General features: G+C 61.5%; 99 protein-coding genes and 1 tRNA gene (2 of these 100 cut by a window edge). 36 read left to right on the top strand and 64 right to left on the bottom strand.

Going from position 1 to position 115,343, the window contains the following annotated elements:
• Window positions 1–643: the 3' portion of an ACT domain-containing protein gene (locus tag HMPREF2604_RS02850; RefSeq protein ID WP_070525255.1), read on the top strand. Its footprint begins 17 nt before the window's first position; the window shows 643 of its 660 coding nt (coding positions 18–660); the start codon falls outside the window, past its left edge; it ends in the stop codon at window positions 641–643.
• Here HMPREF2604_RS02850 and HMPREF2604_RS02845 read toward each other — a convergent pair.
• The 4 genes from HMPREF2604_RS02845 to HMPREF2604_RS02830 are packed head-to-tail and all read right to left on the bottom strand — an operon-like array spanning window position 640 to window position 5,499.
• Window positions 640–1,398: an HAD hydrolase family protein gene (locus HMPREF2604_RS02845; RefSeq protein ID WP_070525254.1), complete on the bottom strand. Its 759-nt coding sequence runs from the start codon at window positions 1,396–1,398 to the stop codon at window positions 640–642. The genes HMPREF2604_RS02850 and HMPREF2604_RS02845 overlap by 4 nt on opposite strands.
• Window positions 1,395–2,165, bottom strand: coding sequence for an HAD family hydrolase (locus HMPREF2604_RS02840; RefSeq protein ID WP_070563073.1), 771 nt, complete (start codon window positions 2,163–2,165; stop codon window positions 1,395–1,397). Before HMPREF2604_RS02840 ends, HMPREF2604_RS02845 begins: the two co-directional genes overlap by 4 nt.
• On the bottom strand, window positions 2,162–4,186 hold the full coding sequence (gene ligA, locus HMPREF2604_RS02835; protein ID WP_070563070.1) for an NAD-dependent DNA ligase LigA: 2,025 nt from the start codon (window positions 4,184–4,186) through the stop codon (window positions 2,162–2,164). Before ligA ends, HMPREF2604_RS02840 begins: the two co-directional genes overlap by 4 nt.
• A 53-nt stretch (window positions 4,187–4,239) precedes the next feature.
• Window positions 4,240–5,499 (bottom strand): ATP-binding protein, encoded by a 1,260-nt coding sequence (locus HMPREF2604_RS02830; protein WP_070525251.1) that lies wholly within the window; start codon window positions 5,497–5,499, stop codon window positions 4,240–4,242.
• 145 nt (window positions 5,500–5,644) lie between these two features.
• Here HMPREF2604_RS02830 and HMPREF2604_RS02825 point away from each other — a divergent pair, with 145 nt between their 5' ends.
• The 6 genes from HMPREF2604_RS02825 (at window position 5,645) to HMPREF2604_RS02800 (ending at window position 9,694) form a co-directional block, all read left to right on the top strand.
• A complete protein-coding gene (locus HMPREF2604_RS02825; RefSeq protein ID WP_070563067.1) occupies window positions 5,645–6,316 on the top strand; it encodes a 3'-5' exonuclease in 672 nt (223 codons plus the stop codon).
• Between the two features lie 63 nt (window positions 6,317–6,379).
• The gene (locus tag HMPREF2604_RS02820; RefSeq protein ID WP_070563064.1) at window positions 6,380–6,895 is read left to right on the top strand and encodes an ArsR/SmtB family transcription factor; all 516 of its coding nucleotides are present in this window, start codon (window positions 6,380–6,382) and stop codon (window positions 6,893–6,895) included.
• Window positions 6,895–7,893: a serine hydrolase domain-containing protein gene (locus tag HMPREF2604_RS02815; RefSeq protein ID WP_070563061.1), complete on the top strand. Its 999-nt coding sequence runs from the start codon at window positions 6,895–6,897 to the stop codon at window positions 7,891–7,893. The genes HMPREF2604_RS02820 and HMPREF2604_RS02815 overlap by 1 nt, the downstream gene beginning before the upstream one ends.
• Before the next feature lie 9 nt (window positions 7,894–7,902).
• Window positions 7,903–8,187: a hypothetical protein gene (locus HMPREF2604_RS02810; protein WP_070563058.1), complete on the top strand. Its 285-nt coding sequence runs from the start codon at window positions 7,903–7,905 to the stop codon at window positions 8,185–8,187.
• A gap of 4 nt (window positions 8,188–8,191) precedes the next feature.
• Window positions 8,192–8,455, top strand: a complete 264-nt coding sequence (locus HMPREF2604_RS02805; protein WP_070525241.1) for a FitA-like ribbon-helix-helix domain-containing protein — start codon at window positions 8,192–8,194, stop codon at window positions 8,453–8,455.
• Between the two features lie 108 nt (window positions 8,456–8,563).
• Window positions 8,564–9,694: an ATP-binding protein gene (locus HMPREF2604_RS02800; RefSeq protein ID WP_070525238.1), complete on the top strand. Its 1,131-nt coding sequence runs from the start codon at window positions 8,564–8,566 to the stop codon at window positions 9,692–9,694.
• Here HMPREF2604_RS02800 and HMPREF2604_RS02795 read toward each other — a convergent pair.
• Window positions 9,691–10,599, bottom strand: a complete 909-nt coding sequence (locus HMPREF2604_RS02795; RefSeq protein ID WP_070525236.1) for a uroporphyrinogen decarboxylase/cobalamine-independent methonine synthase family protein — start codon at window positions 10,597–10,599, stop codon at window positions 9,691–9,693. The two genes, HMPREF2604_RS02800 and HMPREF2604_RS02795, sit on opposite strands and share 4 nt — an antisense overlap.
• Window positions 10,600–10,704: 105 nt before the next feature.
• Here HMPREF2604_RS02795 and HMPREF2604_RS02790 point away from each other — a divergent pair, with 105 nt between their 5' ends.
• The gene (locus tag HMPREF2604_RS02790; RefSeq protein ID WP_070525234.1) at window positions 10,705–11,073 is read left to right on the top strand and encodes a PH domain-containing protein; all 369 of its coding nucleotides are present in this window, start codon (window positions 10,705–10,707) and stop codon (window positions 11,071–11,073) included.
• A gap of 1 nt (window position 11,074) precedes the next feature.
• Here the strand turns inward: HMPREF2604_RS02790 and mnmA are convergent, their stop codons facing one another.
• Window positions 11,075–12,160 (bottom strand): tRNA 2-thiouridine(34) synthase MnmA, encoded by a 1,086-nt coding sequence (mnmA, locus tag HMPREF2604_RS02785; protein WP_070563057.1) that lies wholly within the window; start codon window positions 12,158–12,160, stop codon window positions 11,075–11,077.
• Window positions 12,161–12,262: 102 nt separating this feature from the next.
• On the opposite strand from mnmA, the gene HMPREF2604_RS02780 reads away from it, so the two are divergent.
• A complete protein-coding gene (locus tag HMPREF2604_RS02780; protein WP_070563054.1) occupies window positions 12,263–13,105 on the top strand; it encodes a spermidine synthase in 843 nt (280 codons plus the stop codon).
• Here HMPREF2604_RS02780 and HMPREF2604_RS02775 read toward each other — a convergent pair.
• From HMPREF2604_RS02775 to HMPREF2604_RS02720, 13 genes are all read right to left on the bottom strand, one after another.
• Window positions 13,102–14,256 (bottom strand): glycoside hydrolase family 25 protein, encoded by a 1,155-nt coding sequence (locus tag HMPREF2604_RS02775; protein WP_070563095.1) that lies wholly within the window; start codon window positions 14,254–14,256, stop codon window positions 13,102–13,104. The two genes, HMPREF2604_RS02780 and HMPREF2604_RS02775, sit on opposite strands and share 4 nt — an antisense overlap.
• A 220-nt stretch (window positions 14,257–14,476) precedes the next feature.
• Window positions 14,477–14,989 carry a hypothetical protein gene (locus HMPREF2604_RS02770; RefSeq protein WP_070563051.1) on the bottom strand — a complete coding sequence of 171 codons (513 nt, stop codon included), beginning with the start codon at window positions 14,987–14,989 and terminating at the stop codon, window positions 14,477–14,479.
• A 2-nt stretch (window positions 14,990–14,991) separates the two neighbouring features.
• Window positions 14,992–15,444, bottom strand: a complete 453-nt coding sequence (locus HMPREF2604_RS02765) for a Panacea domain-containing protein (protein ID WP_070525225.1) — start codon at window positions 15,442–15,444, stop codon at window positions 14,992–14,994.
• A gap of 205 nt (window positions 15,445–15,649) precedes the next feature.
• On the bottom strand, window positions 15,650–18,949 hold the full coding sequence (locus HMPREF2604_RS02760) for a type ISP restriction/modification enzyme (RefSeq protein ID WP_371440684.1): 3,300 nt from the start codon (window positions 18,947–18,949) through the stop codon (window positions 15,650–15,652).
• Window positions 18,921–20,636 (bottom strand): restriction endonuclease, encoded by a 1,716-nt coding sequence (locus HMPREF2604_RS14470; RefSeq protein ID WP_371440683.1) that lies wholly within the window; start codon window positions 20,634–20,636, stop codon window positions 18,921–18,923. Before HMPREF2604_RS14470 ends, HMPREF2604_RS02760 begins: the two co-directional genes overlap by 29 nt.
• A gap of 50 nt (window positions 20,637–20,686) precedes the next feature.
• On the bottom strand, window positions 20,687–23,131 hold the full coding sequence (locus HMPREF2604_RS02755) for a bifunctional lysylphosphatidylglycerol flippase/synthetase MprF (RefSeq protein ID WP_070525223.1): 2,445 nt from the start codon (window positions 23,129–23,131) through the stop codon (window positions 20,687–20,689).
• A complete protein-coding gene (locus HMPREF2604_RS02750; protein ID WP_070525221.1) occupies window positions 23,112–24,365 on the bottom strand; it encodes an alpha/beta hydrolase in 1,254 nt (417 codons plus the stop codon). The genes HMPREF2604_RS02755 and HMPREF2604_RS02750 overlap by 20 nt, the downstream gene beginning before the upstream one ends.
• Before the next feature lie 90 nt (window positions 24,366–24,455).
• Window positions 24,456–25,580 (bottom strand): cysteine desulfurase family protein, encoded by a 1,125-nt coding sequence (locus tag HMPREF2604_RS02745; protein WP_070525219.1) that lies wholly within the window; start codon window positions 25,578–25,580, stop codon window positions 24,456–24,458.
• Window positions 25,580–26,539 carry an electron transfer flavoprotein subunit alpha/FixB family protein gene (locus tag HMPREF2604_RS02740; protein WP_070525217.1) on the bottom strand — a complete coding sequence of 320 codons (960 nt, stop codon included), beginning with the start codon at window positions 26,537–26,539 and terminating at the stop codon, window positions 25,580–25,582. The genes HMPREF2604_RS02745 and HMPREF2604_RS02740 overlap by 1 nt, the downstream gene beginning before the upstream one ends.
• Window positions 26,540–26,550: 11 nt before the next feature.
• Window positions 26,551–27,351, bottom strand: a complete 801-nt coding sequence (locus HMPREF2604_RS02735; protein ID WP_070525214.1) for an electron transfer flavoprotein subunit beta/FixA family protein — start codon at window positions 27,349–27,351, stop codon at window positions 26,551–26,553.
• Window positions 27,352–27,385: 34 nt separating this feature from the next.
• Window positions 27,386–28,537, bottom strand: a complete 1,152-nt coding sequence (locus HMPREF2604_RS02730; protein WP_070525212.1) for a THUMP-like domain-containing protein — start codon at window positions 28,535–28,537, stop codon at window positions 27,386–27,388.
• 11 nt (window positions 28,538–28,548) lie between these two features.
• Window positions 28,549–29,376, bottom strand: coding sequence for an NUDIX hydrolase (locus HMPREF2604_RS02725; protein WP_070525210.1), 828 nt, complete (start codon window positions 29,374–29,376; stop codon window positions 28,549–28,551).
• 50 nt (window positions 29,377–29,426) lie between these two features.
• Entirely contained in the window at window positions 29,427–30,224 is a 798-nt protein-coding gene (locus tag HMPREF2604_RS02720; protein ID WP_371440685.1) for an ABC transporter ATP-binding protein, read from the bottom strand.
• 132 nt (window positions 30,225–30,356) lie between these two features.
• On the opposite strand from HMPREF2604_RS02720, the gene HMPREF2604_RS02715 reads away from it, so the two are divergent.
• Window positions 30,357–32,363 (top strand): maltotransferase domain-containing protein, encoded by a 2,007-nt coding sequence (locus HMPREF2604_RS02715; RefSeq protein WP_070525277.1) that lies wholly within the window; start codon window positions 30,357–30,359, stop codon window positions 32,361–32,363.
• 106 nt (window positions 32,364–32,469) lie between these two features.
• The gene (gene glgB, locus HMPREF2604_RS02710) at window positions 32,470–34,590 is read left to right on the top strand and encodes a 1,4-alpha-glucan branching protein GlgB (protein WP_070525273.1); all 2,121 of its coding nucleotides are present in this window, start codon (window positions 32,470–32,472) and stop codon (window positions 34,588–34,590) included.
• A 91-nt stretch (window positions 34,591–34,681) separates the two neighbouring features.
• On the opposite strand, the gene HMPREF2604_RS02705 is transcribed toward glgB, so the two are convergent.
• The 21 genes from HMPREF2604_RS02705 to rho form a co-directional block, all read right to left on the bottom strand.
• A complete protein-coding gene (locus tag HMPREF2604_RS02705) occupies window positions 34,682–35,080 on the bottom strand; it encodes an arsenate reductase/protein-tyrosine-phosphatase family protein (protein ID WP_070563045.1) in 399 nt (132 codons plus the stop codon).
• A gap of 47 nt (window positions 35,081–35,127) precedes the next feature.
• A complete protein-coding gene (locus HMPREF2604_RS02700) occupies window positions 35,128–36,705 on the bottom strand; it encodes a peptide ABC transporter substrate-binding protein (RefSeq protein ID WP_070525203.1) in 1,578 nt (525 codons plus the stop codon).
• Between the two features lie 206 nt (window positions 36,706–36,911).
• Window positions 36,912–37,841, bottom strand: a complete 930-nt coding sequence (locus HMPREF2604_RS02695) for a tetratricopeptide repeat protein (RefSeq protein WP_070525201.1) — start codon at window positions 37,839–37,841, stop codon at window positions 36,912–36,914.
• Window positions 37,838–38,146, bottom strand: a complete 309-nt coding sequence (locus tag HMPREF2604_RS02690; protein ID WP_070525199.1) for a thiamine-binding protein — start codon at window positions 38,144–38,146, stop codon at window positions 37,838–37,840. Before HMPREF2604_RS02690 ends, HMPREF2604_RS02695 begins: the two co-directional genes overlap by 4 nt.
• Before the next feature lie 10 nt (window positions 38,147–38,156).
• A complete protein-coding gene (locus tag HMPREF2604_RS14260) occupies window positions 38,157–38,441 on the bottom strand; it encodes a hypothetical protein (protein WP_083299155.1) in 285 nt (94 codons plus the stop codon).
• Complete coding sequence (gene nucS, locus HMPREF2604_RS02685) at window positions 38,441–39,133, bottom strand: endonuclease NucS (RefSeq protein ID WP_070525197.1); 693 nt, start codon at window positions 39,131–39,133, stop codon at window positions 38,441–38,443. The genes HMPREF2604_RS14260 and nucS overlap by 1 nt, the downstream gene beginning before the upstream one ends.
• A gap of 23 nt (window positions 39,134–39,156) precedes the next feature.
• Window positions 39,157–39,642, bottom strand: coding sequence for a DUF2550 domain-containing protein (locus tag HMPREF2604_RS02680; protein WP_070525192.1), 486 nt, complete (start codon window positions 39,640–39,642; stop codon window positions 39,157–39,159).
• Window positions 39,643–39,839: 197 nt separating this feature from the next.
• On the bottom strand, window positions 39,840–40,208 hold the full coding sequence (locus HMPREF2604_RS02675) for a F0F1 ATP synthase subunit epsilon (RefSeq protein ID WP_070525187.1): 369 nt from the start codon (window positions 40,206–40,208) through the stop codon (window positions 39,840–39,842).
• Between the two features lie 10 nt (window positions 40,209–40,218).
• A complete protein-coding gene (gene atpD, locus HMPREF2604_RS02670) occupies window positions 40,219–41,667 on the bottom strand; it encodes a F0F1 ATP synthase subunit beta (RefSeq protein WP_010187062.1) in 1,449 nt (482 codons plus the stop codon).
• A 3-nt stretch (window positions 41,668–41,670) separates the two neighbouring features.
• Window positions 41,671–42,654 (bottom strand): F0F1 ATP synthase subunit gamma, encoded by a 984-nt coding sequence (locus HMPREF2604_RS02665; RefSeq protein WP_070525185.1) that lies wholly within the window; start codon window positions 42,652–42,654, stop codon window positions 41,671–41,673.
• 56 nt (window positions 42,655–42,710) lie between these two features.
• Entirely contained in the window at window positions 42,711–44,351 is a 1,641-nt protein-coding gene (gene atpA, locus HMPREF2604_RS02660; RefSeq protein ID WP_070563042.1) for a F0F1 ATP synthase subunit alpha, read from the bottom strand.
• Between the two features lie 60 nt (window positions 44,352–44,411).
• Entirely contained in the window at window positions 44,412–45,227 is an 816-nt protein-coding gene (locus HMPREF2604_RS02655) for a F0F1 ATP synthase subunit delta (RefSeq protein WP_070563039.1), read from the bottom strand.
• 6 nt (window positions 45,228–45,233) lie between these two features.
• The gene (locus HMPREF2604_RS02650; RefSeq protein WP_070563036.1) at window positions 45,234–45,806 is read right to left on the bottom strand and encodes a F0F1 ATP synthase subunit B; all 573 of its coding nucleotides are present in this window, start codon (window positions 45,804–45,806) and stop codon (window positions 45,234–45,236) included.
• 45 nt (window positions 45,807–45,851) lie between these two features.
• Complete coding sequence (locus tag HMPREF2604_RS02645; protein ID WP_010187073.1) at window positions 45,852–46,094, bottom strand: ATP synthase F0 subunit C; 243 nt, start codon at window positions 46,092–46,094, stop codon at window positions 45,852–45,854.
• Between the two features lie 98 nt (window positions 46,095–46,192).
• Window positions 46,193–47,005, bottom strand: a complete 813-nt coding sequence (gene atpB, locus HMPREF2604_RS02640; RefSeq protein ID WP_070525178.1) for a F0F1 ATP synthase subunit A — start codon at window positions 47,003–47,005, stop codon at window positions 46,193–46,195.
• Window positions 47,006–47,452: 447 nt separating this feature from the next.
• Window positions 47,453–47,887 (bottom strand): Cg1360 family ATP-synthase-associated protein, encoded by a 435-nt coding sequence (locus HMPREF2604_RS02635; RefSeq protein ID WP_070525176.1) that lies wholly within the window; start codon window positions 47,885–47,887, stop codon window positions 47,453–47,455.
• Window positions 47,888–47,903: 16 nt separating this feature from the next.
• Window positions 47,904–49,079, bottom strand: a complete 1,176-nt coding sequence (locus tag HMPREF2604_RS02630; protein WP_070525174.1) for an MraY family glycosyltransferase — start codon at window positions 49,077–49,079, stop codon at window positions 47,904–47,906.
• Window positions 49,080–49,089: 10 nt separating this feature from the next.
• Window positions 49,090–49,767, bottom strand: coding sequence for an L-threonylcarbamoyladenylate synthase (locus tag HMPREF2604_RS02625; protein ID WP_070525172.1), 678 nt, complete (start codon window positions 49,765–49,767; stop codon window positions 49,090–49,092).
• 54 nt (window positions 49,768–49,821) lie between these two features.
• Entirely contained in the window at window positions 49,822–50,745 is a 924-nt protein-coding gene (gene prmC / locus HMPREF2604_RS02620; RefSeq protein WP_070525170.1) for a peptide chain release factor N(5)-glutamine methyltransferase, read from the bottom strand.
• Between the two features lie 24 nt (window positions 50,746–50,769).
• Window positions 50,770–51,846 carry a peptide chain release factor 1 gene (prfA, locus tag HMPREF2604_RS02615; protein WP_046648926.1) on the bottom strand — a complete coding sequence of 359 codons (1,077 nt, stop codon included), beginning with the start codon at window positions 51,844–51,846 and terminating at the stop codon, window positions 50,770–50,772.
• Window positions 51,846–53,750: a transcription termination factor Rho gene (gene rho, locus HMPREF2604_RS02610; RefSeq protein WP_070525168.1), complete on the bottom strand. Its 1,905-nt coding sequence runs from the start codon at window positions 53,748–53,750 to the stop codon at window positions 51,846–51,848. The genes prfA and rho overlap by 1 nt, the downstream gene beginning before the upstream one ends.
• A gap of 467 nt (window positions 53,751–54,217) precedes the next feature.
• Between rho and HMPREF2604_RS02605 the strand changes: the two genes are divergently transcribed.
• The 5 genes from HMPREF2604_RS02605 to HMPREF2604_RS02585 all read left to right on the top strand — a co-directional run bounded on the left by HMPREF2604_RS02605 (window position 54,218) and on the right by HMPREF2604_RS02585 (window position 59,567).
• Window positions 54,218–55,969 carry a long-chain fatty-acid--CoA ligase gene (locus tag HMPREF2604_RS02605; RefSeq protein ID WP_070525166.1) on the top strand — a complete coding sequence of 584 codons (1,752 nt, stop codon included), beginning with the start codon at window positions 54,218–54,220 and terminating at the stop codon, window positions 55,967–55,969.
• Between the two features lie 50 nt (window positions 55,970–56,019).
• Window positions 56,020–57,153 carry a GTP 3',8-cyclase MoaA gene (gene moaA / locus HMPREF2604_RS02600; RefSeq protein WP_070525164.1) on the top strand — a complete coding sequence of 378 codons (1,134 nt, stop codon included), beginning with the start codon at window positions 56,020–56,022 and terminating at the stop codon, window positions 57,151–57,153.
• Window positions 57,154–57,163: 10 nt separating this feature from the next.
• Window positions 57,164–58,381 (top strand): molybdopterin molybdotransferase MoeA, encoded by a 1,218-nt coding sequence (locus HMPREF2604_RS02595; protein WP_070563033.1) that lies wholly within the window; start codon window positions 57,164–57,166, stop codon window positions 58,379–58,381.
• 128 nt (window positions 58,382–58,509) lie between these two features.
• A complete protein-coding gene (moaC, locus tag HMPREF2604_RS02590; protein ID WP_070563029.1) occupies window positions 58,510–58,995 on the top strand; it encodes a cyclic pyranopterin monophosphate synthase MoaC in 486 nt (161 codons plus the stop codon).
• Between the two features lie 5 nt (window positions 58,996–59,000).
• Window positions 59,001–59,567 carry a molybdenum cofactor guanylyltransferase gene (locus HMPREF2604_RS02585; RefSeq protein WP_070563026.1) on the top strand — a complete coding sequence of 189 codons (567 nt, stop codon included), beginning with the start codon at window positions 59,001–59,003 and terminating at the stop codon, window positions 59,565–59,567.
• Here the strand turns inward: HMPREF2604_RS02585 and HMPREF2604_RS02580 are convergent.
• Window positions 59,554–60,927, bottom strand: coding sequence for a multicopper oxidase domain-containing protein (locus HMPREF2604_RS02580; RefSeq protein ID WP_070563023.1), 1,374 nt, complete (start codon window positions 60,925–60,927; stop codon window positions 59,554–59,556). The genes HMPREF2604_RS02585 and HMPREF2604_RS02580 overlap by 14 nt on opposite strands.
• Entirely contained in the window at window positions 60,908–62,107 is a 1,200-nt protein-coding gene (locus tag HMPREF2604_RS02575) for a beta-carotene 15,15'-monooxygenase (RefSeq protein WP_070563019.1), read from the bottom strand. Before HMPREF2604_RS02575 ends, HMPREF2604_RS02580 begins: the two co-directional genes overlap by 20 nt.
• 93 nt (window positions 62,108–62,200) lie before the next feature.
• Here HMPREF2604_RS02575 and HMPREF2604_RS02570 point away from each other — a divergent pair, with 93 nt between their 5' ends.
• The 4 genes from HMPREF2604_RS02570 to HMPREF2604_RS02555 are packed head-to-tail and all read left to right on the top strand — an operon-like array spanning window position 62,201 to window position 65,703.
• Entirely contained in the window at window positions 62,201–62,461 is a 261-nt protein-coding gene (locus HMPREF2604_RS02570) for a DUF2249 domain-containing protein (RefSeq protein WP_070563016.1), read from the top strand.
• A 22-nt stretch (window positions 62,462–62,483) separates the two neighbouring features.
• A complete protein-coding gene (gene modA / locus HMPREF2604_RS02565) occupies window positions 62,484–63,206 on the top strand; it encodes a molybdate ABC transporter substrate-binding protein (RefSeq protein WP_070563013.1) in 723 nt (240 codons plus the stop codon).
• A gap of 9 nt (window positions 63,207–63,215) precedes the next feature.
• The gene (locus HMPREF2604_RS02560; RefSeq protein WP_246818361.1) at window positions 63,216–64,946 is read left to right on the top strand and encodes an ATP-binding cassette domain-containing protein; all 1,731 of its coding nucleotides are present in this window, start codon (window positions 63,216–63,218) and stop codon (window positions 64,944–64,946) included.
• A gap of 58 nt (window positions 64,947–65,004) precedes the next feature.
• A complete protein-coding gene (locus HMPREF2604_RS02555) occupies window positions 65,005–65,703 on the top strand; it encodes a helix-turn-helix transcriptional regulator (protein ID WP_046648916.1) in 699 nt (232 codons plus the stop codon).
• 5 nt (window positions 65,704–65,708) lie between these two features.
• On the opposite strand, the gene thrB is transcribed toward HMPREF2604_RS02555, so the two are convergent.
• The 4 genes from thrB to argS form a co-directional block, all read right to left on the bottom strand.
• Window positions 65,709–66,632: a homoserine kinase gene (gene thrB, locus HMPREF2604_RS02550; RefSeq protein ID WP_070525147.1), complete on the bottom strand. Its 924-nt coding sequence runs from the start codon at window positions 66,630–66,632 to the stop codon at window positions 65,709–65,711.
• A gap of 16 nt (window positions 66,633–66,648) precedes the next feature.
• The gene (locus HMPREF2604_RS02545; protein WP_070563008.1) at window positions 66,649–67,971 is read right to left on the bottom strand and encodes a homoserine dehydrogenase; all 1,323 of its coding nucleotides are present in this window, start codon (window positions 67,969–67,971) and stop codon (window positions 66,649–66,651) included.
• Window positions 67,972–68,122: 151 nt separating this feature from the next.
• Window positions 68,123–69,460, bottom strand: a complete 1,338-nt coding sequence (gene lysA / locus HMPREF2604_RS02540) for a diaminopimelate decarboxylase (protein ID WP_070563004.1) — start codon at window positions 69,458–69,460, stop codon at window positions 68,123–68,125.
• A gap of 12 nt (window positions 69,461–69,472) precedes the next feature.
• A complete protein-coding gene (gene argS, locus HMPREF2604_RS02535) occupies window positions 69,473–71,134 on the bottom strand; it encodes an arginine--tRNA ligase (protein WP_070563001.1) in 1,662 nt (553 codons plus the stop codon).
• A 236-nt stretch (window positions 71,135–71,370) separates the two neighbouring features.
• On the opposite strand from argS, the gene HMPREF2604_RS02530 reads away from it, so the two are divergent.
• From HMPREF2604_RS02530 to HMPREF2604_RS02505, 6 genes are all read left to right on the top strand, one after another.
• Entirely contained in the window at window positions 71,371–73,023 is a 1,653-nt protein-coding gene (locus tag HMPREF2604_RS02530; RefSeq protein ID WP_070562998.1) for an L-lactate permease, read from the top strand.
• 324 nt (window positions 73,024–73,347) lie between these two features.
• The gene (locus tag HMPREF2604_RS02525) at window positions 73,348–74,133 is read left to right on the top strand and encodes a (Fe-S)-binding protein (protein ID WP_070525136.1); all 786 of its coding nucleotides are present in this window, start codon (window positions 73,348–73,350) and stop codon (window positions 74,131–74,133) included.
• Entirely contained in the window at window positions 74,133–75,638 is a 1,506-nt protein-coding gene (locus HMPREF2604_RS02520) for a LutB/LldF family L-lactate oxidation iron-sulfur protein (protein WP_070525134.1), read from the top strand. Before HMPREF2604_RS02525 ends, HMPREF2604_RS02520 begins: the two co-directional genes overlap by 1 nt.
• Complete coding sequence (locus HMPREF2604_RS02515; protein ID WP_070562994.1) at window positions 75,635–76,264, top strand: LutC/YkgG family protein; 630 nt, start codon at window positions 75,635–75,637, stop codon at window positions 76,262–76,264. The genes HMPREF2604_RS02520 and HMPREF2604_RS02515 overlap by 4 nt, the downstream gene beginning before the upstream one ends.
• Window positions 76,265–76,368: 104 nt before the next feature.
• Window positions 76,369–77,961, top strand: coding sequence for an alpha/beta hydrolase (locus HMPREF2604_RS02510; protein ID WP_070562991.1), 1,593 nt, complete (start codon window positions 76,369–76,371; stop codon window positions 77,959–77,961).
• Between the two features lie 138 nt (window positions 77,962–78,099).
• A tRNA-Arg gene (locus HMPREF2604_RS02505) sits at window positions 78,100–78,173 on the top strand.
• A 202-nt stretch (window positions 78,174–78,375) separates the two neighbouring features.
• Here HMPREF2604_RS02505 and HMPREF2604_RS02500 read toward each other — a convergent pair.
• The 8 genes from HMPREF2604_RS02500 to HMPREF2604_RS02465 all read right to left on the bottom strand — a co-directional run bounded on the left by HMPREF2604_RS02500 (window position 78,376) and on the right by HMPREF2604_RS02465 (window position 88,077).
• A complete protein-coding gene (locus HMPREF2604_RS02500; RefSeq protein ID WP_070562987.1) occupies window positions 78,376–78,816 on the bottom strand; it encodes a hypothetical protein in 441 nt (146 codons plus the stop codon).
• Between the two features lie 309 nt (window positions 78,817–79,125).
• Entirely contained in the window at window positions 79,126–79,332 is a 207-nt protein-coding gene (locus HMPREF2604_RS02495) for a hypothetical protein (protein ID WP_154737117.1), read from the bottom strand.
• A gap of 182 nt (window positions 79,333–79,514) precedes the next feature.
• Window positions 79,515–79,808 (bottom strand): molecular chaperone GrpE, encoded by a 294-nt coding sequence (locus HMPREF2604_RS02490; protein WP_070562985.1) that lies wholly within the window; start codon window positions 79,806–79,808, stop codon window positions 79,515–79,517.
• 66 nt (window positions 79,809–79,874) lie between these two features.
• A complete protein-coding gene (locus HMPREF2604_RS02485; RefSeq protein WP_070531202.1) occupies window positions 79,875–80,384 on the bottom strand; it encodes a MarR family winged helix-turn-helix transcriptional regulator in 510 nt (169 codons plus the stop codon).
• Between the two features lie 24 nt (window positions 80,385–80,408).
• Window positions 80,409–82,982 carry an AAA family ATPase gene (locus HMPREF2604_RS02480; RefSeq protein ID WP_070562981.1) on the bottom strand — a complete coding sequence of 858 codons (2,574 nt, stop codon included), beginning with the start codon at window positions 82,980–82,982 and terminating at the stop codon, window positions 80,409–80,411.
• 2 nt (window positions 82,983–82,984) lie between these two features.
• Entirely contained in the window at window positions 82,985–84,109 is a 1,125-nt protein-coding gene (locus HMPREF2604_RS02475) for a metallophosphoesterase family protein (RefSeq protein WP_070562977.1), read from the bottom strand.
• A gap of 62 nt (window positions 84,110–84,171) precedes the next feature.
• Window positions 84,172–85,005, bottom strand: a complete 834-nt coding sequence (locus HMPREF2604_RS02470; RefSeq protein ID WP_070562974.1) for an SWIM zinc finger family protein — start codon at window positions 85,003–85,005, stop codon at window positions 84,172–84,174.
• Entirely contained in the window at window positions 85,006–88,077 is a 3,072-nt protein-coding gene (locus HMPREF2604_RS02465; RefSeq protein WP_070562971.1) for a DEAD/DEAH box helicase, read from the bottom strand.
• A 242-nt stretch (window positions 88,078–88,319) separates the two neighbouring features.
• On the opposite strand from HMPREF2604_RS02465, the gene putP reads away from it, so the two are divergent.
• From putP to HMPREF2604_RS02450, 3 genes are all read left to right on the top strand, one after another.
• The gene (gene putP, locus HMPREF2604_RS02460) at window positions 88,320–89,882 is read left to right on the top strand and encodes a sodium/proline symporter PutP (RefSeq protein WP_070562968.1); all 1,563 of its coding nucleotides are present in this window, start codon (window positions 88,320–88,322) and stop codon (window positions 89,880–89,882) included.
• A gap of 326 nt (window positions 89,883–90,208) precedes the next feature.
• Window positions 90,209–90,751, top strand: coding sequence for an HNH endonuclease family protein (locus HMPREF2604_RS02455; RefSeq protein WP_070524985.1), 543 nt, complete (start codon window positions 90,209–90,211; stop codon window positions 90,749–90,751).
• Between the two features lie 47 nt (window positions 90,752–90,798).
• Entirely contained in the window at window positions 90,799–91,242 is a 444-nt protein-coding gene (locus HMPREF2604_RS02450) for a DUF2269 domain-containing protein (protein ID WP_070562964.1), read from the top strand.
• A 112-nt stretch (window positions 91,243–91,354) separates the two neighbouring features.
• On the opposite strand, the gene HMPREF2604_RS02445 is transcribed toward HMPREF2604_RS02450, so the two are convergent.
• The 6 genes from HMPREF2604_RS02445 to HMPREF2604_RS02420 form a co-directional block, all read right to left on the bottom strand.
• Window positions 91,355–93,370, bottom strand: coding sequence for a DEAD/DEAH box helicase (locus tag HMPREF2604_RS02445; protein WP_070562961.1), 2,016 nt, complete (start codon window positions 93,368–93,370; stop codon window positions 91,355–91,357).
• A 287-nt stretch (window positions 93,371–93,657) separates the two neighbouring features.
• Complete coding sequence (hutI, locus tag HMPREF2604_RS02440) at window positions 93,658–94,836, bottom strand: imidazolonepropionase (protein ID WP_070562957.1); 1,179 nt, start codon at window positions 94,834–94,836, stop codon at window positions 93,658–93,660.
• A 21-nt stretch (window positions 94,837–94,857) separates the two neighbouring features.
• A complete protein-coding gene (locus HMPREF2604_RS02435; RefSeq protein ID WP_070562954.1) occupies window positions 94,858–96,534 on the bottom strand; it encodes a urocanate hydratase in 1,677 nt (558 codons plus the stop codon).
• A 433-nt stretch (window positions 96,535–96,967) separates the two neighbouring features.
• Window positions 96,968–98,521, bottom strand: a complete 1,554-nt coding sequence (gene hutH, locus HMPREF2604_RS02430; protein ID WP_070562950.1) for a histidine ammonia-lyase — start codon at window positions 98,519–98,521, stop codon at window positions 96,968–96,970.
• A 190-nt stretch (window positions 98,522–98,711) separates the two neighbouring features.
• The gene (locus HMPREF2604_RS02425; protein ID WP_070562946.1) at window positions 98,712–99,440 is read right to left on the bottom strand and encodes an IclR family transcriptional regulator; all 729 of its coding nucleotides are present in this window, start codon (window positions 99,438–99,440) and stop codon (window positions 98,712–98,714) included.
• A 37-nt stretch (window positions 99,441–99,477) separates the two neighbouring features.
• Window positions 99,478–100,824, bottom strand: coding sequence for a YjiH family protein (locus HMPREF2604_RS02420; RefSeq protein WP_070562943.1), 1,347 nt, complete (start codon window positions 100,822–100,824; stop codon window positions 99,478–99,480).
• Window positions 100,825–101,191: 367 nt separating this feature from the next.
• On the opposite strand from HMPREF2604_RS02420, the gene HMPREF2604_RS02415 reads away from it, so the two are divergent.
• The 4 genes from HMPREF2604_RS02415 to HMPREF2604_RS02400 are packed head-to-tail and all read left to right on the top strand — an operon-like array spanning window position 101,192 to window position 107,099.
• The gene (locus HMPREF2604_RS02415; protein ID WP_070562940.1) at window positions 101,192–102,589 is read left to right on the top strand and encodes an amino acid permease; all 1,398 of its coding nucleotides are present in this window, start codon (window positions 101,192–101,194) and stop codon (window positions 102,587–102,589) included.
• Window positions 102,590–102,591: 2 nt separating this feature from the next.
• Window positions 102,592–103,560 carry a formimidoylglutamase gene (gene hutG / locus HMPREF2604_RS02410; protein WP_070562937.1) on the top strand — a complete coding sequence of 323 codons (969 nt, stop codon included), beginning with the start codon at window positions 102,592–102,594 and terminating at the stop codon, window positions 103,558–103,560.
• Between the two features lie 33 nt (window positions 103,561–103,593).
• Window positions 103,594–103,986 (top strand): (deoxy)nucleoside triphosphate pyrophosphohydrolase, encoded by a 393-nt coding sequence (locus HMPREF2604_RS02405; RefSeq protein ID WP_070562934.1) that lies wholly within the window; start codon window positions 103,594–103,596, stop codon window positions 103,984–103,986.
• Complete coding sequence (locus tag HMPREF2604_RS02400; protein ID WP_070562930.1) at window positions 103,983–107,099, top strand: DUF3427 domain-containing protein; 3,117 nt, start codon at window positions 103,983–103,985, stop codon at window positions 107,097–107,099. The genes HMPREF2604_RS02405 and HMPREF2604_RS02400 overlap by 4 nt, the downstream gene beginning before the upstream one ends.
• Before the next feature lie 354 nt (window positions 107,100–107,453).
• Here HMPREF2604_RS02400 and HMPREF2604_RS02395 read toward each other — a convergent pair whose 3' ends face one another.
• Window positions 107,454–108,689, bottom strand: coding sequence for an MFS transporter (locus HMPREF2604_RS02395; RefSeq protein WP_070563092.1), 1,236 nt, complete (start codon window positions 108,687–108,689; stop codon window positions 107,454–107,456).
• Between the two features lie 106 nt (window positions 108,690–108,795).
• On the opposite strand from HMPREF2604_RS02395, the gene HMPREF2604_RS02390 reads away from it, so the two are divergent.
• On the top strand, window positions 108,796–109,317 hold the full coding sequence (locus HMPREF2604_RS02390; RefSeq protein WP_245168466.1) for a hypothetical protein: 522 nt from the start codon (window positions 108,796–108,798) through the stop codon (window positions 109,315–109,317).
• A gap of 36 nt (window positions 109,318–109,353) precedes the next feature.
• Here the strand turns inward: HMPREF2604_RS02390 and HMPREF2604_RS02385 are convergent, their stop codons facing one another.
• The 3 genes from HMPREF2604_RS02385 to HMPREF2604_RS02375 form a co-directional block, all read right to left on the bottom strand.
• Window positions 109,354–110,205, bottom strand: a complete 852-nt coding sequence (locus tag HMPREF2604_RS02385; protein ID WP_070562927.1) for an ECF transporter S component — start codon at window positions 110,203–110,205, stop codon at window positions 109,354–109,356.
• 63 nt (window positions 110,206–110,268) lie between these two features.
• Window positions 110,269–111,117, bottom strand: coding sequence for a DNA primase (locus HMPREF2604_RS02380; protein WP_070562924.1), 849 nt, complete (start codon window positions 111,115–111,117; stop codon window positions 110,269–110,271).
• Between the two features lie 76 nt (window positions 111,118–111,193).
• On the bottom strand, window positions 111,194–112,915 hold the full coding sequence (locus HMPREF2604_RS02375; RefSeq protein ID WP_070562921.1) for a carboxylesterase/lipase family protein: 1,722 nt from the start codon (window positions 112,913–112,915) through the stop codon (window positions 111,194–111,196).
• Between the two features lie 115 nt (window positions 112,916–113,030).
• Here HMPREF2604_RS02375 and HMPREF2604_RS02370 point away from each other — a divergent pair, with 115 nt between their 5' ends.
• Together HMPREF2604_RS02370 and HMPREF2604_RS02365 are read left to right on the top strand one after the other, a co-directional pair.
• A complete protein-coding gene (locus HMPREF2604_RS02370) occupies window positions 113,031–113,792 on the top strand; it encodes a hypothetical protein (RefSeq protein WP_070562918.1) in 762 nt (253 codons plus the stop codon).
• Window positions 113,793–113,945: 153 nt separating this feature from the next.
• Window positions 113,946–115,343 carry the 5' end (the start) of a multifunctional oxoglutarate decarboxylase/oxoglutarate dehydrogenase thiamine pyrophosphate-binding subunit/dihydrolipoyllysine-residue succinyltransferase subunit gene (locus tag HMPREF2604_RS02365; protein ID WP_070562915.1) on the top strand. 2,325 nt of this gene lie beyond the right edge of the window, so the window shows 1,398 of its 3,723 coding nt (coding positions 1–1,398); it begins with the start codon at window positions 113,946–113,948; the stop codon falls past the right edge of the window.

Genomic DNA, 115,343 nt, shown 5'->3' with positions numbered 1-115,343 from the left:
TGTCCTACTCCCTGACACCCCCGGCAGCCTTGGCCTCCTTGCCAACGCGATGGGCAGCATCGAGGCAAATATCCGCTCCGTCGACATTGTGGAGAATTTCCCAGACGGTACGGTCATGGATGACATCGTCTTGGATCTCCCCCAGTCCACCATGGCGGATGAGATCATCACGGCAGCACAGACCGTGGAAGGAGTCGAGGTCGACTCCATTCGCCCCTTCAGCGGTCGCGTTGACCGCCGCGGGCAAATCCACGTGCTGGCCAAGGTTGCCGCACAACGCAACGTGACGGCCGCAATGAGTGAAGTCTGCGCCGCCATCCCCAAGGCGCTGACGTCCAATTGGGCCATTGTCATCGCGAACGACGAGAACATCAGCCGCATCGCCGCGTCGGACGCCGCGCCTGCCGACGACGGCTCGATCCCCACCGACCTCAACATCACAACGGCTCGCGTGCTCAACCCTGAAAAGGACACGTGGATTCCGGAATCCTGGACGCTCATCGAATCCGCGCTGGCCGCTGCTCCCCTCGTGGGAACGAACTACGTGGTGGTGATGGGCCGCGTTGGTGGACCCGATTACCTCGCCTCCGAAGTTGAGCACTTGGGTGACTTGGGTGCCATCTTGGGTGCGTTTCTTACTTAGCGGGCAAGCAACGAGTTGAGTCCCGCGGCGACATCGGGGACCACGTGGTCCACCTCTTCGGTGATCTGCGTTCCCGGGAACGTGAAGGACTCGGTGGCGATAGAGTGCATCGAGAGATCATTGAAGCTATCGCCGAAGGTGTAGAGTTCAGCTTTTTCGTGGCCGAGATGATCAAGCAACCGCGTCAAGCCCTCACCCTTGTTATGGCCAGGTGGCATGATGTCGTAGAAATCGCAGTTAAAGGATGATTCGACGGCACAATTCTCGCGGACCCACTCGTCCACCTCGCGGCGCAGCTCAGGGTTGCCAGGGATCCACAGGGACAACAACACAGTGCTGCGCTTGGCGACGTCCCCCGGATCCACCACTTCCGTATTCGCCACCATGGAGGACTCGCGTCCTGCGAGGCCATCCCACGCTACCTGGTCGGCTCCAGACAAGCCTGTGAGGTAGATATTCAACGGCAGGCCGGTGAAACGAGCGACAATGGACTGCACAACCTCACTCGGCAGATGCTCCTCGTGCAGGATGGAATAGTCGCCGCCGGTGATGACTGTCCCGTTGTAGAGCACGTGGTAGTCCAGCTCCACGCCGAAGGGTTCGAGTGTGTTGCGCGCATTGGCGATGGACTTGCCCGTCGCGGAGACGGCCAAGTTGCCTGCGGCACGCCACTCAGCGATGGCTTTTTGTGTGGCCTCTGTTATGTCTTCGTTGACGTAAACAGTGCCATCCATGTCTAAAGCCGCAATCTTCATGAACCGTAGTGTATTAGACCTTCAAAGGCTGAGTCCACAACCGCTGAGCACGCCTTGTGGATGTCGGGTTGCGCCCAGGGGAAGGTGAGGGAGACGTCGGCAAGCGCATGCATGGGCAGGTCATTGTGCCCGTCCCCGAAGGTGATGAGCTCAATGTTAGAGCGCTCAACTTCCAGGTGACGAAGCAGCCAAGTCAAGGCAAAGCCCTTGTCGTGACCGGGCGGCATGATGTCGAAGAAGTTGCGGTTCATCGCGGTACCTACCGGAAAGCGGTCCGTGACCCACTGCGCGATCTTCCTCTGCAGGTCTGGGTTGCCCGGGGTCCAGGCGGCAACAAGCGGGAAGACCTCTTCCTCAATGCGTGACGGCGGGACCGGCACGGGCTCACTGATGATGGGGTTGTGCACGCCCGCCACGTTGCGCACGAGGTAGCCGTCCGGGCCTGTCAAACGTGTGCAGTAGAGGTCGAGCTTTGGTGTGTCATGCACCCGCTCATACACGGCACGAACCACCTCGGGCGGTACATGGTTTTCGTAGAGCAACTCATAAGAGCCATCCATGATGACGGTGCCGTTGCAGAGCAGGTAGTAGTCAAAGTCAACGCCAAAAGGCTCTAGTGCACGCCGAGCAGAATGAGGAGACTTGCCCGTGGCCACGACAGCAAGGTTGCCCGCAGCGCGCCAACCGGCAATCGCCTCCGGCACGTCTTCGGGCATGTGGCCATCAAAGTAGATAGTGCCGTCCAGGTCGAAGGCGGCTAACTTCATGCCTCGCCCGTTTCAAGGAGGCGGTTGAAGCCTTCCTCATCCAAGATGGTCAAGCCAAGGTCGCGGGCCTTCTGTTCCTTTGAACCGGCGTTTTCTCCGACGACGACATAGTTGGTCTTCTTCGACACCGACCCGGAGGCCTTGCCGCCACGGGAGATGATGGCCTCCTTAGCGGAATCGCGACTGTAGTTCTCTAGGGTTCCGGTCACCACCACGGTGATTCCCTCCAGCGTTTGCGCGGGCTTATCGCTGGATTCTTCCTCCATGGTCACCCCGGCGGCGGTCCACTTCTGCACGATGTTGTCGTGCCAGTCCACCTCGAACCATTGCTTAAAGGATTCCGCGATGATGCCACCCACGCCATCAGTATCCGCCAGCTCCTCCACCGATGCCGCGCGCAGCGCCTCCATGGAGCCGAACCGCGTGGCTAACGCACGCGCGGCAATGGGGCCAACGTGGCGGATGGACAGCGCTACGAGCACTCGCCAGAACTCAGCCTGACGGGCGGTCTTGAGGTTCTCCAGCAGCTTCTTGCCCGAGGCGTTGAGCGCGCCCTTCTGGGTGGTGTAGACCGAGGATTTAAGGAGTGCTTCTTCATCGAGATCAAAGAGTTCTGCCTCGTCCACGAGCACTCCGGAAGAAATCAAGTCCGCCGCCGCCTTCTCCCCCAGCTCACCAATGTCAAGCGCCTTGCGGGAGGCCAAATACTCCAGACGCGCCGCCAGCTGCGCTGGGCAGCTGCGGGTATTCGGGCAGCGCCAGTCCTGGTCGCCTTCCTTCTGCGGTGCCAGCTTCGTGCCGCATGCAGGGCAGTTCTCCGGGAAGACCCAATCGGTCTCACTGCCATCGCGCTTGTCTAGGACGGGGCCGAGAACCTCAGGGATGATCTCTCCGGCCTTGCGGATGACAATGGTGTCCCCGATGAGGACGTTCTTGTTCTTGACCTCGAACTGGTTGTGCAGGGTGGCCATGGAAACCGTCGAGCCGGAGACAAAGACTGGTTCCATGATGGCGAAAGGCGTCACGCGCCCCGTTCGACCGACACCGACCTCAATGTTAAGAAGCTTGGTGGTGACCTCCTCCGGTGGGTACTTATACGCGATGGCCCAACGTGGCGCACGTGAAGTCGCTCCTAAGGAGCGCTGGCTGGCCAGGTCGTCGACCTTGATGACGAGACCGTCCATCTCGAAGTAAGCATCGTGGCGGTGTTCCTCCCAGTAGGTCACGCGCTCTTGAACCTCCTTGGCGGTGGTGACCCGCTGGGTATAAGGCGACACCGGGAATCCCCATGCCTCCAAGGCCTGGTAGGCGTCGTGTTGCGAGGCTGGTTGGAATCCTTCGCGCGCGCCGATGCCGTGGCAGACCATGTGGAGCCGGCGCTTCTTGACGTCCTCCGGGTCCTTCATGCGCAGTCCGCCCGCGGCCGCGTTGCGGGGGTTGGCAAAGGTGGGCTTACCATCCTCGCGGCGTGCGGAGTTAATTTCCTCAAATTCATCCGGGCGCATGTACACCTCGCCGCGGACCTCTACCAGGGAGGGAACCGGGTATTCTTCGCTGCCCGTCAGCTCACGTGGGATATCGGGAATAACACGCGCATTAGCAGTGATGTCCTCACCCACGCGACCATCACCACGCGTGGCGGCCGTGGCAAGCTTGCCGTCACGATAGACCAAATCGATGGACAAACCGTCAATCTTGAGCTCGGTGAGATAGGCCTTTGCCGGGGTGCGGTCCAGCCAGTCCTGCAACTCGTCAGCGCTAAAAACGTTGTCCAAACTGTACAGGCGTTCCAGGTGCTCGATGTCAACGGCGCCCTCCGGGGCAGCGCCCACCTGCTGGGTAGGCGAATCCGGAGTTTGAAGCTCCGGGTGTTCCGCTTCCAGCGCCAGCAAGCGCTGGAAAAGGGCGTCAAAGTCCGCATCCGGGATCGCCGGCTCGCCGTTGTAGTACAGCTCGCGGTGCTTGCGCACTTCCTGGGCAAGCTCGGACCATTCGCGTTGGATATCTACTGCATCACTCACGAGTCACTAGTGTAGCGGGGCTGCCGGACACAGCATGTTCCTGGCCAAACGTCCTATCCACGCCACAAATATGACATCGGTAGCGCACAAAGTTTGTCTCCCAAGGGCTGCACATAGGGAATCGGAGCCAAGACAAATCCTCCACGGAAACGGGGCCCTAGTTTCTCGCTCAGTGCACGCAAATGCCGAACCTGTCCTGCCTTGACTGTCGCACCGGATTTAACCTCAAGCGCAGCGATGCTATTGTCCGCGAATTCGATGACAACATCCGCTTCCATCCCGGCACTATCACGCCAGTGGAGCAGCTGATGCTGACTTTCAGCCCAACCCTGCTGGGCAGAAAGTTCCTGAAGGACAAACCCTTCCACTAAATGCCCTAGATGCGACTGCACCAGCGGATTCATGAGCATGTCTCGAGTTTGCCCCGCTAACCAGGAAGCCAGACCGGAATCAGTGACCCAACTTTTGGGCTTGGATATTTCTCGCGACGTCAGATTTGATTTCCACGCTTTCACCTGTGAGGAAAGAAACAGCCTTGACAATGTATCGAGGTAGGAGCGGACAGTGGACGCTGGGATTTCCGCTTCACGTGCGAGCTTCGCCGGAACTAACTCCCCCGCCTGATGTGCTGCGAGTAGTCGCAACAACGATTGCAACCTTCCCGGCTGTGCGCTTTCCCGGGATAGGGTTTCTTCAATCACCGTCACATGTGAAACATAAGACTCGAACCAAGCTCGGCGCATCCGATCTTGCAGCTCTAATGCAACCGGATAGCCGCCCTTCAGCACTTTGTCCACCAAGCCAGCTCGATCTACTTGTTCCGTAGGAACAGAACGCACAGGCAATTCGACGAGCTCATCGAGCCTATCTACAAAGGCGCCGTCACTGACGGTTTCACAAATTTCTTGTTGGCTCAGTGGGTGCAAATGGAGATCAATAATTCTTCCTGCAAGGGAATCCTTCTTACCCACTCCCCGAGCAAAATCTGATGAACCAGTAATGATAAATCGACCTGGCCGGCGGTTCCTATCCACCTCGGCTTTTAACGGCAGTGTGAGCTCGGGAAGCCGCTGAATTTCATCAATAATCAGCGTTGCGTCACCACCTTGCTGCACAAAGGTCATCGGATCCTCTTCCGCTAGTGAGAGAGCAGCGGGATCATCCAGCGTTACATACACAGCACGTTCAAGGCCGAGATGCCTTGTCAACGTCGACTTGCCAACCTGCCGTGCGCCCGTGACGTGGACAACGGGTGAGAAGGTCAATGCTTCTCGGGCAAAACCTTCCATACCGCGTCTAATATACCGTTCCATAAATAGCACTCTACCTGCAGTTGGTCATTCTGCAAGGCTTTGTCCGTCATTCTGCAAGATATTGATCGTCATTCTGCAGTTCTATATCCGTCATTCTGCAGGACTTCCACAGTGCATGTCCGAGCCGGGCGCTAGAGTGTTGTCCATGAACTTCGACGCCACCCGTATGCTCTCCTTCGACCTCGAGACCACCTCCGTAAAGCCCAAAGAAGCCCGCATCGTCACCTCTGCCCTGGTTCGTATCGACGGGCGCGAGGTAGATAAGCGGGAAATGCTCGCTGACCCCGGAGTGGAGATCCCCGAGGAGGCCGCCAAGATCCACGGCATCACTACTGAGAAGGCCCGCGCGGAGGGTCGCCCGCACGACGAAGTCCTCAAGGAGACGGTCGATGCCATCTACCAGGCCTGGGAGGAAGGTCTTACGCTCATTGTCTACAACGCCGCCTACGATCTCTCTGTACTGCGCGCGCTGACCGGGGACTTCACGGTGAACGGCCCAGTATTCGATCCTTTCGTCATCGACCGGGTGAAGGACAAGTGGCGCAAGGGCAAGCGCACCCTGGAGGAGGTCTCTGCCCACTACGGCGTGGAGCTGAGCAACGCGCATGAGGCTACTGCCGACGCCCTCGCGGCCGCCCGCGTCGCTTGGAAGCAGGTGCGCCAGCACTTCCCCGAGCTAGCACAGATGGACACCAACGAGCTCATGGAATACCAGGCCGTCGAGTGGTACAAGGACCGCGAGTCCTTCAAGAAGTACCTGGAAGGACGCGGTCGGGATGCCTCGGATGTCTCCACCGCGTGGCCGATGATTTCTTAACTCCAGTACCCAATCCTCAACTAAGCCTTGCCAGGTTTCTAGATTTCTGGAATTCTAGATTCCATGGACACAACAGTCGAAGCACGCCTCGCCGAGCTTGAAGCGCGCGTCGCCGCGCTCGAGGGGCGCACGAACACTGCCGACGCCAGACCTACACCCACCACCACTGAAGAAGACTCGACCTACTGGCTGGTCGACGCCCTCGCACCCAACGAGCAGCTTCCCGACGGTTCCGTCATCTTTGGCGGCAACATAAACGTCGGCAAGCGCTCGTACGCCTACCAATGGCAGCGCCCCACCACGTTCGTTACCGATGAGAGCTGGGCGGAGAACCTCGAGCGTCTCTCCGCGCTGGCTCATCCCGTCCGCGGCGAAATCCTCCGCCGCCTCCTCGCCGCACCCGCCACCGCCGCCGAGCTTGTCGAAGAAAACATCGTCTCCTCCACCGGCACCGCTTACCACCACTTGAGCGCTCTAACTCATGCGGGCTGGACCACGAAGTCTGGCGGCGAATACTCCATCCGCCCGCCCCGCGTTATTCCCCTGCTCACCATTATCACCGCAAGCGAGGACCATTAATGCGCAAAATTGTCTTAGCCGTCATCACTGCTACTGCCGTTGCCGCCGTCCTGCTTGTCGCAGGCCCACAGAGAATTACGCTGGCACAAGACAAGACTGGCGACGAAAACCTAGCCACCCAGCTGGAACAGCACTCAGAGTCCGGCTTCCACAACCTCACCGCCTTTACCCTCCAGGACGGCAAGGCCACCTTCGCAGGACTGGGCAGCGACGAGCACACGGAGGTCGAAATTGGTTCCGTCACCAAGATGTTTACCGGCGAGCTGGCCCACCAGCTCGTCGAAGAGGGAAAGCTGAGAACTGACACCACTGTGGGCGAGGTCCTTGACGTCGGCGATGCACCCGTCGCTGACGTCACCGTAAGGGAGCTGCTCGACCACACCTCTGGACTACCCGCCGTCGCCAAAGCGAACGTCCTCAGCTTTTTCGCCTCAACGATCACCGGTTCGAATCCCTATGAAGGTGAGACCGTAGAGGACATCGTGGACGCTGCCACGAAGGCCGAGCTAAAGGACCGCGGCGAAGAATCCTATTCCAACCTTGGCTACGGGCTCTTGGGTCATATTTTAGAGACCGCCGCCGGGCAGCCTTATGAGCAGATGCTCAAGGAGCGCATCTTCGAGCCAGCTGGCATGACAGAGACCTACCTCATGACGCCGGGCTCTGTGCCTGCCGACGCTCCACGGGGACTTACCGCCACCGGCCGCCATGCTGAACCCTGGGAGATGGAAGGCTCCGCACCCGCGGGGGCGATCCGCTCCACGGCGAGTGACATGGCCAAATTCGCTGAGTGGTTTATGAAGAACGGCGATATCGACTACGGCTGGCAGCCTCCCAGCAAGGACAATGCTGGGTACTGGCACAACGGCGGCACCTACGGTTACTCGACCATGCTCATCATCGAACCAGAGACCAAGCGCGCCGCCTTCGCCAACAACGATTCCCTTGCCGGCACCGAAGACCTTGCCCAAGCTCTATTCGACGAGCTCGCATCTTAAGGAGTAACCATGTTCCTCACCGTAGCGCTCGCAGTCATCACCGCTTCGGAGCTTTGGGCCGCATGGAAGGCCCTGAGAAAGCCCCATTCCATTGCTCAAAGCATTGGCACCACGACGATTACGATCCTCACCATACTCTTCATCGGCTACGCCATGCCCTGGCATACCTCGGTCAGTTTTGGCTGGTGGTACGCCCTTGTCGCAGCCTGCTCGCTACACATCGGCGCGGTAGCTTGGCAGGCCGTGCAACCATCTAGCGGCACAGACGCTGGTCAAGAAGCTCCCGTACGATAGGACTATGAGCTCCTCCCCTACCTGCACCGTTGAAATCCAGGACGTAGACAGTACAACCATCGCAACCCTTCAGCACCGCGCCGCTACCGCTGGTGTTTCCCTCGAAGACTACGTGCGCAACATCCTCACCAGGGTCGCGTCGTCCCCATTTACCGCAAACAGAAAATCCATCGAAGAAAAGGCGGCCGAACTCTCCCAGCGTGCACCTATCGATGTGAAGGGAGACTTCGACGTCATCGCCGCAATCCGCGCCGGACGAGACACATAGAAGACTAAGGAGATCGTTGGTCTCCCTAGTCGCCGCCCTCAGAAAAGTCTCCCAAATCTCCCGAGTTTAAAAAGTCTCCCAAATCTCCCAATGCTCTAGGATGAGGCTATGTCCCCGCACGAGAATCCCTTCCGCCCCACCTTCGGCGTTCCACCACTATTCTGGGTCGGCCGCACGGCAGTGCTCGACACCTTCCGCGCAGCGCTTGACTCCCAACCAGGCAGCCCGGGCCGCTCGCTCATCATCAGCGGTGCCCGCGGTATCGGCAAGACGGTCTTGCTCAACGAGATAGAAGATATCGCTTCTAGTCGCGGGTGGATCACATTGCGAGCCTCGGGACGCAGCTCCATGGTTGACGAGCTCGTTGACACCACCATCCCGCGCATCATGGACAAGCTGGCCCCGGCGGACAAGCACAAGGTCAACCGTGTCGGCATTGGTGGTGTGGCAACCATCGGCATCCAGCACAACACCGAGGAAGCCTATAAACCCACGCTCAACACCCGCCTGCGCGAGCTTTTAGGCATGCTCAAAGGCACTGGCGTGCTGCTCACCATCGACGAAGTGCAGGACGCAGACGCCGAGAACCTAACTTCCCTGGCCGTGACCTACCAAGACTTGGTGCGCGATGAGCTCGACGTCGCTATTGTCGCCGCGGGCCTTCCACAAGGCGTCAACCGCCTGCTGGACCTGCCGGGTGTAACCTTCCTACGCCGCGCGCAGAAGTTCGTTCTGGGCCCGCTCTCCCCCGCGAACGCCGAGGTGGCCTTCACCGAGACCGCCGCACAGTCCGGGCTCGAGTTCACCGATGATGCGGTTGCAGCGGCGGTGCGCCTGTCGCGCGGCTACCCCTACATGGTGCAGCTGGTGGGCTCACTGGCTTGGGGAAAGGCGCAGCGCGAGGGTGGGAGCAGTATCGAGGAGAGTGACGTCGCAGCGGTGTCAGCCGAGGCTATCTCGGTTTTGGGCGCCCAGGTACACCAGCCCGCTACCCTTTCGCTTCCACCGGCCCAGCGCCTCTTCCTCGAGGCGATGAGCGCGGTCATGGAGGACGGCACGGCAGAAATCAAGAACATCGCCGCGCACCAGGACCGGACGGTGCGCTCCTTGTCGGCCACACGCCAAAGGCTTATCGACGCCGACCTCATCGAACCCACCGCCCATGGCCAACTCCAGTTCGTTATCCCGTATATGGAGGCCTACTTCACCACGACGGATAGCTTGGGGCGAGTTGACTAAAGGTCACCGGCATCGCGAGTGAGGATGCCGGCGGTCTCGGTTGCCGAGCGCAGGGATCTGGCGGAGGCCTTGACGGGATAGACGTCGAAACGGTCGACGAGCAGGTCGCGTGGCATGCCGATGCGGTCGAGGTGCCGGGCCAACGCGATAGCCTCCGCGCGGGCATCGGAACCTTCAATGCCCAGACCAATCCGGTGGCCCGCGTTAAGGTGTTCGCCCAAGCCATCAAGGTGACGCGGGGTCTCCAGACCGCGGAAATCCGTGAGGAAGGTCGTGGCAGCAGGCGCTAGCGACCACAGCGGTGGGGCGTGTAGGTAGTCTGCTTCGAAGGATTGTAGGAGGTCGAGCGCGACCTCATCCGGGACCGCCGGGATGGTATCGAAATCTGTGGTGCCAGGGACGCGGCCGGCGATGATATCGGCAAGCAGGGGCTCGTCGAGCTGGATAGCGACCTCCCCGTGGAAGCGGCGCGCGACATCCGCGGCGTGGACACGGACTCCGTAGAGAAGTGACTCCGCGAGCTCGTTAAAGGCGCCGCGGTCGGTGAGAACGCGGTGGCCGTCGGAAAGCTCAATGCTGGCCGCAAGCGACCACGGGCCGAGTGCTTGCACCTTGACGCGGGGCACGGTTTCGCCCCAGACTTCCTGGACCTCGTCGAGGTCGCGCTCCAAGCGGTCCCACGTGCGGCGGGTCAGCAGCTGCGGGCGCGCCGTCATGCGCCACGAGCGCGGGCCTCGGTCGATGGAGATGGCCTCCAGCATGCCGGCGGTGCGGCCCACCGCATCGGAGCCCAGCCCACGCTCGGGCAGCTGCGGGATGGCAGGAAGTTCGGTCTCCCCCATGATGATGTCCGCGGCCTCCGCGATGGAGGTACCGGGCATGGGGCCAAGGGCGAATCCCGTCATCTCATCTCCTTCCGAATTTTTTCTTTTAATACCGAATCAAAGACTACGGCGACATTTATAATGCAATTCACAAACCACTAAGTCGAAGAGGTAAAGGATACTCCTGTGGCACTTGAACAGTTTTCTGGCTGGACCTTCTATTCTCCTTGCGAGATTCCGAGCGACATTCCGTCAGTTCTCGCAGCCAACGAAAAGCCCATTTGCGCATTTAAAACTGTCCGAGACGCAGCCGTCTTCACTAGCCACCGATTGATTATCCGAGATTCTCAAGGTCTCACTGGAAAGAAAGTCGAAATCTATTCTCTCCCTTACTCCTCCATTAATATGTGGTCGACGGAGAATGCTGGAAAGCTCCTAGACGTAAATGCTGAACTGGAGCTCTGGACACGAGCTGGCCACTTCAAAATCAACATCGGGCCCAAAGTCGATATTCGGGCACTCGATCGACTCATCGCTGACTGTGTGCTTCGCTAAACTACTCGGTCCCGCAGATGGTGCCGGAGCCCAGGACAATATCGCCTAGCTCGTCCGGGCTCGGCAGGTAGAGCACGGCAGCCTGGCCACGAGCCACACCGGAAAGAGGCTCCTTCAGGTCCAGCGTCATGCGGTCGGCTTCACGGTCCACGTGAGCGTAGCAGTGAACGACGGAACCGTGGGCTCGCACCTGCACCTCGCAGTCGAAGTCACCTTCCATCGCTGGGTGCAGGTACTTTAGGCGGTCGGCCTCGATGCGGGTCACGGCCAGGTCTGCGCGCGACCCGACGGTGACGGTGCCGGTGGCCGCGTCGATGTCGGTGACGTAGCGCGGGGAGCCGTCGGCAGTCGGCGTCTTGATGTCCAGGCCCTTGCGCTGGCCGATGGTGTAGTTCCACGCGCCATCGTGTTCCTTGAGTTCGTTGCCCTCGGTGTCCACGATCATGCCTGGGCGCAGGCCGATGGAACGCCCCAGGAAGGCCTGGGTATTGCCGTCCGGGATGAAGCAGATGTCATAGGAGTCCGGCTTGGCCGCCGTGGAGAAACCATGGCGCTTGGCCTCCTCGCGGATTTGCGGCTTCGGGGTATCACCAATCGGGAAGAAGCAGTGGTCCAGCTCCTCCTTGGTAATAACACCCAGCACATAAGACTGGTCCTTGTTCTCATCCAGGGAGCGGCGCATGTAGCCGTCGGCGTCGATAGTGGCATAGTGGCCCGTAGCCACCGCATCGAAGCCCAGCGCCATGCCCTTACGGAGCAGGGCTGCGAACTTGATCTTCTCGTTGCAGCGCAGGCACGGATTCGGGGTCTCGCCGCGGGCATAGGAGTCCACGAAATCACCGATGACGGCTTCCTTGAACTCCTCGGAGAAGTCCCACACGTAGAAAGGAATGCCGAGCTTGTCGCAGATGCGACGGGCATCGGCGGAATCCTCCAAGGAGCAGCAACCGCGCGCCTTCTCACGGGTCTGCTGCGCATCCTTGTGCAGGGCCAAGTGCACGCCAATGACCTCGTGGCCCGCCTCCACCGCGCGTGCAGCGGCGACCGAGGAATCAACGCCGCCGGACATGGCTACCAATACTCGCATGCTTTCCCCTTCTTCCTTCTTTCGTCCACTTAGGCTAGTCGTGGTGTACCCCATACCCCAACACACTGAACTCACACTCTATTCCCTAAGCTAAAGGGCATTATGGGCAGGAAGCGCAACAAGACAGATTCAATCGCGGGCACCTACGAGATTTCCACCGGCGAGCTCGTCATCGAAGCCGACCCATTCCGCGATGGCGCCTTCATCCTCAACATCAACGGCGTGCCCTCCTCACACCTCATCCCCGAAGACCCACGTACCCTCGAATTCGAGTACATGCGTTGGATTGCTGCAGCGGTAGAAAACCTAGCGCCTGGCAAGCGCCTGCTCCACCTGGGCGGCGGTGGATGTTCTCTCCCCCGCTACTTCGCAGACCTGTGGCCGGATTCCCATAACACGGTGGTGGAGCTCGACTCGAAACTGGCCGAGCTCATCCGCGAGCTGGCCGATATCCCTGCCGCTCCCCGCGTGAAAATCCGCGCCGGTGAGGCACGCGCGGTGACGGAAGGCTTCCCTCCGAATCGCTTCGACGTCATCATCCGCGACGTCTTCGCCGGCGCCGTCACGCCGGAGCTTCTCACCACCCAAGAGTTCTTCCAGCACGCCCACGCCACGCTCACTCCGGGCGGGCTTTACGTTGCCAACTGCGGTGACCACTCCGACCTGCAAGGGGCGAAGGCAGAACTCGCCGGAATGGCAGAAGTCTTTGCACACGTCGCCGTTATTGCCGACCCTCCCATGCTCAAAGGCCGGCGCTACGGCAACATCATCCTCATCGGCTCAGACACCGAGCTGCCTGTCGACGGCTCCCTGCAAGCCGCCGCGCTTTCTAAACCACTGCTGTCCGGTGCGGTGCCCGCGCACTTTCGCGACGAATCCTGGACCCGCTGCTTCTTTAAGGGGGCTAATCCGCGCCACGACGCCCCGTCACCCGGTAGCGATTAGCGCAGGTTATTGAGCAGGTCCGCCACCTGCTTGGCGTCGAGATTCGGCACCGCAACGCCTGCGGCGTGACCAGCGCTGCGTGCGGCACGGTCGGCGTTCTCCACGTCCTGCTGGCTGACGTTATCGGCGTCAACGTCCTGGAGGTGCTGCGCGTTATCAAGGAAGATGGCTAGATCGCCGATGCTGGCGTCATTGTTGGCCATGTCCTTGAGGTCATCAGTGCTGATGGCGCCGTCGTTAAGCAGCTTTTCCGCTTGCTTGATAAGACCGGTCGCATCGACATCGAGCCCCGCGTTCTTGGCGGCATCGGCGACGGCCGGCACGGCCACAGCACCCGCTGCCAGAGCCAGGATTCCAGCGATCAGCACGCCGGCGTCGTCGCCTAGGTCAATACCCGGGATGACCATGTCATCCAAGATGCCGCCGAAGTCGATGTAATTGCCACCGGAGAAGGACTGCAGCTGTGCCTCAGTACCGTTAAAGAGGTTCATGTCAACATCGGTTTCGATGCCAGCAACGCGGCCGCTACCGGAGCGCTGCCAGAAGGCCAGCTTGTCCCAGCCACCGACCGGGTCCGGCGCGGTGTCCTGGTAGGCCGCCAACCACAGCGGATACTCGGAGAAGCGCGTGGAATTGCCCATCTGGCCCATCCAGAAGTACTTGTAGGTGTACAGCATCGGCGTGCGGCCGGTTAAGGTCTTTACCTCAGTCATGAAGGTGTCGATCCACTCCTCCAGCTGAGCTGTGCTCAGACCCTCATCGACCTCAATGTCCAGCACTGGCGGCAGGGTTTGCGTCGGCACCAGTGCAATCTGGGAGGCGAAGCTGGCCGCCTGCTGCTTGGCATCACCAGCCGGGCGCGCGTAGTGGTAAGCGCCGACCTTCAGACCAGCAGCCGCAGCGGCATTGGCATCGCGTACGAAGTGGTTGTTAACAAACCCAACGCCTTCAGTGGCCTTCACGAAGGCATAGGACTGCCCATCAGACTTCACTGCGTCCCAATCGATTCCGCGAAGGGACGCGTGGTTATTGCCGGAGACATCCACACCGGAAGGTGCGGTGGACGGGATGGCAACGGCGGTGGATACGGACAGTGCCACGGCCGCTACGGCAGTAACGGCGGCGGTAACAAGGCGACGTGCATGGCTCATGCGCGCCACACTACCGCTTTAACAACATGAGTAACAGATGCAACACGCGAAACTTTAAACTCGTTTGCCACAGTTTTAACACCGCCACCAACGCCGTCCCGATAAACCGGTGCAGCAAAGGAACGGGCAATGCTTGGCGACGCCCCTCCAAAAGGTCCGGTCATCAGAACTAAGGGCTTCAACAAAGCTGTCAGCAATCGGAAGGCTGGAGCCGCTCCAGTTATGTGTGTCGCTTTTCGACCGGATAAACCTTGTGCTCCGGGTCATACCAGAGCACACGAAACAGGCTTCCTGAGCGGAACCCCCACAACCGGCAGGCACCACTCAGTCTAAAACGGAAGACTCGTTCTTCATTTTGGTCTAGCTGTCGTAGTCGATTCTGCGCAGCTTTACTCAATTCGTTGATTGCGTGATCATGGTTGCGCCGGTGCCCCTGGGCTCCTTCGTTTTCACACTCTGCCCAAGTCTTCTTAGTTAGATCATCAAGGAACTTAAGTAGTTCCACTGTCTCGTTGGCACTCAAATCCCATCGGCGTCCGTCACCATCGCCAGGAACCTCATCTATCTCCCTAGCCGTCCAACGAACTAATTCGTTCTTATATGAGGCATCTTGTGTTGCGCTCACCGGAACCTTTTTATCGTCAGCCGTGGCAACCAGCGGGGGCACGTACTTTCCACCAGCGTTATTCCTTTGGCGCGCAAGCTTCTTTTTCTTACGCTTTCCGCTGCCCATCGTTATGCGCTAGCCGCGGATTGCATGGCACTGTAAAAGTCTTGCATGACCTCTAGGCTGACTTCGTTCGTGGAGGGAGCGCCATCTGCAACGCCCACGCGCGCCTCGCGCCACGGACGTTCATTATGAGACAAATCGCTCAGCTGCTGACCGTTCAAGTGACCATAAGCAGCTAAGACTGCATCAATGGTGTCTTTCTCATCTGCAGTTAACTGAGTAGAGTCACCGGGAAACATGTCAGTGCTCGCGGTGAATTCTCCGCGGTGGCACCTATAAAGGTCACGGCAAACAGGACCGTTAGCCCATGCCTCTATGCGGGAATTGAACAAGGGCTTTTCATCCCACACGAGACTCCATGCTTGGGCGTAGTAAACGAGCTTCTGGAGCTTCATAGTGCTTACACTAGAATCAACGTTTTCCAGAATGTAACGAGCTACATCGTTGACGCGCGCCATATCCAGCTCCTTTCGCCCTTGTCCTGGTGCATGTTTCTACCCTTCACTTTCTATTATCCACCAGACTGCGCGTGCACCAACAGATACACGAGAAGTCTCGTGTGCGTCCCCCCATCAGTGTGGCATAGGCAAAGAGCCTACTCGCTTTACAAACACCACTTGACTCCTTATAACCATACATCTGGCGGACAAATTTGGCTCCCGACTACTTGGAATTCAATCCATCCACAATCCGTACCGTCTCCATGGCCACGCGCACGACTTTCCCAATCAGGTCCACGATGTAGCGCGGATTGCCTACCTCGTCGGCCCAGTCATTGGGGTCGTTGACGATGCCCGAAGCCTTGTCCTTCTTGACCTGGTAGCGGTCAATCAGCCAGGCGACTGCTGAGCGCGAGCCCAACATGTACTCGTCGGCTTCTTCCGGAATGCCGGCGATGGTCACGCGTTTGTTGTAGATCAGCTTCGTCACGTCATTGACGTTCTTGCCCGTCTCCGGATCCTTGCGCTTGGCCCACTTCATCTTGAGCACGCGCCACGTCTCCCGGTCAGCCTCATCACCCGTGACCTGAATGTCTAACGGCCACGGATCCACGGTCTCGTAGTTGACGTGAAGGGACATCAGCTCCTGCCCGGCAGCAGCAAACTTGTCGAACTCCGCACGCGAACTCGGTGTCTCGATATGCGGCAGCATCTTCTTCAGGTCAGCCGCGTACTTCGTGCGGTAGTCAGGGTCGTGCAGCTTGCCGTAGACAAAATGGAAGATGTCATCACCCGTAATGTCTGCACCCAGCGCGTCACGATAGAGAGCCTTGATCTCATCAGTGATGTTGTCCACTCGCACGTAGCCGTCGATGACCTCACCAATCGAACCGTAGACGCTGGCTTCGCCTTGCTTAACGACGCCTCCCTCACCGAACAGCCCACCGTCGTCGGCCTCGACGGCGGCCCAGGTGAAGCGGGGGAAGAATTGGCCGGTGTCCAGGGTGTGCAAGTTTGGTAGCAGGTCAGTTGCGATAAGACCGAAATCATAATGCGATGCAGACCCAGTCAATACAAAGCCAATGTTTCGGTGCTCTGGAGTTGGAAACATGACTGGAAGCTTGTAGGTCATGTCATTGAGCGACTGTTCGAAATACGCCCGTTGCTTGGTAAACGGACGATAAAGCGATCCAAAGACACGATCAGGCTGCACGAGAATTTCGGTATCTTTGGCTGCGAGATTTTTAAGCGTTCGATTCCATGACGCTTTCGTTGTATCTGCGTATTGTGGATGCACTCGCAGGAAAGCCGTTACGTCCTGTTCCTTAGGCTTCGTGTTCCCCTGGTCAGCTAACCATTTATGAAGCAAAGCTGTTGCCTCAGTGTATGTACCAGTCAAGACTCCCAACTTCGAGAGCAGTTGGCCGTCGGTGTGCGCATAAGCCCATGCGTCGCGAGCGGTAGAAAGACCACGAGAGTACACTTCAAAAATCCTTGTCGCGGCACCATTCTTCACGCTAATAGCTGGCCAGTTTTCAAACTCCTCTGATCGTTGGTTCAGCCAGTCGCCTTCCTTATTTGGCACGATCTCCTGCCAATCCAAGTACTCAACATTCGAGTTTTCGACAATCTCAAGCTTCTCATCACGGGTAGCGCCATCGGGGGTCTGTACATAGTGCAGGTTGAAGCCAGTCTTGTTCGGGTCCTTTACTCCGACAAATACAGCGATCGTGGTCTGCGATCCCGCCCCAAAAATCTGGCCTCCCTCTGCTCGCCAATTGGAGTTACGCATATTGCCACGAAGATTAAACACATAGAGATCCGTGAAATCCTCCGCCATCGACAAGCGAACTCCATCGCCGGTGTTGCCATCAATCCATCCACCATTAGAAACGAACGCAACGATGCCTTGGGCACCAATGCGGTCGGTGGCCCAGCGGAAGGCACGTAGGTAGGAGTCGTAGAGCGAGTTCTTATTGGTCGCGGTGGACTTTGCAGCGTAGGTCTCCGCAATCCGCTTATCTAGGCTCGGGTACTTCAGATTTGCGTTGAGGTCGTTCGCGGACTTCTGCCCTGCGGAGTACGGCGGGTTACCAATCACAACGTTGATGGGTGCTTGCTTCTGGCGCTCAATGGTCTCGTTGTTCTCACGGAAGATGTTGAGGTCTGGGATGTCGCCTTCCTCGTGGATTTGGAAGGTATCGGCCAACGCAATGTTGGTGAAGGGAACGTACTCGGGTGCAGGTTCGCCGTTGCGCAGGGCTGCCTCTTCGCGCAGGGCGTTGTAGGTGGTCTCAATGTTCACCGCTGAGACGTAATAGGCCAGCAACATGGTCTCGGTTGCGAAGAGCTCATTGGCGTACTTGCGGGCGAGGTCTTCCGGTTTGATGAGTCCGGACTGCAGGAGGCGAACAGTGAAAGTAGAGGTGCCCGCGAAGGGGTCGAGGATGCACACTCCCTCATCGGTCAATCCCTTGCCAAAGTGCTTCTTGGATACATCGTCGGCAGCACGCAGGATGAAATCGACAATCTCGACTGGGGTGTAAACGATGCCGAGAGCCTCGGATTGCTTCTTGAAGGCTTTGCGGAAGAAGCGCTCGTAAAGCTCCTTGATGACCTGCTGCTTGCCGGAGGCAGAGTTCACCTCGGAAGCACGGATGCGGACGGACTCGTAGAACTTCTCTAGGGACTCGGTTTCGGTATCGAGGTTCGCCTTAGACACGGCCTTGACCATCTTCTCCATCACTTGGGCCACGGGGTTGTGGGTGATGAAGTCATGATTCTCAAACAGCGCGTTGAAGACCGGTGCTGTAATGAGATGCTGCGAGAGCATCGAGATGGCGTCTTCTTCGCTGATGCCATCGTTGAGGTTGTTGCGCAGGCCTTCCACGAAGCTGTCGAATTCGGTGCGGAGGGAGCCATCGGCGCCGTTGAGAAGCGCCTTGATGCGGGTGATTTGGTTCTCCGCGATGGTGGCGACATCGTCGGCCCAGTCCTCCCAATAGGTGCGGGTGCCGACCTTATCCACCAGTTTGGTGTAGATGGCTTCTTGCCACTGTTCCAGAGAGAACAGGGCGATCTGCTGGGTCACCGTCGAATTATCAGCCAGCGGCTCAGGGGACTTTGTTTCATCCGCTTCCTTGAGCTTCTCAGTGTCGCTCTTCTCGTCATCCCCTGGCACGTGGACGACGTCGATGGGTAGGTCTTCTTGACCCGCCGTGCCGTTCAGAGCGATGGAATTAATCTTCGCATTGAAGCGGTCATCGTGGGCGCGCAGCGCGTTGAGGATCTGCCAGACCACCTTGAAGCGCTGGTTATCGTCGAGCGCTTTTGCCGGGGAGACATTGCTGGCAACGGCCACGGGCAGGATGATGTAGCCGTAATCCTTGCCTTCGGACTTGCGCATGACACGGCCGACGGACTGGACCACGTCCACCATGGAGTTGCGGGGGTTGAAGAAGATAACGGCGTCCAGCGCCGGGACGTCTACGCCCTCAGAAAGACAGCGCGCATTGGTGAGCATGCGCGACTGTTGCCCCCCCTGAAGGAGCCTCAAGCCAGGAAAGCTTGGTGCCTCGTTCCATGGCGTTCATGCCACCGTCCACGTGCTGGGCGGCAACGTGGAGGTCGACGTTGGTCAGGGAGACGTCGTTAAGCACTGCTTTTTCTTTGAGCAGTTCCTGGTGGGTACCGATGAGTGATGGGTAGGTCTCCGCAATGAGCTGGGAGGTCTTGATGTCCTTGGCAAAGGCCACGGCGCGCTGCATGGGCTGGGCGTCTTCCTCAAAGCCGCCCTTCTTGCCCTGCAATTCACCGGAGCGCTTGGCCAAGCCGTTCCAGGCACCAATCATGGCGGAGGCGAGTGAAAGGTTGACCTGGTTGTTCTCACTGTGGGCCATGGCTTGGGCGGCCACGGATTCATCCACGGTCATGACAAGCACCTTGTAGTCAGTAAGCAGCCCCTTGTCCACGGCTTCGCCAAAGCCGAGGCGGAAGAACTCTGGTCCGTAGATGGCTTCATCATCCATAGAGGCCAGCTCCGCGGAGTGCTCTTCGGCCTTGCCCTTGACGGCTTCGTCATAAAGGCGCGGGGTGGCTGTCATGTAGAGGCGCTTGGCTGCCTTGATGTAGTCGGCATCGTGGACGCGGACAAAGTTGCTGGCGTCCTCACCGGCCAAGGTGATGCCGGTGGTGCGGTGGGCTTCATCGCAGATGACGAGGTCGAAATCATCGAGGCCTACCTGCTGGGCATCTTGTACTGCCTGGATGGACTGGTAGGTGGAGAAGACGATATTGAGGCCCTTGGCGCGCTTGCCGGATTCAAAGCGCGTGGTGATGTCCTTGCCTTCGGTGGAAACTGGGACCTCAAGGTCATAGACGGCGATGTCCTCGGCCTTCTTGGAGACCTTGCTGTCGGAGCACACCGCGAAGGCGCGCATGTCGAGGCGGCCCTGGGCGGTCCACTCCTTCAAGGTTTGGGAGAGCAAGGAGATGGACGGCACGAGGAAGAGAATCCGGGCCTTGCCGCCGTTGTCCTCAGCGACGCGTTCCGCCAGGCGCAGGGCGGTGAAGGTTTTTCCGGTGCCGCAGGCCATGATGAGCTTGCCGCGGTCATGGGTCTTGAATCCTTCGATGGCTTTGTCGATGGCCGCCTGCTGGTGTGGGCGGGGTTCAAAGGTCTCGCGCTGGGAGAGGTTGATCTGGATGGTTTTATCGCGCACTTCCGAGCCAGGGAAGGCCACGTCCCAGTTGATGGGTGATTCCGCGATGGCGGAGATGCCAATGCGGCTGGTTGGAATGATCTGGTTGGCCAGCGCATCTTCTGCATGGGAGGACCAGTGGTCCGTGGTGGAAATAATCAGGCGGCTGCCGAAGTGCTGGCGGCCTTCTTCCGTTTGGAAGGAATGACCAGAGGCTTCGAAGAAGGAATCCAGGTGGGACTTCTGAATGCGCGCCTTAGAGTCATAGAACTTGCACTGGATGGCGGTCCACGTGCCGTCATCCACGCGGCGGGCCACCAAGTCGATGCCGGTGTCAGCCTTGCCGCCGTTGTAGCGCCAATCCGTCCAGCGGCAGACCTCATCGAACTGGTTCTTTAAGGTCGGGTCGGTCTTGAAATAGTTGACCATCAGCTTCTCAAAGGCAATGCCGTACTTTGCCTTCGGTTGGTTTTCGCGCAGCTGGTCTAGGACCTCAGAGAACTTCGACATGAGAACATTGTGCCCGAAGGTGTGCACGAGGTTCTGTCAACACACTGGTCTTAGCGTGGATCTGCTTTGCTGGGTTCCGTTGCGCTTTGCTCCGCTTTGGCTTGTTTACGCTCAGCCAGCCAGGTCTTCACAGCTCGGGCGGCGTCGGCTGCGCGCATGTCGGGCACATAGGCGTGAACGACGGCGAGTCCAATGGCGGGCAGTGCCAGCTCATCGTTGTAGGCCAGGTACCACTTGTGCTCTTCCGGCTGGAACTTGCGTTTGGAGGCAGCCAAGCTGCGGAAGCCGTAGAGGGGTTCCATTTCTTCGCCGAGGCGGGTGAGGAGGGCGTCGAGAAGCCCGGGTTCCTCTGGTGTACCTGACAGGGGCGCGCCGGAGAGCGAAATCCAGGCGCAGCCTTCGCCGGCGGCGATGATCATAGCCTCAGAGATGAGTAGCTCGATTGCCCCCTTGAAGCCGTGGTCGGCGCGGCGCATGACGTCGAGGGTGTAGCCCACCACGCTTCCGTTCTCACGAACAGGGAGCCAAGATGTCACGCCGTGCAGCGTGCCGTCCTCCCCCAGCGCGAGCAGTAGCTTGGTGCCTTCCTCCCGCAGCTCGTTAACACCGCCCAAAGTAAAGCCCATCTCTGGGAGAGCTTTGTCAGAGACCCATTCTTCGGAGAGCTCGGCAATTTTGTTGCGGGTGGCAAGATCGAGGTCCTTCCACTCCGTCCACAGCGTGGTGACGCCCTCTTTGCCGGCCTTGTTGCGGGCGGTGCGAATGTTCTGGAATTTCTTGCCTTTGAACTCCGTGTTAGAGGTGTCCAGGACGGCCTCCTCAGCTACTTCGAGGCGGCGGAAGCCGGGACGGGTAAAGCTTTCCCGTACCGAGTACCAGGCCGGGCGCCAGCCTTGTTCGCGGGCGAATTCTTCGAAGGCCGCTGCGGTGGCCTGCGGGTCATTGCCCGCCGGCTCGCCGAGGCTGAGTGCAATGCCGTTGTGGACGCGGTAGGCCACGTAGTTGCTGTCGTTAAAGAAGTAGCGGTTCCCCTTCCACAGGGTCATAGCGGAGAGGTGGTCACCACTGCCCTGCTCCAGGATGGCGCGAGCGTGGTCACGAACCTCAGCGGCCTCGGGGTTCGCAGGAGTAGCGAACATGCGATAGACCACCCAGGAGGTGTACATCCAGAACAGAGTGCCGACCCACTCGTAGAAAGCCCACGTCAACCAGGTGGTCGGCGCGAGCTTGAGCGGAAGTAGCGTAGCCACGACTGGCGGGACATAGCGCAGAGGGAGTTCGGCCAGGATCGATCCGGCAGTGGCTGTCTCGACGAAGCCGTCCTTGAAAAGTAGTGCGCCAACGCCCCAAAGAGCGGCCGTGATGACAAAGGCAGCTGCGATCTTTCCTGCGGCTCGGCCCAGCGCGCGCACACTTTCGTGGATGTGGAACACGCGGCGGTTCCAGATGAGCACGACGAAGCAGGTGGCCCAGGGCAGGACCACAGCGGCGAGATTCACGCCGTAGAGCACAAGGCCTTCTTGGCTAAAGTCCCACAGCTGAGCTAGAAGCACAGCGATGACGAGTACCTGGGTAAGGACGGATAGCAACCACGCAAGACGGCGTCCGCGGATGAGGCCGAAGCACAGTACGAGTTGGATGATGAGCGGCATGACGCTGGCGATGGCCGGACCCACGCCGTGGACGCGGGCGAAATCAAGGGCAGCTTGGCAGGCCTGGCTTGTGGGGTCAGCCTGGCAGATCTCAGTGGCGTGATAAGCAGCAGAGTTGAAGGACCACATCAGCCGGGTGACTGGGCTGAAGGGCCCTTCCGCCAGTGGGTCGAGCGCCACGAAGGCTGGGCCGATGGCTACCACTCCCACGATGAGCGCGGTGAGAACTCGGCGCTCCGGCACCGAGGCACGATGGAAAGCGGCTGGGCGCTCCGCGCTCGTGCGGGGCACAAAGACACTCCATGCGATACCGGCCGCGATGGACAGCACCGAGGCGCTCACGCCGAGGACATCGCTCAAAGTACCGCCATACAGGGCCATGGTGAGCGTCAGGGCGAGGATGCTGAGGCGTACGCGGCGCTGCCAGAGGCGCGGCATCCACGCAGAAGCGAAGCCGGCTGTGCCCACTATGAAACCGATGGGTGATAAATCAGTGGAGCTCAGAAGATCATCACCCCAGCGGTTGAGGCCGATTTCTTCGATCCCGTGGGCGGCCACATAGGCCACGGGAACGGAGATAAGCTGCGCGGCAATACCAACGGCAAGTGTCCGCACGGAGCCCAACCGGTATTCCGAAGGAAGAACGAAAGCTAGGGCCATGAGGGTGAGTGCCACAACTGCGCCGAAAGTACGGCCGGTCAGGCCGATCGTTTGCGTAATGCCCGCCAGCCCTGGAACCGCGTAGGTCACGATGATCAATACCCACATCAGAAGGATCAACACCCACGTCACCGGAATGCGCCGCGCGAGGTGTCGGAGGTTGTTAGCGCTGAAGATCTGCATCTTGTACTCCATCGAAAGAATCGGTGAGGTCTGCCAGCCCGCCCCGGCGGGCAACCCAGGCAAATACTTCGCGCAGGGCGGGACGCCACACCTCGAAGGAATGGCCGCCCGGGCGGGAAGTGTAGTAGGTGGCCATGCCGGCGCCTCGTGCGGCGTCGTTCAGTTGGCCGAGCGCTTTCACCGCAGCAGTATCCCGGTTACCGGCGATGAAGATGGCCTGGTGATCGGGGTACTTTTTCGTCGCCAGCAGGTGTGCAGGATTAGCGGCTTGGTAGGCGGCTTCATCGCCACCATAGAACTTGGACACGGTGGCGGCGTGGTTTCCAATAGTGGGTTCGGCCTCGCCGGAGATGTCCACTGCCTGGCCATAGGCTTCGGGATGATTGGTGAGGATCTGTAGTGAACACGTCCCTCCGTATGACAAACCAGCGACGGTCCAATGTTGTTGATTCTCGTCGACACGGAAAGCGGTCTTGATTCCTGTCGGCACGTCGGTCGTTAGGTAGGTCATGACCTTGGCCACGGAGGTGTCCGCGCAGATGGGGTTGGCGGTCTCACTGCCGGTGGCATCGACCGCCACGACGATGGGGCTTAGTCCCCCATTGGCGCGTTGGAAGGCATCGGCGGTTTCGGCCGCCTCGCCGGAGCCGAACCACTGCTCCGGACCACCCGGGTTGCCGTGGAGCAGGACTAGAACGGGAAGGTTTATATCCTTTTTGCTCCAATAGGCCGGCGGGATGTAGGCAATGGCCTGGCGCGCGCTGAACCCTGAGATGGCACCCGGAAGATCCACGTGCACAATCGCAGCGGAATCCGAGGATTTCATGGCCTTGAATTGGCTGTAGTCCATCTCTTGGGCCACCGGCGTGGGATCGAGCGAGGCGATGTCCGGATAGGACTGGTACTCCATATTGGCCAGACCGGCTACCGCAAGTGCCGAGAATGCCGCAATCACGGCCATGAGGACTCGTCGGCCCGCATGGTGAATGAGGGAGATGAGCGCTGCAATGGGGACAAGCCCGGCAACAAAGAGGTAGAACGGGACGTCCCAGTGCTTGAGCACGAAGAATGCTACGGTGGCAATGACTGCGGCGAGAAGGAAGGACACGACATCGCGTTTGCGCAGGCGCCACGCAATGAGCAGCGCACTGATGACCAAGATAGCAATGTAGATCCCACCGTTCACGGGGTCCGTCAGCGGTAGGCCTAGCACAGACTGGATGAAGTTATTCACGGATTAAACATAGACCCACGCCGTGGCGAAAGCGCTGTAGTCTCCCTGTGAATATGCCCGAATAGCTGTGATCTTGATTGAATACTTGCGCTAAACCGAACGAGCGCGACGAATGATCTCCGGAAGCTCCGCCAGAACCACGTCAATGTCCTCGTCGGTGGTGAGGCGTCCCAGGCTAAAGCGCAGGGAGCCGCGTCCGTGTTCCTCATCGATGCCCATGGCTTCGAGCACGTGGGACATGCGGTTAACGCCCGCGTGGCAGGCGGAGCCGGCGGAGGCTTCGATGCCGGAGGCGTCGAGAAGCATGATGAGGCTGTCACCATCCGTGCCCGGGAAGGACACGTGGAGGTGGGAGGCCAAGGTGGGCTCGACGGAGTTGATGATGACGTTGTCGATGCTGGACTCGATGCCGGCCTTGAGCTTGTCACGGAGTGCGCTCAGGCGAGCGGTCTCCTGCTCCATGTCCGCGACAGATTCACGCAGGGCCGCGGCGAGTGCGCTCGCGCTGGCCACGTCCACGGTGCCGGGGCGGATGCCGCGCTCCTGGCCGCCGCCGAAGGCAATGGGTTGAGGCGCCGGGGTGCGGCGCGCGAGCAGCAGGCCGATGCCGCGGGGCCCGCCGAACTTGTGAGCGCTGGCCGCCAGTGTGGTGGCACCCAGCTCATGGAAATTGATGGGCAGCTTGCCGGTGACCTGCACGGCGTCGATATGCACAGGGGTGTTCTGCGCGGCGGCGCGCTGAACAATGTCGGCGACCGGCTGGATGGCGCCGGTCTCGTTGTTGGCCCACATGCAGGTGGCCACAGCGGCCGGGGTATCCAGGGCAGCGAGGTCATTGACGTGGCCGGTGGAATCAACCGGAAGCAGGTCCACGGTGGCGCCGTGCTCAGCGCGCAGCTTCTCTACGGTCTCGAGGACGGCGGGGTGCTCGATGGGGGTCGAGATGATGTGCGGTGTCGTATCCGACCCCGCACGGAAAAGGCCCTGGATTGCAATGTTATCCGCCTCCGTGCCGGAGGAGGTAAAGACTACCTCGATGGGTTCGCAGCCGAGCAGCTCGGCGACGGTCTCGCGGGCGTCATCCAACACGGAGCGTGCCTTGCGCCCAGAGCCATAGGCAGAGCCGGGGTTGAGGGACCCGGCGGCGTCGACCCAGGCGTCGATGGCGCACTGGCGCATGGGTTGGGTAGCTGCGTAATCGAGGTAGCGAGGCATTAGTTGCCGGCCCCCTTGCGGGACTCAAGCTCGGTGACCAGCGCCGGAGCGATCTCGTGGAGGTCGCCCACCACGCCGAGGTCGGCGATCTGGAAGAAGGGCTCGTCCTGATCCTGGTTGACCACAACGATGGTCTCCGAGGTCTGCATACCGGAGGTGTGCTGGATTGCACCGGAAATACCCAGGCCGATGTAGAGCTTCGGGGAGACGGTCACGCCGGTCTGGCCAATCTGGAAAGCAGGGTCGTAGAAACCTTCGTCCACAGCGTCGCGGGTGGCGCCGACGGCGGCACCGAGGACGTCGGCAAGCGGCTCCACCACGTCGGCGAACTTGTCGCCCACACCGCGGCCACCGGCCACAACGACCTTCGCGGAGGTTAGCTCCGGACGGGCGGTCTTCTCCGCCGGGGTGAAGGAGGTGACGGTGACGTCCTTAGCCGTGGCAGCCGGCAGCTCAAAAGGAGCAGGAGCTGCGGTGACCGGCTGCGGTTCCGCGGTGACGGTTCCCGGGCGCAGAGTGTAGACCACAGAGCCGGTGGCCGTGGAGGAGGTCTCGTAGGAGCCGCCGAAGATGGTGTGGTGTGCGGAGCCATCAGCGTTGATGCCGTCGACGTTGACCAGGGCGCCCGAGCCCAGGCGGGCGGCGAGGCGGCCGGCGATCTCGTTGTTAGTCGGGGTGGCAGCCAGCACGATGGGCGCCGGGTTATTGGCGGCCAGGGCGTGGAGGGCGTCAACTTCCGGGGTGACGATGCGCTGCTCATAGTCCGCGGCGGTGGCCTGAACTACCTGGGCTGCACCGAGGTTGCCCAACTCGGCATCGAAGGAGGCGGCGGTGGCGGCATCCTTGGCCACGACGACGGCGGAGACGGTACCGAGTGCGCGGGCGGCGGTAATCAGCTCGCCGGTAACGGGGCTGAGCTGCTCTGCTTCGTGCTCAACCAAGACATAAACGTGAGACATATCTTTTCTCCTTAACCCTCGATGAGATTCTTGGCGGCCAGGAAGTCCGCGACCTTGGCGGCAGCCACGGCCGGATCAGGATCGGTGATGACCTCACCGGCGGTGCGGGCTGGGCGCTGCGCGGAGGCGGTCACCGTGGTCGTGGACGGCACGCCGTCGATGCCCAGGTCCGCCACGGCGAGCGTGGTGACCTCAGCCTTCTTGGCGGCCATCAGGCCCTTGAAGTTGGGGAAGCGCGGCTTGTCGGCCTTATCCGTAAAGGACAGAATGGCCGGCAGGTTGGCCTCAAGTTCCCAGTGGCCGTGGGCGTCCTCGCGGGTGCCGGTGGCGGTGGCACCGGTCAGGGAGGCTGCCTTGAGCTCCGTGAGCGCGGGCAGCTGGCGGTACTCGGCCAAGAGCCCTGCGATAAGCCCGGTGGAGGCGTCCGAGGAATTATTGCCCAAGGTGATGACCTGGACCTCACCGAATTTCTCAGCCACCTTGTTGATCGCGGCGTTAAGAACCCAGGCGGTGGCCAGTGCGTCGGCGCCAGCGAGGGCGTCATCCGTCACGTGCACGGCGTGGTCCGCGCCCATGGCCAGGGCCTTGCGCAGGGCCTCGTCGGCTGCCGCCGGGCCCATAGTAAGCGCCACGACCTCGTAGCCGGCATCAGCGTTATCGTCGCGCAGGCGCAGGGCTTGTTCGACGGAGTACTCGTTGACCTCATCGATGACGTTATCCACCGAGGTGCGGTCCAAGGTGTGGTCCGCCTCGAGGGTCTTGGTTGACCACGTATCCGGTACGTGCTTGACCAGAGCCACAATGACTGGCATGTGGGCACTTCCCCTTCCGTAAATTTTGAAACTATTAGGGTGCGTAATTACCTTCGGACGATACTACTCGCGGTCCACACAACACCGCGACTCCCTTCGCCCCGATGCGCGTGACCACGAGGGTCTTGGCCGTTGAACCCTTCAGCTTGAGCTTCTTGCGCAACTGATCCGGGTTGACATCTTGCCCGCGTACCAGGATTTCCAGCGAGCCAACATCGTGGGCAACCATGGCCGCCTTGAGCTTCTTCATGGGGACCATCTCGATGAATTCAAATCCGGACGTGCCGTTAGGCAGGCGGTCACCGGTGAGGTAGGCAATGCGCGGGTCCAGTTGGTGCAGGCCTTCCCGCGCGGCGTAGTGGCGCACCAGCCCGGCGCGCACGATGGCGCCGTCGGGGTCGATGAGAAAGCGGCCGATGGGGCCGGCGTCGGGAAGCTCGTGCTCTGCGATGCCGTCATCAATGACGTCCGTGGTCACTCCTTCGGGCGTGGTGTTGAGGACCACTGCCCTCTTCCCCGTTCCCAGGCCCGGGGTGTACAGGCAGGTTTCCTTCACCCCGCCGTCGAGGCTGACCACGCAGGCCAGACCTTCCCATTCGGAGTGGTCGATTCCCGGCGCGCATTTGATGGCCATCTCACCGTGGGTGTCCAGCAGATCTGCCGGTGGTGGTAGCAGTTGGTCAAGCCGGGTGATGCGGTTGCCGCCTTGGCGCCGGGCGGGATCGGCGATGCAGACCTGGGCGGTCGTCGTTGTTGTCAGCGCATCTGCGCGAAAGACGGGATGCTCAATGTTGTGCCGCGCCATGGCCACGCGCGAGGCATCCAGGTCGCTGCCCACATAAGCACCGGGGCGATAAGCCTGCCCCTCGGTGCCGATGGAGCAGGTGAGGTCGTGGACTAAGTCCACGTTGCGCTCCTGGAGGAATTGCGCGCGGTAAGCCGCCACCGCGGGTGGAGTGGCCTGTTGTGCAGAGTCGTGGTCCATAAGCCAGTCTTGCGGCAGCTTTCCGGAGCTGCGGGCTTGAATGAGCTCGGCTACGGCGCGCCCATAATCACCGAGCTGGGCCTGCAGCTTGGCGACGTCCCTCAGGTGCGCCTTCTTTGTTCCCTCCAGGTCCGCCGCGGCGGCGTCGATGGCGGCTGCATTCTCGCGCAGAAAGGCGACTTCGTCCAGGGTGTAGCTCATGGTGTGCTTTTCTAGATGCGGTTGACGGGGAATGTGGTGAAGTACTCGCGGTAGCGTTCATCGTCCCGGGGATCCCCGATGATGGGGCGCAGATCGGAGAAGGAGGCATCGTCCAAGACTTCCTTGACGCTGGAATAGGACGTGAGGCGCTTGAGCTGCGCCCAGGTGGGGATGGCTAGGCGTACCAGCCCGGCGCGCCAGCCGTCGAGAACCAGTTGTGGATCGAACCAACCGGCGTCATCGGCCTCCCCTGTTTCGCCATCCGGTTCTTGGCCCTCGGGAAGCACACCGATGAAGAAGAAGGTGTCGAACCAGTGGTCATTGTCCTCACCTGCCCAGCGGGACCAGGGAAGGAACATGTCGGCGTCGACACGCATGCCGTTGTGTTCCAGGAATTCGGTAAAAGAAATCTCGTGGGATTCCAGTAGCTCGCGCTCGCGGTGATAGCGCGAGGCATCGGAGACTAGGCCGTCTTCGCGGATGGCCAGCAGCGTGCCGGCCTCTTCGAAAAGTTCCCGGGCCGCGGCGAAGACAAGGGCGTGGGCCTTGTACTTGGTGACACCCATGCGGCGTGCCATGGACACCACTGAGCGGCCTGCCCACAGTTCGCCGGAGTCCCAGGTGCGGGGTGGGAAGTCACGCGGGTCTACCCCGCCGCCGGGAAACACGACGTGGCCGGGGTAATTGCGCATGGTGCGCACGCGTTCCTGGATCCACACGCGCAGACCCTCTGCGGTATCGCGCAACAGGAGGACGGTAGCGGCCAAGCGTGCCCCATTGAAGCCGGTGGTTTCGCCAGGGTCGATGGCGTCAAGGCTGTCGTGGATGGACTGGCTCATGCAACTTTCCGTGCCCGCGAAGGAGCAGAATTCTTGGGGTGAACTAGAGATTAGCGGGTGCGCCGGGCGAAGTACCGCTCCCCAATGCGATCCACCTGGATGGGCTGGTGGAAGGCCTTGGAGAGGTTTTCCGACGTCAGGACAGAATTAATGAGTCCTTTGGCCACGACCTTACCCTCATCCAAGAGCATCGCATGCGTAAACCCGTAAGGTATTTCCTCCACGTGGTGGGTGATCATGACAATCGCCGGGGCATCCGCATCGAGCGCTAGGTCCCCGAGGTAGCCCACCAGGTCCTCGCGTCCACCCAAGTCCATGCCGGCGGAGGGCTCATCCAGGATGAGCAGCTCCGGGTTGGCCATGAGCGCGCGGGCGAGGATGACGCGCTTCTTCTCGCCTTCGGAAAGGGTGCCCCAGGTGCGCTTGGCCAAGTGGGATGCGCCGACTTGAGCCAGGATGTCATCGGCGCGGGAGAAATCCATGTCTTGGTAGTCCTCACGCCAGCGGCCGAGCACGGCATAGCCGGCGGAGACCACGAGGTCATCGACGCGCTCGTTGTCCGGGATGCGGTGCTGGACAGCGGCGGAGGAAATGCCAATGGCGGCGCGCAGATCACGCATATCCGTCTTACCCAGGCGCTCCCCCATCAGGTATGCCACGCCGGCGGAGGGAAACTCTTCGGCGGCGGCCATCCGCACCAGGGAGGTCTTGCCTGCACCGTTGGGGCCGATGATGACCCAGCGTTCGTCGAGCCCCACCTGCCAGTCGATGGGCCCCACCAGCGTGCGCCCACCCCGTCGCAATTCGACGCCGCGGAAGTCAATCAACCAATCCTCGTCGGTGTCCATCAGTTCGGGGTCTTGCTGGCTTTGTTGCTCTGGAGTGTTCACACGCACCATTGTGGCCGAAACCTTCCGCCCCCGGTGAAACTGACACAGCCTTCCCCGGTGAAACTGCCACAGCTGCATTATTCTATGGGCATGACTCAACGCCTTGGTATCGACGATGTCCGCCCCTCCCTCTCCGGTAATGCAGCCTCAAAGGCCGTTGTCGGAGAGGTCGTTCCTGTTACCGCGCTGGTGTGGCGTGAGGGCCACGATGCCGTCGCCGCGACGCTGTCGGTGTGGAACACTGACTCCCCGTCCACTTCTGCCGTGACCATGACGGTGGACCCGGAGAATCCGGACCGGGTCCACGGCGTGTTTAGCCCGGCCACCGCCGGCCGCTGGTTCTTCCGCGTCGACGCTTGGTCGGATCCGATGTCTACGTGGCGCAACGCGGTGGTCAAGAAGATGGAGGCCGGGCAGTCCGCGGAGGAGCTCAGCAACGATCTCTTGCACGGCGCCGAACTTTTCGAGGAGGCGGCAATCCAGTGCCCGAGCGACAAGGCGGATCTGCTCTTTAAGGCGGCGAAGGAGCTGAAGGATGAAACGGGGGACGTCGACAAGCGCGTGCGCACCGCGCTGTCCGACGAGGTCGCGGACGTCCTCCACCACCACCCCCTGCGCCACCTGCTGGTGGAGGGTGACATTCACGAGGTCCTCGTGGAACGCCGCGAGGCCCTCTACAGCTCCTGGTACGAGCTCTTCCCACGCTCCACCGGTGGCTGGGATGACGAGGGCAACCCCGTGCACGGCACATTTAAGACCACGGCACAGGCACTCGAGCGTGTGGCCGCCATGGGTTTCGATACCGTTTACTTCCCACCCATCCACCCCATTGGCAAGGTGCACCGCAAGGGCCGCAACAATTCGGTGGTGGCTGAGCCCGGTGATGTGGGCTCGCCCTGGGCCATCCAAGATCACTCCACCACACACCCGGACCTGGGCACCATGGAGGACTTCAAGGAGCTGGTCAAGAAGGCCGCCGACTTGGGCCTGGAGGTGGCCCTGGACCTGGCTCTACAGGCCTCCCCGGACCACCCGTGGGCTAAGACCAACCCGGAATTTTTCACCGTCCTGGCCGATGGCACCATTGCCTACGCGGAGAACCCGCCGAAAAAGTACCAGGACATCTACCCGCTGAACTTCGATAACGACCCGGACGCCATCTACGCGGAAATCTATCGCATCGTCATGATCTGGATCGAGGCCGGCGTGCATACTTTCCGCGTGGACAACCCGCACACCAAACCGGCTAACTTCTGGAACTGGCTGATTTCCAAGGTGCACGTCACCCACCCAGAGGTCATCTTCCTCGCCGAGGCCTTCACCCGCGCCCCGCGCCTGTTCGGCCTGGCCAAGGCTGGATTTACGCAGTCCTATACCTACTTCACGTGGCAGACCTCCAAGCACGAGCTCACCGAATTCGCGCAGATGCACGTGGAGCAGGCCGATATCTGCCGCCCCAACCTCTTTGTCAATACCCCGGATATTCTCCACGAATCCCTGCAGACCGGTGGGCGCGCCATGTTCGCCATCCGCGCCACCCTGGCGGCCACGCTCTCCCCGCTGTGGGGCGTGTACTCGGGCTTCGAGCTCTACGAGCACCAGGCCGTCAAGCCGGGCAGCGAGGAATATCTCGACTCGGAGAAGTACGAGCTGCGCCCGCGCGACTTCCAGGCCGCTGTCAAGTCCGGTGACTCCCTGGAATCCTATATCCGGCTGCTCAACCTCATCCGCCGCGAAAACCCGGCCCTCCAGCAGCTGCGCACGCTGCGCTTCCACAACACGGATAACGAGGCCATCATCGCCTACTCCAAGGCCGATCCTGCTACCGGCAACGTAGTGCTCGTGGTGGTCAACCTGGATCCGCGCAACGCGCAGGAGGCCACGGTCTTTGTGGATCTGGCCGCCGTGGGCCGCCACCCGGGTGAACACTTCACAGTGCAGGACACCATCAGTGGTGCCGCCTACGAGTGGTCCGACCGCAACTTCGTGCGCCTGGAGCCGCTGCGTGACGTCGCCCACATCTTCATCCTCCCGCCAGCCCACCATGACCTGCAGGAGCGCATTGCCTGGCGCCGAGTGAACGACTACCGCGCCTAGGTTCTTAGGCCCCTGAAACCCCACGCTGAACCAGTACCCCCTTCATGGGTAGCGCGGGGTTTCTCTTCTGCCCCGCGAGCGGGTGTTGTTCGGTAATTTGGTCTTTATGAACATCCCGGCCTCAGACCTCGAACGCCTTAACAACTGCCGCCACCACGCGCCCCATGATTTTTATGGCTGGCACGACGGAACCGTCCGCACTCGCCGCCCCGGTGCCGAAGCCGTCGAGCTCGTCACCGCTTCCGGCACCACCGCGATGCGCGCGGTTGGGGATGATATCTGGGAGGCCCCGCTTACCGAAGAAGCAGACTACCGCCTGCGCATCACCTACCCGGGCCAGCCCGCCATCGAGGTAGCGGACGGCTATCACTTCCTGCCCACCTTGGGAACATTGGATCAGCACCTCATCGGGGAAGGCCGCCACGAGCGCCTCTGGGAAGTACTGGGTGCAAATCTCAAGAGCTACACCACCGACCTGGGTGAGGTCGAAGGAACCGCATTTGCCGTATGGGCGCCCAACGCGGAGGGCGTGGCCGTGGTCGGTGACTTCTGCGGCTGGAACCCTACCCAGTACCCCATGCGCAGCCTCGGCTCCACGGGCATTTGGGAGGTCTTCATCCCCGGTGTGGGCGAAGGCGAGCGCTATAAGTTTGCGGTCCACGGCAAGAACTCCCCGCGCATTGATAAGGCGGATCCCCTGGCCAAGCGCACCATTGCCCCGCCGGAGACCGCCTCCGTGGTGGCCCGCTCCAATTTCAAGTGGAGCGATGAAGAGTGGATGAGCAAGCGCACCGGGGACCTCGACGTCCCGATGAGTGTCTACGAGCTCCACGTCGGCTCCTGGAAGGTAGGCGCCAACTACAACAGCTTGCGCGAAGAACTCATCCCTTACCTGGTGGAGCACGGCTTTACCCACGTGGAGCTGCTGCCCGTGGCCGAGCACCCCTTCGGCGGTTCCTGGGGTTACCAGGTCTCCGGCTACTACGCTCCCTCCGCGCGCTGGGGCTCCCCGGATGAGCTGCGCGCGCTTATCGACGATTTGCATAACGCTGGCATCGGCGTCTTTATCGACTGGGTGCCCGCGCACTTCCCCAAGGACGAATGGGCGCTGGGCCGCTTCGACGGGCAGGCACTCTACGAGCACCCGGACCCGCGCCGCGGTGAGCAGGCCGATTGGGGCACCTACGTCTTCGACTTCGGCCGCAACGAGGTTCGCAACTTCCTCGTGGCTAACGCCCTGTACTGGGCCGAGGAGTTCCACGTCGACGGCTTGCGTGTCGACGCCGTTGCTTCCATGCTCTACCTGGACTACTCCCGCGAGGAATGGCTGCCCAATATCTACGGCGGGCGCGAGAACCTGGAGGCAGTCCAATTCCTCCAGGAGACCAACGCCACGCTGAACCGTAACCACCCGGGCGTGCTGACCATCGCCGAGGAATCCACCTCCTGGCCAGGTGTGACCGCCCCGACGCATGAGGGCGGCCTGGGCTTTAGCCTGAAGTGGAACATGGGCTGGATGAACGACACCCTGGAGTACTTCAAACACGAGCCGATTCACCGCCGCTACCACCACGGTGAGCTCACCTTCTCCATGGTCTACGCCTACTCGGAGCGCTACGTGCTCCCGTTTAGCCACGACGAGGTGGTCCACGGCAAGGGTTCCTTGTGGGAGCGCATGCCGGGCGATGACTGGAACAAGGCCGCGGGCCTGCGCGCGCTGTATGGCTACATGTTCTCCCACCCGGGCAAGCAGCTGATGTTCATGGGCCAGGAGTTTGGCCAGACCACCGAATGGGCAGAGGGCCACTCCGTGGACTGGTCCAACTTGGAGGGCTGGGGCAACGAGTGGCACCACGGCATTAAGCGCCTGGTGCGCGACCTCAACGCGGTGTACAAGCAACAGCCGGCCCTGTGGACTCAGGACTTTACGCAGGATGGCTTCCAGTGGGTGAAAGCTGACGACGCCAATAACAACATGCTCGGCTACGTCCGCTACGGCAAGGACGGCTCCGCCTTGTTGGCGGTGTGCAACTTCTCCGGTAGCTCGGTGCCCAACTATGACCTCTGGGTGCCGCGCGATGGCGAGTGGGAGCTGCTCATCAACACAGACGACGCCGTCTATCAGGGTGCTGGCAACGACCTTGCCCACCGCGTGCGCTCCGAAGGCAACCACGTACAGCTGCACCTGCCGGCCAACTCGGTGCAGTGGTATGCCTTCCGCGGCTAGTTTCTAAGAACACAACTGCCCGACCTGCCAAAGATCACCGCTGAGATCGAATTCCAGCCGCTAGTTTTGGCAACTCGGGCAGTTGCAGTTTTCAGTCTCGTGCGTGAGTATCGAGGAAAGCTCTTACGCGAGCATCAATGTCATCGCGCAACGCATCCATTCGCTCCCCTCCCTCTAGACCACGCACGGACGGGTCCTCAATCTCCCAACGCTCAGCCACTCCGTCATAGTCGGCATCACCGACGATGATGACGTGATCCACCGAAGACGCGAGGCCGGCATCAAGCAACGTTGGCGTTCCTGACATGTCGGCGCCGACCTTTGCAAGAGAGGCCTGCGCCTCGGCGTTCACGCCCTGCGCACGATGCTGTTCAGTGGTCTTTACGCCTGCGGAGTGAACTTCCCAATCGGGCGCATGCTTCTTAGCTAAGGCAGCCGCCATCTGAGACTTACCGCGGTTGGTATTGCAAAGGAAAAGTACGGAGGTCATGCCTCCGCACTTTAGTCATATTTCGGTGTGCCTGTAGGGCCAGATCCCTAGTTCTTCTTCACCGCGTAGTACACCGGCAGGGACTTCCAGTTGAAGGTCACATCCTCCACGTTCTTCGACCAGCCGCCGACCACGTTCGGGTAGAACAGCGGGATTGAGGGAAGGTCACGCAGCAGCAGCTCCTGTGCCTGGTTGTAGAGCTTCGCGGCTTCCTCCTCATTTGCGGCGCCGTTGGCCTTCACAATCAGTTCATCGAACTCCGGGTTGGAGTACTTCGAGTCATTGGAAGCTACACCCGTGGTGAAGTTTGGCCCAAGGAAGTTACCCATCGAGGGATAGTCAGCGAACCAAGCCGTGCGGTAGGCGCCATCCATACGCTCGGTGCGGTAGGCATCGCGGAAGGACTTGAAGTCCGGATAGGGGTTCCCCACGGCTTGAATTCCCAGCGTGTTGCTGATGTTGTTGGCTACGGCATCGGCCCAGTCTTTGTTGTCACCATCGGTGTTGTAGTTGATCGGGAACGAGCCTTCAAACGCACCGTACTTCTTATCGGCCTCCGCCCACAGCTTCTTGGCTTCCTCCGGGTTATAGTCCAGGTTTTCCGAACCGGGCAGGCTGTCGTTGTAGCCATTCAGCACCGGTGACGTGAACTCGCGGGCCGGTGTGCGGGTGCCATGGAAGATGGTCTCCGCGATCTCCTCACGGTTGATAGCCATCGAGATTGCCTTGCGGCGCAGCGTGCCTTCTTCCCCACTAAAGTGCGGGGTCTCCATGTGGATGGACATTTCCAGGTAGGTAGCAGCCGGCTTGGTTTCTTGGCGGCCGGCCAGGTCCTGCTCATAACTACCGAAGGCAGACGAAGGAATGGCTTCGAGCACGTCGAGGTTATTCGCCAACAGGTCCATGTAGGCTGCGCTGGAATCGGCGTAGAAGGCGAATGCGATGCCGTCGTTCTGCGCTGCGCGGTCGCCCTTGTACTCCGGGTTCGGCTCGATGATCAGGTTCTGGTTGTGGTTCCATTCCTTGATCTTGTAGGGGCCGTTCGACACCGGGGATTCGCCAAAGCCCTGTGGGTCCTCCAGCGCGGCCGCGGGGACTGGGAAGTAAGCGTTGTAGCCTAAGCGGCTCGGAAAGTCGCTCTCCGGTTGGGTGAGTTCGATGGTGAAGGTGCGCTCATCGATGACCTTGAGGCCTTCCATTTCTTTGACGCCTTCCCCGTAGCCCTTGATGGAGGAGAAGAAGCTCTCATTGAGCTGCTCGTTGGCCACCGCGTAGTTCCACGTATCGACGAAAGAATCAGCCGTCACGGCTGAGCCATCAGAGAACTTCAGGTCAGGCTTGAGCGTGACCTTGTAGGTCTTCTCTCCTTCCTTGTCGATGGACTCCGCCATCTCGTTGTGCACGTTGCCGTCGGCGTCGTAGTACACCAATCCGGAAAACAGCATGTCGACGATGCGTCCGCCGCCGTTCTCATTCGTCATCGCGGGAATGAGCCCCTGCTGTGGTTCAGTACCGAGCACGCGAACATAGTTGGATCCGCCGGCACTATCGGAGCTATCGCTTCCGCAGGCGGTAAGGCTAAGAGCAAGAGAGGCGGCGCCAACAACGCCGAGGAGCTTGCGCATGAGAGTCCTCCTGAAAGAGTCAAACAACCATTGTGCTGTATCGCACAAACAGGAATTTAACATGCCATACGTCACATCATTGCTTGAACGCAAAAAAGACCCTCAGGAGAAGACTCAACTGAGTCATCCTGAGGGTCCAGCCCGCGACAGTCCGGGAAGGTCGCTCTCGGGCCCGGCACAAGCTGGCCCCTTTTACTACGCCGTCTTTAATACAACGCGCTGGCCAGCTTCGTGCGCGCGGCCAGTACGCGCGGGTCACCGGAATCAAAGAGCCCAAAGAGCTCCAAGAGGCGGGTCTTGAGCTGTTCCTTCTCGTCCCCGGCGGTGCGCTTCATGGCCTCGATGAGGCGCTCGAAGGCGCGGTCGGGGGCGCCGGCGACGACTTCGGCATCGGCGGCGTCGAGCTGTTTTGCCACGTCCTCTGGGGCGGCATCGGCGGCGGCGATGGGGTCCTCGCTACGGTTAGCCGGATCCAAGCGCTTGAGCAGCACAGTGGTGTCACGCGCCTGCTTAATCTCCGCATTATCCGGCTCGGCGGCCAGAATCTCCTCGTAGGTAGCGATGGCAGCGTCGAAATCGCCACGGTTGAGCGCGTCCTCAGCCAGGCCCAGGCGAGGATCTGCTGCTTCTTCCTCTGGGCTCTCCCCCGCCACATCTTGGTCAGGCAAACCTTTGAGCTGGGGGCCGAGCTTGTCGACGATCGCCGCTACCCACTGCTCTAGGTTCTCGCGCGGCTGCCCGCCCTCGAAGTTGGTGACGGGCTGGCCGGCTGCGATGGCAACGGTGGTCGGCAGATTCTGCACGCCGAAGACCTGCGCCACCTGGGGCACGACATCAGCGTTGATATAGCCCACGATGAACTTGAGCCCACCGGCAGCCGCCATCTCCTCGAAGTCCTTCTTGAGCTGCTCGGAGGCCGGGGAGCGCGGCGAGCCGATCAGAGCGATAACCGGCACCTCCGCGGAACGGCGCACCAAGTCATTCTCAAAGTTCTGCTCGGTGACCTCGAAGAAAGGGGCAATTCCTCCGCCGGAGTTAGCAGCTCCGGCATTTGCGGATTGAGCTTGCGCCCGCGCCTCCGCCTGCTGCTTGATGGCGCCGAGGTCGAGGGCTCCTCCTACGTACGGTCCGGTCACTTATTCTCCTCCAGGTAACGATTAACGGAATCTACTTTTTGGGTTATCTGCCCGGTCACGCCTTCGCGGATATCGGCTTTAATCACCAGGCTGGTACGAGGCGAAACCGCGCGCACGGCATCGGTGGCTTCCTTGATAACCGCGAAGACCTCATCCCACTCGCCTTCCACAAGGGTAAACATGGCATTGGTCTCATTGGGTAAGCCGGAAGCACGGACAACACGCACGGCTTCGGCGACGGCCTCGGACATCTCAGCGCGTTCATCGCCCACGACGGAGGGGGCTACGGAAAAGGCAACAATCATGCCCGCTATCCTACCGCCGCTCCCAGCAGTGCCGGTGCCAATGGCGACGGTCGTCAGCGCGCCCACCGGTATCCCGCGGCCACGCCACGATGTGCGCCACCCCAGGAGGGATGTTTTGGTTGCATCCCGGACACACGTAATACTTCTGGGCGGCGGCACTACCGACGTGCCGCATGAGGAATGGCTCCCCATGAGTCCAGCGTGGTCCGGGAACGGTCTGTGAACCGAGGAACGAGCTTCCATCGCGCGGCAGGGAGCGCGGCTCCTCACGAATTCTGCGGTTGCGGCGTGGCACTAGAACAACCGCAGCTCGTTGGACTCGATGCCGCGCAGCTCTTGGTAGTCCAAGATGACACAGCGGATACCGCGGTCTTCCGCCAAGGTCCGCGCTTGGGGCTTGATTTCCTGCGCTGCGAACACACCGTGGACCGGTGCTAGCAAGTCGTCGCGGTTGAGCAACTCAAGGTAGCGCGTGAGCTGCTCGACGCCATCAATTCCGCCGCGGCGCTTGACCTCGACCGCTACGAATTCATTCTTGGAGTTCTTGGCCATGATGTCTACCGGACCAATCGCGGTGGGGTACTCGCGGCGCACCAGCGAGTACTTCTCCCCCAACGTTTCGATGTGTTCCGCCAACAGCTCCTGCAAGTGGGCTTCCACGCCATCCTTGACCAAGCCGGGGTCTTCTCCCAGATCCATGTCAATCTCCTGGTGGATCTGGGCGATGGTGATGCGCAGCTGCTCACCTTTCGGGTTTTCTACCAGCCACAGCTTCTCTCCTGTGTCCTCGCCGTCGATATCCTCAATCGCCGACTCCTCAAAGGTGCACGGCGGAGTCATCCAGTTCAGCGGCTTATAGGCACGGTCATCCGCATGGATGGACACCGAACCGTCGGCTTTGATGAGGATGAGACGGTCCGCCATGGGAAGGTGGGCGTCGAGGCGGCCTACGTAATCTACGGAGCATTGGGCGATGACAACACGCATGCCCTCTACCCTATCGTTGGGCACTACTTCTTTGGTAAGCGGGTAGCGCGCTGGCGCATCTGGCGATAATCCAACTTCTCTTGGCGCTTCGACGGCGCCGATTCCACCCACGCGTTCAAGGCCATGATCCCGTGCGCATCGGAGGCAATCTCATAGTCCCGCCCATCGATGCTAATCCGGATGATCTGGTGGCCAGAGGGCATAAAAGAAGCCTCGTCATCATCCATTGGGCGGGTGCTGCCCAGTTCGATGTCGAGGCGATTAAAGCGTTTGTTGGCGCGCGGCAATACGGAGCGAAGCTTGAAGTACTCCATATATTCACCGTCATAGCGCACGAGGCCATGACGCCACGTATGGGAGTCCTTCGAAGGAAGCCGGCGCAGAAGGATGCCCGTTCCGCGGGAACGCACCGTAAAAAACCGTACTGCGGCCAGAATGACGACAACCAGAAAAATCAGTGCGCACAGACCTAAAAGAATAGATAGCCCTTGGAGCACCTGAGAGTTCATGGGTTGATTTCCTTCACCGCGAGTAAGAAACGTTGCGTTGATTCTACCGCTCGCGGAGGAGACAATGCTAGTCCTTGCTTGACCTTTGGCGCAGATCACGAAGGAACCCCACCCCCTCTTAGCGAGGGTGTGGGGTTCCTAGGTGAGAGTGGGAAGGGCGGTCATTGCTGCCCGTCGTTTCCCTCTCCGCTCATCCGTTAGCTGTTGAAGCGGCGGGCGGCGCGCAATGCGGCATCGCCACGGGACCTCGTCAGCTCGCGCTCAGACTTCAGGTCTTCCTGTGCCTGTGCTTCATCGACCTCCGAGGCCCAGATGGCCCAATCAGCGAGGACGGTGATCTTGTTCTCGGACACGGAGAGGAAGCCACCCTGGACAGCGGCGACACGACGATCGCCGTCCGCCGGGTGGATGGTCACTACACCATTGTCGATCAACTGACCGACCATGGGCTCATGGCCAGGAAGCACGCCGATCTCACCCTCGGTGGTTTCAGCCGTCACCATGGTGGCCTTTCCGGTCCACAGCAGGCGCTCGACGGAAACCAATTCGGCGGTGATGTCAGCCATGTGCCTCTCCCTACTTCTTCTCGGTCAGCTTCTTGTACGCAGCCTCGACGTCGTCCAAGCCACCCAGGCCGTTGAAGGCCTGCTCCGGGTAGTGGTCGAATTCGCCGTTGCAGATGCGCTCGAAAGCATCGATGGTATCGGCCAGCGGCACGTAGGAGCCCGGCAGGCCGGTGAACTTCTCTGCGACGAAGAAGTTCTGGCCCAGGAAGCGCTCGATGCGGCGAGCACGCTGAACGGTGATCTTGTCTTCCTCAGACAGCTCGTCCATACCAAGGATGGCGATGATGTCCTGGAGCTCCTTGTTCTTCTGCAGAATACCGATGACACGCTGTGCCACCTCGTAGTGGCGCTCGCCCACGATGGACGGCTCCAGAATACGAGAGGTAGAGGTCAGCGGGTTCACTGCCGGGTAAATACCCTTCGAAGCAATACCACGGTCCAACTCGGTGGTGGCATCGAGGTGGGCGAAGGTGGTCGCCGGAGCCGGGTCGGTGTAGTCATCGGCCGGCACGTACACGGCCTGCAGGGAGGTAATGGACTTACCCTTGGTGGAGGTAATACGCTCCTGCAGCACACCCATCTCATCAGCCAGGGTCGGCTGGTAACCCACGGCAGAAGGCATACGGCCCAGCAGGGTCGACACCTCAGAACCGGCCTGGGTGAAACGGAAGATGTTGTCGATGAACAGCAGCACGTCCTGGTTCTGAACATCGCGGAAGTACTCCGCCATGGTCAGGCCGGACAGAGCCACTCGCATACGGACTCCTGGCGGCTCATCCATCTGGCCGAAGACAAGTGCGGTGTCTTGAAGAACGCCCATCTCCTCCATCTCGAGGAAGAGGTCGGTGCCCTCACGGGTGCGCTCGCCGACGCCGGCGAAGACGGAGGTACCGGAGAACTCGCGTGCGATACGAGTAATCATCTCCTGGATAAGAACGGTCTTACCCACACCTGCACCACCGAAGAGGCCGATCTTGCCGCCCTTCACGTACGGGGTCAGCAGGTCGATGACCTTAATACCGGTCTCCAGGATCTCGGTCTTACCCTCCAGCTGGTCGAATGCCGGCGGCTCGCGGTGGATGCCCCACTGCTCGCCGTCGCGGCCCAGACCCGGCTGGTCAAGACAGTCACCGAGGGCGTTAAAGACGTGGCCCTTGACCACATCGCCCACCGGGACGGAAATCGGCTTGCCGGTGTCGGTCACGGCTGCACCGCGGACGAGGCCGTCGGTCGGAGCCATGGACACGGCACGGACGAGGTTGTCACCGAGGTGCTGAGCGACCTCAAGGGTGACGGTCTTTGCAACAGCCTCGAGGGTCACCTCGACGGTCAGTGCGTTGTACAGTGCCGGCAGCCCGCCACGCGGAAACTCCACGTCGACGACCGGACCGATGACACGCACCACACGGCCGGCGGTAGCCGACGACTGTGTGTTCTGCTCTTGCAGAGCTGTAGTCATAATCTAGTCACTTTCTGCGCTTTCGGCGAGCGCCCCAGCGCCACCGACGATCTCTGTGATTTCTTGGGTAATCTGCGCCTGACGGGCCTGGTTGGCCACGCGCGAGAGGTCCTTGACCAGCTCGGTAGCGTTGTCGGTTGCAGACTTCATTGCGGTACGGCGTGCGGCGGACTCGGAGGCCGAGGACTCCAAGAACATCGCAAACAGGAGGCGAGAAACGTACTGCGGAAGCAGCGCTTCCATCAGGGTGTCCGCATCCGGCTCGAAGTCGTAATCAGGAGTGATCTGATTATTCGGCTCGGCGTCGGAAAGCGCGGACTCACCCAGGTTGTAGTCCTCTTCCTCGATAACCGGTACCACCGGCAGCAGCTGCTGCACACGCGCGGTCTGGGTCAGCATGGACTCGAACTCGGTGTACACAACGTGTACTTGGTCGAAACCGCGAACGGTCTCGCCCTCCAGGTGGATACCCTCACGGGTCTTGGCCTGGCCATTCGAACCGGCAACGAAGCCGTCGATAATGTGGCGGCGCACGTCGTGCGTCTTTTCCCAGGTCGGATCCTGCGAGAATCCAGTCCAGCTGCCAGCGACCTCGGCCTCACGGAACTTGTAGAAGCCAACGCCCTTATTACCGGTGACGTAGCGGACGGTCTCGAAACCCTCGCTCTTCAGCAGGGCTTCCAGCTCGGCCGCCTTCTTGAAGATGTTGTTGTTGTAGCCACCGCACATACCGCGGTCAGAAGAGACCACGAGAATGGCGGCTACCTTGGCATCTTCGCGTTCCCGGAGCATCGGGTGATCCAGGGACGTGTGCGCCGCCAGCTTGTTGAGCACGCTGGACAGTTCACGTGCATAAGGCTGTGCCGCTTCTACCCTGGCCTGAGCCTTGGTAATGCGCGAGGTAGCAATGAGCTCCTGTGCCTTGGTGATCTTCTTGGTGGAATTGACGGACCGGATACGGTCACGCAGTTCACGAAGATTAGCCATGGTGTTCGCTCCTCCCTTCTTTTTCTAGACGGTTAATTCTTAGAGCGTGCGAAACTCTATTTGGCCGTCTTGCGGGAGACGTTGAGCTCGGTCTTGTTCACGTCATCCGCGGCGAGCGGGTCAACCGGCGCCTCGGTGCCGAGGTTGTGGCCCTCGGTCGTGCGGAAGGACGGAGTGAAGTCCTTAGCTGCTGCAACAAGTGCATCCTTGGACTCGTCGGTCAGAGCGGTGCCGCTCTGGATCTGCTCGAACACCTGCGGGGTTGCAGAGTTGAGGTGATCGTGCAGCTCCTTCTCGAAGCGGCGTACGTCCTCGACGGGAACGACGTCGAAGATGCCCTGGTCTGCGAGGAAGATGGACACCATCTGGTACTCGACAGGCTGCGGGGAGGACTCGGACTGCTTGAGCAGCTCGACGAGACGCTCACCGCGCTCCAGCTGAGCCTTGGAGGCCGGATCCAGGTCGGATGCGAAGGCCGCAAAGGCCTGCAGATCGCGGTAGGCAGCCAGCTCAAGACGCAGGTTACCGGCGACCTTCTTCATACCCTTGGTCTGTGCGGCACCACCAACACGGGAGACCGACACACCAACGTTAATTGCCGGACGGACGCCCTGGTTGAACAGGTCGGACTCCAGGAAGACCTGGCCGTCGGTAATAGAAATAACGTTGGTCGGAATGAAGGCGGAGACGTCGTTCGCCTTGGTCTCGATGATCGGCAATGCGGTCATGGAACCTGCACCCATGTCGTCGGAGAGCTTCGCAGCGCGCTCCAGCAGACGGGAGTGGAGGTAGAAGACGTCGCCCGGGTAAGCCTCGCGGCCCGGCGGACGGCGCAGAAGAAGGGAAATCGCACGGTAGGCCTCGGCCTGCTTGGTCAGATCATCGTAAATGATCAGGACGTGGTTGCCCTGGTACATCCAGTGCTGACCCAGAGCTGCACCGGAGAACGGTGCCAGCCACTTGAAGCCGGCGGCGTCGGATGCCGGAGCCGCCACGATGGTGGTGTACTCCAGTGCGCCGTGCTGCTCCAGGGTGTGGCGCACACCAGCAATGGTGGAGCCCTTCTGGCCGATGGCGACGTAGATGCAGCGAACCTGCTTGTTCTTGTCGCCAGATTCCCAGTTAGCCTTCTGGTTCAGGATGGTGTCGATACAGACAGCGGTCTTACCCGTCTTACGGTCACCAATGATCAACTGACGCTGACCGCGACCAATCGGGGTCATCGCGTCAATAGCCTTGATGCCGGTCTGCATCGGCTCTTCCACCGGCTGACGCTGCAGCACGGACGGTGCCTGCAGCTCGAGGACGCGGTCCTCTTCAGCGGTGATCGGGCCCATGCCGTCAATCGGCTGGCCCAGGGGGTTAATTACGCGGCCGAGGAATTCCTCGCCCACAGGGATGGAGAGAACCTCGCCGGTCCTCTTGACCTCGTCGCCTTCTTTCAGCGACTCGAAGTTGCCCAAGACCACGACACCGATGGAGTTGGTGTCAAGGTTCTGTGCGACGCCAATCACGCCGCCGGGGAACTCGAGCAGCTCATTCGCCATGACGGACGGCAGGCCCGAAACCTGCGCAATACCGTCAGCTGCCGAAATGACCACGCCGACCTCCTCACGGGAGGCCTCCGCGGAGTAGCTCGAGGTGTAGTTCGCAATCGCGCTACGGATCTCATCGGAGGAGATCGTCAGCTCCGCCATGTTCTTCCTGCTCTCGGTAGTATCTTCCAGCAATTACTTAATCGTTTCTGTCGTTTCGGCTTATGCCATCTGGGCGCGCAGGCGGGCAATCTTGCCTGCCGTCGAGCCGTCAATGACTTCGTCGCCGACGCGGATGGTCATACCACCGAGGAGGCTGGTGTCAACCTCAGAGTGGATGGACATCGCACGACCATAAATTTTGCCCAGCTTTTCAGCGAGTGCTGCGCGCTGGCTATCGTTCAGCTCACCCGCAGTGGTCACGCGCGCAATGGAACGGCCCTGCAGCTGTGCCGCAGTGTCCGCCAAACCGGCGATATCATCAATCGGGTTCTGCTCCGGGCGGCCAATGGCCTGCAGCGCGAGCGCCTCAGTAACCATGGTGACCTTCCCGTAGAGCACGCTTGCCAGCAACCCAACCTTGCGGTCGGTGGTCGCAGTACGGTCTGAAAGCAGCTGGGTCAGTTCGCCTTCGCGGTCAAGCACGCGCGACAGGGAGAAGAGCTCGTCTTCCACCTGGCCCAGCTTGCCCTCAAACTCAGCGCCACGCAGCAGTGCGCGGCGGCCGAGGATGATGAGGCCACGGGCGATATCACGCGGCGTCGACCACTGCGCGGCGGTGGCCTCCTGCAGCACCTGGAGTGCAACCGGGGTGACCTTTCCGCCGAAAAGGGTCTGGGCCAGAGACTTGCGCTCCTCGGAGGTAGCGGCGTCGTCGGTCAGCGCGACACGCAGTTCGCGGTCACCGTCGAGGACGCGGACCACCTCGAAGAGGTCCTGGCCTGCCTGGGTAGCAGTCGCCACCGAGCGGTCGCCGGAGAGGAACTCATCCAGCTTGGACTCAACGGTAGCGAGTGCTTCGCGGCTAGCTGCCTTCATCGTTGCCTACTTTCCGGCCGGTGCCACAGTGTCGAGCTCGGACAGGAAGTTATCAATCGTGGAGGACTGCTTGGTGGCGTCCGAAAGTTCGCCGCCGAGCAGCTTCTCTGCCAGGTTGATGGAGTTCTGTCCGATGTCGGAACGCAGCTCAGACACGACCTGTGCACGGGAAGCTTCAAGCTGCTTCTCGCCGGCGGTCAGGATGCGACGAGACTCTTCCTCTGCAGCTTCCTTAGCCTCTGCCTCGATCAGCTTGCCGCGCTCGCGCGCCTGCTCGCGGATCTCCGCAGCCTCTGCTCGAGCATCAGCGAGCTGAGCATTGTACTTTTCCAGAGCGGCCTTTGCTTCGGCCTGCTGAGCCTCCGCACGCTTAAGGCCACCTTCGATCCGGTCTTCACGCTCCTGCAGCATCTTGTTGTATGCCGGAAGAACAAGCTTCCAGAACACAATCAGGATGATGGCGAACGGAATGATCGACCAGACCAAGTCGTACATCTTGGGCAGAAGGATGGAGTTGCCGCTCTCCAGCGGCAGGGGCTCACTTCCCTCTGCTGCAAGGTAGTAAATGACGTTGTTCATGGGGCTCCGTTCTTAAAGTTCGATTTACTTTGTGTAAAGCGCTCTTTAGAACAGGAAGCCTGCAACGAGGCCGATAAGTGCCAGGGCCTCAACGAAGGCGATACCCAGGAACATGGTGGTACGCAGCTGGCCAGCCATCTCCGGCTGACGTGCCATGCCCTCGACGGTCTTGCCGACGAGGATACCGATGCCCAGACCCGGGCCGATGGTTGCGATGCCGTAGCCGATAGCACCGAGACCCTTGAGGGTGGACTCGTCAGCGGCCTGAGCAAGAATGATTTCGTTCATGATGAAAGTCGTTCCCTTTCAATGTTTTCCCGCGAATTGTTCCGCGGGGGAAGTGGTGGTTTTGGGGTATTTAGTTAACCGCGAGGTTCGCGTTGTTGTTAGTGCGAATCTGCATGCAGCGACAGCTCGATGTATACCGCCGTCAGCAGGGCAAAAATGTATGCCTGCAGGAAGATGACGATAATTTCGTACAGCGTGAACAGAACCGCTGCGACCAGAGTGAGGCCACTCAGTGCGGTCCAACCGTTGAACTGGAAGAAGAAGAAGTTCGTTGCCGAGTACAACAGGACCAAAATGAGGTGGCCAGCCAGGAAGTTCGCCATAAGACGAAGAGCCAGCGTGACTGGACGCATGACAAACGTAGAGAAAGCCTCAATCGGCACAACAAGCACGTGCAGCAGCGGCGGCAGATTAGGAATAACCACCGAGGACTTGACGAACTTGCCGAAGCCAAAGCGCTTTGCGCCGGCGTAAATCATGGCGATGTACGCAACGACTGCCAGCACGATTGGCATACCAATACGAGCATTCGGAGAGATGTTTAGGGCTGGAACGATAGTTGCTACGTTCCAGAACAAAACACCGAAGAAGATCGTGGCCAGGATCGGAAGGAAACGGCGTCCTTCCTTACGGCCCAAGATGTCTTCTGCGATGTGAATTCGTACGAAGTCAATCGCATGCTCCGCTACGTTCTGCAATCCTTTAGGAACCAGCTTCGGGTTCCTGAAGGCGACAACAAAAAGGAGCACCAAGATAGCCGCCATAAACAGGCGGACCAGCATGATGCGATCCAAAGCGAACCAACCGTTGGCGAAATCGGCGAACAGGAGATCGACGACTCCACCATCTTCGGTTACGTGCCCCGGGAAAAATTCTGGATCCAGTTCGGGTGCGTGAAACTCACCCTTCATGGCCAATGTCGTAACGCTCAGCGTTCTCTCCCGTGTTCGGGCCACACAGCTTGTCGAAGGCTATGTGGTGCGATGGACGTCTCAAGCTCTTTGCCCTGCTCACGGACTCCGTCGCACATCAGCGTAAACAGGGCAAGGATAAACCGTACTTTTTCGGGATAGCATGACGCTAACCCGCGGTAACCCGAAGAGAATGCTATCAGTTCGCCCTCAAGTTTTCGCACGTGGGGGCAGCGTTGTGAACCTAAAGGCACAGCCCAGCGCCGTGCGGCCGCATAAAACGCCCACATTCTGCCAAAACCCTACTAAGTGTATTTGGTCACACACCCGCGTTTTCCCACCTTGACGGGGGTAATGAGCGCCCGAAGCGGCGTCATTTCGCTACACAAAAAGCCACCCTCCCGGGGTCACCGGGAGCAGTGGCTCACTGAAAAAGGTCGAGAAAGGCTAAGACACGTAAGTCACGTTGGAGGTGACCACGCCCCATACCTCAGTTCCCAACGTCACCGCCAGCGCCAGCAGCACGGTGACGAAGAGGGCCATCGTGTCGTAGAACTCTAGGTCCTTGATCAGCAACAACACCATGATGAGGATGACGACCTTAAGCAACCAGCCACCTAGGACCACAGCCATCGTGGTCGAGGGTGTCGTGCGTGCGGTAATAAGCACCGAGGCCGCGGTAAAGAGCACGAAGCCGCCGCCGATGGCCGCGCCGACGAGTACTCCCCAAATTCCGGGCACTCCGCGAACGCCACCCCAGATGGACAGGGACGCGATGGTTACGACGATAAGGCCGATGACCCCGAGACGCAGGGCGCGCTTGAGGGGGCGACGATGATCGTCGTAGGGCGAAAGCTCTTCGGAGGTCGTTGAATCAGTCACAGCCCCATACCCTACCTCAGGAAGGATCAGTTTCCAGCACCACACTGGTAGCCCGCGGCCGACGCCCAATCTTGCCCTGGCGCAGCGGAATCAGGGTCACGCCGAAGGCCACGCCAAGCGCGAGAACCGCCAAAGCCACGGCCGCAGGGGCCGGAACGATAGAAAAGGAGACGGCCCCAAACGCCACCGCGGAGACCCATAAATAAAGCACCAGTACTGTGCGTCGGTGCGTGTGCCCCAAGGAGAGCAGCCGATGGTGAATGTGCGCCTTATCCGCAGCGAAAGGCGAGCGCCCCTGCGATACGCGGCGAATGACGGCCCAGACAAGGTCCAGGACTGGAATAAAGACCGCGGCGACCACGACGATGACGGGTGACATCAACGCCACAATGTCCACGGTGCCGTACAAAGACATGTTGATCTTGCCGGAGGCAGACGTCGACGCCGCCGCAAGGAGCAAACCAATGAGCATCGCACCGCTATCCCCCATGAAGATGCGGGAGGGCTCAAAGTTGTGAGGTAGGAACCCGGCACACACACCAACAAGAGCGGCGGCGATAATCGCCGGCGGATACGCGGACACTGCACCGCCCTGGTCGTGCAGAACCGTCAGCGAGAAGACCAAGATGGCGCCGCCGGCGATCATGCCCAGCCCGGCCGCCAAACCGTCGAGCCCGTCGACGAAGTTGATGGCATTGATAAGCAGGACCGTAAAGAACGTAGTCAAGAGTGTCCCCTGGACCTGGTCCAGGATGACCGTAGTCCCATCGCCAAAAGGCAGGAAGAGAAGCGTCCACGTCAACCCCAACCCGCTCATGATGGCCGCGGCGACGAGCTGACCGATGAGCTTGACCAGAGCACTCAGCTCTACCAAGTCATCCACCACGCCCACGAGGACGATGGCTGCGGCTGACCACAGCACAGCATTCATCTCAGGCGTGACGGGCATAAAGCCGCGAGTCAAGGCTGGAAGCTGGCCTGCGAGATAGACGGCGGCCGCAAAACCCGTGAACATCGCCACCCCGCCGAGCTGCGGTGTGGGCTGGGAGTGGCTATCGCGCAGGCGAATCTCCGCCACCTGTCCGCTGCGCACTAAGAAGGTGCGCACCAGTCCGGTGGTGAGGTAGGTAAACGCCGCCGCGACAAAGATCACCAACGCTAGCTCGCGCAGCGGCACTCCGGTTCCAGCCACTGAGGTCTCCTTAAGAGGATTGGGCGCCCGGGCGGGTGCGCAAGGACTCTGCGGATACTCCGATGACCTCACCGATCTGCTCAGCGCTCAATGCGCCTTCGCGCAAAAGATAAGGGCGGGAGCCAGACAGGTCGATAATGGTGGATGGCTTGCCTACCTTTGCTTCTCCCCCGTCGAGGTAGACGGTGACGGCCTTACCCAGCTGCTGCTTGGCGGCAATCGCCGTGGTGGGTGGGGTTTGGCCGGAGATATTCGCGGAGGATACCGCCATGGGACCGACCTCGCGCAGGAGCTCGATGGCGATGGGATGCAGCGGCATGCGCAGCATCACCGTACCGCGGGTATCGCCCAAGTTCCAGGGAAGCGAAGGCGCCTGCGGCACGACGATGGATAGTCCGCCCGGCCAGAAGGCCTCGATCAGCGTTTGGGCGGTATCATCCAACGACGCGACAAGACCTTTGACGGTATCCCAGGAGCCCACGAGCACCGGTACCGGCATGTCTGGGCCGCGGTGCTTGGTGGCCAGCAGGCTAGCCACGGCGTCGTTATCAAAGGCATCGCAGCCCAGCCCGTAGAGCGTATCGGTGGGCATCACCACAAGCCGCCCCGACTTGGCCGCCTTGACGGCAAGAGCCATTCCTTCTTCGCGCTCGGCGGCGTCCGCACAGTTATAAATCTGTCCCTGCATTGGTCTCTCCTTTAATCCCGTTCTTGTCGGCTTGTCGACCAATCTTCGACCAATCTACTGTACTCCCCGCTGTGCCGTGACAAAGCGGGCGGTGCCAGTGAGATCCTTGAGCACCTCGATGTGGCTAAATCCTCCATGCGCGCGCAGGGCTTCCTGCACCTGTTGGGAGGTGTCGTCGTCGTGCTCGATGCCCACGCGGCCACCGGGGCGCAGCAGCGCAGCGATGGTCGGGATCATCGCGTTGATGGTTTCCATGCCATCTACTCCCCCGAACACTGCCTCGTGAGGATCCTGGTAGACCTCCGGTTCCAGGTCCGGGGTCTCCGGTACGTATGGCGGATTCGTCAGCACGAGGTCAACGGTGCCGTGCAGCTCCGACAAGAGGTCCGCCTCGGTGACATCCCCTTGGACCACGTGTACGGTTCCCGCCCCGCCGTGCACTGCGGTTGCGGCGTTGCGGCGGGTGTAGGCCAGGGAGGCGTCGGCAAGCTCCACCGCCCACACCTCGGCCTGTGGCACGTAGTGCGCAACGTAGAGCGCGAGCGCTCCGGACCCAGCGCACAAGTCCACGACACGGGGAGATTCCGACGAGTTAGATTCCTTTGTCCCCAACGAGTTAAGTTTCGTCATCTTCCCCGAGTTAAGTTTCGTCAGAAACTTAACTCCCCAGTCGGCGAGCACCTCCGTCTCCGGGCGTGGAATGAACACGCCCGGGCCGACCTCGAGTTCGAGAGGACCGAACCACGCGACGCCCAGGATGTGCTGGAGTGGTTCGCGCGCTTCACGACGCCCCACCAACGCCCCATAGGCCACGTCAAACCCAGGGATCGGTTGCTCGTCGAGGGGGATGTCCATGTGCCCGCGGTGGATGAGGTGGGCGGCCAACAGGCGCGCGTCCCATTCGGGTGAAGGCACCCCGGCAGCGCGAAGGCGCTCCGTGGCATCACGAAGCGCCTTCCTATAGGTGTGAAAAGTCACCGTTAATAACCGTGCCTTAGCCTTCTAGCCCTCGGCCTCGAGGCGCTCGGCGCGCTCCTGGGCCTGCAGGGCCTCGATGAGGTCGTGCATGTCGCCGTTGAGAACGGAGTCGAGGTTATTTGCCTTGTAGCCGATGCGGTGATCGGTAATGCGGTTCTCCGGCCAGTTATAGGTGCGGATGCGCTCGGAGCGGTCCATGGTGCGCACCTGGGATGCACGCTGCTCGCCGGCCTCGGCCTCGCGTGCCTCGCGCTCCATCTGATCCAGGCGGGCTTGCAGCACCTGCAGGGCGCGCGCCTTGTTCTGGATCTGGGAGCGCTCCTTCTGACAGGTCACCACCAGGCCCGTGGGCAGGTGGGTAATGCGCACGGCGGAGTCGGTGGTGTTCACGCCCTGGCCGCCCTTACCGGAGGAACGGTAGACGTCAACGCGGATGTCCTTGTCATCGATGTTGACTGCTTCGACTTCTTCCGGCTCCGGGTAGACCAGCACACCGGCTGCGGAGGTCTGGATGCGGCCCTGGGACTCGGTCACCGGAACGCGCTGCACGCGGTGGACGCCGCCCTCAAACTTGAACACGCTCCACGCGCCATCACGAGACGGGGTCTTGGATTTGAAGGAGATGGACATGTCTTTGACGCCACCGAGGTCGGACTCGTTGAGGCCCAGGACCTCCCACTGGAAGCCGGCCTTGTCGGCGAAGCGCTCGTACATGCGGGCTAGGTCGCCAGCGAAAAGTGCTGCCTCTTCGCCGCCGGCACCGGCCTTGATCTCCATGATGATGTCCTCAGAGTCCTGCTCATCGCGCGGAGCAAGCAGATCCGCGAGCTTCTCCTCCAGTTCCACGACGAGCGGTTCGAGGCGCTCAACCTCGGGCTGGAACTCGTGGTCCTCATAGGCCATCTCTTTGGCGTCGGCCAGGTCTTGGCGGGCCTGGACAAGTTCATCGTTGACAGCAACGATGGGGCGCAGTTCAGCGTAGCGCTTGGACAGCTTGCGGAACTGCTTCTGATCTCCGGCTACGTCCGGGTCAGCCATCTGCATCTCGATGCCCTGGTACTCGGAGACGATGTCATCAACGAGGGAAACCTGGTTCGACATTATTTGTAGTCCTCCTCATCCATATCTGCCGCCATGGGCGCAGACGAGGCCACCTGCATGAGGAATTCGCCGTTGGAGCGGGTCTTCTTGAGCTGCTTGATCAGCAAATCGATGGCAGCAAAGGAATCCAGGCCGGAAAGGATGCGGCGCAGCTTGGTCATGATGCGCGCCTCCTCCGGAACCAGGAGGAGTTCGTCCTTGCGGGTGCCGGACGGGTTGACGTCCACGGCCGGGAAGATGCGGCGCTCGGAGATGGCGCGGTCGAGCTTGAGCTCGGCGTTGCCGGTGCCCTTGAATTCCTCGAAGATGACCGTGTCACCGGTGGAGCCGGTTTCCACCATCGCGGTGGCGATGATGGTCAGCGAGCCACCGTTTTCGATGTTGCGGGCAGCACCCAAGAAGCGCTTCGGCGGGTACAGGGCGTTGGAGTCGACACCACCGGACAGGATGCGACCGGAAGCCGGGGAGGAGTTGTTGTAGGCGCGGCCCAGGCGGGTGATGGAATCAAGGAGGACGACGACGTCCTTGCCCTGCTCCACCAAGCGCTTGGCGCGCTCGATGGCCAGCTCCGCCACGGAGGTGTGCTCTGACGGCGGGCGGTCAAAGGTGGAGGCGATGACCTCACCGTTGACGCTGCGCTGCATGTCCGTGACCTCTTCGGGGCGCTCGTCCACGAGGACCACCATGAGGTAGCACTCCGGGTTGTTCGTGGCGATGGCGTTGGCGATGTTTTGCAGGATCGTCGTCTTACCGGCCTTCGGCGGGGAGACGATCAGCGCGCGCTGGCCCTTACCAATCGGCATGATGAGGTCGATGACGCGGGTGGTGAGGATCTTCGGGTCCGTCTCCAAGCGCAGGCGCTGGTTCGGGTAAAGCGGGGTGAGCTTGGAGAAGTCCGGGCGGTCCTTCGCAGTCGACGGATCCAGTCCGTTGACGGTGTCGACCTCCACCAGCTGGTTGTACTTGCGGCGGTTGCGGCCGTTGCCGTGGGTGTGGGTCGGGCCAGAAACCTTGACCTTGCCGGTCAGCGCGTCGCCGGAGCGCAGCCCCAGGCGGCGCACAAGGTTGTTGTTAACAAAGACATCGGAGCTGGCCGCGCGGTAGCCGGTGGTGCGCAGGAAGGCCACGTTGTTGTCCACGACCTCCAGGATGCCGCCGACTACCTGTACTTCATCGCCCTCGCGGATCTGCAGATCGTTGCCGCCATTGCCGCCACCATCACGGTCACGCCCGCGGCGGTTACGGCGGTTGCGGCGGTTGCGGCGGCCGCCACCATTGTTGTCATCGTCGTTGCGGTGGTTGTCGCGGCGGTTATTGTTGTGGCCGCCACCGTTGCCGCCATTGCCGCGATCGCCGTTATCGGAGTTGTTTCCACCGCGGGACTGGTTGTCCTCGGATTTGCCGTTATTGTCCTCGGCACCGTTGTTGTTCCCATTGCCGTTACCCTTGGCCTCTTCGCGGGCCTCGCGCTCCTGGCGGCGGGCGCGGTTGCGGCGGGCGCGGCGAGCCTGGGAGCGGGACTCGTAACGGTGCTCGTCGTTACCGTCGTTGTGCTCGGACTTATCAGCCTTGTCAGATTTGGCAGCTTCATCATTCTGCTGCTTCGGCTGGTCCTGCTTGCGCTTCTTATCCTGCTCCGGCTGCTCGGACTCCTGGTCAGCGGCGCCGGCAGGGCGAGAAGCCTTGCGGGTAGCGCGGCGCGGCTGTTCGTCCTTCTTGGGCTCCGCTTGGGCAGCGGCCTTCGCGCCGCGTGCTGGCACCTGGCCGGTGGTCAGTGCGGTGATGAGATCCCCCTTGCGCAGTCCGGAGACGCCGCGAAGTCCGCGCTCCGCAGCCAGCTTGCGCAATTCCGGCAGCTTCAGGGACGCGAGATCCTGTGCTGCGGTCTTGTCCGTATCGCTCACGGATATCCTTTCGTCGCTTCACCAACGCGCGCCGTCTATTCAGCCGCACCCGCACTGTGCGTGGTGCCGCTCCACGTGGGCGTTGGAAGCCAGTGTGTAATTGAGATGGTCCGCCGCCACCAGCGAGTTCACGCAACCGCGATCCCCGTGGGCGGTGGTTTTCTTTGGCTCTCCCCCCTCTCCGGCCCTGCGGAGCAGAACGTGAAGAACTCCTTGCAGAACTCCGAAAAGAACTCAAGGAAGCGGCCGCGGGTCAATCGCGGGGAGATATTTTAAGAAGGCGACTGCGAGCGTATCTCTACCCTCTCATTGCCGCGCGCACCGTTGGACTGCCATGAGTTTTTCACCGCAGGTGTGCGCACCGTGGAGGGAGCTCGGAGGTGCGAGGAAGGCTTTCCCCGCCAGTCGCGAATAACTATACCGCATCCATCCACCGCGCTCACACTGACACGGCTAAAGTGGTGCGCATGCTCTCCACAATGCAGGATATCCCGCTGTCCCTCACCCGCATCCTGGAGTACGGCTCCTCCGTCCACAGCCAAACCCAGGTAGTCACGTGGCACAGCGCCAATCCCGGCAACGAACGCGAAGAGACGACCTTCGCCGATATCGGTGCACGCGCCGCCGCTTTCGCCCACGCCCTGCATGACACGCTCGGCATCACCGGTGATGAACGCGTGGGCTCCCTGATGTGGAATTGCGCAGAGCACCTCGAAGTACTTTTTGGCACTGCCTGCAAGGGAGCGGTGTTTACGCCGCTCAACAAGCAGCTCATGAATGATCAGATCCGGCACATCATCAACCACGCCGAGGTTCGCGTCATCGTCGCAGATGCCCGGTTAGCGGAGCAGCTCGCGCGCGTATTGGACGGCGTGGAGTGCGTGCGCGCGGTGGTATTCACGGGCGTCGACAAGCCCAGCATTGCCCTGCCGGACAACGTTGAGGTGTATAGCTACGAACAGCTTCTGGATGGGCGCTCCACCGTCTACAACTGGCCGGTGTTGGATGAGCACACCGCTGCCGCCCTGTGCTACTCCACTGGCACCACCGGCGCGCCGAAAGGTGTGCTCTACTCGCACCGCGCCCTGTTTTTGGAAGGGATGCAGTTGCGCTCTTCCGACTCCCTGTGCGTGACCCATGGTGAGACCTTCTTGTGCTGCATCCCTATCTATCACGTGTTGAGCTGGGGCGTTCCCTTTGCGGCGTGGATGACGGGCACGCCGCTGGTGCTTCCCGACGCCGACGTCTCCCCCGCTACCCTGGCCAAAATCATCGCCGCCACCTCCCCGCGCGTGGCGCATGGCGTGCCCACCATTTGGATTCAGCTCTTCGTGCACTACCTCAAGAATCCGCCGGAGCGCATGACGCTGACGGAGATTTTCGCCGGCGGATCGCCCGTCCCGCCGCAGCTCATCAAGAGCTGGGAGGAGCGCTATGGCGTGGACGTGGTTCACGTGTGGGGCATGGCGGAAACCACCACGGTGGGTACCGTGGCGCGCCCGCCCTCAGGCGCCTCGGGTGAGGCCCGGTGGGCCTACCGCATTTCCCAGGGGCGCTTTCCTTCCTCCCTGGAATACCGGGTGGTCAATGACGGCCACGTGGTCAACACCACGGACCGTAATGCCGGCGAGATCCAGGTGCGCGGCAACCTGGTGACCGGCTCCTACTATCACTCACCCACCTCAGAGGACGGCGGCGCCGCCCACGAATTCCGCGGGAAGGACGTCGAAGATGCGGCCTCCAAGTTCACGGCCGATGGCTGGCTGCGCACTGGTGACGTCGGATTCGTCAACGAGGATGGCTTCCTCACCGTGGAGGATCGCGCGCGCGATGTCATCCGGTCCGGCGGCGAGTGGATCTACTCCGTTCAGTTGGAAAACCTCATCATGGCCAACCCGGTGGTGCTCGAATGCGCCGTCATTGGCTACCCCGACAAGCAGTGGGTCGAGCGCCCGCTGGCCGTCACCGTGCTCGCCGCGGATATCAGCCCCACGATTGAGACCGCCGAGCGCCTGCGTGACGGGATGCGCTCCGAGCTGCCCTCCTGGATGTTGCCGGAGTACTGGACCTTCGTAAAGTCCATCGACAAGACCTCGGTGGGCAAGTTCGACAAAAAGGATCTTCGTGCCCATCTTGCCGAGGGCGCCTATAACATCATCCGGCTGAAGGGCCCGGGCGAGGCGCAGCGCCTCAATACCGAAGAGGGCTCACCGCAATAAAGGGGCCGAGCGACTATAGATCTGCTATTACTCCGGCTAAAGTGTGGTTAATGTCTGATCGCGTCTTTCTGCCTACGCCCTCCCCGCGCGGTTCCACCCGCGGCGGTGCCGACGCAACGCCTCCGGACCTGCCGCCTGCATTAAGCGATGGTCGCCGCGACTTGCTCGACCGTTATGGACGCCAAGCGCGCGACCTTCGAGTCTCGCTGACCGATCGCTGCAACCTCCGCTGTACGTATTGCATGCCCGCCGAGGGCCTCGAGTGGATGCCCACTGCACAGACGCTCAGCGACGACGAGACCATCCGCCTCATCAGGATTGCCGTAACCCATTTGGGCATCCGCCAGGTGCGCTTTACCGGCGGCGAACCTTTGCTGCGCAAGTCGCTAGAGAAGATTATCGCCGCCACCACACAGCTACGCACAGACGAAAAGTTGGCCCCCGCCACCGCACTGACGACCAATGGCTTGGGACTCCCCCGCCGCCTGGACGATCTCATTGAGGCGGGGCTGGACCGCGTCAATATCTCCCTAGACACCATTGATCCTGAGCTTTACGCCCGCCTCACCCGGCGCGACAGGCTCGGCGATGTCTTCGCCGCCATCGAAGCCGCCACAACCGCCCACCGCGAAGGGCGTCTGGGCACGGTCAAAGTTAATGCCGTAGTTATGCCCGGAGTAAATGAAGAGGACATCGTCCCCTTGGCACGCTACTGCCTCGAGCGAGGCGCGCAGCTGCGCTTCATCGAGCAGATGCCGCTGGGCCCACGCGAAGAATGGGATCGCTCCCGGATGGTGACCGCGGAGGATATCTTGGCTCGTTTGGGTGAAGAATTCGAGCTCACACCTGTGCAGGGTCCCCGCGGCTCAGCCCCCGCCGCGCTGTGGAACGCACAATCGCGCGATGGCTTAATACCGGTAGGCCGAATCGGCGTCATCGCATCCGTGACAAGGCCTTTCTGCGGCAATTGCGACCGCACGCGACTCACCGCGGACGGCGCTGTACGTAATTGCTTATTTGGAAACTCAGAGACGTCCTTGCGGGACTTGTTGCGCAGCGGCGCTAGCGACGCGGAACTCGCCGCCGCGTGGGCGGGCGAAATGTGGAAGAAGCTGCCGGGCCATGGTGTGGATGATGAAGGATTTCTCCAGCCCGATCGCCCGATGTCCGCCATCGGCGGCTAGATTGGGTGCAATGACAAGCACTGGGACTGACTTAAGCATCGAGGAGTATTTCGACCGCCTCCACGCATTGGTTCGCGCCCTGCCTGCGGAACGCGCTCCCCTTGTACAAGGCCGCGTTCTGGCCGAGCCACTCTTCGCCCGTCTTTCCCTCCCGCCGCAGGATAATTCGGCGATGGACGGCTTCCTTGTCCCAACTCCGGCGTCACCTGATGACTTAACCACCCCATTCACGCTGCCTGTTATAGGTGATGTCCCAGCAGGCTCACCCGCCCAGGTCCCGCGTCCTGGGACCGCGGTGCGAATCATGACTGGCGGGGAGGTTCCGGAGGGTTTTGATGGCCTGGTCATACCAGTAGAAAACACCGATGTGTCCCCGGGGCCCGGACCTGTGCCTGAAACCGTCACGGTGCACCACCTGCCCGACCGTAACCATATACGGCGGCGCGGCTCCCACATCGACGCCGGCCACCAACTCGCCGGTTCTGCCACGCTTGTCGACGCCCCCCTTATCGCCGCCGCCCTCTCCTCCGGTGTTGACAGCGCCGTGGTTCACCGCATCCCACGAGTGACCATCATTGCCACGGGTGAGGAGCTGATCAACGGCCAGCTTTCCGATTCGAATGGGCCCATGCTTGAAGCCCTTATTTCTTCCACCGCTCTCTGCGAGATCACCCGCACGGTCTGTGGAGATTCCCCCATTGAGCTACGCCGTCGCTTCAACGCGGCCGTTGCGGATTCCGATCTCATTGTCACCACCGGCGGTGTCTCGGCCGGCGCCTTTGACGTAGTCCGCGCCGTGATTGAGGATGCCGTGGAACGCGATTCTTACTGGTTCGGCCACGTCAACCAACGGCCCGGCGCGCCTCAGGGCCATGCGCTCTGGGACGGTATCCCCGTGGTGTGTTTGCCGGGCAACCCGGTGGCGGCGTTTGTCTCCGCACACCTCTACCTCACCCAACTGCTGCGCTCTCTGCGCGGACTGCCCCGCCCCATGGGTGTCAAGGACCGGCCGTGCCTCACGGCCGTCGCCGGTGCGGACTTCCCCGAACCTCACCACCCGCTCATTCAGCCGTGCTCCATCACCATGGCGGAATCCATTACTGCAAGCCCACCGCCGGGTCCGCGTATGCGCAGCCACCACGTTGCCGCCCTTCCGGGCACACACGGCTTTGCGCTGCTGACGAGTCCGGTCGCCGCCGGCGAGCAGCTTACCGTCTACCCCTACTAGCTTCACAATCCACCTCCACATCCCCCACCCCTCCGATGCTGCCAAAGATCGCGCATCTGAACACCCAGATCGGTCCACTCTTCGTCAGCTAGGCTAGGTCCACGCTAGGAAAGGATCCCTGTTTAGACATGAAGTTCACTCACCTCAACGACGCCGGCTCCGCCTATATGGTGGACGTCACCGAAAAGCAGCCCACGGTACGCACCGCTACCGCCCAAGGCGAGGTCGCGTGCTCACCAGAAGTTCTCACCGCGCTGCGGGAGGGAACCGTGCCTAAGGGGGACGTGCTTGCGGTTGCGCGTGTGGCTGGCATCGCGGCGGCCAAGAAGGTTCCCGATCTCCTTCCGTTGGCCCACACCATTGGGGTGCATGGCTGTGCGGTGGACATTGAGCTGCGTGAAGACCACGTCTTCATCGAAGCCACAGTGCGCACCGCTGACCGCACCGGTGTGGAAATGGAGGCGCTCACCGCGGTGAACATCGCCGCCTTGGCGGTCATTGACATGGTCAAAGGCGTCGACCGCTCCGCCTATATCCGGCGCTGCGGCATCACCGCGAAGTCCGGGGGCCGCTCCGGTGATTGGTCCCGCGAGCTGCCCGGAACGAAAGGTTAAGCAAAGTGCCAGGTGTCATTGTTTTGGCCGGCGGGCGCGGCCAGCGCATGGGAGGCGTGGACAAGGCTAGCGTGAGGCTTGCCGGTGAACGCCTCATCGACCGGCTACTGCGCCAGCTTCCTTATGGCGCGCCGGTAGCGGTTGTCTCGCCCTATCGTTTGGGCATGCCCCAGGTGTGCGAAAGCCCCCTCTTCGGCGGGCCAGCTGCAGGTATCGCCGCGGGCCACGCCGCACTGGCTGGTGACGCGAGGACTACCACAGCAATCTTTGCCGTCGATGCCCCGGATTCCCCGCAGGTACTGCCCGCCCTCCACAAGTCTCTGGCTAGCTCGGGCGCGGATGTCGCTGTGGCTACCCTCGACGGGAGCCTACAACCGCTGTGTGCGCTGTGGCGCACTAAGGCCCTCACCCGCGCGCTGGAGGAGCTCGGAGATCCACGCAACAAGCCGGCCATGCACTTACTGAGGCTCGCGGGCACCATCGCCGAGGTCGAGGCAACGCACGCAGTACGCGATATCGACACCTTGGACGAATTACGTCTACGGCGCGAGCGCCTTGCTACTCAACGATAATCTGGCCGTGCTGGCCCTTCTCCGCGTTCGTCATGAGGTGGTTGACAAAAGAGTAGGTGCCCGGCTCGTTGAAGGTCATCTCCACGAATCCGCCCTGGGCAGGTAGAAGGTCGAGCGCCTGGGATCCGGAATCCTTCGCGCCCTTAATCAGGTAGGCGCCTTCCTTGTACACGGTGTCGAATTGCTCGCCCACGACGTGGAAGCTCAACGGCAGATCCGGGCCGAGGTTGACCACCCAGATGCGCACGGTATCGCCCACCTTGGCGCGCAGCGGAGCAACATCATACTGGTTGGGATAGTAATTGAAGGCCGTGAGGTCATAGTCGCCGTCGCTGACGCGCTGCGCGTTAGCGCCCTCAGCTTCCTTACCCGCAGAGGCTAGAAAGACCTCGTTCGCCGTCATGACGTACTCCGCATCGACGTCTGCCAGCGCGTCCTCCCCGCGAGGATCGATGATGACCGCTCCCGCCATGCCGTTGGCAATGTGCAGGCTCATCGGCATGGTCGAGCAGTGATACATCCAGATACCCGCCCTATGTGCCACGAATTCATAGGTCAGCGATTCACCCGGCTGGATCGTCTTCATGTTCTCATCCGGGTTGACCTCACCCGCGTGAAAGTCCACCGAGTGCCCCATCGAGCCCTCGTTTTTGATGGTGATGCGGAATCTATCCCCCACCTTGCCGCGCAAGGTCGGCCCGGGTGCTTGCCCGTTGAAAAGCCACCGGGTTTGGCGCACGCCTGGGGCAACCTCGACTTCTTCCTCGGTCATCACCCACGTTTCCTCATGGAGGTCCCCTTCGGCGGGGGCAAGGGAGGCATCAAAAGCCTTAAAGTTCTCGCGGGCTGCCATGCGCTCGGCAGCCGAGGGTACCGTCGCCGGGGCACCTGCGGAGCCCGTGCTTGCCGACGCCCCCGCGTGATCATTTTCGCCGGAGGCTGACTCCCCGACGTTAACCATGAACGTCATGCCCTGCATCTTGTGCCCGGCGATCGTGCAATAGCCCTCCACGGACTCCTCGATGATTCCAGCATCGAGCTGCACCGTCTCGCCCGGTTCCACCCGGCCCGTCTCCTCGCGCCCAATCTTCAGGTCATGAACTTGGTCACCGGTGTTGGTGAAATTCACTACGAGGTGGCTGCCCGCTGCCACGTTAATGGAGGACGGGACAAAAGCCATGCCGTCCACGGAGACGTCAACAGTCACGGCGTCGGCGGATGCCACCGTAGCTGGGTCCTGCTTGCCTGTGGTCGAGTTGAACACAGCCAGTCCAATGACAGCGAGGAGCGCGACGATGATGATGAGCCAGGACGCCCACTTCTTTTCGGAATGCTCCTTCTTAACGGGCACGCTTGACATGAACTTCTCCTTGAGATGATGCGACGGCCCATGCCAGGGCCGCACTATTGGCGATGAGTCCAAGCCCCATCATGATAAGCCCGACCACAGACACACCGGCAATGCCGAGGAGGCTGAGCACACCGCCCACGTTAATGAGCGCCACGCGCAGGAACCCAGCAACATGCCCGTGCGCGGGACGGGCCGCACCCGCCAGGATGGGCAGCATGTGATGGAGCACCCCGGTGACCAGCTGCAGCAGGCCGGCGCCAAGAAACACCGGCATGAGCAGTAACGTCACCGCGCGTGGGTAGGCCCCTGCGATGGTGGCTGCGGCGTCACCAGCGCAGAGAGCCACCATCCACACCAGCCCCGCCATCGCGGACACACTAGCCGTGGTCTTCTCGCCACCAAGCGCGCCGGCCAGCACTGGCTGGATGATGAGCACGGCAGCAAGCACGGTGAGCAGCTGCGCCATGCCGGCGGCGCGGGTGAGCCCGGAGGCGTCGGCAAGCATGGCCACCCCCAGCCCCACGCAATGCACGGTCAAAGCCCGGCTGCACCGCGCCCGCGCAACCGCTGAGATTGGGGTTCGGGTCAACGTGGGCAACAGCGTGATGACCGTGCCCAGGATGGTAAGCAGGCCGAAGCCCCACACCATCCCGCGTGAGTGCGCGGCCACCAACAGCGAGTAATTCCCTACCCCGTGCGCAGCCAGAATGACCAGTAGCACCGAGAACACCATGAAGCAGGCCGCCGCCAGATAAAAAGGCACGGTCACGGCGAAAGAACCAGACAAAGAGCCCCGGAGCGTGGTCCACAGCGCCCACAGGTGCCACGCAACGGCAACGATGACCAGTGCGGAGCCGCTATCTGAGAGCACGCCCCAGTCATAGCCCGCGCGATCAACAAGGAGAAGAACCAGCCCCACCTGAACCAGGCCTACCCGCGCGCCCACCCCGCGGAAACCGGCGGCCGGAGTGCGGGTGAGCGCCTCCGTGAAGTGGGTGCTAAACACGAGGATGGCGGTAGTCAGCGCGCCGAGGGTAAATGGGTGGATGAGGTCCCACCACACGACGGGTGCTCCCCAAAAACTTGCCACGGTGATTCCCACGCCGACCGTGATCCAGAGCGCGACGAGACTAAAGGCAAGGGTGTGCCAGCGCCGGCGCGAAGCCAGGGAGACATCACGCAGAGACATATCTGACATACTTATTTGCACGGATATAATCGTAGTAAATTAGTTGCACGGGCAGCAACGCCCGCCGCCCTAGAACTCGAAAGGAATCCATCAATGAACTTGCCGCTTGTCGACACTTCCAAGGGCCGCGACATTCCCACCCTTAACGCGTCCGAAATCCCTCATGCAGTGCGCCACGGCGCCATCCATGGAGCCCTGGGCACCCTCAACGTGGGCGAATCCATGATTCTCATTGCTCCACACGACCCGCTTCCGTTGCTCACAGAGGTGGACCAGCGCGAAGAGTCCTTCGACCGTGAATACCTCAAGAAGGAACCAAAGGAAGTCCATATTAAATTCACGCGGACCGCGTAAAGATGCCGTAACGTAACTGACCATGCGCCGCTTGAAAATTGCTGTCTCTGTTCTCGCCGCCGCGCTGACAGTGGCCGGCTGCACCTCGAGCTCCGACGAGCCGTTGCAGGTATTTGCCGCATCCTCCACCCGTGTGCTCAACGACGAACTCTCCAGTGCGTCTGAAACCCCGCTGGCGTTCAACAACGGCGGATCCTCTGCCTTGGTACAGCAAATCGATGAAGGCGCTCCCGCAGATCTGCTCCTCACGGCTTCCCGGGAGACCATGGATGATGCGACCGCTCAGGGCACCGTCGACACCCCCGTGACCCTAGCCAGCAACGTCATGGTCATGGTCGTGCCGAAGGGCAATCCCTTGGGACTGCGCTCCGCGGCCGACCTGGATCCCTCAGCACACCTCGTGCTCTGCGACCCAAGCGTGCCCTGCGGCGCCATCTCTACGCGCATCATGGAGGCCAACAACTGGGACCTGCACGCTTCCTCCTTGGAGGGACAGGTAGCTGACGTCCTGGGTAAGGTCGCCTCCGGTGAGGCGGACGCCGGGTGGGTCTATTCCACCGATGCCGCCGCTAGCGAGGACGTCGAGGCCATTCCGCTGGACCACGCGGAAGACTTCCGTAACGAGATCATGGGCGCGGTGGTAACTGATTCACCCCGACACGACGAAGCTCAGGATGTCCTCAACCTCCTCGACTCGGATTTTGACAACACCTGGGAAAAATTCGGTTTTACCCCGGTGGACTAAGTGTCACGCGTGATTTTGCACGAACAGCGCCCGCGGACAACGTGGCCGGTCATCGCCGCCGGCGTGCTCGCTGCGGTCTACATCCTTGCCCCGGTGCTCGCCCTCGGGCTGCGAGTTCCCTGGCCGAACCTCGCCGACACGCTGAGCGCTCCAGCGACCCATGACCTTCTCCGCGTCAGCCTTTCCGCGGCGGCGTTGTCTACCTTGCTATCCACGATCCTGGGCACCTGTCTGGCTCTGTGGCTCCAGCAGCTACGCCGTGTGTCTCACCTCGTGCGGCTGGTGGTTTACCTCCCTTTGGCCATGCCTCCCGTGGTAGGCGGGTTGGCGCTCACCGCGCTGCTCGGGCGCCGCGGACTGCTTGGCCCGGTTTTGGAGCAGGCTGGGCTGCACGTGTCTTTCGCCTTTCCCGGTGTTGTGGCAGCTCACTTATTCGTCACCCTGCCCTTCGTGGTGGTGGCGGTGGATTCTGCGCTGCGGCAGCTCGACCCCGAAGTCGTCGCCAGCGCACGGGGCATCGGGCTGAGCACAGGAACCATTCTTCGGCGCATCATCCTGCCCGCAATCCTCCCTGCCGTGTTCACCGGCGGTGCTCTGGCGTTCGCCCGCTCGCTGGGTGAATTCGGGACGACGATCACCTTCGCCGGATCCCTGCCCGGTTCTACCCGAACCATGCCCAGCGGCATCTACCTTGAGCGTGAGGTCAGCGCGGACAATGCCTATGCGCTGTCGGCCGTATTGATCGGGATAGCCATCCTCACGCTCACCGCGGCCGGAATTCCTCTGCTGCTGCGCCGCCGCCGCGAGCAAGCTGTGCGCGCTTTGCAGCCGATGGACCCGGTTGCGCTCCGCACGATGACCTCCCCGCAGGACTCTCCCCGCGATCTCTTAGCCACGGTCGGCGACACCACCACGACGTTCCGTGGCGGGCGCGTGACCGCGGTGGTTGGCCCCAACGGCGCGGGAAAGACCACGTTGATGCGTTTCATTAGCGGACGCTTGCAGGGAGCCCAGACAAATGCCGAGCGTGTGGTCATGCTCTCCCAGGACCCCGGGCTACCACCCACTGCCACCGTGGAACAAGCTTTGACCATGGTGACCAAGGATGCACAAAGGACCCAGGAGTTGCTGAACGCAGCTGGATTGCAGGAGCTGGTCCATGTTTCCGAGCTTTCCGGCGGGCAGGCCGCGCAGGTTGCCCTCCTGCGCGCACTTGCGGCGAGCCCAGAGGTCTTGGTCGTGGACGAGCCTTTTGCCGCCATGGACGTCGAATCAGCCGCCCGGTGGCGCCACCTGTTGCGCCTCTCGGCGGCCGACCGCACCACCATCATTGTCACTCACAACCGCGTGGACCTCACCACGCTGGCGGATGACATCGCTGTGATGGAAGCCGGCGAGGTCATCTCCCAAGGACCCGTGGATCAGCTACTGGAGCAGCCCACCACTCATTTCATGGCGGAGCTATCAGGCGTCAATCTGCTACGGGGTAGCCTCCGCGATGGAGTGTTCACTCCTGCTCGCAGCGGTGACCACTGGGCGGCCTTCCCCCAGAGCGCACTGAACTTCGACAACGCCGGGGCGCTGAGCGCCACAATTCTTGCTGACTTGGGCAGCTCAACCCTGGTGGAGATCGATGGCCAACGGGTGACTCTAGACCAACCGGCACACAGCAAGGCCCCCGGTGAGGTTGTGCCTGTGTTCCTCGATTCCGCTGCTTTAAGGCTTTATGCGCTGAAATAGGGGAAGAGCTGCGAGCAGATGTAAGATCCTCGTAGCATTGTCCAAGGAGAGGCCGTTTATGTCTACGTCATCTGCGCATAGCCCGCGCTCGTCTACTGAGCTGTTTCCTGACACGATGAAGCTCTCCCCCAAACAGAGCGAGGTTCTCTCAACCCTGCAGACATTCCCGCAAGGAGCACGTGCCGCCGAGATTGCACAGGAACTGGGGATGCACGTTAACACCGCGCGCGGCCACCTTGATGAGCTCGTTAACGCCGGCGCGGTGCGGGTAGTTACCGCCCCAGCGCACGGGCGCGGGCGCCCCTCCCTGATCTTCCAAGTACGAGTACCCGACAACCGTTCGGTGGCGGAGGAATACGTCACGCTGATTAGCGTCTTGGTCACAGCGCTGGCGGATAAAGAGCAGCTCAATGACTTTTCATCCGAGCAAGCACGAGAGATCGGCCGCGCGTGGGCTAAAGCCACGGCGAACAGCCGCGGTGCTGAGGCACTGGCACCGCTCTACCGGACGATGCGCGATATGGGCTTTGACCCGGTAACCTCGGTGGAGCAATTCGCCGAGGAAGGCCGCACCACAGTGCAACTCCACGCCTGCCCGTTCGTCACGGCCGGAATTCAGCCCTCCCCCTTCGTCTGCGCCATCCATGATGGTTACCTAGATCAAGCGGCTGCCGATTCCGGCGGGCGGCTTAGCCTGAAGCTCATTCCTAAAGCCGGAAACGGCGTGTGCCGAATCGATGTGGAAGAGAGCAGCTAGCTAGGCTAACCGCGCTCGACGGAGACCGGCCCGGCGACCTCCAGCTCCAGCACGCGCAGGTTCTGCCCGCGGGCATCATCGAGGATCTCCTCCTCGATGGGCTCGGTGTGCAGGACCATGACGGTGGGGCCAGCGCCGGAGAGATAGGCGGCGTAGCCGCGGTTGCGCAAGCGGTTCACCCACTCCGCGGTGACCGGCAGGACATCAGCGCGATAGGGCTGGTGCAGGCGGTCGCGGGTACCCTCCCACAGCAGGTCCGGGTAGGTGGTCAGCGCCGCCACGTTTACTGCGGTGCGGGAGACGTTGAAGGCGGCATCGGCATGCGTGACGTGCGAGGGCAGCACGCGGCGCACGGCCTGCGTCGACGCATGGAAATCCGGGACCAAGGCCGTGGCCTTAATGCTCGGGTGCACGTCCAAGGTCGCGGCACGGTACTCCGGCAGCGAGCGGCCGTCGACAGGCACGGTGGTCCAAGAGACCACGGCGTTGCCCAACACAGAGGCCGCGGCGTTATCCGGGTGGCCTTCGAAGGCAGATGACAGCTGCACAACCTGCTGTTCCGAAAGCGGGAATCCCGCCAGGCCATTGCCCGCGGCCACGCCGGCCACCGCGGCGGACGCCGAGGAGCCCAGGCCACGGGACTGCGGTATGTTGTTCGTGCACACCACGCGCAGGCCGGAAACCTCCACGTCGGCAGCCTTCAGCGCTGAGCGGATGGCTTTGACAACGAGGTGAGAGCCATCGCGCGGCAGCTCGTCTGCGCCCTCGCCGAAGATCTCCACCTCCAGGCCGGAGCGGGTGACTTCCACCTCCACGGTGTCGTAGAGACTCAGCGCAATACCCAGGGTGTCGTAGCCCGGGCCCAGGTTGGCCGAGGATGCCGGAACCTGGACAGTGACCTTGGTGCCTACTTCGATATCGATACTCATTGTTCTCTCTGAGTCCCTATACGCCCAGGCGAATGACGGAGTGAACGGCCTTAACCTCATCGAGCTCGCCGAGGGCGGCGACGATATCTTCGAGCACCGCTTCCTTCGCCGCGTGGGTCACCACGATGAGGCGAGCGGTGGCATCGCCGTCCTCCTGGCGCACGGTGCGCAGGGAGACCCCGTGGCGGGCAAAGACACCGGAGATGGCAGAAAGCACGCCGGTGCGGTCTTCAACTTCCATGTCGATGTGATAACGAGTTTCCACTTCTCCGAACTCCGCAATAGGTAGGTTGGCGTAGGTGTTCTCCCCCGGCGCTTGGCCGCCGTGGACAATGTTGCGTGCGGCGCCGATGACGTCACCCAGCACAGCCGAAGCCGTCGGGTTGCCGCCGGCACCGTTGCCGTAGAACATCAGGGAACCGGCGGCCTCCGCCTCGACGAAGATGGCATTGTAGGACTGGCTAACCGACGCCAACGGGTGATCCTTCGGGACCAAAGTCGGGTGCACGCGGGCATTGACGGATTCCTCACCGGTCTCCTCATCAACCAAGCGCTCACAAATAGCGAGCAGCTTGATGGAATAACCGGCTTGGTTGGCAGCCTTAATATCATCGGCGGTGATCTTGGAAATGCCCTCGCAATAGACGTCGTTGAAGGTCAGGCGGGTGTAGAACCCCAGGGAAGCCAGGATGGCGGCCTTGGAGGCGGCGTCGTGGCCCTCCACGTCCGCGGTGGGATCGGCTTCGGCGTAGCCCAGACGGGTGGCCTCAGCCAGCGCGTCCTCGTAGGAGGCGCCGGTGGTCTCCATGGCGTCCAAGATAAAGTTGGTGGTTCCGTTGACGATTCCGGAGATGCGCTGGATCTTGTCACCGGCCAGGGAACGGCGCAGCATGCCGACGACCGGGATGGCAGCAGCCACGGCGGCCTCGAAATAGAGGTCGACGTCAGCGCGCTCAGCAGCCTCCGCCAGCTCATCCGCGTGCGCGGCCACGAGGGCCTTGTTAGCGGTGACCACGGATTTACCGGCATTAAGGGCGGCAAGGACGAGCTCGCGCGGGAAGTCAATGCCGCCGATAACCTCGACGACGAGATCGATATCATCGCGCAGGACGAGCGCCTTGGCGTCGTCCGTCAGCAGCTCCTTCGGCACGCCCGGACGAAGCTTGTTCTTGTTGTGCACGGCTACGCCGCGGATCTCCACCGGGCCGCCGATGCGGTGCGCAAAAGCGTCCGCATTCTCCTGCACGAGGCGGAAAACCTCGGCGCCTACGGTGCCAAACCCAAGCAGCGCAATACCTACTGGTTCGCCTTCGGGCTTCTTGCTACGGTTCGTCGTCATGGTGTCCCTTTGTTGATGTTGCGTTTGATTCTTACGTGTTAGCCCATCACTATACAGAACGAGCTGTCTATTTCTATACAAAATGGCCGGCACTGGGCGCGACCGGCCATGTCATAGTGAATAAAATACGGTGAGCTGTGACAACGCCGCGCTAATCGACGTCCAACGCCAGCAAGTCCTCCACCGTCTCCCGGCGCAGCATGAGCTGGGCCTTGCCGTCGCGCACGGACACGACCGCCGGGCGCAGAGCACCGTTATAGCGCGAGGCCATCATGTACTGATAGGCGCCGGTGGTGGCGAAGGCGAGGAGATCACCGGTGGTGATATCCGAGGGGAAACGGCGCTCGTTGACCAGAATGTCACCGGACTCGCAGTGGAAGCCCACGATGCGCGAATCCACGGGCTCGCCCCGGGTGCGGCGGTTGACCACGCGCACGTCGTACTCCGAGCCATAAAGCGCTGGGCGGATGTTATCGGACATGCCGCCGTCCACGGAGAGGTAGCGGCGCATCGGCAGATCCGCCTTGCCGGTCTCCACATCCTTGACCGTGCCCACGCGGTACACGGTGACCGCAGAGGCACCCACCAGGGAGCGACCGGGTTCCACCAGTACGAAGGGCGGCGTGATGTCGAGCTCGGTGGCGGTGCGCTCCACGGCGTCGAGCAGATCCTTGGCCAGCGTGGCGACGTCGAGCGCTTCCTCGTATTCCATGTAGGGAATGCCGAAGCCGCCGCCCAAGTCCAGCTCCTCGAGGGCAACGCCGAGCTCGCAGTGGATGCGCTTGTACAGGCTGAGCACGCGCTCGGCGGCCAGCTTGAAACCATCAGCATTAAACACCGAAGACCCCACGTGGCAGTGCAGGCCCACAAGCTTAAGGTTGGCGGATTCCAGCACCTTCTGCGCGGCGTTGAAGGCGGCACCGGTGGACAGGGAAATGCCGAACTTCTGATCCTCGTGCGCCGTGGCGATGAACTCGTGGGTATGTGCATCCACGCCGGGCTTCACGCGGATCATCACTGGCTGCACGCGGCCGGCGGACGCCGCGATGCTATTGAGGCGCGAGAGCTCCTCCTCGTTGTCGAGGACGACGTGCCCGATACCTTTATCCACGCACAGCTGCAGGTACTCGTCTTCCTTGTTGTTGCCGTGGGCGGTCATGCGCTCCGCCGGGAAACCTGCGGCCAGCGCCAGCTTGGCCTCATTGAGGGAGGCCACGTCGAGGCACAGGCCCTCCTCATCTACCCAGCGCACGATGCGCTTGGTGATGAAGGCCTTGGAGGCATAGTGCACGTGGTCGGGCCCGCCGAAGGCTTGGGCCATATCCCGGCAGCGCGAGCGGAAGTCCTGCTCGTCGAAGACGTAGAGCGGGGTGCCATATTCTGCGGCCAACTCGGTCAGAGCCACACCGCCAATCGAGACCACACCATTAGAGTCTCGAGCGGCGTTGCGCGGCCACACGTGGGCCGGAAGAGAATTGAAATCAGTCATCGATACCTTTTCTTACATCTTCTCCGGCGCGCTGACCCCGACCATGGTCAAGGCATTCGCCATGACCTGGCGGGTGGCTGCAGCCAGGGCAAGGCGTGCGGAGTGGATCGGCTCGGTCTCTTCGCCTGCCTTCGGCAGCACCTGGCACTGGTCATAGAAACGGTGGAACACGGCAGCGAGCTCCTCGGCATAACGCGCGATGCGGTGCGGTTCACGCAGCGTGGCGGCGGTGGCCACAACCTCGGGGAACTCGCCCAGGGTGCGGATAAGGTCGCCTTCCTTGTCGTGGGTGAGGAGGTCGAGGGGGGCGTCGCCAAGCGCGGCAGTGTCGAAGCCCAGGTCCGTGGCCTTGCGCAGGATCGAGCAGATGCGGGCGTGGCCATACTGCACGTAGTAGACCGGGTTATCGGACGACTGGGAGGCCCACAGGCCCAAGTCAATGTCCAGGCTGGAGTCCACGGAGGAGCGCACCAGCGAGTAGCGCGCGCCGTCGACGCCGATGGCCTCGACGAGGTCATCCAAGGTGATAACGGTACCCGCGCGCTTGGACATCTTGACCGCCTTACCGTCGCGGACCAGGTTCACCATCTGGCCGATAAGCACCTCGACGGCCTCCGGGTCATAACCCAAAGCCTGGGCCGAGGCGCGCAGGCGGGCGATGTAACCGTGGTGGTCAGCGCCGAGCATGTAGATGGCCAAGTCGTGGCCGCGGTCGAATTTATCGGCTACATAAGCGATATCACCGGCGATATAGGCGGCATTGCCATCGGACTTGATGACCACGCGGTCCTTATCATCGCCGTATTCGGTGGACTTCAGCCACCACGCACCCTCGGCTTCGTAGAGTTTGCCGTTGTCCTTGAGCGTCTGGATAGCCTTCTCCACGGCACCGGATTCGAAGAGGGAATTCTCGTGGAAGTACACGTCGAAGTCCACGCCGAATTCGTGGAGGGACTTCTTGATCTGGTCAAACATCATCTCCACGCCGTCAGCGCGGAAGTTCTCCTGGACCTCGGCATCGCTGCCCTCAAGGGCGCTGGGGTTCTTCTCCACTACCGCCTGCGCGATGTCCTTGATGTAGTCTCCGCCGTAGCCATCCTCCGGGGTCGGCTCGCCCTTGGCCGCGGCCACGAGAGAGCGAGCAAAACGGTCGATCTGTCCGCCGTGATCATTGAAGTAGTACTCGCGGGTCACATCCGCGCCGGAAGCCTCGAGCACGCGGCCGAGTGAGTCACCCACGGCGGCCCAACGGGTACCACCCAAGTGGATGGGACCAGTCGGGTTCGCGGAGACGAACTCCAGGTTGATCTTCTTGCCCTGGTAGGTGGAATTGCTGCCGAACTCTGAGCCGGCGTTAAGAACCTGCGCCACGATGGCACCTTGTGCGGCGGCAGCGAGGCGAATGTTGAGGAATCCCGGGCCCGCGATGGACGCTTCATCGATGGCGTCGTTGCCTGCGAGGGCATCGGCAAGCCACTGCGCCAACTCGCGCGGCTGGGCGCCAGCCTTCTTAGCCACCTGGAGGGCCAGGTTAGTGGCGTAATCGCCGTGCTCCGGGTTGCGCGGGCGCTCCACGGTCACGGTCTCTGGCAGGACTGAGGCGTCTAGCTCATGCTCGGTGAGCACGGCGGCAGCGGTGTTCTTGATCAGGACGGAAAGATCTTCAGGATTCATAGGGCCAAAGTCTATCGTCCCCGCCGCTGGGAGGCACTATCAGGTCGCGGACGTTAGCAAGGTCACCCACCCCCGTAGTGTGAATCCGGCGACACAAGCACTCGCATGGTTTTACCCTAAACTTGATATCTGAACCGATTTATTCTTTCGCCTCTCTCGCCCGGCCGAAACTTGTGGTGCCACACCGCGGGGACCACCGCAGGGACGCCGGCGGGACTCAACCTGAAGTGAGCGTTATGTCTACATTCACAATCACCACCGACGCCATCGCTGGCAACGTCGGGCTTACCGCGCTGGTGTCCACGCTGCCGCTCATCGCGTTCTTCATCATGCTCCTGGGGATCAAGGCCCGCGCCCACACCTCGGGTGCGGTAGCGCTTCTCGTAGCGGTTCTCATCGCCATTTTCGGCATGGGCATGCCAACCGGCATGGCTTTGTCCTCCGCGGTGCGCGGCGGGCTCTTCGGCCTCTTCCCCATCGTCTGGGTGATCATCACCGCCATCTGGTTCTACGAAGTGACCGTGGCTTCCGGACGATTCAATGACCTGCGCAAGACCTTTGACTTGCTGGGCGATGGCGATATCCGCATCCAGGCCATCCTCATCGCCTTCTGCTTCGGCGGCCTGCTGGAGGCCCTCGCCGGCTTCGGCGCCCCCGTGGCGATTACGGCGACCATGATCCTGGCCTTGGGTGTTAAGCCGCTCAAGGCGGCCACCACGGTGCTCATTGCCAACACCGCGCCCGTGGCCTTCGGCGCGGTGGGCATCCCAGTCACCACCGCGGGCTCGGTCGGCGGGCGCACCGCCGAGCAGACCGCTGACATCGCCGCGTTGATTTCCCTCCAGGTCCTGCTCATTGCCGCCGTCGTGCCTTTCTTCATCCTCTTTATCCTTGACGGCATGCGCGGTGTTAAGGAGGCCGGCCCCGCCGCGGCCGTCATCGGCATCTCCTTCGCCATTGCCCAGTGGGCCGCGGCTACCTTCTTCGCCTACCAGCTCACCAACGTCGTGGCCTGCATCGTCTCCCTCGGCGCGGGCTTCATCTTCCTGCGTGTGTGGAAGCCCAAGGGTGTCGACAGCCTGCGCGAGCGCATGGAGCTGCCCGCCCAGGAGGAGGTCACGGATCTCAACAGCAGCCGCATTTGGATGGCCCTGCTGCCCTATGCCGTGGTCACCGCTGTCTTCGCCATCGCCACCGCATGGCCGGCCATCTTCGGCTTCCTCCAGGTCAACGTTGCCTGGCCGCTTCTCGACGGCACCGTCTTCGACGCCGAAGGCCACGCCATGGACACCGCCTTCACGTTCAACGTGCTGGGCAACCCGGGAACCCTACTGCTGATTTCCGGCATCATCGTGGCCCTTATCTACATGACCTTCAACGAGAACGGCCGCTACAAGCTGGACGCCTCCGCGCCGCTGACCAAGTTCGGCGAGGTTGTCTCCCGCATGAAGTTCTCCGCGCTGACCATCATCCTGGTCCTCGCACTGGCCTACACCATGAACTACTCCGGCCAAACCATCTCCATCGGCCAGTTCGTGGCTTCTGTCGGCGGCATCTTCGCGCTCTTCTCCCCCGTCCTGGGCTGGATCGGCACCGCCGTCACCGGCTCGGATACCTCCGCCAACGCACTCTTTGCCAACCTGCAGGTCACCGCCGCCGAGCGCATCGGCGTCAATCCGGACCTCATGCTGGCCGCCAATACCTCCGGTGGCGTTGTGGGCAAGATGATCTCCCCGCAGTCACTGGCCATCGCCGCCACCGCCGTGCAGATGGAGGGCGAGGAATCCCGCATCTTCAAGGCGGTCGTGGGCTACTCCGTGGCCTTCCTCGCCGTCGTGTGCGTCATCGTCTTCCTCATGACCAACGTGCTGGGCTTCTTGGTCCCCTAAAAGGGTTTAGCCATAAAGTTCTACACCACTAACTACCCCCAGATTCGGGCGTCTTCATCGCCCAGTCTGGGGGTTGCCTCATATCGGCCGCGACCGCTGCGACCATCACCGCACGTTAGGAATTTCACAACATTAGTGTTGCGATAAAAAGCCAGGTAGGAGGGGTAATCCTGTGTCGATAATGTGAGTTTTGGGCGGTAGGCTCAAAGGTACACACTCGAAAAATGCCCAGTGCGGCTGTCCTGGTAGCGCGCATCCGAGCACAACTCCGCTGTGCACAGCACGGGACAAGCCACATGGAGGCAGATTAAGGAGCGCTCACAAATGCGAATAGCATTGTTTTCCACCTGCATCGGTGACTCACTTTTCCCCGATGCCCACAAGGCCACGGCCCTGATCCTCTCCCGCCTGGGCTACGACGTCGTCTTCCCCGAGGAACAGACTTGTTGCGGCCAGATGCACATCAACACCGGCTACCAGGAGCAGACCTTGGGCATGATCCGCACCTATGCGGACGCCTTCGCGGATCCCTCCATTGATTACGTGGTTTCTGCCTCCGGCTCCTGCGTGGGCGCCGTGCGCGAGCAGCACGAGATGATCGCAAACCGCTTCGGCACCTCCGCCGATGTGGACGGCGCCAAGAAGGCTGCCGGCAAGACCCTGGACTTGCCGGAGTTTCTTGTCGACGTCGCCGGTGTCACCAATGTCGGAGCCTTCTTCCCCCACCGCGTGACCTATCACCCTTCGTGCCACGGCCTGCGCTTCCTCAAACTGGGTGACCGCCCCTACCAGCTTCTTAAGGAGGTCGAAGGAATCGACCTCGTCCAGCTACCTAATGCGGAGGAATGCTGTGGTTTCGGCGGCACCTTCGCTCTTAAGAACGCCGAGGTTTCTGCAGCGATGGTCGGTGATAAGACCCGCCACATTCGTGAAACCGAGGCCGAATATATTACCGGCGGTGACTCCTCCTGCCTGATGAACATTGGAGGCGCTCTGGCTCGCCAGCGCTCCGGTGTTCGCGCTATCCACCTGGCGGAAATCCTCGCCTCCACCAAGGAACACCCGTGGACTCCCACCTCCGCGGCCTACTCCAAGGAGAAGATGCTCTAATGACTTCCTTCCTCGACACCACCCCTCCCCGAGCCCCAGAAGGCTACGGCAACCTGCGCGGTTCGAAGGCGTTCGTGCCGCTGGCACACGTTGGCCTCAATAACGCCACCCAGCGCCGCAACCTGCACCACGCCACCACCACCATTCGCAACAAGCGCCAGCACGCCGTTGATGAAACCCCGGACTGGGAGCAGCTGCGCGACGCCGGCTCCGCACTCAAGGATGACGTTGCTGTCCGCATGGGCGAGCTGCTGCTCCAGTTCGAAGAGCAGGTAACCAAGCGCGGCGGCATTGTCCACTGGGCACGCGATGCCAAGGAAGCCAACAAGATCATTGAGGGCCTTATCCGCGAAACCGGTGAGACCGACGTGGTCAAGATCAAGTCCATGGCCACCCAGGAGATCGCGCTCAACGAGCACCTGGAAGAGGTCGGTATCCACGCCCAGGAGACTGACCTGGCGGAGCTCATCGTCCAGCTGGGTGAGGATAAGCCTTCCCACATTCTGGTCCCGGCCATCCACCGCAACCGCGCGGAGATTCGGGACATCTTTGTCAACAAGATGCCGAACACCGATGACTCCCTCAAGGCCGAGCCGGCGGAGTTGGCTGAGGCTTCCCGCAGCTTCCTGCGCGAGCAGTTCATGAAGGCCAAGGTCGCCATCTCCGGCGCTAACTTTGGTGTGGCTGAGACCGGCACTATCAACATCGTGGAATCCGAGGGCAACGGCCGCATGTGCCTGACCCTGCCGGAGACCCTCATTACCGTGATGGGCATTGAGAAGCTGGTCCCGACCTTCCAGGACCTCGAAGTCTTCCTGCAGCTGCTGCCGCGCTCCTCCACTGCTGAGCGCATGAACCCATACACGTCGATGTGGTCCGGTGTGACCGAAGGCGACGGCCCGCAGAACTTCCACATCGTGCTTCTGGACAATGGCCGCACCGCAGCCCTGTCCTCCCCCAAGGGCCACGAAGCACTCAAGTGCATTCGCTGCTCTGCCTGCCTGAACGTCTGCCCGGTCTACGAGCGCGCCGGCGGACACGCCTACGGCTCTGTCTACCCGGGCCCAATTGGCATCTCCCTGACGCCGCAGCTAACAGGTATGAAGGACCACAACGATCCGTCGGCAAGCTTGCCTTATGCCTGCTCCCTGTGTGGCCGCTGCGACGAGGTTTGCCCGGTGCGCATCCCGCTCTCCCAAGTCATTTTGGAGAACCGCTACCAGAAGGTCACTAACGCCACCCCGCCAGTGGAGGAAAAGCTCTTCCAAGTCGTGGAGCTGGTGTGGAAGAACCCGAAGATCTGGAACCAGATCACCCACATGGTGGCGCTCGGCCGTGTCCTCGGTGGCTTCAACGGAGTCATCGACAAGCTACCGCTGTTCATGTCTGGTTGGTCCGAGGTACGCGATACTGCCGTTCCTCCGAAGAAGTCCTTCCGCCAATGGTTCAACTCTGACGAAGCTCAAGAACTCCTCGCCCAAGCCAAGAAGGAGGGCATCAAGTGACCACCGCCAAAGAGGAAATCCTCAACCGCATTGCCGCCGCCCAAAAGCAGGCCGGTTTGCCGGACCACGTAGACATCCCGCGCGAATATCAGAAGGAAGGCACGCTCAACGAAGAGGAGCTACGCGAGATGCTGGTGGACCGCCTCGAAGACTACAAGGCTGATGTACACGTCACCGATGAGTCCGGCCTGAACTCCACCCTCGTGGACATCCTGAAGGAGCGCGGCTGCTCGAATGTCGTCTACGCACCTGGCATGGACGCTGGGCTTCTCGACGGCTTCGAAGGCACCATCACCCCGGATGACAACGCCAAGGACCCGCGTGAGCTCGACGCTGTCGACGCCGTGGTGACCGAATCTCACGTCACCTCCGCGCAGACCGGCACCATCGTGCTTGAGTCCAATGAGACCTGCGGCCGTCGCGCGCTGACCTTGGTGCCGGACCGTCACGTGTGCATCGTGCGCAAGGACCAGATTGTCTACGGTGTCCCGGAGATGGTTTCCCGCATGAACCCGGAGCGCCCGGCAACGTGGATCTCGGGCCCTTCCGCGACCTCGGATATCGAGCTCTCCCGCGTGGAGGGTGTCCACGGCCCGCGCGATCTCATTGTGGTGATTGTTAAGTAGTGAGGCTTTCGGGGGCACCCGCCCTGTATGAGAGCTCGGCTCACATCACCCCTGACGCATAGGATAAGGCTCGTACCAATTTACGATTTTAGGAGCCTTGTTCTATGCGTCTTTCTCGCGTTTTAGGTTCGGTTCTAGGACCTGTAACCATCGCCGCTGGCTTGGTTGCGGCACCTGCCGTTGCTCACGCCGACCAACCCGCCATCAACTGGGGCCCGTGCCCGGAAGGGGTCACCGAAGAGCGTGCCGAATGCGGCCACGTGACCGTGCCGACCTACCATAATGCTCCCGAGAAGGGCACTATCGACGTCGGCCTTATCCGGTTGAAGGCCACGGGCGAGCGCCAAGGCACTCTGTTCACCAACCCGGGCGGTCCAGGCGGTGACGCGTATAGCTGGGTCAACTTCGCTGCCTGGCCTGAGGAAGTCAAACAAGGATACGACATCATCGGCGTTCAACCGCGTGGTTTGCGCGATTCCGCACAGGTCAACTGCTCGTCAACTGAGGCGGGCGGAAACCCTCTGGAACAGCTGACAAAGATCGGCTCCATTACCCGCGACGACTGCGAGAAGAACACCCCGGGCTACACCGATTCCCTGACCACGGAGAACACCGCCAAGGACTGGGATGTTGTCCGCCAGGCACTCGGCGAGGAGAAGATCAACATCTTCGGCCTCTCCTACGGCACCTTCTTGGGGTCCACGTACTCCACGCTCTACCCGGAGCACACCGACAAGGTCGTGCTTGACTCCGGAATGAACCCCAACATGGCGTGGAACCAGATTTTCGCTTCTCAGCAGGCTGGTTATGAGAATGCTCTGCATGACTTCTTTAACTATGTGGCTAAGAACGACGCCACCTACCACGCCGGCACGACCCCGCTGAAGGCCTACGAGCGCTGGTCTCAGATTGTGGCCGCGGAGGCGGGCGTGCGCCCCACCGTGCTTCCTCCGAACGCGCAGATTGGTGACCTCCCACCGGGGCTCGAGTTTGCCGGCCAGCCCGGCGCCAATGTCATGACTGCGACCGGTGAGCTGCGCGTACAGGCAGAGCACCTCGCGGGCAAGGTCCAGAACCCGCAGGCTGTTCAGGCCACTTCGCCGACGCTCACCGCTACCCGCGACCTCCTTCCCCGCCCGGAGTCGTGGGACTCCCTAGCCAAGCACATTGGCGGCGTCGAAGCCATCAACTTTGAGGAGCAGGCCGCACAACAGGGCGAGCAGGACCCGCAGAAGGTCCAGCAAGAGATTCTCAACTCCATGAGCATGCAGAACATCATCATGTGCAATGAGAACACTGCGCCGACGGATCCGACCTTCATCCCGGCCTTCCTCTGGTCTAACTATGTCACCGTTGACCCGTTCTCACTGTTCAACGCGATGTATGCCTCCGGCGCCGGTTGCTCCGGCCGCGCACCGATCACTACCCCGATTGCCGTTTCTGGTGACAAGCTGCAGACCAAGCCACTGCAGCTGCAGGCTACCGGTGACCCGCAGACCCCGTATGCCTTCTACCGCGGCCTGTCTGACCCAATGCAGTCCCGCGTGGTGACCGTCCACGGCCCGGGTCACGGCCACTTCGCGGTGGGTAACAAGGCTGTTGACCAGATTGTGGTTGACTACCTGCGCACTGGTGACGTCCACACCGCGGATGCCCCGGGCTTCTTTGACCAGCCCCAGGAACAGCCGGCCCAGTAAGCGCCCCAGCGAAAAACTCGAAGCAGTGGCTACTCCGGCCGCTGCTTCTTTCCCACCACACCCCCATCGGCGCTAGGCCAATTACTGCGCTTCAGTCTTTATAGGTTAGAATCGCATCGTTGGCATTTCGCCAGCAATGCCCTTGTAGCTCAGCGGATTAGAGCATCGGTTTCCGGTACCGAAGGTCGCAGGTTCGATCCCTGTCAGGGGCACTTTTTCATGCCCGCCTACCCCGAATCGGCCAGTACGCCCCGGCCCACTTTTTACGACGCCACGTTTGCGGGTGGGCGGCTTGTCACTTTTTGCATCTCCCCAGACCTGAAACCCGCAACCTGCAGGTGGGCGTCGCCTAGCGCTTACCAACGCCCCACCACCCACCAGGAGGTTTCGGGATCGAGGTCTGGGGATATGGAACTATCGCAAGCGCGCCTCTACATCCTCGACCACTTGCTTTGGATTCTTCGCCGAGGCAACAAGAGCGTTTGAGCCGTACTCGAAGCGCACCGTCGGCCCAGAGACGATATAGGCTGGTGCGCCATCGACGATGCGCGGGCCCGCACCTTCTTTAAGCCCCGTCTCAGGACCGATACTCACCCCGGTGATCTCGCGCAGGGGAATTCTCTTTGTGAAGACGCCAAAGACGGACACCGCAACCTCGCCATCGTTGACGGCGATCTTCACCCGCATCAGCAGGCAGGCCACGGTTGCAATGATGACTAGGGCACCAAATAGGATTGCTGCCCACGTGGAATCAATCATCGTGGGCACCACCGCTGCCACGACGGCAAGGCCAACGACTATTCCCATCCACAGGAGCGGACCGTTGAGATAGCGAATGTAGATGCGAGAGTCCATGGAGTTCAGGCTATCGGATTAACGCTCTCTCGGACGAATACGCCCTTCGCGCTCACCGAAAGGACGGGCGGCGGCTGATCATGGAACGACGGTGAGCGCGAAGGGCGTAGGAGTCATCATGTCTCGAGACATCGCACTCGGAGATTAATTCTCAGGCTTAGCAGTGGCTCAAGCCGCCTGATGGATCCACGGCACGAGTTAGAGAGATGAGCCTGGTGATAAAGAGGAAGCCCCAGCAGGCAAATCTGCTGGGGCTTAAAGTCAAGCTGTTCTCCCCTTTGCCAGGCGGCAGCGAGGGAGCGAACCAGGTTACTGGGTGATGTACTGGTTGACGATCGGCTGGGTGATGTCCAAGGTGCCGTGCTCGATGTAGTACATGCCGAACATCATGGCGCCCAGCATCACCACGGAGAGAAGCATGGAGGGAATCCACTGAACGAAGACGGATACCCAGCCGTCAGCCTTGTCACGTGCAGCTGCTTCGCGCTGCTCCTGAGCCAAATCGCGCTCGACCATTATGTTTTGTCCTTTCACTTAGCTCCCCTAGCCAGATAGCGCTCTCGCTCAAGCTGCCTCTGAAAAGCGCGGGGATGCTCGCCCTTTAACACAGAGTATCTTAGCAGTTTAAACAGAACCGCCCGTAGTTAAACCCAGTAAATCTAGCCGCCATCCACCTTTAGTATGACACCGACTGTGGGTTAGACCCCAGGGTCTTCGTTGTTGTTGAGCGCTTCGACGAATCCCTCGCGGTCTTGGAACATACGCTCAATATCCTCATCCGCGCCGATAATCCACAGCTGCGAGGCGTCATCGAAGGTCAGCGCGCCCTCCGGGTGCTGCTCGAGGGCCGCCTCAAGCGCGGTGGCTTGTTCCTCGGAGAGCTCATCCAGATCATCGACCGGGCCTACTTGGGTGCTGAGCTCTTTCAGCGGAGTAATGCGGTACGTAGCGTACTGGCGCTCGGGATGCTCAAACAGTTCTTGTCCCATCATGGTGCGGACAGATCACCTCCAGGTGAGTAAACGGTCGAAAACTAACACTACCCGTACGAAGCACAACTAGTCGGTGTGAATACCCAAGCGCTCATCCGGCACGAAGCCGTCATATCCCGGAAGGTTGCTTTCTGAAAGGACGCCCTCGCAGAAACGCAGGACCGCCGGAGCGTCGGCAGGATCGAGGTGATCAAAAACCATGCGGCGCACGGACTCGACGTGCTCAGGTACCGCCGCCTCTAGACGCTCCCGGCCGGACTTCGTCATGACGACCTCCACGCCACGCGCATCGCCCGCACACTTTTCCTTGCGCACCAAACCCCGTTTTTCCATGCGGGTGATTTGGTGGGAGGCGCGGGAGCGGTCCCACTCCAACTCCGTGCAGAGTTCGCGCAGGCGCCGCGTGTGCGCGGGTGCTTCCGAAAGAGAAACAAGCACCGAAAACTCCGCGGCTGAGATATCGCCGCAGGCCAACAGGGTCTCCTCCATACCGCGATTGATCTTGCGAATGCTAGCTAGAATGTGGCGCCACAGGTCCTGTTCGCTTTCGGTGAGCCATCGAGTGTCCGCTGTCATGGCTCATACCCTACACTCCGGGACTTAGGCCCTTGTAAGTTTCTCCATATCTAGCTCCATTCGCCCAGGCACCCAGGAATAGCGCTGCGGCATACAGGTCAGCACGATGACCTGAGTGCTTTTCCCCGCCTTACTGAACAGCGCCGCCATGAGCTGAAGGCGCTGGGAGTCCGTGGAACCCAACGCATCATCGATCAGTACAGGCACCGGTTCATCGGACACCAGCTGAGCTATGGCGAAGCGCGTCAGGATGCTCAACTGCTCTTTAGCACCGCCAGAGAGCGCGTCAAAAGACACGGTCTCACCGTCGCGGCTGCGAGCTTCGACCTTGAGCTCTTCCGACAGCTCGAAGTCCACATCCCCACCGAAGACTGTTCGCGCCAAGCTATTGAGCGCTGTGACAAACGGCGCGGCATAGCGCTGGCGCGCGGCGTCACGGTGGCGCAGCATGAGAGTGCGCAGATAACGCGCAGCCTCCGCGCGACGCTCGATAGCGGCGTGGCGCTCACGAGCAACCTCGAGCTCGGCTGCGGCTTTCTCCGCATCCTCAGCCGCACCGGAATGCATATCGATGAGTCCCCGGAACTCGCGCATGTCACCGACCGCTGCATTCACCGCTGCCTTCAGGGAATCCACGTGTGTACGCGCTCCCTTGGCAAGATGCTCGGCGGTGTCCACGTCTACCGCGGACATCTCCGCCAGTACTTCTCTTTCTTCCTGCAGCTTGGCCTGTGCTGCCTCGATAGCCGTGGTCACGTCGGCATCACTGAGCTGAGCACGGGCGGCCTCCACGGCTGCGGCCTTGGCATCGCGCTGAGCGGTTGCCTCCTCCGCGCGCACGGTGGCTACCTCTAATGCCGCGCCAGCCTTGTTCTCACGGTAGGGTGCCACAGCGCGGTCGAGTTCATCGAGCTTCCTGCGTAGCTCCTCTTCCTCCTGCTCCACCACGTCCAGCTCTCGCGGTTCCGCGGCCTCCTCAGCGCCCTCGACGTCCTCAGCCTCTTCTGCGCTGGCCTCAAAACGCGCACGCAGTTCACCGAGGTCCTCCCCTCCCAACGCGGCAGCCAGTTCGCGCGCCGCGGAATCCGCGGCGGATGCGAGTTCGGTGTGTTTCTCGTGAGCGGCACGGGCGGACTCGAGGTCTTCGCACCCGGCGTCCTCAAGCAGGCGCGCAAGCTCAGCGCGAGCCTTCTCCACGCCTTCCTCGCCGCTTTCGCCGGCACCTGCGGCATAGCGGGCGGTGACCTCGCCTACCTGAAGGGTCGTGCCCTCACGCAACTCGACTGCAAGTTCTTCACCGCTTTCCAGAGAGCGTTCCTCGCCATCGACGGCGACGGAGCCTTTCCCGGAAAAGTACAGCTTGGCAGCAGCCGCCGCTCGCAGGCGCTCCTGGACAGTGACCTCACGAGCCGCGTCTTCCAGTGCTTTCAAGTTTGGTACGTCTGGAGCGGCAGCCAGCTCACGGCGGCGCGACGCCAAGGTCTCTTCCAGCTTGGTCAACGCTTCGAGGCGGGTGCCCAAGGCCTCACGTTCTGCGCGCCGCTGCGCGCGGCGGGCGCGCTGGCGCTCCTGGCGCACGGCCTCATAACGCTTGTGCACCTCGGCGCGTTCTTCTTCCAGCTTCGTGCGGGCGGCGGACTCTTCCTCGGCGCGCTCGCGGGCTTCGCTAACAGCAGTTGCGGCACGCTCGGCCGCTTCAACCGCTGCGGAGTGCTCAGCAATCACAGCCTTGCGCCGCGCCGATTCCTCCTCCGCGCGCGTCACAGCTTCCGCGGCCCGGGTCACCGCTGCCTCCTGCGCCGTGACCTTCTCCTGTGCGGCCCGGGCGGCGACTAGTTCGCCGTCACGGCGCTCGCACTCTTCTACGGCCTCCGGCAATGCCGCTTCGGCCTCGGCCTTCTTCAGCTCGGCGGCTTCATAGCGCTCCACCACGCCGTCGAGCTCTCGTAGCGCGGACTCAGCCTTCGCGCGCTCCTCCTCCGCCTCTGACAGCGTGGCGATCGCGGCCTTATAGTCCCCCGCCGGCTTGTCCGTCTTCGCGGTGAAATACTCCTTGTACTCCGCCTCGATGCGCGTGAGCAGCTCGGAGTCTTCCGCCACGGCATTCGCCCCGGTCTGCTCCTCTAGCGCCGCAGTAAGGGAAGGAATGCCCACGGCGGCGATGCCATCGTGGCTATCGTCTTGGCGGACGAAGAGGGCGTCGACAAGCGCGCGGTCCATATGTTCACTGAGAATGCGCTCGAGCTCCCCATCCGCTTCCGCACCAGTCCACTGGCCCGGGCGCGGGGAGAACACATGCAGCTCCGAGGTGCGCTTTTTCACCCACCGCTTGTGGATGCGGAAATGATAGGGACCCACGGTGGCCTCCAGCGTGACCTCGGGCCCCACATCGCGGCCGGCGGGCTGCAGCGCCCTCACCGCCTTAGAGTTGGCGGTGTGTTTTTGCGTCAGCACAAAATCAATAGACTCCACCAGTGTGGATTTGCCAGCCTCGTTCGGCCCGCCGATGACCACCACACCGGTTTCTGGGAGGTCCTTGACCTCCAGGTGATCCACGCCCCGGACATTATTGAGTTCAACAGAATGTAGCTGCATCATGATTAAGCTCCCTTCGCGCTGAGGCGGAACAGCAGGTTGGCGGCGTCGCGGGCGGTGGGGTTGTCTAAGTCCTCAAGCAGCTCCGCCAGGGCATCCGCGGCATAACCGCTCAAGCTCAACTCGCTGAGCTCCTCTTCGGAGGGCGCCAGATGCAGATCCATCGTCCTCTCGCGCGGCTTGAGGGAGGCAAAAACCTCCTCCAGTTCAGCCAGCCCCTGCTCAAGACGAGCCTGCGCGCTCAGGCCCACGGTGCCACGCAGGCTGTATTTCACCGCGGTGCGGATCTTCTCCGGCACGGCGTCTAGCTCCGCAAGAAAAACCTCGACCTCCTCCAGTGAGTTAACGTCCGCATCAATCGCCCGGAAGTCCCAGCGACCGACGCGGTGCTTGGCGACGTCCACCCGCTCCCCCTCAACGGTCACCACCAAGGCATTGCCCGAATCGCGCTCCCTATCGTCGAAGGCCGTGGTCTCCGGGCTGCCGGAGAACCACACCTTGCCGGTACGGCCCAGCGATTCCGTGGAGTGCGTATCCCCCAAGGCCAGATAATCAATAACGCCTTTATCCAGGCACTCCTCCACGAAGGAGAGGTCAATCGTATCGGCATCCGAGTCCTCGCCCTCGCCCGCGCGGGACTCCACCTGGCCATGCCCCACCGCGATGCGAACCGTGGCCTCATCGGCAGGCTGCAGCGGCTCCAGCGCGCGGCGAACAAGGTCATAATTAGCCCGCTTGGACAGGTAGGGAGCGCCGACGATTTCCACGCCTGGTCGCACCTCGATGGGCTCTGAATCCGCGATGACGTGCACGTTATCCGCAAAGGAGTTGAAGAAGATGGAATCCGCCACGAGAGGATCGTGGTTGCCGGGCAGCAGGTAAACCGGCACCGGCAGGCGCTTAAACATGTCCTTGGCGCGCAGCAGCGTAGATTTGCTCAAGGAGTTGTGCTCAAACACATCACCGGCCACGACGATGAACTCCGCCCCCGTCTCGGTGGCCAACTCCCCGAGCCGCAGGACCGCTGCTTCGCGGTCATCATCAAAGCGCGACTGCCCGGCGGGACTTAAAAACCAGCGTGTCATTCCCAGCTGGAAATCTGAGGTGTGGATGAACGTAACCGCGGCCATGCAAACTCCCTACAACGTGGTCCAGGGCTGGCGCTTGAGCCTCTCCCCTGGGGTGGCAATGTCTAGTGCGTCAGATGATAGTAAAGGTCCTCGACATCGGAGACGGCCCGAAGCAAATCTATGTTCGTATGGCTGACAGACCTCATGGCCTTGCGCAGCAACTCCGGGTCGGAATCATCGACGGCGGGAGCGGTTTTCGGCTCCGGCAGGGGCGGCAATTCTCGCCCCTCCCAGAACAAGGCATTGCGCTCCTCGGCAGAGATTTCAGAGGCCGCGGAAGCTGAATAAGAGTCCTCCGAGGCCGACTTGGCCTGCTCCATGACCGCTTGCTCCAGCCGCGCAAAATCAAGTCCGCGCAGGGCGAAGATAACGGATGGGTCAGCATCCATGCGCGCGGCCAGGCGGTCCGCCACCGCCACGACGTGCTTGCACACGTACTCCGGGTCGGGGCAGGTGCAGGAGAAACGGAGGTCGTCGGGGTACTCGGCGATGAGGATGTCGAGGGAGGCGTCGGCAAGCATGCCCTCCCTGGCCTTCGCCACGGAGTTGGGGGTGCGTGCGAACATCTCCGACAGCCGCCCGATGTCCTCATTGTTGCGGTAAGGCACCTGGATGAGCACCGCGAAAGGTTCATTCTGAGAGCCCGCAACCTTGCCGTGCACAGCACCATTGCGCACGTCGAGGCCCACGACATGCCCCTCCGTGGCGTATTGGCGTCCGCGGCGAATGCGGCCGGAATCCGTCTGCTGGTTCACGAAATTGAGCAGGCGCGTGGCCGCCGGCTGCATGGTTCGCACGCGGTCGACGCGGTTGACCTCCTCCGGCGTGCTCACGCGCTTGCGGGTGCCGAAGTTGGCGTAGATGACGTTGTTGTCTTCAGGATTCTTCGGTGCCATTTACTTCTCCTGCTCCCTATAGCTCATGAGATCCGCCAGCTGCTCGGGGCTCAGTTCGGTGAGCCAGCCCTCGCCCTCGCCCACGACGGCACCGGCCAGCTGTGTCTTGCCGTCGAGGATGTCTTGGATGGATTCCTCCAAGGTACCGGCGGTAATCATCTTGTACACCTGCACGTTGCGCTGCTGGCCGATGCGGAAGGCACGGTCCGTGGCCTGGTTCTCCACCGCCGGATTCCACCAGCGGTCCATGTGCACGACAATCGACGCCGCCGTGAGGTTCAGCCCGGTACCGCCCGCCTTGAGCGAGAGCAGCATGACGGGCGCCCCGTTATCGGCCTGGAATTCCTCCACCATCTGATCGCGCCGGTTTTTGCTGACCCCGCCATGGAGGAAGGGAATCTCGCAGCCCAGTTGTTCAGAGAGGTAGGGCTGGAGAACGTCGCCGAAGGCCTTGTACTGGGTGAAGATCAGAACGCGCTCCTGAGATTCGATGGCCTGGTCGATGATCCGCATGAGCTCCTCCACCTTGCCGGAGCGGTGCTTGCCCTTGATGGTGACGGGGCTACCATCGGCCAAGAAGTGCGCCGGGTGGTTGCAGATCTGCTTGATGCGCGTCAGTGATGCCAGGATGAGGCCGCGGCGCGAGATGCCCTCCTTCTTCTTCGCCAGGGCCTGCTCCACGTCATTGACCAGGGCCTTGTAGAGTGCTGCCTGTTCATCGGTCATGCGCACGGTGATGATCTGTTCGGACTTTTCCGGCAGGTCATCGATGATATTCGGATCCGTCTTAAGGCGGCGCAGGATGAACGGACCGGTGAGAAGGCGCAGGCGCTCCGCCATAACATCGCTGCCCTCGCGCTCGATGGCCTTGGCAAAGTGGTTGCGGAAGAAGGAGGCCGAACCCAAGATGCCCGGGTTGCAATAGTCCAGGATGGAGCGCATCTCTGAGAGGCGGTTCTCAATCGGCGTGCCGGTCAGCGCTACGCGGTGACGTGACGGGATGGCGCGCACTGCCTTGGAGGAGCGCGTGGAGGCGTTCTTGATCGCTTGAGCCTCATCGAGGACCACGCGGTCCCACTCCACCTTGCTCAATGTGAGGAAGTCACGGCTCACCGTGCCATAGGAGGTAATGACAATATCGGCCTCCTGAGCTGCGCTGACCAATTCCTCGCCCTTCAGGCGCCCGGTGCCGTGTTGCACCATGACCTTAAAGTCGGGTACGAAGCGCGTGGCTTCCCTAGCCCAGTTGCCCACCACGGAGGTCGGGGCAACCACCAGGGTGGGCTTCCACGCCTCCGCTTCCCCCGCTGTTTCATGGGCGGCCTTTTCCACCGCCAGCAAAGACAGCAGCTGCAGGGTCTTGCCCAAACCCATGTCATCTGCGAGCACCGCGCCAATGTTGTTGCGGGACATCCAGTACAGCCAGTCCACACCGCGACGCTGGTACTCGCGCAGCTCGGCATGGACCATATCGGGGATGTCCACGCGGTCGGGTGCCGTACTATCCAGCCCACCGAGCAGCGAAGTATGCCACTCGGATCCGGTGAAGGCCACGGGGTCCTCCGCCATGGACTTCAAGGCCATCTCGCGCAGGTCTGCAAGCGTTACCGCTTCTTCTTGTTCGCCCTCGTTGAATTCTTTGCGGCGGCGCTCCACCTCGGCCACGAGCTCTTCCCAGCCGGGCTGTTCCAGCTGGCGGGCCATCTCTGCGGTAGCTGCGAGTTGCTCCAACTCCTTCAGGGCGCGTTTGCGTGCGGTATCGGCCAACTCGCGCATGTACTGCGAGATCTTGTTCAAGGCCTGGGTATCTGCCATGACCCACTCGCCGCGCAAACGAATCAGCCCGGACTTAGAAGTGATGAGCTCTTGCATTTCGGCGTCGGTAAGCTGCGTGTCACCCACCGAGAGCTTCCAGTCATAGCTGAACAGCTTCTCCATACCAATGTGCGCCTTGGTGGCGGCATCGGCCGGATCACGGACCTCCGTGGTTTCCAGCCTGGCCTTGGTCTCCATGTGGGACCAAGACTTGGGCAGCAGCACGGTGAAACCGGCCTTGCGCAGGGCAGCGGCGTCGTGGGTAACAAAATCGACGAGCTGCTCGGTGGTCAGGTACACATCCCAATCGCCCGCATTCCGGCTCGCCGGGGCGGAGTTGTACTTCAGACGCGGGGCCACGTCGAAGGCATGGCGGCGGGCCTCACGCAGCTTCTCGACGCTCCCCCGATCCAACTGGTCCTGCCGCACCGGCAGCGGCGAATCCGTACCGGAGCGCACCAGCAAGCGAATGGGCCACGCTGCGTCCTCGACGGAGTCAGTACTATTTGGCGGTTCCTCCACGAGGAAGACGAGCTGCAGGTCAACGGAGGTAATGGAATCTTTCCACTCGTTAAGCCCACGCAGCAGCTGGGCGCGCCCCTTCTTGACCGGCGCGGTTTTCAGCAAGGCCTGAGCGAATTCGTGCCAGGGCGCGGCGCGTGGGGCATCGATCTGCGGGCGCAATTGAGTATAGGCAATCCAGTGCGTGAGCTCATCGGCCAAATCATCCGAGAGCGCCCGGTTATTAATAGAAAGAATGCCGGGCGCAGAAGCTAGCATTTCCGCCAGCCAACTGCGCTCGCCCAGACCGGACGCCAGCTGCCACATCGGGTACCACTCACCCGCCTGATAGGACAGGCGGATGGTCACGCGGCCGGCACGGACGAAACGGTACAGGCCGCGATAGGCGCGGATGAGCCACAAGAGGTCCGGCGCAATAGCTGCACGCTGTTCCGCCGAAACCGCCTGGCTGTCTGTATCAAGGTATTCCAGTTTGGCCAGCGTCTCCACTGCCTCATCCGGGGCGAACATGGCCATGGGGACCATGAGGGAGACACCTTTGCCCTTCGGTGTGCGGAGGGAGACGCGCGCTCGGTTGCGGAAGGTCTTCTTGCTCAGGATGGTATCGACCACATCCGGAAAGGTTCCCTCCGGGACTGCTGAGGGCATGACGATCTTGTGCCCTTCGACCTGTTCGATCCATAGACTCAGGCCGGAGACGGGCAGCCAGAGGCCATGCAGCAGGTAAGAAGCCATAGGGGCCAGTTTAGCAGCACACCTTTGTGGGGAAAGGGTTGCAGAAAGTTCCCGATTCCTGCCCAAATACGCAATTGTTACAGTCTCGTTACATAACGGCGTAACACCAGTAAGACCGTACATTAAGCTGTGACCAAGGTAACCAAATACTGGTCAATCAGCCAATTTTCAGTTGGGTAGGGCCTTTTGCCTCGTTAGCGTGGATGAGTCCTATTCTTAATCTCAATCTCAAGGAGAGATCAGTGCAAGACTCCACTTGGTATGTCGTTGCGATGATCATCTACCTGCTTGCCATGGCCGCCATTGGCTTCTGGAGCTACAAGCAGACGGATGAGTACGACGACTACGTTCTCGCCGGCCGCGGCCTTCACCCGTTCGTAGCCGCCCTATCCGCCGGCGCCTCCGATATGTCCGGCTGGCTGCTTATGGGCCTGCCCGGCGCTTTGTTCCTGACCGGCATGTCCGAGCTATGGATGGCCATCGGCCTCCTCATCGGTGCTTGGGCCAACTGGAAGTGGGTCGCGCCGCGTCTGCGTTCCTACTCCGAAATCGCCGGCAATTCAATTACCGTTCCCTCCTTCTTTGAGAACCGCCTGCACGATAAGTCGCGCCTGCTGCGCATTATCGCGGCGGCAATCATTATCTTCTTCTTTACCTTCTACGTCTCCTCCGGCATGGTGGCCGGCGGCCGCTACTTCGAGTCCAGCTTCGGCGGTGACTACATGGTCGGCATGCTCGTCGTGGCTGCCGTGACGGTCTTCTATACCTTCGTCGGCGGCTTCCTCGCGGTGTCCTACACCGATACCGTCCAGGGCCTACTGATGTTCGCCTCTCTCATCATCGTGCCGATCATGGTGCTCTTCTCCTTGGACAACCCCGGCGAAATCTTCAGCTTCGCCGCTGAGAACCCGTACGCCACCGGTGGTGTAATTGAGAACCCCGATTACTTCTCCTTGTTCTCTGGTGTGTCTGCCGCCGTCATCATCGGCAACCTGGCCTGGGGCTTGGGCTACTTTGGCCAGCCCCACATCATCGTGCGCTTCATGGCGCTGCGTAAGCCTTCCGACGCCCGCGCGGGCCGCTTCTACGGTGTCAGCTGGATGGGTATCTCCCTCATCGGTGCTATTTTCGTCGCGCTCTCCGGCACGGTCTTCTTCACTGAGACCAGCCACTCCATCACTGACCAGGAGAACTACGAGACCATCTTCCTGGACATGGCTCAGGTCATGTTCCACCCGCTATTTGCTGGTCTGGTCCTGACCGCCGTTCTGGCGGCCATCATGTCCACGATGTCCTCCCAGATGCTGGTTGTTTCCACCTCCCTGATTGAGGACCTTTACCTCATCTTCGCCAAGAAAAAGCCGAGCCAGAACGTCCTGATCAACCTCTCCCGTACCGCTGTCGTGGCCATCGCCGTCATCGCTGCCGTGTTGGCCATCAACCCGTCGGATTCGATTCTGGGCCTGGTCGGCTTCGCCTGGGCCGGCTTCGGCTCCACCTTCGGCCCGCTGGTGCTGCTGTCGCTGTATTGGAAGCGACTCAACTCCACCGGCGCCATCGCCGGCATGATCACCGGTGCTGTCGTTGCGATTGGCTGGGGCATGAGCCCGCTGGGCGATACCCTCTACGAGCTGGTACCGGGCTTCATCTCCGCTCTGCTCGTGACTGTCGGCGTTTCCCTGGCCACCAAGGCTCCGGATGAGAAGGTCACCCAGGAGTTCGAGGAGGCATCCCGCCTGGCCAAGCTCGTTGAGAAGAACGATGACTTGGACTTCGAGGAGGCAGCGGAGCAAGTTCAGAAGTAAGCCTCTCCCCTTCTCCCCCTCACGCGCGAACCCCGCTCCAGCAGTCCAGTTACTGCTGTGGCGGGGTTTCGCTTGTGATTGGCTCGGATGGCTCTACATGGTCGCTACTTAAAAGGCATTTCTCAAAAGGCATTTCCCAAAAGGTGCCTTTGCTTCGAGAACGCCGTGTCCGAGCCTCTAAAAGGTGTCTTTGCCCCCAAAGAAACCTTCTTACTGATGCCTTCTGGGAAATGCCTTTTGACTGCATCCATGTAGCCCTCCCTGTGCGCTCACAGGCTTCCTGCTCATACGGGAACCGCGAACACCCCCGCGCAGTCTAAAAGTGCATGAACCTGCGCACGGTATATATAGGCTTCCTCTCCGTGGCAACCGTTGTCTACGGCGGCTATCACCTCCTCCCCGGACCTGATCTGGGCGTGGCAACCGTGCCCGCGCGCGTGGAGGTCCCCGGCTATGAACGGGAAGACTTCGGCGGATGGGCACCTGGAACACGGGACAACGTCAAGGCCGCGCAGACTATTGACGGGGCCCTCTACGATCCCTATGCCCGCGCGCCCGCGCCGGACCGCGTGGAAGTTGACCACGTCTTCCCGCTCGCGGCGGCCTGGGACCTTGGGGCATCAGTTTGGCCGCCGGATAAGAAGATGGCCTTTGCTAACGATCCGCTCAACCTCGTCGCCACCGCCCGCAACCTCAACCAGGCCAAGTCCGATTCTCTACCGGCCGATTGGCTTCCGCCCGCCGACCGTTGCGACTACTCGCAGCGGCTTGCCGCAGTGGCCCGCAAATACCAACTACCGCTGCCCTCCCGCGACTACGTGGTCATGCGCCACCAGTGTCGATTCGATTTCATCTCACCGCGCCGTTAGACTCTCGCAGGGAAAAGCCCCGTACAGAAAGGTATAAGCACCCTCCCATGACTAGCTTGCTCATCTTCCTCCACGCCTTCACCGCAATTTTGTTGGTCGGTACCGTGTGTATCTCCACCTCCGCCTTCCCCGGCCAGCTGGCAAAGGCGGCCTCCGGTGATGCTTCTGCAGCTGGTGCCGCCGGTGTCCTCAGCAAGATCACCTCGACGTATGGCTATATCTCCGCTATTGTTCCGGTCATTGGTCTAGCTGTCTTCCTTACTGACCTCAATACCTACAAGTCCCAGGTCCAGTTCCACATCGCTCTTCTTCTGGCCGTCATCGCCTGGGTTATTCTGCTCGTCGTGGTCATCCCGAAGCAGAACCAGGCCATGTCCGCGATTGCTGCCCCGGGCAGCGCTGATGTGGCCAAGCTAAAGAAGCAGCTGGCTATGTTCTCCGGCATCTTCAACCTGCTGTGGGTTGTGTGCGCCATCCTGATGTACGTCTAATCCTTCGGGTCTAGGCCCCAATAGCGAAAACCTCCCAAGCTCGCACGATGCGTGAACGAGTTTGGGAGGTTTTCTTGTGTTGCTCTAACGCCGCTGCGGCGCCGAGCGGAGGCTAGTCGCGCCAGCCGCCGCGGCGTCCACCACGATCACGGCCGCGTCCACCGCGGTCACGGTCACGGTATCCGCCACGATCACCGCGTCCACCACGTCCTCGCCCGCCGTAACCGCCGCGGCCGCGGTCATCGTCGAAGTTCCGGCGCGGCGGGCGTCCGGTATCCTTCTGAATCTTGATGAGCTGGCCGGAAATGCGGGTGTCCTTGAGACGGTCCAGCACCGCCGGGTCCAGGTTCTTCGGCAGGTCCACCAGGGTGTGGCCCACGGCGATGGTGATGCGGCCGAAGTCCTTGGAGGTCAGGCCACCTTCGTTGGCCAACGCACCCACAATGGCGCCGGGGCGCACGCCTTGGCGCTTGCCGACGTCCAGCCGGTACGTCTCAAAGTCCCCGTCCGGTCGGCGCGGGCCGCGGTCACGGTCGCGGCCACCACGGTCACGCCCGCGGCCATCACGATCGCGGTCACGCCCACGGCCGTCGCGCTCAAAGCGATCGCGCTCGCGGCGGTCCTTCTTGGACACCGGGCGCTCCTTGAGCAGGAAGTCCGTTCCGCCCTGCAGCTGCACAGCCAGGGAGGCCGCGATGTCATCCATCGCCACGTTCTCTGCCGCGGAGTATTCGCGCACCATGTCGCGGAAGAAGTCGAACTGCTTGTCCTGCTGGAAGGCACCGATGGCCGCGAAGAACTTCTCCTTGCGCTTGGCATTGACCTCATCCGCGGTCGGGAGATCCATCTCCTCCAAGCGGGCGTTGGTCACGCGCTCGATGGAGCGCAGCATGCGGCGCTCACGCGGGGTGACGAACAGGATGGCCTCGCCAGTGCGGCCAGCACGGCCGGTACGGCCAATGCGGTGCACGTAGGACTCGGTGTCATTCGGGATGTCGTAGTTGACCACGTGAGTAATGCGGTCGACGTCGAGGCCGCGGGCAGCAACGTCGGTAGCCACCAGGATGTCCAGGCGGCCATCCTTGAGCTGATCGACGGTACGCTCACGCTGCTGCTGCGCGATATCGCCGTTAATGGCAGCGGCGTTGTAGCCGGCCTCTTTGAGGCTGTCGGCCACGTCTTCGGTCGCATGCTTCGTGCGGCAGAAGACGATGATGGCGTCGTAGTCAATGACCTCGAGGATGCGAGTGAAGGCATCCATCTTGTGGCGGTGCGGCGTTAGGAGGAAGCGCTGCGTGATGTTGTCGTTGGTGCGGCGCTCCGACTTCACCGTGATTTCGGCAGGGTTGTTGAGGTACTGCTTGGACAGGCGGCGGATGGAGTTCGGCATCGTGGCCGAGAAGAGTGCGACCTGCTTGTCCTCAGGGGTGTCCTCAAGAATGCGCTCAACGTCTTCCTGGAAGCCCATGTTGAGCATCTCGTCCGCCTCATCGAGGACGAGGAAGCGCAACTGGGAGATATCCAGGGAGCCCTTCTCCAGGTGGTCGATGACACGGCCCGGGGTACCCACAATGATCTGGGCACCACGGCGCAGACCAGAGAGCTGGATGCCATAAGCCTGGCCACCGTAGATAGGCAGAACTTCGATGCGACCCAAGTGGTCGGCGAAGGACTGGAAGGAGTCCGCAACCTGGAGAGCCAGCTCGCGCGTAGGCGCAAGGACTAGGGCCTGCGGATAGCGAGCCTCGGTATCGATCTGGGAGAGCACCGGCAGTGCAAAGGCTGCGGTCTTACCCGTACCCGTTTGGGCGAGGCCGACGACGTCGCGGCCCTCCATGAGGATCGGGATGGTTTCTTCCTGAATCGGGGATGGCTTGGTAAAGCCCACCTTGGACACGGCTTCCTGAACGTCATCGGGAAGGCCGAGGTGTGCAAAACCCTGGGAGTTGTCGTTGGCTGAAGTTTCTTCAGCGCCGGTGTCCTCAGGGTTATTCGCAGCCCCGGTGTCCTGGTTCGACACCTGCGAAGCGTCCACTGCTTCGCCACCTTGCGAGTTTTCCTGAGATTCCGACTTATTGAATTCTTCCGGCTCGTTGACGCCGCCGGTGGCGTTATCGGTAATGCTCATTGCTCACACCAGAGTACGGCACTGAGGTGAGATTAGCTATTTCTCCCCACGACCTGTCTCTTCCCGACACGGCACCCCGGCACCTCGAACTTCAGCCAAGGCCCTTTAACTCAGCCCCATTTGACCCAGCCCTTTGAATCACACTTAGTCCCCGTCCGCGAAGGCCCAAAAAGACCGAAGATACCAAACCCAAAGGCACCATTTGCGGCTTCCGAAATCTAAAACCCCACGTCAATACATGTCGGTTTCTTTATACGGTGCCCCTCAAATGGTGCCTTTGCCCCGGCCTAGACTTCGCGGCCACCCACGAAGGTCTTCCAGGTCATCGGCATGCCCGGGCGGTAGGCCAAGTGGATAGCGCTCGGGGCATCGAGGACATGGAGGTCCGCGGCAGCACCGACCACCAGCGAGCCCTTGGCCGGACGGCCCTGCGCATCCTTGCCCTCGCCAACATTCTGGCGGCGCAGCGCGGTGGCACCGCCCAGCGTGCCGGCGGCGATGGCCTCATCGAGGGTGAGGTGCTGCTGAAGCACGGCCGTGGTCACACAAAAGTTCATCGAGGAAGTGTACGAGGTGCCCGGGTTGAGGTTGGAGGCGATGGCGACGGTCCCGCCGGCGTCGATAAGCTTGCGTCCCGGTGCCAGCGGCTCACGCGTGGACAGGTCGCAGGCAGGCAGCAAGGTGGCCACCGTATCCGAAGACGCCAGTGCCTCAACATCGGCATCGCTGAGGTAGTTGACGTGGTCCACGGAGGCAGCACCCAGCTCCACCGCGAGTGCTACGCCTGGCCCCTCGCCCAGCTGGTTGCCGTGCACGCGCACGCCCAATCCGCGGGCCTTACCGGCCTCGAGCACGCGGCGCGACTGATCCTCGTCGAATGCACCGCGCTCGCAGAAGACGTCAATCCACTGCACGTGCTCGGCCACCCCATCGAGCATGGGGCCGACCACCTCGTCGAGGTAGGTCTCGGCCTCTGCTCCCGGCGGCACGAGGTGCGCGCCAAGGAAGGTCACGTCATCGACGTGGCGGGCCGCCACGCGAGCGGCCTCAACCTCGGAGGCGGTGTTGAGGCCGTAGCCTGTCTTCGTCTCCAGCGTCGTCGTTCCCCCGCGGCGGGCGGCGGCGATGCGCTCCACCAGAAGCTTTTCCAGGCGCTCCTCCCCCGCCGAACGGGTCGCGTCCATGGTCACGGCGATGCCACCGGCCTGGTAGGACTCGCCCGCCATGCGAGCTTCGAACTCGGCGGAGCGGTCGCCGTCGAAGATCATGTGGGTATGGGAATCCACCCAGCCCGGCAGAACTGCGCGCCCGCCAAGGTCGACCTTCTCGTCCGCGGCTGGCGCCTCGGAGGCCGGTCCGATCCAGGCGATGGTGCCGTCGGTGTTGGCGATGAGGGAGGCGTCGGCAAGCGTGCCTGCCTCCGACACCGTGCGCAGCTCTGAGATTCCAGTAAACAGGGTGGACATGATCTTCTTTTCCTCTCGTGTCTAGTCGCGGGCCTTGAATTCCATCGGGATACGCACGCCGCGCTCGTCGGCGACTTCCTTGGCGCGAGTGTAACCGGAATCCACGTGGCGGATAACGCCCATGCCCGGGTCGTTGGTGAGCACCGCGCGCAGCTTGGCGGCGGCCAGCTCGGTGCCATCGGCGACGGTGACCTGGCCCGCGTGGATGGAGCGGCCCATGCCCACGCCACCGCCGTGGTGGATGGATACCCAGGTGGCACCGGAAGACACAGCGGTCATGGCGTTGAGCAGCGGCCAGTCAGCCACGGCATCGGTGCCATCGAGCATGGCCTCGGTCTCGCGGTACGGGGAGGCCACGGAGCCGGAGTCCAGGTGATCGCGGCCGATGACGATCGGGGCCTTGATCTTGCCTTCCTTGACCAAGTCATTGAAGAGCAAGCCAGCCTTGTGGCGCTCGTTGTAGCCCAGCCAGCAAATACGTGCCGGCAGGCCCTCGAACTCCACGTACTCCTCTGCGGCATCGAGCCAGTTGTGCAGGTGCTCGTTGTCCGGGAAGAGCTCCTTGAGTGCCTGGTCGGTGACCTTGATATCCTCCGGGTCGCCGGAAAGCGCTGCCCAGCGGAACGGGCCAAGGCCCTCGCAGAAGAGCGGGCGGATGTAGGCCGGGACGAAGCCCGGGAACTCGAAGGCGCGCTGATAGCCGGCCTTGCGGGCCTCGTCGCGGATGGAGTTGCCGTAGTCGAAGACCTCGGCGCCCTCGTCCTGGAATTCCACCATGGCCTGGACCTGGGCGGCCATGGCCTCGCGGGCCTTCTTCGTGAAGGTGGTCGGATCCGCCTTGGCCTCGTTGTGCCAATCCTCGACGGTGATTTCGGTGGGCAGGTAGCTCAGCGGGTCGTGCGCGGAGGTCTGGTCGGTAACAATATCCACGGTGAACTCGCCGGCGCGCTGGCGGCGCAGCACCTCCGGGAAGACCTCGGCGGCGTTGCCCACCAGACCGACGGACAGCGGCTTCTTGTTCTCCTTGGCGTCGAGCACCAGCTTCAGCGCCTCGTCCAGGTCGGTGACGACCTCATCGAGGTAGCGCTTGGACTGGCGGCGCTTCAGGCGGGTTTCGTCAACATCAACGATGAGGCAGGCGCCGCCGTTCAAAGTAACGGACAGCGGCTGCGCGCCGCCCATGCCGCCGCAGCCACCGGTCAGGGTGAAGGTGCCGGCGAGCGTGCCGTTGAAGCGCTTCTTGGCCACGGCCGCGAAGGTCTCAAAAGTACCCTGCAGGATGCCCTGGGTGGCGATGTAAATCCAGGAGCCGGCCGTCATCTGGCCGTACATCATCAGGCCCTCGTCCTCGAGCTTGCGGAAGTGCTCCCAATTGGCCCAGTCACCGACCAGGTTGGAGTTGGCGATGAGCACGCGCGGTGCCCACTCGTTGGTCTTCCAGATACCCACCGGCTTGCCGGACTGCACCAGCAGGGTCTCATCGGTTTCGAGGTCCTTGAGGGACTCCACGATGGCATCGAAGGCTTCCCAGCTGCGGGCGGCACGGCCGGTGCCACCGTAGACCACGAGGTCCTCGGGACGCTCGGCAACCTCGGGGTCGAGGTTGTTCATGAGCATGCGCAGCGGGGCTTCGGTCTGCCAAGACTTGGCGTTCAGTTCGGTTCCGCGCGGGGCGCGTACTTCGCGGGGTTCAGACATGACTTCCTTTCGCTCGTGCTTTTCGACGCCCTCCCAAACCCCCAAGGCCGGTTTCCCGGGGCTGTCCCTTTTAAGGCTTGGTCAGCGTCACACAGGACAAGTTACTGTGACGCAGCACCATGAGCCAGGACACTTTTGACCTAGTTGTCTCAGATACAAGACTGTCGCACGACCCGTACTGCAGCGGCGCGCTGCCCGCCTCCGCCACATTCAGCTGCCCTGCAGCGGCCCCGCATCAACCAACCCAATGGCTCCATACCTCCACCCAACCCAAAAGTGCAGACCTGGAAGTGCATTCACGCAGGTGGGCGTCGTGAAGCGCCAAGGCAGTGCTTTGCGACGACCAGGTCTGTACTTCCAGGTCTGCACTTTTGAAATCAAGGGCGGACGAGAAAGCCCCATGGACCGCGTGGACCATGGGGCTGGGGTGGAGTTAGCGCAGCGTGCCGACGGCCCCCTCTACCGCAGCCACCAGCGCACCTTCCTTGACCAGGCGCACGGTCTCCTCAATCTCTGGGGAGAGGTAGCGGTCGGTGCCCGGACCCTGCACGGTCTGGCGCAGAGTGTCAATGACCGCGCCAGTACCCTTGGCCGGCTTGCCCTCACGCATATCAATAGCGCGGGCGGCGGTGAGAATTTCGATGGCGAGGACGCGCTGCAGTCCGTCGACTGCCTTGCGCAGCTTGCGCGCGCCCGACCAGCCCATAGAAACGTGGTCTTCCTGCATCGCCGAAGACGGGATGGAATCCGCCGAGGACGGGTTGGCCAGGCGCTTGAGCTCAGAGACGATGCCCGCCTGCGCATACTGCGCAATCATGTGGCCGGAGTCCACGCCCGGGTCATCGGCCAGGAAGGCGTTAAGGCCGCGGTTGCGGGCAACATCGAGGAAGCGATCGGTGCGACGTTCAGAAATAGAGGCCAGGTCAGCCACCACGATGGCCAGGAAGTCCAGCGCGTAGGCCACCGGCGCGCCATGGAAGTTACCGTTGGAAACCACGCGCCCATCCTTGGCCACCACCGGGTTGTCGACGGCCGCAGCGAGCTCACGCTCCGCAACCAAGGCGGTATGCGCCAGGGTATCGCGGAAACCACCGGCCACCTGCGGGGCGCAGCGCACCGAATAGGCGTCCTGGACCTGCTTCTTCTTGAAGTCCTCGAGGGCCGCCGCGAGAATCTCCGAGCCTTCCGCCACCGAGAGGATATTCGCCGCAGCATCCGCCTGGCCCGGGTGCGGGCGCAGCTGCTGCAGGTCATCGGCGAAGACCACCAGAGTGCCCAGCAGACCTTCCACCGTCATTGCGGTGGCAATATCCGCGGTCTTGGCCAGTTCGCGCAGATCTGTAATAGCCAGGCACAGCTGCCCCAGCATGCCGTCGGTGCCGTTGATTAGCGCCAAGCCTTCCTTCTCACGCAGCTTGAGCGGCTCAATGCCGGCAGCCTCCAGGGCCTCAGCGGCTGGGGTGATGTCGCCGCCATCGACGCGCACCTCGCCCTCGCCCAACAGCGCCAGCGCACAGTGCGCGAGCGGCGCCAAATCACCGGAACAGCCCAAAGAACCGTATTCGCGGACCACCGGGTGGATATTCGCGTTGAGCACCGCGGCATAGGTCTGCGCCACCACCGGACGCACGCCGGTGCGGCCAGTACACAGGGTGGACAGGCGCAGCAACATGAGCGCTCGGATAACCTCTTGCTCTACCTCCGGGCCCGTGCCCGCAGCATGGGAGCGCACGAGCGAGAGCTGCAGCTGCGCGCGCATCTCCTCCGGAATATGACGGCGGGCCAGCGCGCCGAAACCAGTAGAAATGCCGTAGACCGGAGTCGGGTCCTGGGCCAACTCCTCGACGCGCTCGCGAGTGGAGGCGATTTCCGCCAGGGCATCCTCAGAAATCTCTACCTGTGCGCCATAGCGCGCTACGGCTACAACCTCTTCGATGCTCAGCGCACCGATACCCACGGTCACGGTGGAGGGATCAGAATTGGACATGTAAGGCTCCTTCGACGTCACTGCATTACCCGCACCTCGCCCCTTTCAATAAGGGGTAGAATAGGCACGCGAAAATACGTACTTGCTTTCACAAGTTTAGAAAAATAGTGATACGCGCGACAGCCTTACGCGCTGCGCTCATAGTACAACAGGTTCCCCGGCGCGCAAGCACCTCGCACACCCACGCACACTAACGGCGCCCGTACATCCTCGCCGCAACCTGCTGCGCAGCCGCGTGTAGTTTCTGCGCCACTCCGGCGGCATCAACGGTGCCCACGGGAAAGGTCACAGCCAGCGCCGCCGCGGGCCTGCCCACGTGGTCCACCACCGCCACGCCTACCGACGCCTGCCCCCGCGCCACCACCTCAATTTCTTCGGCCCAACCACGCTCGCGTACCTGGCGCAGTATCTCTTTGTACTCCCCAAAACCTAAGGAACCAGGGAAATAGGCCGCCCGCCATTCCGCTTCTGGTAGCAGCGCCAGCATGGCGCGCCCGGAGGCCGTCTTTTGTGCCTGCAGGCGCACTCCCCTCTCCGTGACCAGTGACAGCGCCCCCGGCGCGCGCACCTCGTTGAGGTAGAGGATCTCCGACCCCGCCAAACGTGACAGGTGCCCCGAGCCGCCCACAGTGCTAGCGATGCGTTCAAGGTGCCCCTGCGTTGCCTTCACGAGGGGCTGCTGCGTGGCATAAGCCGCGGCCATGGAGTAGGCAGCGAGCCCCAACCCATAGGTTTGGTTCTCCGGCAGGTGCACCACGAATCCTGCGTCCACCATCTCCTTGAGCAGGTGGTAGGTGGACGAGCGCGGTAGGTTCAGCTCGCTGCGAATGCGCGCGGCGGAAATCGGCACGTCGATAGTGGACAGCAGCCTGAGGATTTCCAGCGCGTTGCGCGCCGCCGGGACTCGGGAGGTACTCATGGGCCCACATTCTAGTGAGCCCTCGTTTAAGTCCTCCTTAGGTCACCAAGAAGGCAATCGGCGTCGTAATGATGATGGTGAGCACCACGCGCTCGAACCAGATGACCACGAGCTGCCACAGCTTGATAGGAATCTTGGTGGCCAGGATGCAGGGCACCAGCGCGGAGAAGAAAATGATGGCGGAAATCGCGACCACGCCGATCACGAACTTGAGCACCATGCTCGAGGACCCGGCCGCCACGGTGGCAGGCAGGAACATTTCCGCGATTCCCATGGCGGCTGCCTTGCCCGCGAGTGCCGGTTCCGGCAGCTGGACAATCCACGCGAATGGGTAGAACAGGTATCCCAACCAATCGAAGAGCGGGGTGAAGTTAGCCAGCAAAAGGCCGATCAGGCCCACGGACATGATGGAGGGCACGATCGCCGCCGCCATGCGCACGCCATCGCGCAGGTTCTCCCAGATGGCAGCGCCCAAGGACGGCGCGCGGTCCAGCGCCAGCAGCGCCTCGCGCCAGGCGGCCTTGATGAAGTTACCCTTGACCGGCTTTTCTGGGTCCGGTTGCACGCCGTCCACGTACTCATCAGGGATCCTGCTCAGCGGCGGAATCCACACGGTAATCGCCGTAACCACAAAGGTCACCAGGAGGGATACCGCGAAGTAGGTCCCCCACATGCCCATCAGGTCGAGCTGCTTGGCGACGATCACCATGAAGGCCGCCGAGACCGTCGAGAAGCCCGTCGCGATGATGGATGCCTCACGCGCGGTGTAGCCGCCGCGCTGATACACGCGGTCGGTGATGAGAATTCCCAGCGAGTAGGAGCCCACGAAGGAGGCCACCGCGTCGATGGCGGAGCGCCCCGGCGTGCGCCACAGCGGGCGCATGATGGGCTGCATGAACACGCCCACGAATTCAAGGAGGCCATAGCCAATCAGCAGGCCCAGGAAGGCGCCGCCAATCGGCACGATGAGGCCCACCGGGGTGGCAATGGAATTCCACAGGAAGGGCACGATGCCCTCATTGCCCAGCACTCCCGGCAGGGTTCCGATGACCATGAGGAAGGAAACCACCAGGCCCACCACGTTGAGAACTGTAAAGACCGCTTGCAGCGGCCCCTCCCGCCAGTTCTTGTTCACGATGCTGCGCACCGTGCCATAGAGCGCCAGCGCCAGGATGAACCAGGGCACGAAGGCATCGGCATAGGTGCGGATGATGGTGACCATGTGGTCAAGCGGGATGGACTTCTTTCCGTCATAGCTGATGGGAAAGAAGAATACGAAAGCGCCAATAGCGCTGTAGACAAAGAGGCGCCAGATGCCCTTCTTGGAGGGGACATCGTCGTCGCTCTCGTAGAAGGCGTCAACGATTGCGTCTTCAGAGTTCATGTTCTACCTCACGGTGGTGGAAACTACACGTCATTAGCACGGCCACAAACGCGTTCTCTTAAATGATCGCGCCGATCAAGCACACACCAAGAAAAGGCGGTTGCTTGAAGCCGTGCCCACGCGACAGCCACACGCAGGTCTTCCACATACTAGCGGCACCACACACACTTGTCACACACGTCACCCCCACAAGCGGAATGAGTCCCCCGCCATAGAGCCCAACCGTGCCACCCCCACCACAAAATTGACCCCACGTCTGAACTAGAGGAAAGTAACTCCCAGACCCACCCGCACCAACCACTCCCCTTCATCCGCGGCGCCGGAACCAACGAGCACCGCATTGGGGAACTGAGGAGGACGCATCCCCGTGGCAGAAACCACCGCCAAGCGCCCCGGCTTGAAACACCGGCACCTGCACTTCATCGCCTTGGGCTCGGCCATCGGCACCGGCCTGTTCTACGGCTCCGCCGGCGCCATCCAAGCCGCCGGCCCCTCGGTCCTCTTGGTCTATCTCCTCGGCGGCGCCGTGGTTTACTTCCTCCTACGCGCGCTGGGTGAGATGTCCGTGCACCACCCCGTCACCGGCTCCTTCGCCGAATACGCCCGCGCCTTCCTAGGCCCCTGGGCGGGTTATATCACCGGCTGGATGTTCGCCTTCGAGATGGTCATCGTGGCCCTAGCGGACCTGACCGCCATCGGCGTCTATATGCAATTTTGGTTCCCCGGCTCGCCCAAGTGGGTGTGGGTCGCCGCCACGCTGCTCCTCGTCGGCGGCGCCAACCTCGCCACGGTTAAGGCCTTCGGCGAGCTGGAATTCGCCTTCACCATCGTCAAGGTCGGCGCCGTCATCGCAATGATCCTAGGCGGCGTGGCCGTGCTCGTCTTCGGCCTCTCCACCGCGGAGACCACCGGCCCGGCCAACCTGGTCAACGATGGCGGCTTCTTCCCCAACGGTATTTCCGGCATGGTCGCTTCCTTCATCCTCGTCCTCTTCGCCTTCGGCGGCACGGAGATCGTCGGCGTCGCCAGCGCGGAGGCCGAGGACCCCGCCAAGTCCGTGCCGAAGGCCGTCAACACCATCCCGGTGCGCATCCTGCTCTTCTATGTCCTGGCCATCCTGGTCATCCTCATGATCAACCCCTGGCGCAGCATCACCGGTGAGGAAAGCCCCTTCGTCCAAATCTTCTCCACCCTCGGCGTCACCTGGGCCGCGGCCGCCCTCAACGTCGTCGTCATCACCGCGGCGGTTTCTGCCATCAACGCCGATCTCTTCGGCGCCGGCAACGTCCTCACCGGCTTGGCACGCCAGAACCTCGCGCCGCAGATCATGGCGAAGAAGACTCGGGGTGTGCCCGTCATGACCATGATTATCCTGCTCATCGTCATGATCATCGGCACCGCGCTCAACGCGCTCATCCCGGAGAATGTCTTCGAAATCATCGCCTCCCTGGCCACCTTCGCCACCATCTACGTGTGGTTGATGATCCTCCTGGCCCACGTGGCCTCCCGCCGCCAGATGCCCACCGAAGAACGCGCCAGCCTGGAATACACCGTCCCCTTCTGGCCTTGGGGCCAATACTTCTCCATCGCCTTCATCATCTTCACTTTTGGCATCATGGTGTGGCAGGAGCAGTACCGCCCGGCACTCGCCACGGGCGTTATCTTCATCCTCCTCATGACGGCCATCTTCTACCTCACCGGCCGCCGCACCGCCGCGCGGGCTCCACAGGGAACGGACCCGCAAGAAGCAGACGCGAAAGGATAACCATGAACACCGTTGATGCCCCCGCCTACTCCCCCGCCCCCGAGTGGTCCGGCCGCTCCGATGGCCCGGGCCCCGAGCATGCGCGGTGGCACAGCGTGGTTCGCCCGCTGGACGTCGCCAAGCCCCAGGCAGAACCCGGCGTCGCACTCCTTGGTTTTGCCTCCGACGAGGGCGTTGAGCGCAACCATGGACGCCCCGGCGCGGCTGCAGGCCCGGCCGCCCTGCGCAGCGCCCTGGGTTCCCTGGCGCTGCACCATACGCACCCGCTTTACGACGCCGGCACGATCACCACTCAAGGCACCGACCTGGAGGGCTCCCACGAGCGCCTCTCCGAAGCAGTGGAGACACTCTCGCGCGCCGGGCACCTGCCCATCATCCTCGGCGGCGGCCACGAGACAGCCTTCGGCTCCCACCGCGGCGCCTTCCGCGCCCAGGGCCCACTGCAGATCATCAACTTGGACGCGCATTTCGATCTCCGCACCGCGGACGTGCCCACCTCCGGCACCCCGTTCAAGCAGATTTCTGACCTGGTGGGCCGCGAGGACTTCGACTATTCCGTCCTGGGAATCTCCCGCCCCAACAACACGCCGGTGCTTTTCGACGAAGCCTCCACCCTCGGCGTCACCGTCGTCCTCGACGAGGAACTGCTCAGCATGGACCGCGCCCAGGTGCGCGACACCGCCGCGCGCATCTGCGCCGGTACCACACCCATCCACCTCTCCATCGACTTGGACGTTCTGCCCGCCGACCAAGCACCCGGTGTCTCCGCCCCCGCAGGCCTCGGCGTCCCGGTAAACATCATCCGAGAACTCGCACTCACCATCGCCGCCACGGGACGCCTGGCGCTTGTCGACGTCGTCGAGCTCAACCCCACCTTCGACATCGACGCCCACACCGCCAAGCTGGCCGCGCGGTTGATTGATGACATTGTGACGGCGCATTTTTCTGCTGCCACGGGCGCGAATTCCTAGATAAGACCGGGGCCAGCCGGCATACTGGTCCCCATGAGTTCACCGATTCGTGTTGTCGGCGCCGTCTTCACAGACGGCAATCGTTTCCTGGCCTGCCGAAAGGCTCCTGGAAAGTCCCTCGCCGGCATGTGGGAGTTTCCGGGCGGCAAGATTGAATCTGGCGAAACCCCGGAGCAGGCGCTCGCGCGTGAGATCAAGGAAGAGCTTTCCGTAACCGCAACCGTTGGCGACAAGGTCACCTCGACCGTGTACGAGTATGACTTCGCCACCATTGAGCTAACTACTTTTCTGTGCCGCATTGCATCCGGTGAACTAACCCTTAGTGATCACGATGAGACTCGTTGGGTGACCCCTGCCGCGGCACGGGAACTCGACTGGGCTCCCGCAGACATTCCCGCCGTCAAACTTATTTCCTCGCGCCTATGAGTTTCGAATCCATCCTGCCCTTCGGCATCTACGAAACCCCGGTCACCGCTCGTATTCAGGAGCGGATCGAGGAGACCAAACGGGCTCGCCCCACGGCTGCTACTGGCATCGCTCACGAGTCCACGAAGGACGTCAATCCGCGCTTCGCCGCGGCAGTGTCTCAGCATTTCGCCAAAGCACTTGAACAAAAACTCACCGAGATGACGAAGGCGGAAGACCGCGTTGCCCTCATCAATGCGCTAGCACAACATCTTGGTGCGGATGAGTCTATCGCCGCAGAACAGCTGCTCTACGCCATCTATCGATCAGAGCTCGAGGAGGCCCCGGAGCTTCCGGAAGTCTCGCTCAACACCAGTGCCTTGTTCACCAACAGCGTGGACGACACCAATATGTCGGTTGAGATCGCCCGTGAGATTAGAACGGCGGACTCCGTCGATCTGCTGTGCGCTTTCATCAAGAGCTCGGGCATTGCGATCATCAGCGATGAACTGGAATACCTCAGGGATCACCAGATTCCGTTGCGAGTCATTACGTCCACTTACTGCGGGGCGACCGAAGCAGCCGCAGTGCGCCGACTCGTGGAAGATTACGGTGCTGAAGTCCGCATTTGCTACGAACACAAGAGCACACGTTTGCATGCCAAGGCCTGGCTCTTCCGGCGAAAGTCCGGGTTCGACACCGCCTTCATCGGCAGCTCAAACCTTTCGCGCTCAGCGCTTGTTGACGGCTGGGAGTGGAACGTCCGAGGTTCTCGTTCCTCCACGCCGGAGATCATTGAGAAGTTCATCAAAACCTTCGACAGCTATTGGTACGATGCCCACTTCAAAGCATTTGATCCCGAGAAGGACTACGAGCGCCTCAAGGACGCGCTAGGCAGCGCCAAATTCCTCGAATCAAAGCCCGGCGAAAAGCTCGAGCTATCAGGCCTTCGCGTCGAGCCCTATCCTTATCAGGAGGAGATGCTCGAAGCTTTAGACTCCGAGCGCGAAGTTCACGGTCGTCACCGCAACCTCCTCATTGCCGCCACCGGTACAGGCAAGACGGTCGTGGCTGCACTTGACTACCGCCGCCTATGCGAGAAACTGGGGCGAAGGCCACGACTACTTTTCATTGCCCACCGGCGTGAGATTCTCACCCAGGCCCAGCGGACGTACCGCGAGGTTCTTCGCACTGCCAGCTTTGGCGAGCTCCTCCTAAGCGGTGATCAGCCCGCCCAGTGGGACCATGTCTTCGCGAGCATCCAGTCGCTGCATGGCAAGCGCCTGGCCCAGATTGCGCCGGACCATTTTGAAGTCGTCGTCATTGATGAGTTCCACCACGCCGAAGCCGCAACGTATCGCGCTGTTCTGGACTACCTGCAGCCGCGTGAGCTCCTTGGCCTCACGGCTACACCGGAGCGCGGTGACGGTGAGAACGTCCAGAAGTATTTCGATTATCGCGTAGCCCATGAGCTTCGCCTCTGGGATGCGTTGCGCCTCCAGCTCCTCGCACCGTTGCACTACTACGGAGTCGACGATGCTACTGACCTGACGAGCCTAACCTGGAACCGTGGAAAGAAGGACTATCAAGCTTCGGAGCTGAGCGAGTTTTATATCAAGGCCGGAGAAAAGCGCACCAGGTTCATCATCAATGAGCTCAACTGTCGCATTTTCGATCTCTCCGAGATGAAAGCCCTTGGCTTCTGTGTGACCATCGCCCACGCCGAATACATGGCGGAGCAATTCAACCTTTTCGGTATCCCTGCCCTAGCGGTCAGCAGCAAGCTCAACATTGATGAGCGTCGTCGCGCCATCGAGCAGCTTCGCGAAGGCACGATCAAGATCATCTTCGCGGTCGATATTTTCAACGAAGGCATCGACATCCCAGCGGTCAACACGCTGTTGCTTCTGCGCCCGACGCAAAGCCCGGTGCTCTTCGTCCAACAGCTTGGCCGAGGTCTGCGCCTCAACGAAGGAAAGAACGCCTGTACCGTCTTTGATTTCTTAGGTCTCCAGCACGAGGAATTCGATTTCGAAGAGCGCTTCAAGGTGCTTACCGCCGCTCGCGGAAAGAACCTCGCCAAGGAGGTAGAGCAAGGATTCCCTACTGCCCCGCCTGGCTCTAGCATCACCTTGGACCGCGTGACGACCGAGCGCGTTCTAAAGAACATCAAACGCTTGGCCCGGAACACCGTTAAGAAGATACGAGCACTCATTACTGACTACGGCTCGACCGACCTCGCAAGCTTCATAAATAGCTCTGGCGTCCCCGTGGAAGACATCTACCGTCGCAAGGGCATTACGTGGACCACGCTGCTTCGCGACGAGAACCTGCTGCCCTCCGGCCCTGCGAGCGAGCACGAAGAGTTTCTACTCAGCCGAATCCGGGTGCTGCTACACATCAACGATCTCAACCGCGTAGCGGCCTACAGTCTCCTGGTTTCTCCGGATGGGCCATATGAGAACGATATGACTCCCGAGCAAGTCCGGTACGCCACCATGCTTGTGCTGGCTCTGTGGGCGAACTCAAATACGGCAATCCCAGAGACCATTGACCAGGCCCTGGGCATCATCCGCGCCTGCCCTGCCTTCGTCGCCGAAGTAACTCAGGTTATGCGGCTCACACTCGACCGCTCCCGAGTCATCCCAGAGAAATCGACGAATAGTGTCTTGGAAACACACGCGGATTACAGCCTCGCCGAACTCGTCGGCGCTTTGGACGACGGCTCTCTGCGCAAGCTCGCCAACCTCCCACGCGAAGGGGTACGCCGCTTCGATGCCTCTAACACTGATCTTTTCCTGGTTACTTTCCAAAAGGATGAGAACGTTAGTGCTTCGACAAACTACCGCGATTACCCGCTAGCACCGGATCGTTTGCACTGGGAATCCCAATCCACCACATCACTTAAGTCCGCGATGGCCCGCCGCTACATCCACCACCATGAGCTCAACGGCAACATCATCATCGCAACCCGTTTTAATAAGAAGAACAAGGTGGATACGGCTTCGGCATATACCTTCCTAGGAAACGTCGATTACGTCACGCACAGCGGTGAGAAGCCGATCCAGTTCGAATGGAGCCTCCGCCGTGACATGCCCAAGCAGCTTTATGCAGCCGGGCGCACTGTGGCTTAAACCTCACATTGAGTTAAACCAGGAAGTTGACGCCGTAACCACCATAAATTAATCTTTTCTTAGCAGATTAAGAAGTAATTAATCTCTGTTGCCTTGGTGCAGAAAAATGGAGGTCGGTTATGGGAGCCGCGAGCGAGCGTAGCCAAAAGCGCTGGAACCGCCCAGATACCGGTTCCGAAACTTCCGTGTATGGGTTTACGCGTTTTAGGGAACGCAGCTTCAAGACTGGCACCACCCCACGCTGGGCTGCATGCAGCAAGAAAGCGCGCCACACGAGCTAAGTAGCATTAGTCCCGCCCCGAAACTCCGTCAGCACAACTCCGCTAGCAATTCGCAGTCGGACTATTCTGCTCTCTATCGCCGCGGGTGGTAGCGGCGGCGCAACCCACGCAGAATGATCTTCCGCTCACCCAAGGTGTCGCGGCCGAATGCCCACGCAACAATGCCGGCCGCAGCCACGAGCGCGCAGAACCCGAAAGCGGTCTCAAATCCGTACCTATCCGCCAGCAGCCCGATGAAAATCGGGCCTAAAATCTGCCCGAAGTCACCCGCCATCTGGAACGTCGACAGCACCTGTCCGCCCGAGCGCTGCGAGCCGACGATGTCCGCCACGGCTGCTTGCTGCGACGGAGCGATGAGGCCCGATGCCGCGCCGGACAGGGCGGAGAGGATGAGGAGGGATACGATGTTCGTCGCCAAGCCCAGCGTGCCAACGAACAATGCGGAACCCACCAGTCCTGCAATGATGAGCGGGCGACGTCCGACCCGGTCAGACCATGATCCGGAGAACTGCAGGACAATGGCGTTGCCGGCGGCGAAGGCCGCCAGAGCGACGCCCGACGTCGAGGCGCCGTTGGCAAAAATGGCGGCTGCGAACAGAGGGAGGACAGCCACGCGCACGCCCATGTTGATCCAGCCTTGGGCAAAATTCGACGTCAGTACCGCCCGGTAGGCGGTATCCTCCCAGGCTTCCGCCAAGTGCATCGGACGGAGTTGGCGCCGGCGCTCATCGGCGCGATTGACCGACGGCATGAGGATCCACACAACCAGCGCGGCGATGGCCACACCGGTGCCGTAAATAAAGAAGGGCCACCGGAACCCCAGGAAGGAAAGGCTCGCACCCACGAGCGGACCAATCACGTTGCCGAGAAGGAAGGATGTGGCGTAGGTGGCCGAACAGCGCCCGCGGATGCTGGGCGGTGCCAGGCGCACGATGAGGCCCATTGCTGCGACAGTAAACATCGTCGAACCAATGCCGGCGATAGCCCGCAAGGCGACGATCTGCCAGTATTCCTGCGCCATCCCCACCAAGCCGGTGGTGAGCGCCACGGTGAACAAACCTGTCACGTACACGCGGCGCGTGCCCACGCGGTCAATGAGGAAGCCGGCAGCCGGGGCGAAGACTAGGCGGCTAGCGGAAAAGACGGAGACAACGAGGCCGGCTGCGGCCATCGAGACGTCGAAGCTAACGATGAACTGTGGAAGCAGCGGCGCAATGAGCCCGTACCCCAAGGCGATGATGAACCCGGCGGTGACCATGACCCAAATTTCCCGCGGGATCTTAACCTGCGGAGCTGCAGTACTTTTCATATCGCCATTCACTGTATCCCACCCCGTCAAATCGTCGAACGCTACATCGAACATATGTTCCCTTAAAGGTTCGGTGATGTCCGCGTGGATTTCTAGTGTGTGGGCCATGAAGAACTACAGCAGCATTCACACTTCCGTTCAGTCCCCGTCCGCTCTCAGCACCGGTGAACTCACCGCGGATATCCTCTACCACCACCACGAAACGCTTCGCTCCATAGAGAGCATCATCCGCCATCCGCGCTCGCTTGCGCGGCCGACGCCACAGTGGCGCCCACCATCAAAAGTGCTGCCACCGGTAAAGACATATGGCGGTGAAGCACTCCCGCTGACGCTTACCATTTCGCGCCACCGCGTGGGTGAGCGGGCTAAGGCCCGCGTTCTGGGGTATGGCGAAAAGCGCGTGCCCTCCTACCTCGTTACGGTGCGCATTACTGATCCCACTGGCCGCCCCGTCGCCCCCTCACTAGCGGAAGCGTGGGTGCGGGCCCTAGTTCCTGAAGAACTCGTCTCCGCAGTGCATGAGATTTCCAGCAGCAGCGCAGCTACGTTTGTGTGGCTGGTGGATAGCACCTACACACCGGTGCATTCCCCGCTTTCCCTTTTCGAAGGGCTTAGTCAGGCCGCCTAGTACCGGTGGGCCTCATCAGGTCGAGATGCTCAGCCGCTAGAAGTAGCGCTGGATCCGGTCCAGGAAACCTTTGGGCGGTTCCTCATCAAGAGAAAGTGAGAACCTATCCTCCGTCAGCACGCGATCCAATGCTGGGCGCGTCTCCGGGTAGTCATAAAGGCGGAGGATGGGTTTCGGCGCCAAGCGGATTGCAATGCACACCACAAGCGCCGTAAACGTCTTGTCAATGACGTCAGAGCACAGGTTCTGAAGCAGTATGGCGAGGTGTTCATCGTGCAGTATGAGCTCCCACAGCGCTATAAGTTCAGCGGGGCCGCGCTGGCCGTAATCGCTGGGAAGTAACCACGTAGAAACTGCGGACAACAATCCTGCGACAATGCCCAGCCCGGTACCAGCAAGCATCATGGCCAGCGTTCGTTTAAACGCACCACGGCGCGCAAGCCAGCCAAACAAATAGGCCACCACCACGGCTGTTGGCAAATACGCCAAGAGCGACGGGTTATTGATACTAGCCAGGCAAGCGCTCAAAACTGCGGTGCCCATTCCCAAGACAGGGCCGTAAACGATTGCTATGAAAGCCGTGCCCATCATGTCGAGGTACAAGGGGATGTTGATGTTGAAGATCAACGACGACAAGAGGAGGTTTGCCGCCACTGCAAGCAAAGGGTTGAACAGTGCGTGGTTACCCAAGGACCGCCACTGTGCAGCAATGAAGAAAATTGCGCCGAGCAGACTCAGGCACCACACGCCGGTCGAAAGCACGGAGGAAAAGACAAAATCCCGATGGCCATAGTCCGGATTCAACGACAGCACCCAAGACAAAGCCACACACACTAGCGCTGAGCCAACACACAGACGCTGGTACAGCGATGCCTTGTCATTCGGCATTTGTCTTGGTTGCTCCTCTTCAACGCCAGGGAAAAGTACGCTCCTACCCTACCCCGGACGCTTTTAGTCGTCGGCGTCGCCTTCCTCGATGTCGGAGTCATCGTCATCATCGTCGTCGAAAAGAACGTCATCCTCGTCCTCATCATCGGCGCCGAAAATGTCATAGACCTCAGGCTCGTCAATATCGGAATCATCGATGCTGACCAGCTGGGCTTCCCAATCCAAGGCCTGATCGGAGACAAGGCTCAGCACGTCAAAGAGACGGTCAAAGTCGGTGTAGGTGCCCAGTTCGAGGGCCTCGGCAGGAACCTCGATGATGGGAGCTAGCCCGCCGTCCACGTCTTCCGCGTCGCCGAAGATGGCAACGCGCTCTTCTTCGCTCAGGTCCTCTGGAGTCTCGATGTCCCAGAGCTTGCTGATTGCCTCATCCTCCAGCTCATCGAGCTCTTCCTCATCAAAGTCGAAGGAGAGGAAACGCACGACCGCGCTCGGAACACCGTCGATGGTCTCCACCAGCACGCGCAGTTCCGAATCGTTGGCTACCTCCGCCACGACGAGGTTCGGGTTGAATTCGTCCTGGACAAACTCCAACTCAGCGATGCGCTCATCGGTGCCCTCCAGCAGGTCACGCAGCACCGTCACCACCTGGTCCGTGGCGATGTGGCGGGATACGGCCTCAACCGCATCCTCCACAGAGAACGCCACGGACACCAAAACGGCCTCGAAGTCTTCGTCATCCTCGTCCACGTCTGCGGCGGCGATATATACGTTGGCGGCTGGCAGAAGTGGGTCAATTTCCACAAACTGGATTTCCAAATCGGAGGTGATGGGCACGAACATCACATCGTCATTGACGCGGGACTCAATGCCCTCCCCGTCCAGCGCAGAGGCGATATCTTCAAAAAAGCTCATGTGATAAACATCCATCCATGTGGGAGTCTCACCCAGGCTGCTGCCAAGGCCCCACACATCTTACCTGCGTTTGCCCTCAATAGCTGCCGTCCGCAAGCAGGAATCCCAGTTCCTTCAGAATCTCCGGACGCCCGGTGCCCCACTCCAACATGTCGTAGGCCTCCCACGCTTGGCGACGCCCCTCCATCGGTGCCTCCTCGACGCGCGGCTCCACATCGAAAACCATCGTCGAGCGCTGCGGTGCGCGATATTGCGGCCAGTTGTCTTGAGGAGCCCCTCCCCTGATGAACTCGCCCCATTGCGCCTGCATGGTCTCCGTCACGTCATCCATTTCGGAGGATTTAGCAATGCTGGTGAGGAAGGAGACGCGTGATGCTCCCGGATCACCAAAGATATTGGAGAGCTCCATCGAATGCATCGCTCCCAAGCCCAACCAACGCAGTGCTGCCGGGGCGAAGTCGAAGCGGTACATCCACGTCGGATAGCGCCGCGCATGCTCCGAAGCCACGCGGACGGTGGGGGCCCAGAAGAGGGCGTCGGTAAGCAAGTCCCCGAAATCGCGGCGCGACACCGCACCACCGTATGCCGCGACGACATCCGGTGCGCTTTCCGGATCGAAGGAAGCTAGCAGGCGCAGCGCTGCGCGCTCACGCGCACTCTGACGCTGGTAAAGGAACTTGCCAAAACTAGCTTCACCGGAGTTGGTTCCTACAAGCAAGGGCACGGGGTGCTGGTTGCCGGCCTCGAAGGCCTCGATGGGGTGCTGTGGGATGAGGTCGCCGTCGACAGTCGGCGCATAGCAGGAATTTAGATACAGTAACTCCCCCGCGCGCCACATCATAGACTGACCGGAGCGCACCACGTCCGCGAAATCTTCGCGGCGTAAATCATCCGCGGTGGTATCACGCGGCAAGGCCATCTTGTGGACCAGCTCGCGGGCCCAAAAGACTGACTGCGCTCGCGAATGAATCATGCCGATCGGTGGTGATTGAGCAATCGCACGGTGGAACAGGCCCTCGGCGCGCGGAACAGCCATCAACGTCAGGACCGCAGCACCGCCGGCGGATTCCCCCATGAGCGTGACATTGTCTGGGTCCCCGCCGAAGGCCGCGATATTGTCCCGCACCCACTCCAAAGCCAAGACCTGGTCCGCCACCGCCGGGTTAGCGCACGCCTCACCGCCAAGACTGCGGACGTCGAGGTAACCCAAGGCGCCCAAGCGGAAGTTCACCGAAACATAGACCACGCCCATCTGCGCCGCGAATTCGAAACCGCGCAGCATCAACATGTGGGAGGAGCCCACGATGAAGCTGCCACCATGCAAATACACCACGACGGGCAGCTTCTCCCCTTCCTGAGAACCCGACGGTGCATCGGGCCCACCCGCATGGTGTGGGCGGACGACATCGAGGGTCAGGCAGTCCTCCGCGCCTTCAATGCGGTCGGTCCAGGAATAGACCGGCTGCGGGGCAACATGGCCAAACTCGCGGCAATCCCGGATCCCTTCCCAGGCCGGGGCAGGGCGCGGTTCCATGAAACGGTACGCACCCGACGTATCCGCGCCGAAGGGAATCCCGCGCCACGATCGCACGGGCGCGCTCAGTGGACGGTCCGTGCGCAATTCCTCTTCGATGCAGCCGCGTACCCAGCCGCCGCTGGTGAGGACCGTGAGATCGTCGGCAAGCGCAGTGCGTGCTGCCTCGTGGGCGGCGCGGGCACGGGCGCGGAGGGAATCTGCAAGCAAGCGCGCCGCGGCCGCGCTGACCTCACGCGGAGGGGAAGGCTCAAACTCGCTCATGTCTCATACCCTAGTGTGCTAGCTTGCCGACGCGCTCAATAAAGCTTTTTCGATACGGTGGTAAACATACAGTTCAGATTCACAATCAGCATTAGCAAAGAATTAAGGTGAGACAATGCTCGACAAGGTCTTTGACAAAAAGAACAAATCTGTTAGCCGCCGGGATTCATCTAAAGAGGGGGCCAGCACTTCCGAGACCGTAGGCACCTTGGAGGTTGATGAGTCCAACCGCATTACCCAAGGTTTCTTAGGAGCCATCGACAAGATCGTCTCAGTACAATCTTCCGTCATCATCAGCTACGTCGAAGGTCTAAAGAAGCGCAACTCCGACGCCAGCCCGGCTCAGCTCCAAGCACTCATTGACAAGCACTTCATGAACATCATCACCGGCACGGGTGCCGCCGCCGGTGCCTCCGCTGCTATCCCCGGTATCGGCCTCGTCACCGGCGCAGCCACCGTTGGCGCTGAATCCTTGGTCTTCCTCGAAGCAGCCGCGTGGTACATCCTCGCCTCGGCGCACCTGCGCGGTGACGACATCCGCGATAAGGAGCGCCGCCGCGCACTCGTGTTGGTGGTGCTCACCGGCTCCCAGGGTAGCGCCTTGGTCGATACCTTTGTGGGCGATGTGACCTCACTGTCCGGTGTTACCTCCGCGGCCACTCTCTCGCGCTTCTCCGGCCCTACCCTCAGCGGCCTCAACGGCCGCCTGACCAAGCTGTTTATGAAGCAGGCCACCAAGAAGCTGAAGTGGGCGTGGGTGTCTAAACTGCTGCCGATGGGTGTAGGCGCGGTGCTGGGAACAACCGCCAACCGCAAATTGGGCCGCCAAGTAATTGACCATGCCAACACTCAACTCTCCCCCCTGCAGGGGGAGTAAAGGCCGCGAAACGCGCCCAGGATAGTGGCCAAACTTACAGGGCCCGTATCATAAAGGAAGACACTTTTCGGGGTGCCTTTCGCACCCGTGGATTGGCCTACTAGAGTCGAATAAAGACAAACTTAGAAGCACAGAAAGAGGCGAGCATCTGCCGTGAGCAACTCGAGCATCTATGGCCCGAATGCGTGGCTGATTGACGAACAGTTTCAGCAGTACTCAAAGGACCCGGACTCCGTAGACAAGGAGTGGCGCGAGTACTTTGAGGCCAACGGGGCACCGAAGTCGGCCGCACAGTCCAAGGCTGCGGACGCTCCGGCCACCACCCCCGCACAAAAGAAGGGCGCGGCACAGGCTGCAGAGAAGTCCCCTGCCGCACCGGGTGCCAAGGCACCGAGCGACTCTAAGGCTTCTGCCGCGGCCGCTAAGTCCGCAAAGAAGGCGGAGAAGAAGTCCGAGTCCCCGCTGGATCGCATCAAGGATGCACCGGAGCCGGGCTCCCGCGTGCTCAAGGGCATGTTCAAGGCAATCGCCAAGAACATGGACGAGTCCCTGGAGATCCCCACCGCCACCACCGTGCGCGACATCCCGGTCAAGCTCATGTGGGAAAACCGTGCGATGATCAACGATCACCTCAAGCGCACCCGCGGCGGCAAGATCTCCTTCACCCACATCCTGGGCTACGCCATGGTCAAGGCGGTTCAGATCCACCCGGACATGAACGTGCGCTACGAAATCAAGGACGGCAAACCCACCGTGGTCCAGCCGGAGCACGTCAACCTGGGCCTGGCCATCGACCTCCCGCAGAAGGATGGTTCCCGCGCCCTCGTCGTGGCTGCCATCAAGGAGGCAGAGAACAAGACCTTCTCCGAGTTCATCGATGCCTACCAGGACATCGTTGACCGCTCCCGCAAGAACAAGCTGACGATGGATGACTTCTCCGGCGTCACCATCAACCTGACCAACCCGGGCGGCATTGGCACCCGTCACTCCATCGCCCGCCTGACCAAGGGTTCCGGCGCCATCATCGGTGTCGGCTCCATGGACTACCCGGCTGAATTCGCCGGCACCTCCGCAGACCGTCTGGCAGACCTGGGCGTCGGACGCCTGGTTACCCTCACCTCCACCTACGATCACCGCGTTATCCAGGGCGCTGAGTCTGGTGAGTTCCTGCGCACCATCGGCCAGCTCATTCTGGACGACGCCTTCTGGGACGAGCTCTTCGAGTCCATGGGCGTTCCCTACCAGCCCTTCCGCTGGGCTGCCGACGTCCCCAACACGGGCGTCGACAAGAACACGCGCGTCATGCAGTACATCGAGGCCTACCGCTCCCGCGGCCACCTGCTGGCTGACATCAACCCGCTGGGCTGGAAGCAGCCGGGCCTGCCTTGGCCGGATCACCGCGACCTCGACCTGGCTACCCACGGCCTGACCATCTGGGATCTGGACCGCACCTTCAACGTCGGCGGTTTCGGTGGCAAGGAGACCATGACTCTGCGTGAGGTGGTTACCCGCCTGCGCTCCGCTTACACCCTCAAGGTCGGCTCTGAGTAC

It is taken from the genome of Corynebacterium sp. HMSC055A01 (assembly GCF_001809405.1).
In the GTDB taxonomy this organism is placed as follows: Bacteria; Actinomycetota; Actinomycetes; order Mycobacteriales; family Mycobacteriaceae; genus Corynebacterium; species Corynebacterium hesseae.
The sequence above is the reverse complement of the archived record's forward strand: the minus strand, read 5'-3'. Positions and strand labels throughout refer to the sequence as shown.

Excerpts from the sequence above, each read along its gene's own strand:
- HMPREF2604_RS02595 (WP_070563033.1), top strand. The coding sequence starts at position 57,164 with ATGACAAGCACTGGGACTGACTTAAGCATCGAGGAGTATTTCGACCGC.
- HMPREF2604_RS02655 (WP_070563039.1), bottom strand. The coding sequence starts at position 45,227 with ATGAAGGCAGCTAGCCGCGAAGCACTCGCTACCGTTGAGTCCAAGCTG.
- HMPREF2604_RS02770 (WP_070563051.1), bottom strand. The coding sequence starts at position 14,989 with ATGGGCAGCGGAAAGCGTAAGAAAAAGAAGCTTGCGCGCCAAAGGAAT.
- HMPREF2604_RS02730 (WP_070525212.1), bottom strand. The coding sequence starts at position 28,537 with ATGAGCTACACCCTGGACGAAGTCGCCTTTCTGCGCGAGAATGCAGCC.
- HMPREF2604_RS02700 (WP_070525203.1), bottom strand. The coding sequence starts at position 36,705 with ATGCGCAAGCTCCTCGGCGTTGTTGGCGCCGCCTCTCTTGCTCTTAGC.
- HMPREF2604_RS02805 (WP_070525241.1), top strand. The coding sequence starts at position 8,192 with ATGAGCTCCTCCCCTACCTGCACCGTTGAAATCCAGGACGTAGACAGT.
- HMPREF2604_RS02605 (WP_070525166.1), top strand. The coding sequence starts at position 54,218 with ATGCTCTCCACAATGCAGGATATCCCGCTGTCCCTCACCCGCATCCTG.
- prfA (WP_046648926.1), bottom strand. The coding sequence starts at position 51,846 with ATGTCGAACCAGGTTTCCCTCGTTGATGACATCGTCTCCGAGTACCAG.
- thrB (WP_070525147.1), bottom strand. The coding sequence starts at position 66,632 with ATGAGTATCGATATCGAAGTAGGCACCAAGGTCACTGTCCAGGTTCCG.
- HMPREF2604_RS02580 (WP_070563023.1), bottom strand. The coding sequence starts at position 60,927 with ATGTCAAGCGTGCCCGTTAAGAAGGAGCATTCCGAAAAGAAGTGGGCG.
- HMPREF2604_RS02395 (WP_070563092.1), bottom strand. The coding sequence starts at position 108,689 with ATGAAAAGTACTGCAGCTCCGCAGGTTAAGATCCCGCGGGAAATTTGG.
- moaC (WP_070563029.1), top strand. The coding sequence starts at position 58,510 with ATGAAGTTCACTCACCTCAACGACGCCGGCTCCGCCTATATGGTGGAC.
- HMPREF2604_RS02690 (WP_070525199.1), bottom strand. The coding sequence starts at position 38,146 with ATGATTGTTGCCTTTTCCGTAGCCCCCTCCGTCGTGGGCGATGAACGC.
- HMPREF2604_RS02675 (WP_070525187.1), bottom strand. The coding sequence starts at position 40,208 with ATGGCTGACATCACCGCCGAATTGGTTTCCGTCGAGCGCCTGCTGTGG.
- HMPREF2604_RS02755 (WP_070525223.1), bottom strand. The coding sequence starts at position 23,131 with ATGCAGATCTTCAGCGCTAACAACCTCCGACACCTCGCGCGGCGCATT.
- HMPREF2604_RS02570 (WP_070563016.1), top strand. The coding sequence starts at position 62,201 with ATGAACTTGCCGCTTGTCGACACTTCCAAGGGCCGCGACATTCCCACC.
- HMPREF2604_RS02510 (WP_070562991.1), top strand. The coding sequence starts at position 76,369 with ATGCGTCTTTCTCGCGTTTTAGGTTCGGTTCTAGGACCTGTAACCATC.
- hutH (WP_070562950.1), bottom strand. The coding sequence starts at position 98,521 with ATGTCCAATTCTGATCCCTCCACCGTGACCGTGGGTATCGGTGCGCTG.
- HMPREF2604_RS02435 (WP_070562954.1), bottom strand. The coding sequence starts at position 96,534 with ATGTCTGAACCCCGCGAAGTACGCGCCCCGCGCGGAACCGAACTGAAC.
- HMPREF2604_RS02520 (WP_070525134.1), top strand. The coding sequence starts at position 74,133 with ATGACTTCCTTCCTCGACACCACCCCTCCCCGAGCCCCAGAAGGCTAC.
- HMPREF2604_RS02825 (WP_070563067.1), top strand. The coding sequence starts at position 5,645 with ATGAACTTCGACGCCACCCGTATGCTCTCCTTCGACCTCGAGACCACC.
- HMPREF2604_RS02715 (WP_070525277.1), top strand. The coding sequence starts at position 30,357 with ATGACTCAACGCCTTGGTATCGACGATGTCCGCCCCTCCCTCTCCGGT.
- atpB (WP_070525178.1), bottom strand. The coding sequence starts at position 47,005 with ATGAAGGGTGAGTTTCACGCACCCGAACTGGATCCAGAATTTTTCCCG.
- HMPREF2604_RS02705 (WP_070563045.1), bottom strand. The coding sequence starts at position 35,080 with ATGACCTCCGTACTTTTCCTTTGCAATACCAACCGCGGTAAGTCTCAG.
- HMPREF2604_RS02740 (WP_070525217.1), bottom strand. The coding sequence starts at position 26,539 with ATGTCTCACGTTTATGTCTTGGTTGAGCACGAAGCAGAGCAGCTCAGC.
- hutI (WP_070562957.1), bottom strand. The coding sequence starts at position 94,836 with ATGTCCACCCTGTTTACTGGAATCTCAGAGCTGCGCACGGTGTCGGAG.
- HMPREF2604_RS02530 (WP_070562998.1), top strand. The coding sequence starts at position 71,371 with ATGTCTACATTCACAATCACCACCGACGCCATCGCTGGCAACGTCGGG.
- HMPREF2604_RS14470 (WP_371440683.1), bottom strand. The coding sequence starts at position 20,636 with ATGTCGAAGTTCTCTGAGGTCCTAGACCAGCTGCGCGAAAACCAACCG.
- HMPREF2604_RS02370 (WP_070562918.1), top strand. The coding sequence starts at position 113,031 with ATGCTCGACAAGGTCTTTGACAAAAAGAACAAATCTGTTAGCCGCCGG.
- HMPREF2604_RS02830 (WP_070525251.1), bottom strand. The coding sequence starts at position 5,499 with ATGGAACGGTATATTAGACGCGGTATGGAAGGTTTTGCCCGAGAAGCA.
- HMPREF2604_RS02665 (WP_070525185.1), bottom strand. The coding sequence starts at position 42,654 with ATGGCTAATCTTCGTGAACTGCGTGACCGTATCCGGTCCGTCAATTCC.
- HMPREF2604_RS02815 (WP_070563061.1), top strand. The coding sequence starts at position 6,895 with ATGCGCAAAATTGTCTTAGCCGTCATCACTGCTACTGCCGTTGCCGCC.
- HMPREF2604_RS02840 (WP_070563073.1), bottom strand. The coding sequence starts at position 2,165 with ATGAAGTTAGCCGCCTTCGACCTGGACGGCACTATCTACTTTGATGGC.
- HMPREF2604_RS02400 (WP_070562930.1), top strand. The coding sequence starts at position 103,983 with ATGAGTTTCGAATCCATCCTGCCCTTCGGCATCTACGAAACCCCGGTC.
- moaA (WP_070525164.1), top strand. The coding sequence starts at position 56,020 with ATGTCTGATCGCGTCTTTCTGCCTACGCCCTCCCCGCGCGGTTCCACC.
- nucS (WP_070525197.1), bottom strand. The coding sequence starts at position 39,133 with ATGCGTGTTGTCATCGCCCAATGCTCCGTAGATTACGTAGGCCGCCTC.
- HMPREF2604_RS02810 (WP_070563058.1), top strand. The coding sequence starts at position 7,903 with ATGTTCCTCACCGTAGCGCTCGCAGTCATCACCGCTTCGGAGCTTTGG.
- argS (WP_070563001.1), bottom strand. The coding sequence starts at position 71,134 with ATGAATCCTGAAGATCTTTCCGTCCTGATCAAGAACACCGCTGCCGCC.
- HMPREF2604_RS02745 (WP_070525219.1), bottom strand. The coding sequence starts at position 25,580 with ATGCCTCGCTACCTCGATTACGCAGCTACCCAACCCATGCGCCAGTGC.
- HMPREF2604_RS02380 (WP_070562924.1), bottom strand. The coding sequence starts at position 111,117 with ATGAGCTTTTTTGAAGATATCGCCTCTGCGCTGGACGGGGAGGGCATT.
- HMPREF2604_RS02650 (WP_070563036.1), bottom strand. The coding sequence starts at position 45,806 with ATGAACAACGTCATTTACTACCTTGCAGCAGAGGGAAGTGAGCCCCTG.
- HMPREF2604_RS02465 (WP_070562971.1), bottom strand. The coding sequence starts at position 88,077 with ATGGCTTCTTACCTGCTGCATGGCCTCTGGCTGCCCGTCTCCGGCCTG.
- HMPREF2604_RS02445 (WP_070562961.1), bottom strand. The coding sequence starts at position 93,370 with ATGAGCATTACCGATAACGCCACCGGCGGCGTCAACGAGCCGGAAGAA.
- HMPREF2604_RS02735 (WP_070525214.1), bottom strand. The coding sequence starts at position 27,351 with ATGCCAGTCATTGTGGCTCTGGTCAAGCACGTACCGGATACGTGGTCA.
- HMPREF2604_RS02420 (WP_070562943.1), bottom strand. The coding sequence starts at position 100,824 with ATGAACTCTGAAGACGCAATCGTTGACGCCTTCTACGAGAGCGACGAC.
- HMPREF2604_RS02625 (WP_070525172.1), bottom strand. The coding sequence starts at position 49,767 with ATGCAGGGACAGATTTATAACTGTGCGGACGCCGCCGAGCGCGAAGAA.
- glgB (WP_070525273.1), top strand. The coding sequence starts at position 32,470 with ATGAACATCCCGGCCTCAGACCTCGAACGCCTTAACAACTGCCGCCAC.
- HMPREF2604_RS02425 (WP_070562946.1), bottom strand. The coding sequence starts at position 99,440 with ATGAGTACCTCCCGAGTCCCGGCGGCGCGCAACGCGCTGGAAATCCTC.
- atpD (WP_010187062.1), bottom strand. The coding sequence starts at position 41,667 with ATGACTACAGCTCTGCAAGAGCAGAACACACAGTCGTCGGCTACCGCC.
- mnmA (WP_070563057.1), bottom strand. The coding sequence starts at position 12,160 with ATGCGAGTATTGGTAGCCATGTCCGGCGGCGTTGATTCCTCGGTCGCC.
- HMPREF2604_RS02490 (WP_070562985.1), bottom strand. The coding sequence starts at position 79,808 with ATGATGGGACAAGAACTGTTTGAGCATCCCGAGCGCCAGTACGCTACG.
- HMPREF2604_RS02495 (WP_154737117.1), bottom strand. The coding sequence starts at position 79,332 with ATGGTCGAGCGCGATTTGGCTCAGGAGCAGCGCGAAGCAGCTGCACGT.
- HMPREF2604_RS02480 (WP_070562981.1), bottom strand. The coding sequence starts at position 82,982 with ATGATGCAGCTACATTCTGTTGAACTCAATAATGTCCGGGGCGTGGAT.
- HMPREF2604_RS02765 (WP_070525225.1), bottom strand. The coding sequence starts at position 15,444 with ATGGCGCGCGTCAACGATGTAGCTCGTTACATTCTGGAAAACGTTGAT.
- HMPREF2604_RS02375 (WP_070562921.1), bottom strand. The coding sequence starts at position 112,915 with ATGAGCGAGTTTGAGCCTTCCCCTCCGCGTGAGGTCAGCGCGGCCGCG.
- HMPREF2604_RS02385 (WP_070562927.1), bottom strand. The coding sequence starts at position 110,205 with ATGCCGAATGACAAGGCATCGCTGTACCAGCGTCTGTGTGTTGGCTCA.
- HMPREF2604_RS02720 (WP_371440685.1), bottom strand. The coding sequence starts at position 30,224 with ATGGACACCGACGAGGATTGGTTGATTGACTTCCGCGGCGTCGAATTG.
- HMPREF2604_RS02820 (WP_070563064.1), top strand. The coding sequence starts at position 6,380 with ATGGACACAACAGTCGAAGCACGCCTCGCCGAGCTTGAAGCGCGCGTC.
- HMPREF2604_RS02555 (WP_046648916.1), top strand. The coding sequence starts at position 65,005 with ATGTCTACGTCATCTGCGCATAGCCCGCGCTCGTCTACTGAGCTGTTT.
- HMPREF2604_RS02545 (WP_070563008.1), bottom strand. The coding sequence starts at position 67,971 with ATGACGACGAACCGTAGCAAGAAGCCCGAAGGCGAACCAGTAGGTATT.
- HMPREF2604_RS02450 (WP_070562964.1), top strand. The coding sequence starts at position 90,799 with ATGACTAGCTTGCTCATCTTCCTCCACGCCTTCACCGCAATTTTGTTG.
- HMPREF2604_RS02680 (WP_070525192.1), bottom strand. The coding sequence starts at position 39,642 with ATGAACTCTCAGGTGCTCCAAGGGCTATCTATTCTTTTAGGTCTGTGC.
- hutG (WP_070562937.1), top strand. The coding sequence starts at position 102,592 with ATGAACACCGTTGATGCCCCCGCCTACTCCCCCGCCCCCGAGTGGTCC.
- HMPREF2604_RS02645 (WP_010187073.1), bottom strand. The coding sequence starts at position 46,094 with ATGAACGAAATCATTCTTGCTCAGGCCGCTGACGAGTCCACCCTCAAG.
- lysA (WP_070563004.1), bottom strand. The coding sequence starts at position 69,460 with ATGACTGATTTCAATTCTCTTCCGGCCCACGTGTGGCCGCGCAACGCC.
- HMPREF2604_RS02470 (WP_070562974.1), bottom strand. The coding sequence starts at position 85,005 with ATGGCACCGAAGAATCCTGAAGACAACAACGTCATCTACGCCAACTTC.
- HMPREF2604_RS02390 (WP_245168466.1), top strand. The coding sequence starts at position 108,796 with ATGAAGAACTACAGCAGCATTCACACTTCCGTTCAGTCCCCGTCCGCT.
- HMPREF2604_RS02485 (WP_070531202.1), bottom strand. The coding sequence starts at position 80,384 with ATGACAGCGGACACTCGATGGCTCACCGAAAGCGAACAGGACCTGTGG.
- HMPREF2604_RS02780 (WP_070563054.1), top strand. The coding sequence starts at position 12,263 with ATGGGCAGGAAGCGCAACAAGACAGATTCAATCGCGGGCACCTACGAG.
- HMPREF2604_RS02455 (WP_070524985.1), top strand. The coding sequence starts at position 90,209 with ATGAACCTGCGCACGGTATATATAGGCTTCCTCTCCGTGGCAACCGTT.
- HMPREF2604_RS02475 (WP_070562977.1), bottom strand. The coding sequence starts at position 84,109 with ATGGCCGCGGTTACGTTCATCCACACCTCAGATTTCCAGCTGGGAATG.
- HMPREF2604_RS02575 (WP_070563019.1), bottom strand. The coding sequence starts at position 62,107 with ATGTCTCTGCGTGATGTCTCCCTGGCTTCGCGCCGGCGCTGGCACACC.
- HMPREF2604_RS02845 (WP_070525254.1), bottom strand. The coding sequence starts at position 1,398 with ATGAAGATTGCGGCTTTAGACATGGATGGCACTGTTTACGTCAACGAA.
- HMPREF2604_RS02525 (WP_070525136.1), top strand. The coding sequence starts at position 73,348 with ATGCGAATAGCATTGTTTTCCACCTGCATCGGTGACTCACTTTTCCCC.
- HMPREF2604_RS02775 (WP_070563095.1), bottom strand. The coding sequence starts at position 14,256 with ATGAGCCATGCACGTCGCCTTGTTACCGCCGCCGTTACTGCCGTAGCG.
- HMPREF2604_RS02500 (WP_070562987.1), bottom strand. The coding sequence starts at position 78,816 with ATGGACTCTCGCATCTACATTCGCTATCTCAACGGTCCGCTCCTGTGG.
- HMPREF2604_RS02795 (WP_070525236.1), bottom strand. The coding sequence starts at position 10,599 with ATGACGGGATTCGCCCTTGGCCCCATGCCCGGTACCTCCATCGCGGAG.
- atpA (WP_070563042.1), bottom strand. The coding sequence starts at position 44,351 with ATGGCGGAGCTGACGATCTCCTCCGATGAGATCCGTAGCGCGATTGCG.
- modA (WP_070563013.1), top strand. The coding sequence starts at position 62,484 with ATGCGCCGCTTGAAAATTGCTGTCTCTGTTCTCGCCGCCGCGCTGACA.
- HMPREF2604_RS02800 (WP_070525238.1), top strand. The coding sequence starts at position 8,564 with ATGTCCCCGCACGAGAATCCCTTCCGCCCCACCTTCGGCGTTCCACCA.
- HMPREF2604_RS02760 (WP_371440684.1), bottom strand. The coding sequence starts at position 18,949 with ATGCTCACCAATGCGCGCTGTCTTTCTGAGGGCGTAGACGTCCCGGCG.
- HMPREF2604_RS02725 (WP_070525210.1), bottom strand. The coding sequence starts at position 29,376 with ATGAGCCAGTCCATCCACGACAGCCTTGACGCCATCGACCCTGGCGAA.
- HMPREF2604_RS02405 (WP_070562934.1), top strand. The coding sequence starts at position 103,594 with ATGAGTTCACCGATTCGTGTTGTCGGCGCCGTCTTCACAGACGGCAAT.